The sequence below is a fragment of the uncultured Imperialibacter sp. genome (assembly GCF_963974565.1).
GTDB classification, from domain to species: Bacteria; Bacteroidota; Bacteroidia; order Cytophagales; family Cyclobacteriaceae; genus Imperialibacter; species Imperialibacter roseus.
This window is the reverse complement of sequence record NZ_CAXBCJ010000009.1, coordinates 1-113329: the sequence shown is the minus strand read 5'-3', so window position 1 is coordinate 113329 and position 113329 is coordinate 1. Positions and strand designations below refer to the sequence as shown.

General features: G+C 46.8%; 113 protein-coding genes (1 of these 113 cut by a window edge). 39 read left to right on the top strand and 74 right to left on the bottom strand.

Features of this window, described 5'->3' with window-relative positions; all coding sequences use genetic code 11:
* The 4 genes in view from AAC052_RS14420 to AAC052_RS14405 are tightly spaced (each overlapping or abutting the next) and all read right to left on the bottom strand, a layout consistent with a single transcriptional unit that may run on beyond the window.
* A protein-coding gene (locus tag AAC052_RS14420; RefSeq protein WP_339814076.1) for a DUF4350 domain-containing protein crosses the window boundary here: on the bottom strand, positions 1–1094 show its 5' portion. Its footprint begins 61 nt before the window's first position; only the first 1094 of its 1155 coding nucleotides appear in the window; its start codon is at positions 1092–1094; its stop codon lies beyond the left edge, outside the window.
* Complete coding sequence (locus AAC052_RS14415; RefSeq protein WP_339814074.1) at positions 1091–1783, bottom strand: hypothetical protein; 693 nt, start codon at positions 1781–1783, stop codon at positions 1091–1093. The genes AAC052_RS14420 and AAC052_RS14415 overlap by 4 nt, the downstream gene beginning before the upstream one ends.
* The gene (locus AAC052_RS14410; protein ID WP_339814072.1) at positions 1767–2648 is read right to left on the bottom strand and encodes a hypothetical protein; all 882 of its coding nucleotides are present in this window, start codon (positions 2646–2648) and stop codon (positions 1767–1769) included. The genes AAC052_RS14415 and AAC052_RS14410 overlap by 17 nt, the downstream gene beginning before the upstream one ends.
* Positions 2629–3594, bottom strand: coding sequence for a stage II sporulation protein M (locus AAC052_RS14405; RefSeq protein ID WP_339814071.1), 966 nt, complete (start codon positions 3592–3594; stop codon positions 2629–2631). Before AAC052_RS14405 ends, AAC052_RS14410 begins: the two co-directional genes overlap by 20 nt.
* Before the next feature lie 44 nt (positions 3595–3638).
* Here AAC052_RS14405 and AAC052_RS14400 point away from each other — a divergent pair, with 44 nt between their 5' ends.
* Both AAC052_RS14400 and AAC052_RS14395 read left to right on the top strand, forming a co-directional pair.
* The gene (locus AAC052_RS14400; protein ID WP_152000965.1) at positions 3639–4337 is read left to right on the top strand and encodes an RDD family protein; all 699 of its coding nucleotides are present in this window, start codon (positions 3639–3641) and stop codon (positions 4335–4337) included.
* A gap of 155 nt (positions 4338–4492) precedes the next feature.
* Complete coding sequence (locus AAC052_RS14395) at positions 4493–5056, top strand: hypothetical protein (protein ID WP_317487192.1); 564 nt, start codon at positions 4493–4495, stop codon at positions 5054–5056.
* An 83-nt stretch (positions 5057–5139) separates the two neighbouring features.
* Here the strand turns inward: AAC052_RS14395 and AAC052_RS14390 are convergent, their stop codons facing one another.
* A complete protein-coding gene (locus AAC052_RS14390) occupies positions 5140–5469 on the bottom strand; it encodes a hypothetical protein (protein ID WP_339814070.1) in 330 nt (109 codons plus the stop codon).
* Between the two features lie 31 nt (positions 5470–5500).
* Positions 5501–6466: an MBL fold metallo-hydrolase gene (locus AAC052_RS14385; protein WP_339814068.1), complete on the bottom strand. Its 966-nt coding sequence runs from the start codon at positions 6464–6466 to the stop codon at positions 5501–5503.
* A 128-nt stretch (positions 6467–6594) separates the two neighbouring features.
* Here AAC052_RS14385 and AAC052_RS14380 point away from each other — a divergent pair, with 128 nt between their 5' ends.
* The 3 genes from AAC052_RS14380 (at position 6595) to AAC052_RS14370 (ending at position 9143) form a co-directional block, all read left to right on the top strand.
* On the top strand, positions 6595–8280 hold the full coding sequence (locus AAC052_RS14380; RefSeq protein WP_339814067.1) for a M14 family metallopeptidase: 1686 nt from the start codon (positions 6595–6597) through the stop codon (positions 8278–8280).
* Between the two features lie 156 nt (positions 8281–8436).
* Entirely contained in the window at positions 8437–8757 is a 321-nt protein-coding gene (locus tag AAC052_RS14375) for a nucleotidyltransferase domain-containing protein (protein WP_339814065.1), read from the top strand.
* 35 nt (positions 8758–8792) lie between these two features.
* Positions 8793–9143, top strand: coding sequence for a HEPN domain-containing protein (locus AAC052_RS14370; RefSeq protein ID WP_339814063.1), 351 nt, complete (start codon positions 8793–8795; stop codon positions 9141–9143).
* Positions 9144–9177: 34 nt separating this feature from the next.
* Here AAC052_RS14370 and AAC052_RS14365 read toward each other — a convergent pair whose 3' ends face one another.
* Positions 9178–10446, bottom strand: a complete 1269-nt coding sequence (locus AAC052_RS14365; protein ID WP_339814061.1) for a dihydrolipoamide acetyltransferase family protein — start codon at positions 10444–10446, stop codon at positions 9178–9180.
* A gap of 226 nt (positions 10447–10672) precedes the next feature.
* A complete protein-coding gene (locus tag AAC052_RS14360) occupies positions 10673–11935 on the bottom strand; it encodes a competence/damage-inducible protein A (RefSeq protein WP_317487185.1) in 1263 nt (420 codons plus the stop codon).
* Between the two features lie 158 nt (positions 11936–12093).
* Between AAC052_RS14360 and AAC052_RS14355 the strand changes: the two genes are divergently transcribed.
* Positions 12094–12813: a DUF4197 domain-containing protein gene (locus tag AAC052_RS14355; protein WP_339814059.1), complete on the top strand. Its 720-nt coding sequence runs from the start codon at positions 12094–12096 to the stop codon at positions 12811–12813.
* A 42-nt stretch (positions 12814–12855) separates the two neighbouring features.
* Here the strand turns inward: AAC052_RS14355 and AAC052_RS14350 are convergent, their stop codons facing one another.
* The 3 genes from AAC052_RS14350 to AAC052_RS14340 form a co-directional block, all read right to left on the bottom strand.
* The gene (locus AAC052_RS14350; protein WP_339814057.1) at positions 12856–13251 is read right to left on the bottom strand and encodes a type II toxin-antitoxin system VapC family toxin; all 396 of its coding nucleotides are present in this window, start codon (positions 13249–13251) and stop codon (positions 12856–12858) included.
* Positions 13242–13445, bottom strand: coding sequence for a hypothetical protein (locus AAC052_RS14345; protein ID WP_317487182.1), 204 nt, complete (start codon positions 13443–13445; stop codon positions 13242–13244). Before AAC052_RS14345 ends, AAC052_RS14350 begins: the two co-directional genes overlap by 10 nt.
* Before the next feature lie 68 nt (positions 13446–13513).
* A complete protein-coding gene (locus AAC052_RS14340) occupies positions 13514–14509 on the bottom strand; it encodes a phosphatase PAP2 family protein (protein ID WP_317487181.1) in 996 nt (331 codons plus the stop codon).
* 151 nt (positions 14510–14660) lie between these two features.
* On the opposite strand from AAC052_RS14340, the gene AAC052_RS14335 reads away from it, so the two are divergent.
* Entirely contained in the window at positions 14661–15062 is a 402-nt protein-coding gene (locus AAC052_RS14335; RefSeq protein ID WP_317487180.1) for an Hsp20/alpha crystallin family protein, read from the top strand.
* A gap of 149 nt (positions 15063–15211) precedes the next feature.
* On the top strand, positions 15212–16612 hold the full coding sequence (locus AAC052_RS14330) for a sodium:solute symporter family protein (protein WP_317487179.1): 1401 nt from the start codon (positions 15212–15214) through the stop codon (positions 16610–16612).
* A gap of 34 nt (positions 16613–16646) precedes the next feature.
* On the opposite strand, the gene AAC052_RS14325 is transcribed toward AAC052_RS14330, so the two are convergent.
* Genes AAC052_RS14325 through AAC052_RS14305 form a run of 5 tightly spaced genes read right to left on the bottom strand, consistent with a single transcriptional unit; the run spans position 16647 to position 18103 of the window.
* Complete coding sequence (locus AAC052_RS14325; protein WP_339814055.1) at positions 16647–16868, bottom strand: hypothetical protein; 222 nt, start codon at positions 16866–16868, stop codon at positions 16647–16649.
* A 22-nt stretch (positions 16869–16890) separates the two neighbouring features.
* A complete protein-coding gene (locus AAC052_RS14320) occupies positions 16891–17166 on the bottom strand; it encodes a hypothetical protein (RefSeq protein WP_339814053.1) in 276 nt (91 codons plus the stop codon).
* Between the two features lie 25 nt (positions 17167–17191).
* The gene (locus AAC052_RS14315) at positions 17192–17464 is read right to left on the bottom strand and encodes a hypothetical protein (RefSeq protein WP_339814051.1); all 273 of its coding nucleotides are present in this window, start codon (positions 17462–17464) and stop codon (positions 17192–17194) included.
* A gap of 12 nt (positions 17465–17476) precedes the next feature.
* Positions 17477–17743: a hypothetical protein gene (locus AAC052_RS14310; RefSeq protein WP_339814050.1), complete on the bottom strand. Its 267-nt coding sequence runs from the start codon at positions 17741–17743 to the stop codon at positions 17477–17479.
* A gap of 12 nt (positions 17744–17755) precedes the next feature.
* Complete coding sequence (locus AAC052_RS14305) at positions 17756–18103, bottom strand: hypothetical protein (protein ID WP_339814048.1); 348 nt, start codon at positions 18101–18103, stop codon at positions 17756–17758.
* A 335-nt stretch (positions 18104–18438) separates the two neighbouring features.
* Here AAC052_RS14305 and guaA point away from each other — a divergent pair, with 335 nt between their 5' ends.
* From guaA to hemL, 3 genes are read left to right on the top strand one after another with little or no spacing between them, the layout of a single operon-like run.
* Positions 18439–19968, top strand: a complete 1530-nt coding sequence (guaA, locus tag AAC052_RS14300) for a glutamine-hydrolyzing GMP synthase (protein WP_317487174.1) — start codon at positions 18439–18441, stop codon at positions 19966–19968.
* Positions 19959–21806: a hypothetical protein gene (locus AAC052_RS14295; protein ID WP_339814046.1), complete on the top strand. Its 1848-nt coding sequence runs from the start codon at positions 19959–19961 to the stop codon at positions 21804–21806. Before guaA ends, AAC052_RS14295 begins: the two co-directional genes overlap by 10 nt.
* A gap of 4 nt (positions 21807–21810) precedes the next feature.
* The gene (gene hemL / locus AAC052_RS14290) at positions 21811–23109 is read left to right on the top strand and encodes a glutamate-1-semialdehyde 2,1-aminomutase (RefSeq protein WP_317487172.1); all 1299 of its coding nucleotides are present in this window, start codon (positions 21811–21813) and stop codon (positions 23107–23109) included.
* A 45-nt stretch (positions 23110–23154) separates the two neighbouring features.
* On the opposite strand, the gene AAC052_RS14285 is transcribed toward hemL, so the two are convergent.
* From AAC052_RS14285 to AAC052_RS14270, 4 genes are all read right to left on the bottom strand, one after another.
* A complete protein-coding gene (locus AAC052_RS14285; protein ID WP_339814044.1) occupies positions 23155–24732 on the bottom strand; it encodes a serine hydrolase domain-containing protein in 1578 nt (525 codons plus the stop codon).
* Positions 24733–24777: 45 nt separating this feature from the next.
* A complete protein-coding gene (locus AAC052_RS14280) occupies positions 24778–25899 on the bottom strand; it encodes a DUF3667 domain-containing protein (RefSeq protein ID WP_339814042.1) in 1122 nt (373 codons plus the stop codon).
* 84 nt (positions 25900–25983) lie between these two features.
* The gene (gene kdsB / locus AAC052_RS14275) at positions 25984–26727 is read right to left on the bottom strand and encodes a 3-deoxy-manno-octulosonate cytidylyltransferase (RefSeq protein WP_317487169.1); all 744 of its coding nucleotides are present in this window, start codon (positions 26725–26727) and stop codon (positions 25984–25986) included.
* Positions 26728–26756: 29 nt separating this feature from the next.
* Positions 26757–28109, bottom strand: coding sequence for an NfeD family protein (locus AAC052_RS14270; protein ID WP_339814041.1), 1353 nt, complete (start codon positions 28107–28109; stop codon positions 26757–26759).
* Positions 28110–28146: 37 nt separating this feature from the next.
* Between AAC052_RS14270 and AAC052_RS14265 the strand changes: the two genes are divergently transcribed.
* From AAC052_RS14265 to AAC052_RS14245, 5 genes are all read left to right on the top strand, one after another.
* A complete protein-coding gene (locus tag AAC052_RS14265; protein ID WP_152000984.1) occupies positions 28147–28953 on the top strand; it encodes a DUF4905 domain-containing protein in 807 nt (268 codons plus the stop codon).
* Positions 28931–29998 carry a LysM peptidoglycan-binding domain-containing protein gene (locus tag AAC052_RS14260; protein ID WP_339814040.1) on the top strand — a complete coding sequence of 356 codons (1068 nt, stop codon included), beginning with the start codon at positions 28931–28933 and terminating at the stop codon, positions 29996–29998. Before AAC052_RS14265 ends, AAC052_RS14260 begins: the two co-directional genes overlap by 23 nt.
* Positions 29999–30080: 82 nt before the next feature.
* Positions 30081–30296, top strand: coding sequence for a hypothetical protein (locus AAC052_RS14255; protein WP_317487166.1), 216 nt, complete (start codon positions 30081–30083; stop codon positions 30294–30296).
* Positions 30280–30732, top strand: a complete 453-nt coding sequence (locus tag AAC052_RS14250; RefSeq protein ID WP_339814038.1) for a PIN domain-containing protein — start codon at positions 30280–30282, stop codon at positions 30730–30732. Before AAC052_RS14255 ends, AAC052_RS14250 begins: the two co-directional genes overlap by 17 nt.
* A complete protein-coding gene (locus AAC052_RS14245; RefSeq protein ID WP_317487164.1) occupies positions 30729–31505 on the top strand; it encodes a TIGR02757 family protein in 777 nt (258 codons plus the stop codon). Before AAC052_RS14250 ends, AAC052_RS14245 begins: the two co-directional genes overlap by 4 nt.
* A 34-nt stretch (positions 31506–31539) precedes the next feature.
* On the opposite strand, the gene AAC052_RS14240 is transcribed toward AAC052_RS14245, so the two are convergent.
* The 4 genes from AAC052_RS14240 to AAC052_RS14225 all read right to left on the bottom strand — a co-directional run bounded on the left by AAC052_RS14240 (position 31540) and on the right by AAC052_RS14225 (position 34093).
* Complete coding sequence (locus AAC052_RS14240; protein WP_339814036.1) at positions 31540–31854, bottom strand: hypothetical protein; 315 nt, start codon at positions 31852–31854, stop codon at positions 31540–31542.
* Between the two features lie 76 nt (positions 31855–31930).
* Positions 31931–33184 carry an MFS transporter gene (locus AAC052_RS14235; RefSeq protein ID WP_339814035.1) on the bottom strand — a complete coding sequence of 418 codons (1254 nt, stop codon included), beginning with the start codon at positions 33182–33184 and terminating at the stop codon, positions 31931–31933.
* A gap of 18 nt (positions 33185–33202) precedes the next feature.
* Positions 33203–33436: a hypothetical protein gene (locus AAC052_RS14230; protein WP_339814033.1), complete on the bottom strand. Its 234-nt coding sequence runs from the start codon at positions 33434–33436 to the stop codon at positions 33203–33205.
* Between the two features lie 66 nt (positions 33437–33502).
* Entirely contained in the window at positions 33503–34093 is a 591-nt protein-coding gene (locus AAC052_RS14225) for a helix-turn-helix domain-containing protein (protein WP_317487160.1), read from the bottom strand.
* A gap of 115 nt (positions 34094–34208) precedes the next feature.
* On the opposite strand from AAC052_RS14225, the gene AAC052_RS14220 reads away from it, so the two are divergent.
* The gene (locus AAC052_RS14220) at positions 34209–34541 is read left to right on the top strand and encodes a hypothetical protein (protein ID WP_339814031.1); all 333 of its coding nucleotides are present in this window, start codon (positions 34209–34211) and stop codon (positions 34539–34541) included.
* Positions 34542–34633: 92 nt separating this feature from the next.
* Complete coding sequence (locus AAC052_RS14215; protein WP_339814029.1) at positions 34634–35599, top strand: calcium/sodium antiporter; 966 nt, start codon at positions 34634–34636, stop codon at positions 35597–35599.
* Positions 35600–35818: 219 nt separating this feature from the next.
* On the opposite strand, the gene AAC052_RS14210 is transcribed toward AAC052_RS14215, so the two are convergent.
* From AAC052_RS14210 to pyrE, 5 genes are all read right to left on the bottom strand, one after another.
* Complete coding sequence (locus AAC052_RS14210; protein WP_317487157.1) at positions 35819–36796, bottom strand: calcium/sodium antiporter; 978 nt, start codon at positions 36794–36796, stop codon at positions 35819–35821.
* A gap of 123 nt (positions 36797–36919) precedes the next feature.
* Positions 36920–37321: a response regulator gene (locus AAC052_RS14205; RefSeq protein WP_317487156.1), complete on the bottom strand. Its 402-nt coding sequence runs from the start codon at positions 37319–37321 to the stop codon at positions 36920–36922.
* A 231-nt stretch (positions 37322–37552) separates the two neighbouring features.
* Complete coding sequence (locus AAC052_RS14200; RefSeq protein ID WP_339814026.1) at positions 37553–38017, bottom strand: YHS domain-containing (seleno)protein; 465 nt, start codon at positions 38015–38017, stop codon at positions 37553–37555.
* Between the two features lie 90 nt (positions 38018–38107).
* Positions 38108–38980, bottom strand: coding sequence for an aldose 1-epimerase family protein (locus AAC052_RS14195; protein WP_317487154.1), 873 nt, complete (start codon positions 38978–38980; stop codon positions 38108–38110).
* A gap of 4 nt (positions 38981–38984) precedes the next feature.
* Positions 38985–39635, bottom strand: coding sequence for an orotate phosphoribosyltransferase (pyrE, locus tag AAC052_RS14190; protein ID WP_317487153.1), 651 nt, complete (start codon positions 39633–39635; stop codon positions 38985–38987).
* 199 nt (positions 39636–39834) lie between these two features.
* Here pyrE and AAC052_RS14185 point away from each other — a divergent pair, with 199 nt between their 5' ends.
* Entirely contained in the window at positions 39835–40521 is a 687-nt protein-coding gene (locus AAC052_RS14185) for an NUDIX hydrolase (RefSeq protein WP_317487152.1), read from the top strand.
* On the opposite strand, the gene coaD is transcribed toward AAC052_RS14185, so the two are convergent.
* The 4 genes from coaD to AAC052_RS14165 form a co-directional block, all read right to left on the bottom strand.
* Positions 40509–40964, bottom strand: coding sequence for a pantetheine-phosphate adenylyltransferase (gene coaD / locus AAC052_RS14180; RefSeq protein WP_317487151.1), 456 nt, complete (start codon positions 40962–40964; stop codon positions 40509–40511). The two genes, AAC052_RS14185 and coaD, sit on opposite strands and share 13 nt — an antisense overlap.
* Positions 40965–40996: 32 nt before the next feature.
* Positions 40997–41884, bottom strand: a complete 888-nt coding sequence (locus AAC052_RS14175) for a DUF3822 family protein (protein WP_317487150.1) — start codon at positions 41882–41884, stop codon at positions 40997–40999.
* 6 nt (positions 41885–41890) lie between these two features.
* Entirely contained in the window at positions 41891–42481 is a 591-nt protein-coding gene (locus AAC052_RS14170; protein WP_152001003.1) for a hypothetical protein, read from the bottom strand.
* Between the two features lie 71 nt (positions 42482–42552).
* Positions 42553–43071: an NUDIX hydrolase gene (locus AAC052_RS14165; RefSeq protein WP_317487149.1), complete on the bottom strand. Its 519-nt coding sequence runs from the start codon at positions 43069–43071 to the stop codon at positions 42553–42555.
* 168 nt (positions 43072–43239) lie between these two features.
* On the opposite strand from AAC052_RS14165, the gene AAC052_RS14160 reads away from it, so the two are divergent.
* The 4 genes from AAC052_RS14160 to AAC052_RS14145 all read left to right on the top strand — a co-directional run bounded on the left by AAC052_RS14160 (position 43240) and on the right by AAC052_RS14145 (position 48067).
* A complete protein-coding gene (locus AAC052_RS14160; RefSeq protein ID WP_339814023.1) occupies positions 43240–44577 on the top strand; it encodes an AAA family ATPase in 1338 nt (445 codons plus the stop codon).
* 86 nt (positions 44578–44663) lie between these two features.
* Positions 44664–46337, top strand: coding sequence for an ATP-binding protein (locus AAC052_RS14155; protein WP_317487147.1), 1674 nt, complete (start codon positions 44664–44666; stop codon positions 46335–46337).
* A gap of 78 nt (positions 46338–46415) precedes the next feature.
* On the top strand, positions 46416–47513 hold the full coding sequence (locus tag AAC052_RS14150; protein ID WP_339814021.1) for a mannonate dehydratase: 1098 nt from the start codon (positions 46416–46418) through the stop codon (positions 47511–47513).
* Positions 47514–47653: 140 nt separating this feature from the next.
* Positions 47654–48067 (top strand): DUF1573 domain-containing protein, encoded by a 414-nt coding sequence (locus tag AAC052_RS14145; RefSeq protein WP_317487145.1) that lies wholly within the window; start codon positions 47654–47656, stop codon positions 48065–48067.
* A gap of 65 nt (positions 48068–48132) precedes the next feature.
* Here the strand turns inward: AAC052_RS14145 and AAC052_RS14140 are convergent, their stop codons facing one another.
* Complete coding sequence (locus AAC052_RS14140) at positions 48133–50553, bottom strand: ABC transporter permease (protein WP_339814019.1); 2421 nt, start codon at positions 50551–50553, stop codon at positions 48133–48135.
* 303 nt (positions 50554–50856) lie between these two features.
* Here AAC052_RS14140 and AAC052_RS14135 point away from each other — a divergent pair, with 303 nt between their 5' ends.
* From AAC052_RS14135 to AAC052_RS14100, 8 genes are all read left to right on the top strand, one after another.
* Positions 50857–53718, top strand: a complete 2862-nt coding sequence (locus AAC052_RS14135) for a PAS domain S-box protein (protein ID WP_317487143.1) — start codon at positions 50857–50859, stop codon at positions 53716–53718.
* Positions 53715–54398: a LytTR family DNA-binding domain-containing protein gene (locus AAC052_RS14130; RefSeq protein ID WP_339814017.1), complete on the top strand. Its 684-nt coding sequence runs from the start codon at positions 53715–53717 to the stop codon at positions 54396–54398. The genes AAC052_RS14135 and AAC052_RS14130 overlap by 4 nt, the downstream gene beginning before the upstream one ends.
* A gap of 107 nt (positions 54399–54505) precedes the next feature.
* Complete coding sequence (locus AAC052_RS14125; protein WP_339814015.1) at positions 54506–55684, top strand: glycosyltransferase family 2 protein; 1179 nt, start codon at positions 54506–54508, stop codon at positions 55682–55684.
* 2 nt (positions 55685–55686) lie between these two features.
* Positions 55687–56598, top strand: a complete 912-nt coding sequence (locus tag AAC052_RS14120; protein ID WP_339814013.1) for a glycosyltransferase family 2 protein — start codon at positions 55687–55689, stop codon at positions 56596–56598.
* Positions 56595–57515, top strand: coding sequence for a glycosyltransferase family A protein (locus AAC052_RS14115; RefSeq protein WP_317487139.1), 921 nt, complete (start codon positions 56595–56597; stop codon positions 57513–57515). Before AAC052_RS14120 ends, AAC052_RS14115 begins: the two co-directional genes overlap by 4 nt.
* Position 57516: 1 nt before the next feature.
* Positions 57517–58455 carry a hypothetical protein gene (locus AAC052_RS14110; RefSeq protein WP_339814011.1) on the top strand — a complete coding sequence of 313 codons (939 nt, stop codon included), beginning with the start codon at positions 57517–57519 and terminating at the stop codon, positions 58453–58455.
* Positions 58455–59708 (top strand): glycosyltransferase, encoded by a 1254-nt coding sequence (locus AAC052_RS14105; RefSeq protein WP_339814009.1) that lies wholly within the window; start codon positions 58455–58457, stop codon positions 59706–59708. Before AAC052_RS14110 ends, AAC052_RS14105 begins: the two co-directional genes overlap by 1 nt.
* Entirely contained in the window at positions 59668–60306 is a 639-nt protein-coding gene (locus tag AAC052_RS14100; RefSeq protein WP_317487136.1) for an acyltransferase, read from the top strand. The genes AAC052_RS14105 and AAC052_RS14100 overlap by 41 nt, the downstream gene beginning before the upstream one ends.
* A 12-nt stretch (positions 60307–60318) precedes the next feature.
* On the opposite strand, the gene AAC052_RS14095 is transcribed toward AAC052_RS14100, so the two are convergent.
* The 10 genes from AAC052_RS14095 to AAC052_RS14050 form a co-directional block, all read right to left on the bottom strand.
* Positions 60319–60660 carry a hypothetical protein gene (locus AAC052_RS14095; RefSeq protein ID WP_339814007.1) on the bottom strand — a complete coding sequence of 114 codons (342 nt, stop codon included), beginning with the start codon at positions 60658–60660 and terminating at the stop codon, positions 60319–60321.
* A 162-nt stretch (positions 60661–60822) separates the two neighbouring features.
* Positions 60823–61809: an aldo/keto reductase gene (locus AAC052_RS14090; protein ID WP_339814260.1), complete on the bottom strand. Its 987-nt coding sequence runs from the start codon at positions 61807–61809 to the stop codon at positions 60823–60825.
* Positions 61810–61920: 111 nt separating this feature from the next.
* Positions 61921–64170: a molybdopterin cofactor-binding domain-containing protein gene (locus tag AAC052_RS14085; RefSeq protein ID WP_339814005.1), complete on the bottom strand. Its 2250-nt coding sequence runs from the start codon at positions 64168–64170 to the stop codon at positions 61921–61923.
* A 143-nt stretch (positions 64171–64313) separates the two neighbouring features.
* Positions 64314–64892 carry a YdeI/OmpD-associated family protein gene (locus tag AAC052_RS14080; RefSeq protein WP_317487133.1) on the bottom strand — a complete coding sequence of 193 codons (579 nt, stop codon included), beginning with the start codon at positions 64890–64892 and terminating at the stop codon, positions 64314–64316.
* A 352-nt stretch (positions 64893–65244) separates the two neighbouring features.
* Positions 65245–65400 (bottom strand): hypothetical protein, encoded by a 156-nt coding sequence (locus AAC052_RS14075; protein ID WP_317487132.1) that lies wholly within the window; start codon positions 65398–65400, stop codon positions 65245–65247.
* Positions 65390–65851, bottom strand: coding sequence for a hypothetical protein (locus tag AAC052_RS14070; RefSeq protein WP_317487131.1), 462 nt, complete (start codon positions 65849–65851; stop codon positions 65390–65392). The genes AAC052_RS14075 and AAC052_RS14070 overlap by 11 nt, the downstream gene beginning before the upstream one ends.
* A 214-nt stretch (positions 65852–66065) precedes the next feature.
* Positions 66066–68330 (bottom strand): molybdopterin cofactor-binding domain-containing protein, encoded by a 2265-nt coding sequence (locus AAC052_RS14065; RefSeq protein ID WP_339814004.1) that lies wholly within the window; start codon positions 68328–68330, stop codon positions 66066–66068.
* Between the two features lie 21 nt (positions 68331–68351).
* Complete coding sequence (locus AAC052_RS14060; RefSeq protein WP_151997541.1) at positions 68352–68810, bottom strand: (2Fe-2S)-binding protein; 459 nt, start codon at positions 68808–68810, stop codon at positions 68352–68354.
* Positions 68811–68981: 171 nt separating this feature from the next.
* Positions 68982–69428: a nuclear transport factor 2 family protein gene (locus AAC052_RS14055; RefSeq protein WP_339814002.1), complete on the bottom strand. Its 447-nt coding sequence runs from the start codon at positions 69426–69428 to the stop codon at positions 68982–68984.
* Positions 69429–69476: 48 nt separating this feature from the next.
* Entirely contained in the window at positions 69477–69929 is a 453-nt protein-coding gene (locus AAC052_RS14050; RefSeq protein ID WP_317487127.1) for a nuclear transport factor 2 family protein, read from the bottom strand.
* 230 nt (positions 69930–70159) lie between these two features.
* Between AAC052_RS14050 and AAC052_RS14045 the strand changes: the two genes are divergently transcribed.
* Positions 70160–71059, top strand: a complete 900-nt coding sequence (locus AAC052_RS14045) for a helix-turn-helix transcriptional regulator (RefSeq protein WP_339814000.1) — start codon at positions 70160–70162, stop codon at positions 71057–71059.
* Between the two features lie 20 nt (positions 71060–71079).
* Here the strand turns inward: AAC052_RS14045 and AAC052_RS14040 are convergent, their stop codons facing one another.
* The 5 genes from AAC052_RS14040 to yiaK all read right to left on the bottom strand — a co-directional run bounded on the left by AAC052_RS14040 (position 71080) and on the right by yiaK (position 76229).
* Positions 71080–71979: a helix-turn-helix transcriptional regulator gene (locus tag AAC052_RS14040; RefSeq protein WP_339813998.1), complete on the bottom strand. Its 900-nt coding sequence runs from the start codon at positions 71977–71979 to the stop codon at positions 71080–71082.
* Between the two features lie 56 nt (positions 71980–72035).
* Positions 72036–72854, bottom strand: coding sequence for a hypothetical protein (locus AAC052_RS14035; protein WP_317487120.1), 819 nt, complete (start codon positions 72852–72854; stop codon positions 72036–72038).
* Between the two features lie 134 nt (positions 72855–72988).
* Positions 72989–73504, bottom strand: coding sequence for a GNAT family N-acetyltransferase (locus AAC052_RS14030; RefSeq protein ID WP_339813997.1), 516 nt, complete (start codon positions 73502–73504; stop codon positions 72989–72991).
* A 120-nt stretch (positions 73505–73624) separates the two neighbouring features.
* Positions 73625–75109 carry a hypothetical protein gene (locus AAC052_RS14025; RefSeq protein WP_339813995.1) on the bottom strand — a complete coding sequence of 495 codons (1485 nt, stop codon included), beginning with the start codon at positions 75107–75109 and terminating at the stop codon, positions 73625–73627.
* A 115-nt stretch (positions 75110–75224) separates the two neighbouring features.
* On the bottom strand, positions 75225–76229 hold the full coding sequence (gene yiaK, locus AAC052_RS14020) for a 3-dehydro-L-gulonate 2-dehydrogenase (RefSeq protein ID WP_339813994.1): 1005 nt from the start codon (positions 76227–76229) through the stop codon (positions 75225–75227).
* 187 nt (positions 76230–76416) lie between these two features.
* Here yiaK and AAC052_RS14015 point away from each other — a divergent pair, with 187 nt between their 5' ends.
* Together AAC052_RS14015 and AAC052_RS14010 are read left to right on the top strand one after the other, a co-directional pair.
* Positions 76417–78966, top strand: coding sequence for a zinc-dependent metalloprotease (locus AAC052_RS14015; protein ID WP_339813992.1), 2550 nt, complete (start codon positions 76417–76419; stop codon positions 78964–78966).
* Between the two features lie 136 nt (positions 78967–79102).
* A complete protein-coding gene (locus AAC052_RS14010; RefSeq protein WP_339813990.1) occupies positions 79103–79633 on the top strand; it encodes a transposase in 531 nt (176 codons plus the stop codon).
* A gap of 205 nt (positions 79634–79838) precedes the next feature.
* On the opposite strand, the gene AAC052_RS14005 is transcribed toward AAC052_RS14010, so the two are convergent.
* The 3 genes from AAC052_RS14005 to AAC052_RS13995 are packed head-to-tail and all read right to left on the bottom strand — an operon-like array spanning position 79839 to position 82849.
* On the bottom strand, positions 79839–81023 hold the full coding sequence (locus tag AAC052_RS14005) for a carboxypeptidase-like regulatory domain-containing protein (protein ID WP_339813988.1): 1185 nt from the start codon (positions 81021–81023) through the stop codon (positions 79839–79841).
* Entirely contained in the window at positions 81020–81454 is a 435-nt protein-coding gene (locus AAC052_RS14000) for a hypothetical protein (RefSeq protein ID WP_339813986.1), read from the bottom strand. The genes AAC052_RS14005 and AAC052_RS14000 overlap by 4 nt, the downstream gene beginning before the upstream one ends.
* A 42-nt stretch (positions 81455–81496) precedes the next feature.
* The gene (locus tag AAC052_RS13995) at positions 81497–82849 is read right to left on the bottom strand and encodes a hypothetical protein (RefSeq protein WP_339813984.1); all 1353 of its coding nucleotides are present in this window, start codon (positions 82847–82849) and stop codon (positions 81497–81499) included.
* A gap of 613 nt (positions 82850–83462) precedes the next feature.
* On the opposite strand from AAC052_RS13995, the gene AAC052_RS13990 reads away from it, so the two are divergent.
* Positions 83463–84878, top strand: a complete 1416-nt coding sequence (locus AAC052_RS13990) for an aldehyde dehydrogenase family protein (RefSeq protein ID WP_339813983.1) — start codon at positions 83463–83465, stop codon at positions 84876–84878.
* Positions 84879–84929: 51 nt separating this feature from the next.
* Complete coding sequence (locus AAC052_RS13985; protein ID WP_339813981.1) at positions 84930–85712, top strand: AraC family transcriptional regulator; 783 nt, start codon at positions 84930–84932, stop codon at positions 85710–85712.
* A 62-nt stretch (positions 85713–85774) separates the two neighbouring features.
* Here AAC052_RS13985 and AAC052_RS13980 read toward each other — a convergent pair whose 3' ends face one another.
* The 4 genes from AAC052_RS13980 to AAC052_RS13965 all read right to left on the bottom strand — a co-directional run bounded on the left by AAC052_RS13980 (position 85775) and on the right by AAC052_RS13965 (position 88463).
* On the bottom strand, positions 85775–86137 hold the full coding sequence (locus tag AAC052_RS13980; RefSeq protein WP_339813979.1) for a hypothetical protein: 363 nt from the start codon (positions 86135–86137) through the stop codon (positions 85775–85777).
* Positions 86138–86275: 138 nt separating this feature from the next.
* Positions 86276–86599 carry a hypothetical protein gene (locus AAC052_RS13975; protein WP_339813977.1) on the bottom strand — a complete coding sequence of 108 codons (324 nt, stop codon included), beginning with the start codon at positions 86597–86599 and terminating at the stop codon, positions 86276–86278.
* 100 nt (positions 86600–86699) lie between these two features.
* A complete protein-coding gene (locus tag AAC052_RS13970; protein WP_339813975.1) occupies positions 86700–87458 on the bottom strand; it encodes a hypothetical protein in 759 nt (252 codons plus the stop codon).
* A 108-nt stretch (positions 87459–87566) separates the two neighbouring features.
* Positions 87567–88463, bottom strand: a complete 897-nt coding sequence (locus tag AAC052_RS13965; RefSeq protein WP_339813973.1) for a hypothetical protein — start codon at positions 88461–88463, stop codon at positions 87567–87569.
* Between the two features lie 178 nt (positions 88464–88641).
* Here AAC052_RS13965 and AAC052_RS13960 point away from each other — a divergent pair, with 178 nt between their 5' ends.
* Positions 88642–88974 (top strand): PadR family transcriptional regulator, encoded by a 333-nt coding sequence (locus tag AAC052_RS13960; protein ID WP_339793480.1) that lies wholly within the window; start codon positions 88642–88644, stop codon positions 88972–88974.
* A gap of 574 nt (positions 88975–89548) precedes the next feature.
* A complete protein-coding gene (locus AAC052_RS13955) occupies positions 89549–92170 on the top strand; it encodes an FtsX-like permease family protein (protein ID WP_339813971.1) in 2622 nt (873 codons plus the stop codon).
* A 109-nt stretch (positions 92171–92279) separates the two neighbouring features.
* On the opposite strand, the gene AAC052_RS13950 is transcribed toward AAC052_RS13955, so the two are convergent.
* The 13 genes from AAC052_RS13950 to AAC052_RS13890 form a co-directional block, all read right to left on the bottom strand.
* On the bottom strand, positions 92280–92501 hold the full coding sequence (locus AAC052_RS13950) for a DUF4287 domain-containing protein (protein ID WP_339813970.1): 222 nt from the start codon (positions 92499–92501) through the stop codon (positions 92280–92282).
* Positions 92502–92505: 4 nt separating this feature from the next.
* Positions 92506–92979, bottom strand: coding sequence for a nucleotidyltransferase (locus tag AAC052_RS13945; protein ID WP_317487106.1), 474 nt, complete (start codon positions 92977–92979; stop codon positions 92506–92508).
* The gene (locus tag AAC052_RS13940; RefSeq protein WP_339813968.1) at positions 92976–93188 is read right to left on the bottom strand and encodes a hypothetical protein; all 213 of its coding nucleotides are present in this window, start codon (positions 93186–93188) and stop codon (positions 92976–92978) included. The genes AAC052_RS13945 and AAC052_RS13940 overlap by 4 nt, the downstream gene beginning before the upstream one ends.
* A 575-nt stretch (positions 93189–93763) precedes the next feature.
* Complete coding sequence (locus AAC052_RS13935; protein ID WP_339813966.1) at positions 93764–94408, bottom strand: hypothetical protein; 645 nt, start codon at positions 94406–94408, stop codon at positions 93764–93766.
* A gap of 109 nt (positions 94409–94517) precedes the next feature.
* Entirely contained in the window at positions 94518–95408 is an 891-nt protein-coding gene (locus tag AAC052_RS13930) for a glycosyltransferase family A protein (RefSeq protein WP_339813964.1), read from the bottom strand.
* A gap of 61 nt (positions 95409–95469) precedes the next feature.
* Positions 95470–96804, bottom strand: coding sequence for a polysaccharide biosynthesis C-terminal domain-containing protein (locus AAC052_RS13925; RefSeq protein WP_339813962.1), 1335 nt, complete (start codon positions 96802–96804; stop codon positions 95470–95472).
* Between the two features lie 23 nt (positions 96805–96827).
* Positions 96828–98306 carry an O-antigen ligase family protein gene (locus AAC052_RS13920; protein WP_339813960.1) on the bottom strand — a complete coding sequence of 493 codons (1479 nt, stop codon included), beginning with the start codon at positions 98304–98306 and terminating at the stop codon, positions 96828–96830.
* A gap of 37 nt (positions 98307–98343) precedes the next feature.
* On the bottom strand, positions 98344–99549 hold the full coding sequence (locus AAC052_RS13915; protein ID WP_339813959.1) for a glycosyltransferase family 2 protein: 1206 nt from the start codon (positions 99547–99549) through the stop codon (positions 98344–98346).
* Positions 99550–99575: 26 nt separating this feature from the next.
* Entirely contained in the window at positions 99576–101714 is a 2139-nt protein-coding gene (locus AAC052_RS13910) for a hypothetical protein (protein WP_339813957.1), read from the bottom strand.
* A gap of 4 nt (positions 101715–101718) precedes the next feature.
* Positions 101719–102441, bottom strand: coding sequence for a TolC family protein (locus AAC052_RS13905; RefSeq protein WP_339813956.1), 723 nt, complete (start codon positions 102439–102441; stop codon positions 101719–101721).
* 250 nt (positions 102442–102691) lie between these two features.
* On the bottom strand, positions 102692–104740 hold the full coding sequence (locus tag AAC052_RS13900; RefSeq protein WP_339813955.1) for an LruC domain-containing protein: 2049 nt from the start codon (positions 104738–104740) through the stop codon (positions 102692–102694).
* Between the two features lie 23 nt (positions 104741–104763).
* On the bottom strand, positions 104764–105888 hold the full coding sequence (locus AAC052_RS13895) for a sugar transferase (protein WP_339813953.1): 1125 nt from the start codon (positions 105886–105888) through the stop codon (positions 104764–104766).
* Between the two features lie 3 nt (positions 105889–105891).
* Entirely contained in the window at positions 105892–106284 is a 393-nt protein-coding gene (locus AAC052_RS13890) for a response regulator (protein WP_317487095.1), read from the bottom strand.
* A gap of 517 nt (positions 106285–106801) precedes the next feature.
* Here AAC052_RS13890 and AAC052_RS13885 point away from each other — a divergent pair.
* A complete protein-coding gene (locus AAC052_RS13885; protein WP_339813951.1) occupies positions 106802–108814 on the top strand; it encodes an OmpA family protein in 2013 nt (670 codons plus the stop codon).
* A 314-nt stretch (positions 108815–109128) separates the two neighbouring features.
* Here the strand turns inward: AAC052_RS13885 and AAC052_RS13880 are convergent, their stop codons facing one another.
* The 5 genes from AAC052_RS13880 to AAC052_RS13860 form a co-directional block, all read right to left on the bottom strand.
* A complete protein-coding gene (locus AAC052_RS13880; protein ID WP_339813950.1) occupies positions 109129–109671 on the bottom strand; it encodes a PepSY-associated TM helix domain-containing protein in 543 nt (180 codons plus the stop codon).
* 116 nt (positions 109672–109787) lie between these two features.
* Complete coding sequence (locus AAC052_RS13875) at positions 109788–110198, bottom strand: DoxX family protein (protein WP_317487092.1); 411 nt, start codon at positions 110196–110198, stop codon at positions 109788–109790.
* Between the two features lie 30 nt (positions 110199–110228).
* Positions 110229–112454, bottom strand: a complete 2226-nt coding sequence (locus AAC052_RS13870) for a DUF5916 domain-containing protein (protein ID WP_339813948.1) — start codon at positions 112452–112454, stop codon at positions 110229–110231.
* Between the two features lie 185 nt (positions 112455–112639).
* The gene (locus AAC052_RS13865) at positions 112640–112999 is read right to left on the bottom strand and encodes a type II toxin-antitoxin system VapC family toxin (RefSeq protein WP_339814258.1); all 360 of its coding nucleotides are present in this window, start codon (positions 112997–112999) and stop codon (positions 112640–112642) included.
* Positions 113000–113034: 35 nt separating this feature from the next.
* Complete coding sequence (locus tag AAC052_RS13860) at positions 113035–113271, bottom strand: AbrB/MazE/SpoVT family DNA-binding domain-containing protein (protein ID WP_317487090.1); 237 nt, start codon at positions 113269–113271, stop codon at positions 113035–113037.
* Positions 113272–113329: the final 58 nt, after the last annotated feature.

Genomic DNA, 113329 nt, shown 5'->3' with positions numbered 1-113329 from the left:
TCCTTTTGCCTGACAGCGATCACCGCTGCCAGCGTAGCGTTGATCTCCTCAATAGGCACCTCACTTCGCACCGAAAGCATGTGATTAAAATACTCAGTTGGCTCAAAGGTTAAGTAATATTTTTCCTTTACCCGGTGAATGAAGTGCCGGATCATCTTTTCTGCCAGGTTTTTGTGATTGCCTTCCTGAAAGTACAGATTGCCCAGTGTTTTCACATAAGTCAAAGTGGCATTCTCAGGCGGTGTCATCACTGGAATGGCTCGTTGCCTCCTTCGTGTTTCGATAATCAGAAAGACCAGTAACGCTGCCAAAGCCAGGTAAAGCGCCCATTTCAGCGCTTCCTGCGAAAGGATATAGCGCAATGGGGTTTGCACTTCGGGTCGGCCAAGCTGGTAGAAGTAGCTGAGCTGGGTGCGCTGCTCAGGGAGGAGGTTCAATATACCAGCCGCAAACCGGTAGTTGTCCTGATAGAGCAGCCCAAAATTGGTGAAGATCAGCGGCGAACTGCATAAAATCAATTCGCCATCACCAACTGCTTTTTTGATTACCAGTGGCTGGTCGGTTTCATCGGTGACAATGATTTCCCATTTGTCGGCTTCTACTTCCTCAAAAACTGCCTGTATCATTTGCCGGGGGTACCTCGATGAAGAAGAGTTTATGCGGCTGATTAATTGAATTTGATCTTCTCCGAATATCTCCTCGTTAACGAAGCTGTAGTTGAACGCCACCTTCAGGCCCAATGAATCGAGCCATGCCTGGGGAAATTGATGGGCTGCCAAAAAAACGGAACTACCTGCGTGGAGCATCTCACTGATGCTTTCCTCGTCAGTTGGGCTTAGTTCCATTTCATGTGCCAAAACGAGAACATTTTCTTTGTCTGTGAAAAGCTGCGTGAAGTTATAGTAGCTGGTCTCAAGCTCAGGAAAAATGTCCGGCAGCCTTTCAATGAGCACAAAACCCCCGAATGGATTCTTGTCATCTTCATGAAAGGTGATAGTCCAATCGAGCGGTTTGGGTGCCGTGTATTGCACGATCACGTAACCGACGAAAAGGCCGATAAAAACCCAAAGAAAGATTTTGTCCTTTTTGTTCATGCCTTTTTCTTTTCCAGGTCAGCCACTGTTGCCTTGCACAGTTGAACGTCGGTTTCGTCCGGCTCAAACTCTCCATACCAGGTATACTCAAACACCTGCTTGAGCTGGATAAACTTTGATTTTTGGTCTCCGCTCAACTCACTGGCATAGTCGGCGCCAGTTTTCCAGGAGCGAATCTTCAGCAGGTTTTGATCGCTCAGATTCGTGAGGCCTTTCATATACAAATAGCGAATGGCCATTTTAAGGTCGCCCGCTTCCAATGCTTCATTGATGCGCTTGTTGTAGTCAACCTGCTGGCTGCCGCCATACACGGTAAAAGCCGAACTGCCAGCCTCATTCGATTTAGAAAAAACGGAGCCATACTGCATTTTAATAATCAAATAGGCTGCTCCCACGACCACAGCCGCAAGAAAAAGTAACCAGAGGATTTGGCCTATATTCTGTCCGTTGGGCCCACCAAACAGCCTGGCGATCAGGCTAAATATCCAAAGCCACAATTGATCCCACAGCGAAATGCCCTCCGGCCGAAGGCTGACGTAGTCAAAAGCTGGGTCGGCTTTGTAAGCTTCCATGGCTGCCCGGTCAAAGGCTCTCCCTCCCGCTAGCCACCTGGCTTCTGCGTACAAGGCACTACTGCATACAATGCAGCTGGATGTGACTGCAAACGCAGCCTTACTGAATATTTTCAAAGTCCTGAATTTTATTGATCAAGCCAGGGGCGCTGTTCCTTTCTGCCAAATTGAAATACTGAAAGCCAAGTGCGATCAGTGGAATGGAGTAGGAGAGGTAGCCCCCCACACCAAGGATCACCATGCTAATGGCCATGTACCAACTTGAGAAGATATTGGTGAAGGCAGCTGGGTCGGTGTTGATTTTGTCTACCACACCTACCAACTCAAACATGTATACAGCATAAAATGGCACGGAGAAAATCATCGATACCACATATGAAATCATCACAGAAATGAAAAGCAGCCCGAAGGTGCTCCACCACTTGTCTTTGATAAGGGTAAATGCTCTTCTGTAGGCTTCCACCGGGCTTACTTTCTCGAAATAGAGAATAGGAATAGCCAGCGACAGGACAACCCCGAAATAGAGCGCTGGAAGAAAGAAGAAGAAGACTGAAATGAAAAGAGTAATGCCCACAAGGATGGTCAGCAGAAAGGTGGAGCCAAACCTGCTCAAGGCATTGCGAAGCACGTCCATGGCGCTAAACTCCAACGCTTCTTTTTGGCTGTAGAGCTCCATGAAGGCATAGGTTGTAAGTGACAACATAATGCTGGCAAAAATGGACACCAGGAACATGACGAAGTAGTTCGTGAAAAGTGTGGGTAGGTCATCCAGTATAGCCGGATTCCCCGGGTTGGCAGACATGCCCATGAAAAAACCCATAAACTGTTTCATCACTATGCCCATGATGAGGGCAGTGGGGCCAGCAACGAAAAGCAACGTTGTAAAAAGCTTTTTGAAGTTTGCTCTTATGAATTCGATGGTGGCGTTCAGCTTCTGGCCGAAGTCACGCATTTTGTACAACTCAATTTTTGGCGTGGTCATGAGGGTTGGTTTTTAGAGGCAAATAGAAAAAGTAGAATAGAATGAGCAGCAGCGACAAGCTGATGATCAAAAGCTTCAGGTAAAGTGGCCATTCGGTATGCCGTGTTACAAACGACTCGATAAACCCGGCAACTACGAAGAAAGGAAACAGGCCAAGCACTACTTTAATGGCTTGCTTTGCCCCTCGCTGGAACGAGTACAGCCGGGGGTAGGTGCCGGGAAACAAGAAGCCATTGCCGAGGACAATACCCGCTGCCCCAGCTACGATGATAGACCAGATTTCAATAGTGCCGTGAAGCCAGATGGTGAGGATGGTATCGTCGAAGAAGCCTTCTTTGAAGAATAGGTAATGAAAGGCACCGAGCATTACACCATTTTGGAACAGCACCCACCCGGCCCCAACACTAAAGAAAAGGCCCAGCGCAAAAGCCACAAATGATACCCGGATATTGTTGGAGGTAATAGCCATGAACATATGGTTGCCCTCCATAGAACCATACACGCCCATGGGGTCGCCTTCTTTGATATTATTTAGCGTCATGTCCACATAGGCATCGCCCATGATCAGGCGCACGAAGGTTTCGTCGTTGGCAGAAGACAGGGCTCCAATGGCGACTCCAGCAGCAGTAATGAGGAAGGCAATTAGGATGTATTTGTACGACCTTCGGATTTCCAATGGCACCTCATAGGCCCAGAATTTACGGAACCGCCCTTTCTCTTCTTTCTTGTTTTTGTACACCGTTGTATGGACCTTCAACGCCAGGGCATTCAGATAGGTGAAAAGTTTGGTGTTTGGATAGTTGGCCTTGGCAAAGGCCAGGTCTTCGGTAAGGTGGATATAGATGAGCGAAAGTTCGTCGGAAGAAAGTGTGCCAGTATTTGTCAGTTTCGACTCAAATTCATTCCATTTAGCCTGATTATTTTTTACAAATATTGACTGCTTCATTATCTTCCGCCCAAATATGCGTCAACATAATCACTAGAAGGGAAATGCCCAAATTTGTCACCAGTCAGAATATAGAAATCGACCTTGAGCTAGCCAGCCTTGGCGAAAGGATCCTTGCATTCCTGATTGACATGTTTGTGATTTTTGTATTCATCGTGCTGTGCTTTTGGATCATTTCCACAGGTTTTGACCGACCGGAGTTCTACTTCATTCCATGGGTATTGGTCATGTTTTATTCCCTGCTTTTCGAGTCTCTTTTTCAGGGGCAGAGTATTGGCAAAAAAGCCATGAATATCAAAGTGGTGAAGGCTGACGGCAGTCCCGCTGGAATTGTGAATTATATCCTCAGGTGGGTGCTTCGGCTTGTCGACATCTACTTTATGAGTGGAGGCGTTGCCGTGATTACCATTATTGCAACTCAAAACGGACAACGGCTGGGCGATCTGGCTGCGGGCACAGTGGTGATCAGACTACAAAAGCAGGTTTCTAATGCTGACCTGGTCGCAAAAGTCGATGAAAACCATCAGGTGACGTTTCCAACCGCCAGGGTGCTGAATGATAGCCAGATTGAAGTCATCAGAAATGCTTTGAACCTGCGGAAGGAGGGACTCAACGATCAGGCAGTGATGCTGGTGTCACAAAAAATCAAAGACCTGCTGTCCATAGAAACCCCGATGCCAGATGTGAAGTTTTTGTACACAGTGATTGCCGACTATGAATACATGGCGGCCAAGGAGATGTAGGAGGTGTGGCTAGAAGAGTAAAGAGGTTACTATCTGCGGGAGCGCAGATAGTAACCTCTTTACTTTAGGCGCACAATTTTGGGAGCATCGTATTCCCTCAGAGTCTCCCGACGATAGGAGGGGACTCTGAGTATTAAGAAAATATTTTCTACCCTATGTCAACACACACTAAGCATACAGAGATCGGCACAATCTACTTTATTACATTTACCTGCTTTGAATGGCTACCCCTTTTCGACAAGACTTCGCTTTATGAATATTTCAATAAGTGGTTTGGTTACTTGCTTAAAAATGATGCTTCTCTGGTGGGGTATGTCATAATGCCAAACCATTTTCATGGACTTGTTTATTTGGGCGACAAATGCGGAATTTCTTTGAATAACCTCGTAGGGAATGGCAAGCGCTTTTTGGCGTACGAGATTGTTAAGAGGCTAAAGAAGTCTGGTCAGTCAGACCTTTTGACGCAATTATCGTCGCATGTAAGAGAAAGTGAAAAGAACAAGAACAAGCAACACGAAGTTTTTAGATTGTCGTTTGATGCTAAGAAATGCTTTAATCGAAAGATAGTTGAGCAAAAGCTGGATTATATCCATCATAATCCAGTGAGCGGAAAATGGAGCCTTGTAGAAGACTGGAGAACATATCCGCATTCAAGTGCAGGATTTTATGAGTTAGGTAAGGATAATAAATATTTGCTCCATTATAGAAACGTGATCTAGTTCAAACTCCTCAGCGTCCCTTTCAGGAGACACTGAGTGAATTCGTTTCTCAGAGATATCAGAGTTTCGGTTTGACCTGTTGCCTATATGTTTGAGTTGAAGTACCGCCTGGAATTTCTTGACTTAGCAAACTCGCCCTTCCGAATGTGCTTGAACCAGTAATATATTTCGCCAAGCAAGCCTCCAACTACAATGAGCAGTATCCACTGGAACTTGCCCTCCCGGTTGAGTTCCTGGTTTTTTGTTACATGAGTTATGTAAAGGATGGAAGCAATCAAGGCCATGATTAAGCCCGAAAATAGCGCATCAACACCCCAGTAAGAATCAAACCGAACCCCAAAAAAGCTTGAAATAATGAGTGCCAAATGGAACCCTGGGAAAATGAGATAAACAAAAGAGGGGATTTTGTTCATGGTTGTCGAAAATAGGTTTTGTTCATACAATTTAATTGACTAATTCGAATATGTCACCTTCTCTGGAAATATTAAACCCATTATTTTTTACATTTTCTTGTTCCTCGTTGCTCCAAATCAACGGATTGGTATGATTGAAATGAATGAAATGTACCTTCCGTCTGTCACTTTCGGGCAAGTCTTTCAATAGCGCCATCGACTCTTTCACAAAAGGGTGGGGCACCTCGCTCATGTCTCGGTCGATTTCTCCGTTTCGAAAAAAGGTGGCATCCAGAAAGGCCACGTCGGCAGATGCTACCAACTCTCTGATGTTTCTGTCCCACTTGCTCCATTTATCAATATCGGGGATGAAGATGACACCCTTACGCCCGCTTTCAATGCGGTAACCCACGGTTTCTGAAAACTCGTCTCTGTGTGGAACAAGAAATGGGGTGATGGAAATGTCAGGTGACAATTGAATCGTAGAGTCTGCCGCCAGCTTTTGCAGACTGATATTTTCCAGGGCAACCAGCTGGCTCCAGGGGCCATTTTGGGTTAAGAAAGACCGCATAACCGGCATGCCGTAAACGGGGACACTGGCAGCCCCCATGATTTCTCTGCCCAGCTCCATCAATCCGGTGTAATGACCTACGTGCGCATGGGTGAGAAAAATGCCATCGGGAGAGGTATTGTTTAGACCAGCCTTCTCATTCAGGTCATGCCATTGGCTTTTGAAGTCAGGCGTGGCTTCGATCATCCACACCTTTCCGGCTTTCTTGTCTACGATGCCAAGGCTCACCACCCTCTCTTCTTTGTGCTCACCCGACCAGTAGTGTTGGCAACAGGCTTTTTCGCAGCCAGCCTGCGGGTAACCGGCGTCTTGCGCCACACCCAGCACCATGATGAATTGGTCAGGCAATGAGGCTTCAGCTTGTCCTGCTGATTTTTCTTTGCAGGACGAGATGGCTGTGCTGATCAGCAGGAGGAATGCTACATTGAAAGTGTCCGATCGTATCATACTTCAATCTAGTGAAACATTCTAAATGTAGGGTTGATCGTTCAGCAATGAAACCTCCCTTCCATCACATTCCCTTTCAAAGGCTCATAGGGCGTCGGTATCTTATTGCATCAATCAAACCGAAAGTCATGCTTAAAAAGTTGCTCTTCATTACCGTTCTTGTCACCGCTGCCCAATTCACCCAGGCGCAGAAGGAAGACCCTAAAAACCCCAATTGGGCGAAGTATCACACCACTGCTGATGCTTACTACTTGCTCCAGGAGTGGGCCAAAGCCTATCCTAACCTAACCAAGCTGTACTCGATAGGGGAGACACTGAAAGGCACTCAGCTGATGGTGCTGGAAATCACCAACAAAAGCACTGGCGCCGCAGAGGACAAGCCAGCCTATTACTACGACGGCAATATCCATGCTGGAGAGTTAACGGGTGCCGAAGTAGCGCTGCACTATACCTGGCTGCTGCTCAGCAGCTACGGCAAGGATCCACGCATTACCAACCTCATCGATACTCGTACTATCTACATCCGCCCCAAGTTCAATCCGGACGGCGCTGACATTGCCCTGACTACTCCCCAGGCGCTGCGCAGCACACCCAGACCCTACGACCAGGACGGCGACGGCCTGCTCGACGAAGACCCGGGCAACGACCTGAACAGCGACAACCTCATCACCGACATGCGGGTGAAGAACCCCACTGGCAAGTGGAAAATCAGTACCGAAGATCCCCGCATCATGGTGGAAAGAGAACCCAACGACCTAAGTGGCGATTTTTACGACATGTACGACGAGGGAATTGATGATGACAAAGACGGACTGTACAACGAAGACGGCATAGGTGGCATTGATATGAACCGCAACTTCCCCCGCAACTGGGGGCTGGAGTCGGAGCAAAAAGGAGCCGGGCCTTATCCGCTTTCGGAGCCTGAAACCAGGGCGACCATTGAGTTTTTGAGCACGCACCGCAACATTACCGGCATTTTCCATGGGCACACGGCCGCTGGGTTTCTCTACCGATTGCCTTCCACTACCAATTGGGACAACTTTAATATGGAAGATCAGCGCCTCATCCTTGAGCTGTCGGACAAGTATGCCACCACTACCAGCCAGAAGGTGGTGCCCAGCTATAGCAACCCACGCCTTCATCGCCACGGCACCCTGATCAGCTGGGGCTATTGGGACTACGGCGTCGTAGGCTTTGTGCCGGAGTTCTGGGGAGCCTTCCAGGCTGATGCCAACAAAGATGGCCGTGTGTCTGATTTGGAGAGGATGAAATGGAATGACGCCGAACTGGGCGGCAAGGGCTTTGTGAACTGGCAGGCTTACGATCACCCGCAGCTGGGCAAGGTGGAAATTGGTGGATGGGATTATAAGTTTACCCGCCAGAATCCACCAACTAAATTTCTGAAGGGCGAAATAGAAAAGTATGTGGAGTGGATGCTGTGGCTGGCAGAAACCAGCCCGAAGATTGCCGTTTCGCAACCGAAAGTAGAAGTGCTGGAAAAAGGTAAGCTGGTGAAAGTGAGCCTCACTGTAGAAAACGACGGCTATTTGCCCACCAATATCACGGAAAGAGCCATAGAGCTGGAGATAGCCAAGCCGGTGAGGGCGATTGTTGAGCTAAGTGGCGCCGAGTTGGTCAGCGGTAAAATGAGGACCGATCTTGGAAACCTCGCCGGGCGCCGAGATGGTGAAAACGCTGACCGTACCAAAACGGTGGAGTATGTATTCAAAGTAACCGGTAGTGCCGCCAAAACGACCATCACCATCGATTCTGAAAAAGGAGGGAAAGTGAAGAGGGAGGTAGGGTTGAGGTAGTCGTTGTAGCTCATTCAATTCAATTATAAGGCTCAGGTATTGCCGTACTTGAGCTATATGACGGGTCTTGCTGAGCCTTAAATCCTGTGCAGCCTTCTATGATACTTTGCAATCGACCCTCGACGATTAATAAAAATTATGTAGTATTTTTACTTGATGAGCGAGAAAGATCAATTCTTAGAAAAGGTTATCCGGGTTATTAATACAAATGCCCCGGATGCTGAGGTCTACCTTTATGGCTCCAGAGCCAGAGGCGATGCCAGGGACTTGTCTGATTGGGATTTATTGATCTTGCTTAACCGTCCAAGTGTTCCCTTTGATTTTGAAACCAGTTTCATGGACGCATTCTACGACATTGAGCTTGAAACAGGTGAAGTCATCACTCCTTTGATATACTCCAAAAAGGATTGGAATGAAAATCACTCCTTTACACCACTTTTTGAAAACATTGAGAAGGAGGGAGTTCAGATAAAATGAAAGGCACAAAGGAAGACTTAATAAAATATAGGCTTTTGCGTGCCAGAGACACTTATGAAGATGCTCAAATACTGGCTGAGAGAAATAAATGGAATTCCACAATCAACAGGCTCTACTATGCGGCTTATTATGCAGTCATGGCTTTGCTGCTAAAGTCTGACCTGAAGCCAACGACTCACAACGGAGCCAAATCCAATTTTTCAGAATATTTCATTCTTCCAAAAAAGGTATCAAAGGAGTACGGTAAGATGTACTCGCAACTCTTTACCTGGAGGCAAAAAGGTGATTACGATGATATGTTTGACTTCAACGAAGAAAAAGTAATGCCGTATTTTGCGCCGGTACTAGAATTGATCAATCTGATTGAAGAGATGGCTCAGGAATAGCAGCCGGTTCCTCGCCCTTTTCGTAGACCTCAGCCTAAATACTCCTGCTCACATCAAACTGCTCCAAATAGTCCGCTACCTTCCTCACAAACATGCCTCCTAGTGCGCCGTCCACCACCCGGTGGTCGTAGCTGTGGCTGAGGAACATCATGTGGCGGATGCCGATAAAGTCGCCCTGCGGGGTTTCTATTACCGCTGGCTTTTTCTTCACTGCACCCACGGCCATAATAGCCACCTGAGGCTGCATGATAATAGGCGTGCCCATGATATTGCCAAAACCACCCACATTGGAGATGGTGTACGTGCCTCCTGAAAGCTCGTCGGCCTTCAGGTTGTTGGTGCGGGCACGTTCGGCCAGGTCGTTCACTGCATGGGTAATGCCCAGCAGGCTCAGCTTGTCTGCATTTTTGATCACGGGCACAATCAGGTTGCCTGAAGGCAATGCCACGGCCATACCAATGTGCACAGCCTGGTGCCTGACAATCTTTGTGCCATCCACCGAGATATTGATCATGGGGAAGTCCTTGATGGCCTTCACAATCGCTTCAATGAAAATGGGGGTATAGGTAAGGGCCGCTCTTTCCTTTTCCTGAAAGGAACGCTTCCATTTGTTTCTCCAGTTCACCACGTTGGTTACGTCAGCTTCCACAAACGAAGTAACGTGGGCGCTGATTTGCCTGCTGGCCAGCATACGCTCAGCAATCATTTTGCGCATGCGATCCATTTCGATGATCTCATCATCGCCGCTATAGGTAATTTTTACAGGTTCGGCTACTTTAGGCGCAGCGCCTTTTCCTCTGGTTTGAATGTAAGCGAGGATATCATTTTTGGTTACACGGCCTTCTTTGCCTGTGCCCGGAATGCCCTCCAGTTCTGATATGCTGATTTTTTCCTCTTTGGCAATACTCATCACGAGGGGAGAGTAGAACCTGTCGGAGCTTGGCTTCACCACAGGGGCGTGGCTCACTGCTGCTACGGCTGTTTCGACCATTTCGGTAGCAAGAGCCACAGCGTCCTTGCCATTTCCTGAGATGTCAGTAGCGTGTCCGTTTTCGCTGCTTCCTTCAATTTCTATAATCGCAATGGCTTTGCCCACCTGCACTACTTCACCTTCTTTGGCCAAAATCTCTTTCAACACCCCAGCATGGGTGGCGGGCACCTCCGTATCCACTTTATCAGTAGCCACTTCCAGCACCGACTCATCCTGTTCAATGGTCTCTCCTGGCTTTTTCAACCATGAAAGGATCGTGCCTTCCATTATACTTTCACCCATTTTGGGCATCACCATTTCAACTACTGCCATGTCACTAAGTATTTCGTATCCTTTTGGGTAATAGGTTATTTGTATTGTTGTTTATTGCTTTTCAAAATATTCTTCTAATTCATCGTCTCTTTGTAGACTAAAACCTAAGAATCGTTTGTTTGCAAAATAGCGCTTACGGCCTCTAAGTTAACATTTTAATGGGAATGATGTATAATTTTTCCTTGCTGTGTCGCAAGCTTTACCAAACCGGGCAGAGAGAGAACACTTATTTAGCAACCTCCTCCATTTCCATCAGCGATGTCCTTAAAAGATTCAGTGTGTGCAACGCACTGGCGTGGATATTGATTTGCCTGTCGGTGGTCAGTTGTAGCTTTCGTGTAAAAGTTTGCCCCTCAAAAGCGCAGGCAATCCACACGGTACCGACAGGTTTTTCAGGCGTACCACCGTCTGGGCCCGCAACACCCGATGTAGCCAGCCCAATATCCGTTTTCAGCCTTTTTCTCACGCCCTCCGCCATTTGTCGCACAGTTTCTTCGCTCACAGCGCCCACCGTGTCGAGGGTTTCCTGCTTTACGCCCAGCTCATCGGTTTTGATACGATTGTCGTAGGAGATAATGCTGCCTACATAATAGGCGGAACTGCCTGGTACGCTCGTGATTTCGTGAGCGAGGTAGCCGCCCGTGCAGCTTTCGGCGGTAGACACTGTCAGCTTGCGCTCCAGCAGCAGCTTGCCGATGGCTGATTCAATGGTTTCCTGATCGTAGCCGTATACAAACTTTTGAATATCGGGCAGCACCCGGTCTATTTCAGCTTGCACTTCTTTCGCCAGCGTCTCCAGGTTGGGGCCGGCACCCGTCAGCCGTAGCTTCACCTCTCCGGGGCTGGGAAGATAGGCCAGCCTGATGTGCGGAGGCAGCGATGTTTCCCACCATTCAATTTTGTCCGACAACCATGACTCACCAATACCGATAGTACGGATCATTTTGTGGTAGATAACCGGCAGGGTATATTTTTCTCTTAGCCTGGGGATGACCTGTTCGCTGATCAACACTTTCATTTCGTAAGGCACACCTGGGAGCGACACAAAGGTTTTGTCGCCTTTTTCGAACCACATGCCCGGAGCGGTGCCCATGCGGTTGGTGAGTTTGGTGCTCCCTTTGGGCAACCACGCCTGCTGGCGGTTGGTGTCAGTCATTTGAAAGCCACGCTTCTCAAAAAGGGCGGTGATCTCTGCGAGGGCTTCTTCATGCAAGGCCAGTTCCATACCAAAGTACCTGGCCAATAAAGGTTTAGTCAAGTCGTCCTTGGTCGGACCCAGGCCGCCTGTGATGATGATGATATCTGCCCTTTTTTCTGCCTCAGCAAAGGCGGCCATCATTTCGTTTTCTACGTCACCTACCGTGGTTTTGCGGATTACCTTTATGCCCCGTTCTGATAGTTGCTGACCTATCCAGGTGGAGTTGGTATCATTGATTTGTCCGTAAAGGATTTCATCTCCAATAGTGAGTATTTCTGCGGTGATATGCATGGATGAGATGTTGTTTGTTATTCTGGCGAAAGTTAATAGATCGCTGTGTTATCAAACTGGGTTCGGCTACTTTAAATTCCTGCCAAATTTGTAACATCGTTTTTTAGCTATAAACATATAAAGTGGTTTTATTTGAAAAAGTTTAAAACAGCAACGTAATGAGATTTTTATCTGCAACAATATTGGCCTTTGGCATACTGGCAATTTCAGCCTGCTCAGTTCAGCAAATACAGAAAACAGTTGACGGCTACCTGAAAGACGCCAAGCCAACCACCGAGGAGGTGGTATCGGGATTGAAGGAGGCGCTGGAAAAAGGGATTACCAACGGAGCCAAAAAAGCCTCTGCTGTCGATGGCTACTACAAAAACCCTCAGATCAAGATTCCTTTTCCTCCTGACGTGCAAAAAGTGGAGACAAAGCTCCGTCAGCTTGGCATGGACAAGCAGGTGGATCAGTTCATAGAAACGCTGAATAGAGGAGCTGAAGAGGCTGCAAAAGAAGCTGTACCGATCTTTGTCAGTGCTATTAAGCAAATGACAATCAATGATGCGTGGAATATCCTGAAAGGAGACAAGGACGCCGCCACTCAATACTTGCAGAAGACAACGACCAGCCAACTTGAGGACAAATTTAAGCCTGTCATTCAAAAGGCGTTGGACAAGGTGAATGCAACTAAATACTACGGCGACCTGGTAAATACTTACAACAAGATTCCATTTGTGGACAAGGTCAACCCTGACCTGAACGACTACGCAACTACATTGGCTATTGACGGTCTGTTCAAACTGGTGGCCCAGGAAGAAGCCAATATCCGCAGCAACCCCGGCGCCCGAACTACCGAACTGTTAAAGAAGGTGTTCAAGGAGCAGGATAATTGATTGCGGGGATAAAGTTGAAAACCAGTTAAATCTGAGAAATTACTACTGAATTTCGTAAGGGTTTGCCAATTTCAAAGCTTGTATATATTTGAAGTCATTGATATTTCTCGTCAAAAGAGTCAAGTCAAATTCGACGGCAGTGGCGGCAATGATCGCATCGGGTAGTTTTACCTTATGAGCTTTGCGGATTTCAGCAGTTTTCATTTTAACAGCGCTTTCAAGCTCAAATACCCATGCATCCTCAATGAAGTTTTTTACTACTTCCAGGTCTTTTTCTGTTGGCGCATTCCAGCACAAGAGTTCAATCTCAGTAATACTTGAAATTGATGGTTGAGAATTGGCTAAAATAGCGTCTATGAATTTTTCTGCAGATGGAGAAAACTGTTGCTGTAGATAGTAGATGACCACATTGGTATCCCAAAGGTATTCTATTCCCATTCGTCACGCAGATCATCAAGCTGCTTGTCAATATCATGCAATGGCTGCTTGGTCATGGCTCCTTTGTACTTAGCCCAATTAGTCGTTTTATCAACTAGTTTTTCTTTTCGAACTCTGATGAGCTTAAGCAGTTCTAAATCTTTTAATAAGCTAATAGCCTTTTCGTTAATAATGTCTATCGTGATGGTTCTCATGGTTCATTTATTAAAAGAAAAAAGACTCCTGCACTTCTTACAAGTCAAAAATAATGAAAAATAGTCAATTACCCTGTCTGGCTTTTATACCATCCCAGTTTCTTAGCAATAGCCGTGCTGCCCCAAATCAACAAAAACATCTCCAAAGCCCTTTTCATCAACAGCACAGTGTTATTGCCTTTCAACCCGACAGCCCTGATCAGTTGATCAAGGAGAATACTGCTCCCCACCAATACCACAATGGCCAACACCACTCTTAAAACCCGGATCGGCCACTTACCTTCATCCGAGGGGAATCCCTGCAAGCCAATGAGGAGGAAAGCAATATTGAGCCCCAGGAATTGAGCAGCTATGCTGTTGCCCAGGAAAATGAAAACGATGGGAAGTATAACACAAGAAGAAATGAAAATGAGAGTAGGCATATTCATTTGCAGTCGCAGCCTGCTGAGGGAGAGATAGGCCGAAAGTTTATTCTTTTTGATCAGAAAAAACCACGCCAGCCAAACGGTGATGCCACCGAGAACGAGCCCACCCAGCACATCGGCCAGGAAGTGCCTGCCGAGGTACATGCGTGAAAATGGCATCAGCGCAATGATAATGATGGCCGCCACCCTCACCCAGGTTCGGTTAAACAGCAACGCAATACCTCCCCAGTAAGCCACCGAGCCACTCACATGACCTGATGGAAACCCATGAGAATCGAGCTTGTTCTCTCTGTAGTATTCAATGGCTTCCGGTGCAGGCAAGCTAAAAAAGGATTGCCCGCCTTTTCTGACGAAGGGAGAAACGGCATTGAACTCATTGACAAGGTGCTTGAGCGATGAATCAACATTTTCCGGGCGGGGCAGGGCAAAAAAGTCTTTCAGAAGAGCTCCGGCAAACCCTGTCCAGATAAGCATGTGTGTAGCAAGGAAGGCCTTCTTCATATGGATGCCAAAAATGAGCACAATGGCCACGGCAATGAAGGCGGAGTTGTACCCGAGCCTGGTGGTAGCGTCCATAAGCCAGTAAATGGCCGGGCTGTCAAAACTCTGGAGGAAATGGTTTGGCTCGGTTTGAAACATCAGCTGTTTTTTGCCGAAACTACGGGATTACTCTGTCAGACAAAAAGACAATTTGACCGATTCTATGAATTTTTATTCAGAAAACATGACATAAATACCTGAAAAATGCGTTGGTACATTGATTGATTGGTGATGTGGGAATTTAGGATATATGAAAATGAAGTTATCTGACTCTTTGGTAAAAAACATGGTTGTGACGGCCGATTTGCTGAATACAATCAATGGCGGTATGAGTCTTCCTTCCACAAAAATGCGGAAGCTGGAAGATTGCTACGAATTGGATGTGGTTGCTCCGGGACTCTCGGTGGAAAACCTCAAAATTGAAATTCACAACAGGCACTTGAGTGTGTTCCATTACCTGAACTATAAGGCACCCAACCACACGAATGAACAGGAGGGAGCACCAAATATTGTACATTTGATGCCGATCCCATTCGACGTGGAGCTGGATAGCATCACTGCCCTGTATGAAGGAAAGCACTTGAAAGTTATCATGCCTTTTAATGAACTGGCTGAGGGATATTTCAGGAGCATAGATATAGATACTGTGTAAAAGAGAATAACTATTAAGCATAGTTTTGATTAGTCCTTTTTGAAGACCCTGCGAGCGTTTGCCCGTGGGGTCTTGTGTTTTAACGGTATTGTATTCCATTTTTCTACTCCTATTTTTGCTGCTCGTCTTTTACATTTCAGCGGAGGCTAATGCTTGGAGTTTTTGTAGTGATTTATCTGGTATTGACTGTGGCTATTGGTATAGCCGCTTCCAGGTACATCAAAACATCCACGGACTTCATGCTGGCAGGCCGCAAGCTGCCCATGTTTCTCTCTGCCTCAGCGCTGTTTGCTCTCTGGTTTGGCTCTGAGACTATTTTTGGAGCATCCTCCGAATTTGTGAAGCATGGCGTGCTGGGTGTGATCGAAGACCCGTTCGGAGGTGTGCTTTGCCTCGTTTTATTTGCGCTCATCTTTGCCAAGCCGTTGTACAGGTTAAACCTGCTGACGCTCGGTGACCTGTACCGCAACCACTATGGAAAAAGCGTGGAGTTGATCGCCAGCTTTTGCATGCTGCTGACCTTTTTTGGTTATATAGCTGCTCAGCTGGTGGCACTAGGCATACTCATCCAGATCATCTCCGGCCTGCCCACCATTTACGGCATCCTGATCAGTGCTAGTGTGGTGACGATTTATACACTGATGGGAGGGATGTGGGCCATTACTATTACTGATTTCTTGCAAAGTATCATCATTGTCGTCGGTTTGGTGATTGTGGCGGTTACTATTGTCAATAAAGCTGGCGGAATGGCACCAGTATTGGACGGTGCGCCGGAGGGGTTCTTTTCGTTTGTACCTACCGACGGAGACCCGATGACCTGGATTCATTACCTGGCGGCCTGGCTCACGCTGGGCCTCGGTTCGCTCGCTTCTCAGGATATTTTTCAACGGGCCAACTCTGCCGAAAGTGAGAAAACGGCCGTTCGGTCTACATTGCTGGGAGCTGGCATGTACGGCCTGATTGCTATTCTCCCGCTGTTCATTGGCCTGGCAGGTAAGGTGCTTTATCCGGAATTGATCGATGGAGACACCCAACAGGTGCTGCCCTCCATGGTAATGGCACACACCAACTTATGGGTACAGGTGATGTTTTTCGGGGCGTTGCTGTCGGCGATCTTCAGCACATGTAGTGGAGCCGTGCTGGCACCTGCCAGTATTTTGTCGGAGAATATCATTCGTCCGTTGGTGGATCAAAACATGTCCGACAAGCGCTTTTTAGTTATTTTAAGGGTTTCTGTGGTTGGTATGGCAGCTTTGGCTGCCTGGTTGGCTGCTTTCCGAACCAATATTTACGAACTGGTGTCGGAGTCGTCTATTTTGGGCTTAGTTACACTGTTTGTGCCAATGGTAACAGCACTTTTTTGGAAAAAGTCGTCCCAGGGCGGGGCGATATTGTCGATGGTGGTTGGGCTAATCAGCTGGTTTCTGAGCGAACATGTATTTCACTTCGAATTTCCGGCTATGTTTATTGGGTTTGGTGCCAGTGCGGCGGCAATGGTCGTGGGAACCGGTCTTTTTCCCAGGAAACCTCCTATCTCAGCCAATCGGTAAGTATCTTACCTTTTTTCAAGCAAACACTTACTACTTACTCCTCACCATTTAACTCCTCACTATTCCCTTCCCTGCACTCCAACAGCTCCACCGTCAATTGTTCATTCACTTCCTTTTCCTGCAGCATCATTTCCTGGTATTTGTTGGCCATTAGCGAGTTAAGCTCAGCTTTGGAAGCCTGCATTTTGGCATAGATGCCCAGGAGAATCAGGGCCGCCGATAAGATGACAATAATGATCAGTGGGAAGTTTTTCATGAGAAAGTACTTTGACGGCAAGTTACTTCTTTTTGCTTTCGCATGCTTCCAGCATCTTTCTTAGTTGCTCTGCCGTTTCTGCTGCAAGTGCATTTTGTCGTAGGGCTTCTTCTGCGTTTTCTTTGGCCATTCTTCTTTGCATTTCAGCTTCTTGTTGTGCCGCTACAGCGATTTGTGCTTGTTGCTCAGCGATAGTAGCTTGTTTGGTTGCCTCTGATGCCAGGATGAAGGCGTAGAGAAGCATAAAAACGATACAAAGGCTTTGAACGCCTATTAGAATTTTTGCCCAGAGTTTCATGGTTTTAGTGGTTTGGTTCGTTGTACTATTTACTGTTTTCGCAGGCTTCAATCGCTCGTCTGCTTTGCTCGACTTGCAACTGTGCCTCAGCTGCACTCTGTTGAGCTGCTGATTGAGCACTCATGGCTATTTCAGTTTGCTTCTCAGCCTCCAACTCAGCCCGTACCAGCAGGGCTTCTTGCTCCCTCAATAGGTTCAGGAACGTGGATGCTTCATTCGCTTTGATGTAAGAGTAAGTAGCAAAAAAGAGAATGATGAGCGTTTGAATGCCGACGGTGATTTTTGCCCAAAATTTCATTGCGTTAATCGTTTAGTTGTGATGTTTCCACTTGCTGTTTTCACAAGCTTCAAGCGCCTGCCTGGCAAGGTCAGCTTGTCTTTGAGCTACTGCAGCGTTCTTCAGGGCCAATTCTGCTTGTAGCTCAGCCTCTTGCTGCGCCTGAACGAGCAAAGTTTCCTGCCCGATCAGCAGGGCTGTAGTGCGTTCTGCTTCTTTTGCTTTAATACTGGAAAAGATGTAGAAAAATACAATAATGACGGTTTGTACACCGATTAAAATTTTCACCCAGAGTTTCATAATGGTTTAGTTCTAGTTTTTCTTTTGACAGGCCTCAAGCTGCTTTTTGTAATCGTTGGCCAAAGCTGCTTGCCTAACAGCCTCAGCATTTGCCTGAACCGCTCTTTCCGCCTGGATGAGCGCTTCTTCCTGAGATTGATCGGTAATTGCTCTCTGCTTTTCGGCTATTAGTGTTTGTTGCTCAGCCTCACGTCTCCTCGCCTCCACAATAGCCAAAGCTTTTTGAATTTCTGCCTTCAATGAGTCGTTTACCACCATGAGCTTCTTTACTTCATCCTTACAGGAATATACTTTTGGCGAAGCATAAGAGGCAAGCACCATGAACAGGCCACCTCCAATAAAAAATAGAATATTTTTCATGCTTAAATATAGAATTTTAATTTGAAAATGGCCCTTTCTAGGCAATTAGACTCCCTTATTGAAAATGGCCAATGCACCTAAGTGAATATTGGCTCGAACGGATAGCACTACCACTTTTCAGCTCGCCACTCTCTTTTGATATTGCAGCAGCCGCTTACTTCGATCCTCGGTCTTCAAACTGCTTTCCCGATTCCTGAACGCTGCCACTTCTCACTTTGATACGCTTTACTCATCACTCTCAAACTTTCGCACCTCTCAATCTGCCACTTCCATTTTCCTCCCGACTTTCCCATCCAAAAACTAGTTTAAACTAACCCCCCGTATTATTTTTGCGGATGGCTGAAATGATTCTGATCCTCGACTTCGGATCTCAATACACGCAACTCATCGCTCGCCGGGTTCGGGAGCTCAATGTTTACTGCGAAATACACCCCTACAACCACCTTCCTGAGTGGAGCGACGACATAAAAGGCGTCATTCTTTCTGGTAGCCCCTGCTCGGTAAGAGATGAGGGATCGCCTGACATAGATATTGACTTTTATTCTTCCAAGGTGCCATTGTTAGGCGTTTGCTATGGTGCGCAGCTCATGGCAAAAAAGAGTGGAGGCAATGTTCTTCCCTCAGAAATCAGAGAATATGGCAGGGCCAGGCTTAGCAAGGTAGATTCGCACCACGACCTGCTGAAAGAAATTACGCTTAACTCGCAAGTGTGGATGTCGCATGCCGACACCATAGCAAGCATACCTGACAAGTATGAGGTTATAGCCAGCACCCCGTCGGTAAATGTGGCGGCATTCAAGTTGAAGAATGAGCCAGTTTACGGTATTCAGTTTCACCCCGAAGTAACGCATACCACCGAGGGCAAAACGTTGCTTCGCAATTTTGTTGTGCACATCTGCGGTTGCAGTCAGGACTGGACACCAGACATCTTCGTGGAAACCACAGTGGCTGAATTGAAAGCCAAACTGGGCAATGATAAGGTGGTCATGGGACTTTCCGGCGGTGTGGACTCTTCAGTGGCTGCCATGCTGATCCACAAAGCTATTGGTAAGAACCTGCATTGTATCTTTGTTGATAACGGGCTCCTTCGTAAGAACGAATTCGCTAGCGTACTTGAGTCTTACAAGCACATGGGCCTGAATGTGAAGGGTGTAGACGCTTCACAACGTTTTTATGCAGCGCTTAAAGGATTGACAGAGCCTGAGCAAAAGCGGAAAGCGATTGGCCGGGCGTTTATTGAGGTATTTGACGAAGAGGCGCACAAAATTCAGGACGTGAAGTGGCTTGGTCAGGGCACCATATATCCAGATGTGATCGAGTCCGTTTCGGTAAAAGGGCCTTCTGCCACCATCAAGTCGCACCACAACGTGGGTGGTTTGCCCGACAAAATGAAAATGAAGGTGGTGGAGCCGCTCAATACCTTGTTCAAAGATGAGGTGAGGAATGTAGGACGCACGCTGGAGATTGATCCTAATATTTTAGGTCGGCATCCTTTTCCCGGCCCTGGTTTAGGAATCAGGATTTTGAGTGAGATCACCGCTGAGAAAGTCAGGGTGCTACAGGAAGTGGATCATATTTTCGTTCAGGGCCTTAAAGACCATGGCCTGTATGATCAGGTGTGGCAGGCAGGCGCTATGCTTACGCCGATTCAGGCAGTAGGTGTGATGGGCGACGAAAGAACGTATGAAAATGTAGTAGCTTTAAGGGCAGTAACTAGTGTCGACGGCATGACTGCCGATTTTTGCCACCTGCCTTATGAATTCCTGGGAGAAATATCGAGTGAAATTATCAATAAAGTAAAGGGGGTCAACAGAGTGGTGTACGACATCAGCTCTAAGCCACCTGCAACCATTGAATGGGAATAATCAACATGCGATATCCAGCTATTTTTAGACAGTTTCTAATAGTCTTTCTTTTGTCTTTCTGTGCGCTTTATACGAATGCACAAGATCTCAAGACCAATTTTACTTTTGGTAAGGAACTCTTTCGGGAGGGACGCTATGAGTTGGCCATGCAATCATTCAGGAAGGTGATGCTGCCTGCGCCTGACAATCCATATGCTGCCTACGCTTCATTTTACAATGCATTGTCGGCTTACAAGCTTGGGCAATCAGAGAACAGCCGCAACTTGTTTCTGGAGCTGACGCAACGATTCCCGGCCTGGGAAAAGTTGGACGAGGCTTACTATTGGCTGGCCACAGGATACTTTGAGCAGAATCAGCCTGCCGCTGCCCTTGATTATTTGAAAAGGGTGAAAAGCCCGGCCATGTCCGGCGAAATTAAGCTTCTCAAAACAAAATACATCTCCAAAATTGATAGCCTCAATCAACTAAAGGTATTGTACAATACCTACAGTCAGGATACTTTGGTAGCTACCTGGTTAGCAAGAAATATTATGAGTGATCCGGGCAATACGCTTGACCAGGCCCTGGTGAGGGAGATAGTAGAGAAGTTTGATCTGCCCGTGGAATCATTTGGTCTGGTTGATCTAAGCAAGTCTGTTAAAAAGAGCGAGTATCATGTGGCAGTAATGCTGCCTTTTATGTTCTCCTCATTGGATGAAAGCAAAGCTAACCCACGGGCCGACTTTGTTACCGAACTCTATACAGGCATTCTCCTGGCAACAGAAAAGCTCAATAGCGAGAAGAAAAAAGTGATTGTTCACGCCTACGATACCAGAAGGAACGGTACCGTTACATCCAAACTACTCCAAAAAGAGGAGCTGAAAAGAATGGATTTGATTATTGGGCCGCTTTACCCCGAACCCAGTAAGCTGGTGTCAGATTTTTCCTTTGCCAATAAGATCAATATGATCAACCCGGTGTCGGCCAATCCGGACGTGATGGCAGGCAATCCGTTTTCGTTTCTACTTCGACCAACCTACCTGACCCAGTCTTTAAAGGCAGCAGAATATGCGATAGAGAAATTTCAGGCTAATAAGAACGCACTTGTTTTTTATGAATACAAGCCCAACGACAACAGAGACTCACTTGCAGCAGTGCTTTATGCCCAGCAGTTGAGAGATAATGAGTTCAATGTGTTGAAAGTAAAGCCTTTGAGGTCGAGTGAAGCCCACTATCTTATCGACACACTGAGTTTCAAGAAGGAAGTTGAGATAAAGACCCAGGAAAAATTGGATACCATGCTGTTGTATCCTGAGAAATACATTGTGAAGTCAAAGCAGAAGACCTATGGCAAGGATTCTCTGGTTTATCATGAGGAGGTGTGGGGTATCAAACGAGACAGTATCGGCCACATTATGATTGCTTCGTCTAATCCTCTTTTCGCCACCAATACGATCAGCGCAGTAGAAATTCGTCCTGATAAAATCCCTGTGATTGGCAGGGAAGACTGGTTGGATATTCCCCAGGTAAATTATGACCAGGTGGAAAGGATCAATGCGGTATTTATATCACCTGTATTCATAGACAAGAGCCGGGCAACCTACCAGTCGTTTAGCGGAAACTATATGAGAAAATACAAAGCACCGCCATCGGTATATGCTTCGTTAGGTTACGAAATGACTATGGTTTTTGGAGGCTTGATGCATGCCAATGGCAACTATTTTCAGGCAGGCCTGCCAGAGGGTAAGATAGTGGAAGGGGTATTTACATCTGGTTTCGAATATGGATTCCACAACGATAATCAAGTGGTGACTTTTCTGAAGTTAGAGAATAACCAATTAGTGAAGGAAGTTAAGTAGCAGTATGAGGTTGAACAGATCTAGCAGTGCAGCGCTCTTTGACAGGGCACAAAAGGTAATTCCAGGTGGCGTAAATTCTCCGGTAAGGGCATTTAAAGCAGTAGGGGGCAACCCACTATTTATCAAGTCAGCCAAGGGAGCCTATCTTTATGATGAAGATGGCAACAAGTACATAGAAATGATCAACTCATGGGGGCCAATGATTTTAGGCCACGCCAATGAGATGATTGAAGAGGCTGTAAGAAATGCCATCGGTAAATCATTTTCATTTGGAGCGCCTACGAAAGCTGAGGTGGAAATTGCGGAGCTGATTTCACATATGGTGCCTTCCATTGAGAAGGTGCGAATGGTTAACTCGGGTACTGAAGCTACCATGTCGGCAGTAAGGGTGGCTCGTGGATTCACAGGGAGAGACAAAATCATCAAGTTTGAAGGTTGCTACCATGGCCATGGCGATTCGTTTTTGATTGCCGCAGGAAGTGGTGCAGTAACCATGGGAACGCCCGATAGCCCGGGCGTAACTGAAGGAACTGCCAAAGACACGTTAACGGCACCTTTCAATGACCTGGCGGCTGTGGAAACGCTGGTTGCGAAGAATAAAGGGACTATTGCGGCCATTATTTTAGAGCCCGTAGTTGGTAATATGGGCTGCGTACTGCCTGCGCAGGGGTTTCTGGAAGGGCTGCGTAAGCTTTGCGATCAGGAAGGCATTCTTTTGATATTCGACGAAGTGATGACCGGTTTCCGCCTGGCAAAGGGCGGGGCACAGGAAATATTCGGCATCACTCCCGATCTCACCACTATGGGTAAAATCATCGGTGGTGGCATGCCTGTTGGTGCCTATGGGGGTCGTGCTGAAATCATGAACTATGTGAGCCCGGCCGGACCGGTTTACCAGGCGGGCACTTTGTCGGGCAATCCTATTGCCATGGCAGCCGGCAAGGCGATGCTTACCTACCTGAACGAGCACCCCGAGACCTACACTTACCTGAACAAGATTACGCAGCGAATTGTAGACGGCTTTAGACACAACCTGGAGTCACTCGGCTTGCTGCATACCATCAATCACGTTGGTAGCATGTTCAGTCTGTTTTTTACCAATTCTGACGTGGTAAACTTCGACTCCGCCAAGACCAGTAATACCACTATGTTTGGCAAGTATTTTCAAAAAATGCTTGAAAAGGGTATCTACCTCGCACCTTCACAGTATGAAACACTGTTTATCTCTACTGCCATCACTGAAGAACTAGCTGACAAGATTATTGCCGCCAACAAAGAGGCCTTGAAAGAAATCCATTCGTGAGAGATTTGGTGCCCACAGCGCAGCTGGTGGCACCAAATCCCTATTTCATTCCTTCAGTCGAACATCCAGCTGCTGTACTTTTGGTGTCTTTTCAGGAGACATAGTGAAGAAAACTTCTGCACTCCCGTTTTCGCCTGTGAGGGTAAAAACACCCCTGAGCTGGTTGATGGCTTTCATTTCCCCCACTTTAGTGACATTACCTATAGGAGCCAGGGCCTGATTGTATTCTTTGATACGTCTGTCTCTGGAAAAATCCAGGAAGAAATTTTCCGCAAAAAGCGCTTCTTCAACACCTGCTTCGTTGGTCTGTAGCCAACTGGCCACTTTTGTCTGAGCGGCCAGGAGAATATCAGAAGCTGGCAATATCCTGGGCTGGAGGCCGGCTTTTTTGAATATCAGGTTGGCGACCTCATTGTTGATGGCGCCAGCGCCTGCATAAGTGCGGTTGGCGAAGGAAATGATGCCCAGGTCATATTCAGGATAAAAACGATAGTCACTGCCAAAACCAGGCAGCCCACCGCTGTGCCGGATGTACACCACGGCGTTACAATCTTTTCGGGCACTCAATCCATAGCCATAACCGCTGATCATCGGACAGGTATTTCCATCAGCATCCCTGGCGTTAGCCATCAGGCTTGGTTCTTTGGGTTTGTGCATGCTTCTGAGAGAGCTGCGCTTTACGGGGCCATACTCGTCATCGTTTTTTGGTGGATAGGCGGAAAGGTGATAGGCCACGTATTTGCTGAAGTCGTCCAGAGAGGTGATGAGCCCGCCCATGCAGCCAAAGGCACCGTCGTGCAACAGAGGCTCCGGCTTCCATTGTTCATCTTCCCAGCGGTAGCCCAACGCCAGCAGGTCTTCAGGAAGCCCCTCAAACTCCCAGTAGGTATTGTTCATACCGAGTGGCTTAAAAATGTTCTCATTAATGAATTCTTGGTAAGGTTGGCCTGATACATTGCTGATGATCTGCCCCAGAATTGCAAAGCCGGTGTTGCTGTACTCATAGCCAAAGGAGGGGATATTGGAGAAACTCAGGCCTTCTGCCACTAGGGCTTGCAATTCTTCTGGGGTGTCTTCCAGCTGTCTGTCTCCCCAGGGGTTGTCCTCGGGAAAGCCCGCTGTCATTGTGAGCAGGTTTTCGATGGTGATGGGTGTGGCGTCTTTGGTGAGGTATACCAGATTTTTCATTTCTGGCATATAGTCAGCGGCTTCATCATCAAGTTCGAGTTTGCCCATTTCCACCAGCTTCATAATAGCCATGGCAGTAAAACTTTTGCTCATAGAGGCTATTTTGAAAAGAGACTTGGTTGAGACTGGTACTTTGTTGCCGGTATTGACGATACCATAGGAACTCGACCAAACTAATTTCCCTTCCATGACAATGCCATACACCATGCCTGGGTAGTGATTGTCTTTGGCGGTCTGCTGAAGCAAAGCTTCGATTTCCGGCCCCAGTGCAACTACTCTTTGCACCCTATTGGTTTCTGTAAATACCGCAGGCTTAAAGGAACGGTCGAACCTGCTGATTTCAGCGGAGTGTTGAGCTTCCGTTTCTGCTGGTGGCGAAGTGGGTTGACAACTAGCCAGCAGAATGATGAATGCCAGAGGAAAGAAGGATTTCATAAAGGTTTGGTTTAGGTAAGACACAATTTAACAGCGAGCTTCGACTTAGAATAGCAAAAAGGAAACAGTCATCTCTACCATTACTCCCATAAACAAAGACCAAAAATAGATCCAGCCAAGGAGCCAGAACTTGGTAAGTGTTTTGAACCAACCCTGCTCATATACCCTGAGGAAGGACAGGTAAGAATAGACGGTTACTGTCAGAAAACTAACAGTAGTGATCCAGTCCTCCAAAACGTCGGTATTGTCGTACATAGCGACGGCAAACATACCGATGCCATAAATGATGTAGGCAAAGCTATGAAGGTGGATGGCATGCATAAGATGATTAACATAGAGGATGTTGCGACGGATATAAAGCACTTTGAGTATTAAAGCAAAAATGGGCAGCATGATAAACATGAGGATCGGTAGATTTTTTGCAACAAACTCTAACAGGGTTTGTTTATCCGCTCTATTTATCCTGATTATTTGCCTGACAACGAAGCGTTCAGAAGTGCTATTGTTCTCCAATTTCAGGCTATCGAAGAGCATGTCATCAGTCAACTTCCTGTCGTCTTTTAACCGGTTGTACACTTCCCAATTCTCGGAGCTTATTCCGAAAAAATTGTCTTCCTCATCCGAAAGATTGATTTTAATGGGGTCAAGGGATTTTTTTCGCAGTGCCAGCTCAGTGCTGTCTTTAGTTAGTTCCTTAGCTCTTTCTAATTCGCCCATTTCAGCTCTTATGCTGTCCATTATATGCAGGCTGTCGCTGCCATTGAGAAGGTTAGGGCCAAACGAAAACTTCGTATCAGGTCTTGCTACTTCCTGCTCGACAAGGCTTTTTTCTATATCTCTCGTGATTTTTTTGCCCACCAAATTGAGAACGAAGAAGAAGAAAAGGCTGATGACCAGATAGAGCCGGACAGGATTAGCATAGGAGGCTCTTTTTCCTTCGTTGAACTTCTGGGTAAGCCACCCGGGTTTGAAGAAAAAAGGCACTAGTGAGTTGGTGAACCGGCTATCGAAGGAGAAGGCATTGTTAAAAAAATCGTAGAGAAGCTGACCAAAAGAGATATTGATATTGGTGTTTTCTTGTCCGCAGGACGGGCAGTAATTGTAAATCTCACTATTGAGCGGATAGCCGCAGTTCAAACAGGCGTTTTGCTTACGTCTCCGTCGCATGCTGGGTCGGTTGGTCGGTAACTAAATTAGGTACTGGGTGTTGAAACTGCAACCACGAGGGTTCCCATCCTTGACTTGATTTGGTTAAACATTATAATGTTTCAAAGCTTTCTCCACATCCTCTGGGGCGTCTATTCCCAGCGTTTCAAGTTCGGTTTCCACCACCTTTATTTTGTAGCCGTTTTCCAGCCAGCGCAACTGCTCCAGCGACTCCGCTTTTTCGAGAGGGGAGGGCTGCAGGTGAGTGATGGCCGCAAGGGCATCGACACGGTAGGCATAAATACCAATGTGTTTGTAAAAAGTGAATTGCGACAACCGGTCTTGGTTACTAACCCCCCGCAAGTGCGGAATGCACGATCTGCTGAAAAGCAGTGCCTCCATTTTTCTGTTAAACACCACCTTAACAATATTTGGAGAATCGAGCACGGCTGGATCGGTTATTCTTTTGATGAGCGTTCCTAGCTGCACTTTTCCATTCAGAATACCTGCCAATGTATCAATCTGTTGCGGATTGATAAAGGGCTCGTCCCCTTGTATATTGATCACATACTCAAAGTCACCTTCAGTTAGTTGCAACGCTTCCAGGCACCTTTCAGTGCCGTTGGTATGATTAGTCGAGGTCATAACCACCTCAAGGCCCAGGTTTTGCAGGTGGAGCAAAATTCTTTCATCGTCCGTTGCCACTACCACCCGACTCAGGAGCTTCGCTTTGCAGGCTTGCTCATACACCCTTTGGATCATTGACTTGCCAGCCAGGTCAATCAAAGGTTTGCCTGGAAACCGGGTGGAAGCATAACGGGCTGGGATTACACCAAGGATGTTAGGCATAGAGCAGGTTTTTGGAGTTATCGGCAAAACTATTCAACCTCTTTAACTTTCAGTGAAGTTCCCTCGTCAGATATTACCACAATTCTGGCGCCCTTGTCGATGTAGTTGCCCCGGGTAAAAGCGTCGAATACATCGCCGTCGATCAGTACCTTGCCGCTGGGTCTTAATATGGTGTGGGCCTCTCCGGTCTTGCCTACCATCGGCTCTTTCATAAAGCTGGAGGTGTAGCCTGCACTTCTGTCCATGCTGGTTCCCAGGGCCACTCTGTTGAATACTTTCGACTGACTGAGCCGGGCTCCACCAAAGAACATGAGGACAATACTCCCCATGATGCCAATAATGGCTGTGACGGAAGCAATAAGGAGGCTGTCTAATTCAACGAAAGAGAAATCAAGGTTGTCGTTGTTGACCATTACCAAAATAAGGGCACCCAGGGTGAAGATAATACCAGCCACACCTGCTACCCCGAAGCCGGGGATGACGAAGATTTCGGCGGCTATCAGCAGCACGCCTATGAAAAACATAATAATTTCCCAGTTTTCCGCCAGGCCATTGAGGTAATAGGGCACAAAATAGAGCGTAGCCGCAATAATGGCTGCTACAATAGGAAAGCCTACACCTGGTGTTTGTAGCTCGAAATAGATTCCACCGATAATGATCAGTATGAGGATGCCTGAAATAAAGGGGTTGAGAAACAGGGCAATGATCTTATCAGTAGCATCCAGCTTGAAATCGATGAGCTCGTAATCGGTTACTCTCGAGCGTTCCATTATTTCATCAATGCTGCTGACCTGGGCTTCGCAGTAGCCATTTTTAATGGCCTCGCTGGTTGAAAATGTAAGCACCTTGCCTGCCTGCGTGATGCTATCAAACTCCAGCGTTTCATCTACCATGGCCTCAGCTATCCGTGGGTCACGGCCGTTGGCTTCAGCGGTAGACCGCATGATAGAGCGCATATAGCTTTGGTACTTATCAGGGGCGGCGGCACCATCCGAAGTCACAACCGTTGCCGCACCAATGCTTGCAGCTTTGGCCATATAGATACTGTCGCAGGCAATAGAAATCAATGCACCGGCAGAAGCCGCATCTTTGTTGATGTAAACGTAAACGGGCCTCTCGAAATCAAGCACCCTTGTCCTGATCTCATCAGCATCGGTAAGTGCACCTCCGTAGGTGTCCATTTCAATCACCACATAGTCAACTGAGTCTTCAGTGGCCTGGTTGAGCGCAAGCTCCATCAGCCGGTTGGTGCGTGGATCAATTTCTGCCGCCAATAGCACTCTTAATACCTTGGTTTGCTTTTGCTGGGCAAGCCCCAAAAAAGGCAAAGCCATCAGGAGGATAAGTACGCTTTTTTTGTTCATCAATTTCAATAGGTTCATATTACCTATAGTTTTACGTAAAGTTAATCAAATAGAAGTGTCGGAACGCTTATCACCCATTTTTATCCATGATTTTGAACAGCCCATTTGGCAAATGGCGCTTGAACCGGAAAAAGGATTGCTGGCCCTGGAGCTACGTGACCTGAAGGAGGCGTCTGTGAGCTTTTCTTTGCTGGACCTTCATACACAAATTCTGGTGTTTGATCGTTATGCATTCGAGGAAGAATGGTGGATGAGTATTGTAACGATAAAAGACAACCTGTTGTTGATAAAACAGTACCATGATAGCCAGCAACCGGAGAAGCAGGGGCTCTTGGCGATCAACATAGAATCTATGGAGGTACAATGGTGGCTGCAAAATTTTCAACTGCTACAATTGAATAGCCTGTCAGTTTCTGGTAAACAGCACGGTGAAAGTGAAAGTATTGTGAAGCACTACGAAATTAATTCCGGGCAGGAGCTTGCGACCGATTTGGTAGACAAATCTAATGGGCAGGAGCAATCGATAAAAGCCAAATACCCAACGCACTACGATAGTGAGTCACCACATTTGGAAACTATTAAGTCATTCATTGCCAATTACTTCAACGTAAAAGCCGTTGGTGCTTGTGACTACCTGGAAGTAGAAGACCTGATCGTTATCTCCTGGTTTTATTCAGAGGGAAGCTCTTATGCAAATGTGCTATCCGTGATTGATTCTGAAGGGAATATTGTGATCGAAGAAAAAATTGGCACTGGATTGGATGCATTTGCGGCTGATACTTTCTTTGTACTGAAGAATAGATTGATATTTGTGTCAAACAAAACGCAACTTATTGTTTATGAATTATTTGAGGGTGCTTAAGGCTGTCTTTTTATTGACCATGATCACCAACCTCTCATTTGGAGCGGAGATGGACTCTGTGCGCCTGGAAAAAAGAGAGGGTAAGCAGTTTGTTATTCATAGGGTTGGACAGGGAGAAACGCTATACGCCATTTCGAGGCGATACCAATCAAGCGTGGAAGAAATTTCCAAAACCAACAACCTTAGCGGCAATAGTGTAGCTATAGGCCAGGAAATCGCTATCCCCTGGAGGGGGGATGTCCCAAAGAGTATGAATCAAAACTCGACTTCGGGGCAGCTTTATCACACCGTTGAAGCAGGTCAGACGCTGTATGCTATTTCGAGGCAATATGATGTGAGTGTGGATGAAATCAAACGGCTGAATAACCTGACAAGCAACGAGCTAAGTACCGGACAGCAGCTGGTGGTAAAGAAAGGCCAAAAGCCACTGGAGCAGACAGCCCCTGTTAAAGCTGAGCCTGCCACCCCGAAAAATCCTCAGCTGACTTATCATACCGTAGCACCTTCCGAAACGCTTTTTAGTATTTCGCAGAAATACGATGTGTCTGTAGACGATATCAAAAAATGGAACGACCTCAAGGGCAACAGCCTGTCGGTGGGGCAGGAGCTGGCCATTGGGAAGCCGGCAACTATTAAGGCACCCGTAGTGGTTGTGGAAGAAACACCGACGAGAGAGAAGAAAAAGGAACTTGTGGTAAGCGAGGCCAGCAATGGTTCGCTGAAGCAGATCAACAAGCAAGGCTATACCAGAGATACGGCCTCGGTGGCGGGCTACGAAAAAGTGGTAGAAGAGGGCTTTGCTATGGTGATTGAAAACTCGCCTGAAACAAGGAAGTTTCTGGCGCTGCACCGTACTGCGCCCATCGGTGCCATTCTGGAAGTGAAGAACAGAATGAACGGCAGATCGATTTATGTAAGGGTAGTGGGTAAACTGCCTGACACTGGAGCGAACAACAAGGTGCTGATCAGGCTTTCGGAAAAAGCTTTTCAAAGGCTTGAATCAGTTGACCCGAAAGTGCCTGTTGAAGTGTCTTATGTTCCGTAACTGAAAGATTGATAGTGAGAATAAGGCTGAAGTCTGGTAATTCTCGTCTTTAATTCTCTTATCTTAATAAATATTTGGAGATATGGTCATTGAAAAAACAAAAGACGAATTAATTATCAGGCTACCTTCAACCGTCAATGTGGAAGAGATAGAAGATTTTTTACGCTATTTGCGCTATCAGGAAATTACTTCAAAGTTCAAAGTTAAGCAGGTTGAGGTTGATAAATTGGCAAAGTCGATTAACAAAAGCTGGTTTGAGAGTAATAAGTCAAAATTTCTAAATGAAGATAATAGTTGATACTAATATTGTTTTTATTGGTATCTTAAACTCATCAGGAAATATTGGCCGTCTTCTCATTCACTCAAAAGCAATCCTTGAATTCTACTCTTCTGAATACTTGTTTGTCGAAATTGAGAGCCACTTCCCGAAGCTATTAACATTGACGAATCTAGGTAGCGATGAATTATCCGAACTGATTGCTACCGTGACTAGTGACATCACTTTTTTGTCAGATAGCTTTTTGTCAAACTCTTCTTTGAAGTCCGCCTATGATATCGTTAAAGACATAGATGCCGATGATTTGTTATTTGTAGCAATGGCCAGTAACGTTCCTGACGCTAAACTCTGGACAGGAGACAAGAAGTTATATGGAGGACTACTGAAGAAGGGTGTTTCCAATGTAATAACCACAGCTGATCTGTTGACTTATCTAAATAAGCGGAGCGCCGAATGATCGACATTAAAGAACTTAAAACGCTACTCGATCAAAAGGTGGATGAGTACAATCGCTCCTTTTTCATAGAAAAGGATCCGGTTTGCATTCCCCATAGCTTCACCACCAAGCAGGACATTGAGATCACGGGATTCTTTGCTGCCACTCTGGCCTGGGGGCAGCGGGTCACTATCATCAACAAGTGCAGGGAGTTATTTAGCCTGATGGATAATGCACCCCATCAATTTATCCTGCATCACAGCGACGACGATTTGAAGGCCTTGCTAAAGTTCAAGCACCGCACGTTCAACACAACGGATCTACTTTACTTTATTCAGTTCTTTCGTGAGCACTATGCCAGCCACAACAGCCTTGAGAGTGCTTTCTCAAATTCGATGAAGCCTGGCGATGAGACGATTGAAAATGGGCTGATCGGTTTTCATGATTTGTTCTTCAACCTTCCCGACTTTCCACAGCGCACCAGGAAACACATTGCGACGCCAAAAAGGAAAAGCGCCTGCAAGCGTATCAACATGTTTCTGCGCTGGATGGTAAGAAAGGACGACCGGGGTGTTGATTTTGGCTTGTGGAAAACCATCAGGCCCTCGCAGCTTGTTTGTCCGTGCGACTTGCACGTGGACAGGGTGGCCAGAAGTTTCGGATTGATCACCCGAAAGCAAACCGATTGGCAAACAGCTTTGGAGCTCACTCACAACCTGCGGCAAATGGATCCTGTGGATCCTGTTAAATACGATTTTGCTTTGTTTGGAATGGGAGTGATTGAGCATGCGTAAGCTCTTTTGACACAACTCGCTCCAAATTGTTTGACTACAGGGGGCTGAACTCAGAAAATATGCCGTTGAACTCTTCTATGTTCACAGGTATTTCATAGTCACAAGCTTCCTGAAATTTTTTCCACATCTCCTGCACAACCGGATTAGAATGGGCAGTTTGTATGGCTTCGGCCGACTTCCAGCCAAAAACCTCAATAACAGTTCCGTCTTTCGATTTCATCATCACTGGGAGCCTGTCACTCACCAGGCCTTCTCGCTTCAAAGCGGGCACATGGTTTTTCACCAGCTTTTCAAGGATTTTGTCCTTGCCAGGCTTAGGTCGATAGCAAACTACCACTATTCTTTCCATAACAACATCATTGGTTTATACCAAATTATAGAATTCGTGGCGGTAAACCTTGTGGAGGATCAAGTTGATTCGGGTGCTAGGCTGCTTGAATTTGCCGCTTCACCTTCTCCTTCACGATCTTGTTGATCACGCCCATCATCAGAATTGTAACAATCATGGTGCCGGTAACCACATAGCCAAGCAAGTCGTATCGCTCAAGTGGCCCGGCTGGTGTTTGTATAACAATAATGCCAGCCAGCGCTGAGGCAAAACCACCCGAAATTTGTTGAATGGAGGAGTTTACCCCCATAAAAGCGCCACGCTCCTTTGGTTCGGGAATGGCTGTCATCAAAGCAGATGCAGAAATCATTCTGGCAGTGATGCCTATGAAGATGGCGATATTGATCATGATCACAACCCAAAGAGGGGTAATGCCAAGGTTGCAATAGATCAGGATCGTAGCAATCCCTATGAAAGTACCAATGGTGAATATTTTGTACTTGCCATAAAGGTCGCTCAGCTTCCCGGCCAGTGGCCCTACCATGATGGTGCTGATGCCGGTAAGCATGTATACCAATGGAAGCTGGTCAAGTGTGATGCCCAGGTTGTTAACGCCAAACGTGCTACCAAAGGGCATAAGCATGAAACCGCCAGTGGCTAGAAGGGCGGTGGCACCAAAGGCCTTCAGGTAAATGGGCTGGGAAACCGTTTTATAGAGGTGCTTGAACGGATTGCCTGGCGTTTGAAGCTTCAGGTGCTCATCTACAGGCTTCATGAAAAAGATGATGACAGTGGCGGTGGCGATCGCCAGCCCCACGATCAGAATAAAGGGAGAGTGCCACCCCCAAATGTTAGCGACATAAAGGCCTACCGGCAATCCAAGTACCTGGCTGCTGGCAAATGCCATTTGCACAAAACCCATCACACGACCTCTCACTTCTAGCTTGAAAAGGTCGGTGATGATGGCAAAAACCACCGAGCCCAGCACACCGCCGAAGATGCCTGTGACGATTCTGGCGGCAAGAAGAAAGTGATAGTTAGGTGCCACACCGCAGAGCAACGTACCAATAGTGAAGCCGGAGTAAAAGAAAAGCAGCAACTTCTTTCTGTCGAACTTGTCGGCAAAGCCAGCGGCTAGCAAACCTGAGATCCCGGCACTGAAAGCATAGGCCGACACCACGAGCCCAAACTGAGAGGTGGTGATATCAAGCTCCACTAGCAGCATGGCACCCAGTGGTGACAACACCATAAAGTCAAGGATGACGGTAAATTGAATAATTGCCAGTATGGCAATGATAAAGGTTTCGTACCTGGTAAATATCTTTTTTCTGGGAGATGAGTCTTTTGTCATTCAATATTGGAGTTTGAATCAGTCGGGCAGCTCCTCGCAAAAATACCCGGCTGTTTGGATCATGGTTATTACTTCTTTTGGATGAAGTTCATCCGAAGCAATCCTTAGCACATTGTCTATATCCATTTGATCCACATTCCACTCCATGACTCTACTATCCGATTCCAGTAAAGGTGAAACCTTGTTCACATCTTTTTTGTAGCGGATGTTGGTTTTAAAAACAAGAATCTCGTTGGTAACGGTAGAATTCATAGCAAAAAATTAGTCCTCTGAATGATAGACGATTGTACTTAAGAATTACTTTAAATTGTTTTCATTTTATGGTTTAAGCGCTTTTAACACCAAAGCCAGCGCCATCTCCAGTTTTGATTCATCGAGAAGAAATGGGCCTCTGTTGCCCAATCCTTTTCCGGCCAGATGAAATTTAATGAGCTGGTAGAGGGGAGCAAATGCAACCGACCAATACACTTCAGCTGGCAACGGAATCACTTCTTTTCGGGCGACAGCATTGGCCATGAAATGCCCCATTAACCTCGGAAACACCTTATCCTGACCAAAAAAAGCTTCATAAGGCGGAGAATGCTTCACTTGCTCGAGAAACTGCCCACTCATTGGGTTTTCGAGCCAGTAGCGGTACCTGTTCTTCCACTGAATGCTCAGGCCTTCTTCGAAATGCATCTCAGGGTCAAAACCATCGAAGGTGGCTTCTATCATTTTTGTGCCTTCCTCTTTACAAAGTTGCAGGATGAGGTCGTCCCTGTCTTTGAAATAGATGTAGATCGTGGCAGGTGATACGCCGGCCGCTTTGGCCAGTTTTTGCATACTTAAGCCCTCAAATCCTTGTTTAGCGATCATTTCAAGGGCCTTTTCCCGTATCAACTTTTCTTTGGCTTCGTCCCTGATTCTCATACATCACAAATATAAATGAATGTTCATTCATTTAATACATCCTGGAAATAAATATTCTTGTGACAACAAAATTATCGGGCATTTCCAAGTACATTTGGTTCACTATTTTGATTCTATGAAGACCATTCTTCGGGTTACTTCAGTAGTTGTCTTTCTTTTTTTCTTCCTGCGGGTTATAATATTCCCTGTATTTCTCAGTCATTCTTATTATGCAAGCCGAAGTGCAGGGGAGCACTATAAGGTAGCGGTGGATTATAATTTTGTGGCTTACTCTACAGGCCAGCATGCCGTTCAAAAATCCTCATTTCCCCTGGGAGCGTGGTCAAAGGAAGATGAAGCGGCGAAGGTTTCTCTCGACGGGTACTTTACTGCATTGTTTCAAGTAGAGGCCTCACGTGTCTATGTCGATAAGGGTGTCTTTATTTCCTCACTGACCAAGGCACCATAACTCAGTAGACGGAGTTGCGTGCCCGCCACTCCACTCACCCGCCTGTCAGTTTTCTTACCTGCGCTGCATTTGCAGTGCTAAACAATCATATCATGGTTTTAAATTTCACGTTGCTGGTCATCGGCTTCATTGTGCTGATCAAGGGTGCCGACTATCTTGTTAATGGCGCTTCGTCTCTTGCAAGGGGCTTTAAAATTTCAAATCTGGTCATCGGTCTTACAGTTGTAGCTTTCGGCACTTCAACCCCCGAGTTGACCGTCAATCTTTTCTCCTCTGTCAGGGGCATGAATGATGCCATCTACGGTAATATTATCGGGAGTAATGTGTTTAATCTGTTGTTCATTTTGGGGATAGCCGGACTCATTTACCCGCTTTCTGTTCAACGGACAACGGTCAGATACGAAATCCCATTTTCGCTCTTCTGTGCACTCATCCTTTATTTTCTGGTAAATGACGTGATGTTTTTTGGCTCGCTGGAGAATAGTTTGAGCCGTACGGAGGCATTAGTTCTGTTGCTGTTGTTCGGTCTTTTTATGTTTTATATTCTGAAAACAGCCAAACTTGAGCAAGAGGTGGCAAGCAACGGCGAGGAGGTGAAAACTTTATCAAAATGGCTGTCGGTGGTTTTTGTGGTGTTAGGTATTGCGGCGCTTGTGTTAGGAGGGAAATTGGTCACAGACAGTGCCGTCTATATTGCCCGGGCATTTTCAATGAGCGAAAAATTGATCGGCCTTACAGTGCTCGCAGCAGGCACCTCTTTGCCGGAATTGGCGACGTCAGCCATGGCCGCTTACCGGCGAAATACCGACATCGCTATTGGCAATGTGGTTGGCTCAAACATCTTCAACATCATTTTTATTTTGGGAATCAACGGAACTGTCAGGCCGGTACCTTACAATGCCACAATGAATGCCGACATGTTTGTTTTGATGCTTGGAACGGTGGCTCTCCTTTTGGCCATGTTCACTTTCAAAAGGAACAAACTGGATAGGGTTGAAGCGGCGATCTTTCTGGCAGCCTATGTCCTTTACTCAGTTTACCTTTTCTGGAGAAACTAATTCGTTATTAAGATTGGCAGATGCGACCCTCCATTAGCGCTGGTGCAGGAATATTGGCCGGAAGGTCGTTCTGCTATCTTATTTTTGAACTGATTGATCCTCTTGTTTTACTCTTGTAGGGAAATGTTGTCCTTTTCTGACGCAGTTTACTTCGATACGAGCCAGTTCCATGGGCAAGATTACCAGAATTAAATGCTTATGCGATCGAGCAAGTAGCTCCTAAGCACCAATCAGGTGATCTCTATACACCAGATACATGTTGTAAAAGACGAAAAACATCAGCAGTATAAGGGCTTCCCAGCGATCCAGGATTTTCTTCTCGCCGGTGAACATGGCAATAAACAGAATGACAGTGCCAGCCATAAACGTGATCATGTCCACATTGAAAATGGTCGGGTAGGGAATTGGGTTGATCATAGAACTGATAGACAGCACAAAAAACATATTGAAGATGTTAGACCCGACAATGTTACCGACAGCCAGGTCACTTTTCTTTTGAGTAGCTGCCACCACTGAGGTGGCCAGCTCCGGCAGCGATGTTCCGGCAGCCATAATGGTGAGGCCAATCAGCTGCTCGCTCACCTGAAGGTACCTGGCGATGTCTATGGCATTGCTTACAACCAGCTTTCCGCCAATGGTCAGGCCAATAAGCCCCAAAATCATAAAAAGTATAGTCTTTGGCATGGCAATGACCTTGATCGGTTCATCACCTGATGAATCCTGACCTTTCTTCATCGAGAAAAAGACATAGACCAGAAACAGCAGGAAAAAGACAAACAAAATGACTCCTTCCACCACACTGATGATATTCTGGTCTCCCATATTCAGGAGCACGTCGTTGGCAAAAAACAAGATGAGTAAACCCCCAAATAGAGAGTAGGGTATTTCTTTGAAAACGGTGCTCTTTTGCACCGAGAGAGGATAGACCACACCGGCTATCCCCAGAATGAAAAAAGTGTTGAAGATGTTTGAGCCAACTACGTTGCCCAACACCACATCGGTATGGCCCTCGTAAGAAGCGACTCCGTTAACCACCATTTCTGGCGCAGAGGTACCAAATGCGACAATGGTGAGTCCGATAGCCAACTCAGGAACATTGTATCTCTTGGCTAGAGATGAGGCACCCGTTACCAGTAAATCAGCTCCTTTTATTAAAACAAAAAATCCGACAATGAGAAGGAAAAAACTCAGTATCATAGTTAGGTTCGATCAGCAAGCTTAGAAATATGTATTTTTCAAAAGCAATGAAAAATAAACATTCTTTCTCTTTTCTCTCTTTTATGTAAAGAGAAAATCGGCGATACCCGAAAATATAATTTGCTAAGCGGGAATCAAAATATCGTCCAGGCGTTCGTCGTCAATAGGTTTTACAATATAATCCGTTACGCCATACATGCTTCTTGCCCGGTCAATGTCCGAATCCTGGATTGAACTTGATACGATGTAAAGAAGAATTTTCTTATTCACATGAGGCCGAAGTCGGGCATATTCGTTTAAAAAATCCCAGCCATCCATAATGGGCATGTTCAGGTCAAGGAAGATAACGTCTGGCAAACGGCCGCCGACCTTCACCACCTCACCCAAATGCAGAATGGCGTCCTTCCCGTTCTTGAAAGTACTTACCTCGGCAGAAAGTTTACGCTTCAGGATTTTCTTTTTGACGGCGTATTGATAAATGTCGTCATCGTCAACAACGTAGATAATCTCTATTCTGCGGTTCATGATGTAAAGCTAGAGGCCATAGGACAACTTTTGGTAAGACATTCTCTGTTCCCATCCATAGCTTTTTCAATAATACGACCGGGATACTGGAGCCATCTCCATCGGTCATGTACAATCTTAAGGAATTAGGGTTTTGTGTGCGGCTTATTTCGACGACTACCGCTATTTTGTAGAGGAAAAAATGAGAGTTGCACCTTTACACCTCTTTGGTCTAAGTAATGTGCTAGAAAATCAATGATTAATTATAGAAGGCCAATTTTTCTCTGCTGTTGTAAAGAATGTGCCCTCGTCTTTGTTCCAAAGAGTGAGCGTATTGGTGAAAAGCCTGTTGTAGAAAAGTAGCAGCTTGCCCTGGTAGATTTTGTAGGTGAGCGGATCTACCTCTACCTTTTCGCCGGAAGTGCCGAGGGCATAGGCGCACCACCCGCCATACGACGGTTCATAAGCCGCAGGTGAATTAACGAACTCAGAGCGGTTGCTAGCTGAGCTAAACCAATAAGTAATTCCTTTGTAGGTATACGACCATGTCGCTTCGCCTTTTTTTGGTTCCGGGCTTTTGAAGTAGCTCACCGGGTCATAGCCAGATAGGGCAACACCATTTTTAGTCAGGTTGAAATTGTTTTTCCTTTGAGTTGCATCTTGAGCTACACCGATTTGAAAAACAAACAGAAGGAGAGTGAATATTAAGAGCTTCATATTTTTTATATACAAGCTCGAACGTGGCTGGTCTTCCCGGGTTTGTGTTCGGTTCGCCAATCAGATTGGTTGGTCATTGGGAAGACAGTTTTACCCGGCGATTTCGACAGTGAAGCCGAATGTTTCGGTTGCGCCAGCGGCCAGGCTGCGAATGCCCTCCTTTTTTTCTAAAGCCTGATTGTGACTGACACTGTCAGCAATGCCGTTCCATGGCTCAAGACACACGAATTGAGATGTGGCTGACTTAGACCAGATGCCAAAGTAAGGAGCATCGAAATAGAAATTTAAGAACGGTGCCTCTCCGGCTTTTGCCAGTGATAATTTTTTTGAGGCAAGCCCCTTAAACACAAGCGCATCTTTGTCGAACAGAGAGTCACTGATAGCCAGCCTGTTTTGCTCAAGGGAAAGGGGTCCGGTTTTGCCAGAAAGCAGTCCGCCGTCAATTAGGTGCACAGCCACTGCCTCTTCTTTTTCAAAAAGGATTTCGTAGTCCGACCTTTTGGCTTTGGGATGAATAGGAATACGAAATGCAGGATGGGCACCAACGGAATAGAGGAGGGGACCAGTGCCTGGGTTTTTTACAGCGTAGGAAATTCGGAGTGAGTTTCCTGAGAGCTCATACGTTACTGACAATGAAAAGTCGAAGGGATATACAAGCTTCAGCTTGTCATTTGACGTAAGTTCGAACACCAACTTTGACGTGGTCGATTCTATCAGACTAAACGGCTGGTCTCTTGCAAAGCCATGCTGTGGTAAATGGTATGTTTTCCCTATGTACTCATAGCTGTCGCCTTTGAGCTTGCCCACTATGGGAAACAAAATAGGGGCGTGCCTGCCCCAGTCGGCTGGGTTAGCCTGCCAGACGTACTCTACACCACTGCTGGCACCTTTGATGCTACAGAGTTCTGCACCAAGTGTTTTAACACCAACAATGAGGTCTGACGAAGTTAGGCTATAGTCCATTGGTTCAAGCTTTCCAGTTGGCGGGGTCAGTTCTCCATGCTCCGAGCGACGCCACATGGGAGGCATTGATATAGCCATTATCGCTGGCTACTTTAATCAGCGACTCATAGTCGCACAGGCAAGCCAGGTTTACCTCGGCCCTGACGAAGTTTTGCTCGGCCTGAGGGAAACCATAGGTAAAAATGGCTGCCATGCCCAGCACTTGCGCTTTGGCTCCTCTAAGGGCGTCTACAGCTTTCAGTGAGCTGCCTCCAGTTGAGACTAGGTCCTCGACAACAACTACTTTCTGGCCAGTCTCTATCCTTCCCTCGATGAGATTTTCCATGCCATGGTCTTTCGGCTTGGAGCGCACATAGCAAAAGGGCAAATCAAGGCTGTCAGCTAAAAGTGCTCCCTGGGGAATGCCTGCGGTGGCCACTCCTGCAATACCCCCGACGCTGGGAAATTCCTTCTTGATAAGATTGACTAACTGTTCCTTCATGAAACTTCTTGTTTCAGGGTAGGACAATGTCATTCTGTTGTCGCAGTAAATAGGCGATTTCCAACCAGAAGCCCAGGTAAACGGCTTGTCGGGGCTGAGCTTTACTGCCCCAATGCTGAGCAAGTGCTTGGCGGTGGCGGCGGCAACGGCAGGGTCTGCAATTTTAATGTTCATGTGTCAAAAGTAACCATACTCGATAAAATTGCCATTTCTGTTCTTAGTTAAATATTGACCCGAATAAGAAATAGCCGAAAGGTGCCTTACGATGTTCATTCAGTGTGTCCGGGCTAGTAGATTTTTTTTAATGAATTCCTGGCAAAAACTTTTTCATATTGAGGAGAATTTACATTATTGAATTCCCTTAGATCGCAACATGAAAATTTTCATCAACGATATTCCTGTCTCCATAAAAAAGCTCGACGAAGTGCAAAACTTCGAGCAATACAACCATATCGTTGACGGAAAGCGAGGCGGCATCGATACCAAAAAGTTGCAAGACGATGTGCTTGTGATCAACGCTTCGAAAGAAGACATAGACAAGCTTCTTCAGTTGATGACAAAAAAGAAGTTGAAAGACCTTGATGCAGTCACATTTGCCGTGAGTAAGCGCAAGGCGACCATCAATCACCTGAAGGAAAAGTTCAATATTGTTGAGGCTGCGGGTGGTGTGGTGGAGAAGGGAGATCAGATTTTGCTGATTCACCGCCTTGGTAAATGGGACTTCCCAAAGGGAAAACTAGAGAAGAAGGAAACGCCGGAAATGGCAGCCGTGAGGGAGGTGGAGGAAGAGTGCAGGGTGAAGGTGCTTTTGGGCGAGAAGATTTGCGCTACCTACCACACCTATATCATGAACGAGAAGTACATCTTGAAAAAGACCCACTGGTACCGTATGGACCTCATAGATGATAGTCAAATGACTCCGCAAAAAGAGGAAAACATTGATGAGCTTAGGTGGATGGAAATAAGAGATGTAAGGGCCTCTCTTTACAACTCCTACCGATCAATCCGGCACGTGGCCCGGGAATTCTATAAAGTGAAAAGAGAAGCTTATAACTCGTAAGGCAGAAAGGCCTTTACATCGCCACCGTATTTATGTACTTCCCTGATAATGGTGGAACTAATGGGGGCGTACTTGGGGGAAGTAATCAAAAACATGGTTTCTATTTCGTCGTTCAGGTACCTGTTTACCTGCGAAATACTGTTCTCATATTCAAAGTCCGTTGTATTTCGGAGTCCTCTCAGTAGTACTTTAGCGCCCAGCCTTTTGGCGAGGTCTGCGGTCAGCTCGTCATAGGTCACTATTTTTACCTGCGGATACTTCACAAAGGCACTTTCTATCTTGCTGAGCATAGTCTCAAGCGGGAAATACCTTTTTTTCTGACTGTTGTGGCCAATGGCGATGATTACTTCGTCAAACAGCTTCAGGCTCCTTATCACAATGTCGAAATGCCCCAGGGTGAAGGGGTCGAATGAACCAGGAAAGACAGCGGTTTTATTTGGCATACAAAAAGTCTCTGGCTAAAAGTTAGCCAAGATTAGTCGCAAAGAAAAATATTGAATACATCGAAGCCTTTGTGATCAGGAATCTCGTCAAACACAAAGCTGAAAGAGAGATAGGAAGGACGACTTCCAAACGAAATGTCACGGATATACTTTTTGAGCTCCTGAATATGCGGAGACTGTGGGGTTAAACCACCCCAGAATAGCACTTTACTTTTCTTTTGCGACAGCTTCATTTCCTTAAACACAAGCATGATGTATTTAAGGTAGTCAGCACTTTTTCGTACGGCAAACTGGTTGTAATAGTGTAGCTTTTTATCAGAAGTGATTACCACGTGAAGGATGCCTTTGTCGACCAAACAAAACATCGACTTTTCGCCTGAGTGGTCGTTGTATTTCAGAATGCCCTCAATGAATGCGCTTCCCTGGTGGACAACAATTACTTCTTTTTGATTGTACAGCTCCCTGACCCAGTCTATCAGCTTCTTGTCGGCAGAGAACACGTTAACAGCATCGGTGCTGATGTGCTTATAGAAGTATACTTCTTCGTATCTGGGATTAAACGGGGTATTAAACGACAGATAGTCGACAAGCCCTTCCTTTGAGAATACCGGCTGAGGTACCAACGCAAACTTGTGGCTTTTGATCGAAAGCTTGATGGTGCTCCAAAAGCCTGCCATGAGCAGGTGATGATTCTCAAAAAGATCTTGAACGACTTGAAGACGGGCATTGACCGTCTTCACGTTTTCAAAGGCAAAGTCTTCATAAAGAAGACATCGATTGTCTCTGTTGTCGATTACACAAAACTGGAAATCACGGATGCCAATCTGAAGATACAACCCATAGTGATGAAGGTCATCGACTTCAAACTTGGCGTCTTTGACCTTTTTTAAAAGCTTGTAGTTGGCTACGAGAGTCTCCAAAGGCAATTATTCCCAGTTTCCCGATGTGGTGATGTTTGTTCTCGAACCGAAACGAAGTGGTTTACGGTTAGTGATCTCGTTGGATTCTTTTCTGGCCGGATCAACCGGAGCAATGTCTCTTACTTCCACTACATCAACCATCACACCTGCTTTGTCAATCTTATCAGCCCACATATCGAACCTTTTACCGTCTGTTCCGGGGATAAGAGGGAGCGTGGCAAGGTCGAAATTAGGAAACTTGCTTGGGCTAAAAATTGAGTCTTTCACCAAAACTGTTCCTATTGTGTCAATTTCAACATAAATACTGTCAGCACCATAGTCAAGTGGAATAATGATCTCCGTTTTGTTTGTGATGTAGAAGCTACCCGTATCCACGAATGCAAGTAATTCATCCCAATTGCCAGAGTATTTTCCGTTTACTTTCTGGAAAGCTACCTGAGCCTCACGGATCATCTTAAGCTTGTTAATAACTCTCGCCTCAGTTTTGGCAATTCTTTCAGTGGTATCAATGTCAGTTTTGATGCTGCTGAAAAGATAATATCCTAAAGCTAGAGCAATAACTAGAATTACAATGGATAGAATTTTGGTGGTATTCATCTTTTGACTATTTGAGTGCTTAAGTTATTAGTTTACGAAACTATATGATTTTAATAGAAAACGCTATTTTATTAATTCTTTTCAAATTTAAAAAATCCTGTTTTACGAAGTAGGTCTTCCTTGCTGTGAACACCCTTTAACATGTGATGGAGACTTTCCAGCGCAAAATCGTTCAGCTCCTTCAAAGATACAAAACGAACCTCATCTATTATTTGCTGGGAATCAGACATTTCAGGATCAACGCCTCTGCACAGGTCTCCGCCTGTGGGCTGAACTTCGAAGAATAGTTCTATTGTTTGCAGGGGCGGGCCCACATATTCATAGACAAAAAGAAATCTAACCACTTTTATGTTAAGGCCGGTTTCTTCTTTGAATTCCCGAATGAGGTTGGTTTCCAGATTGGTGCCGTATTGCACGCCACCACCAGGCGGCGCCCACAGAAACCCGGCTGCGGTAAGGCCCAGGTGCTTGATCAACAGCAGCTTGTCTTCCCTGAAGCAAATGCCGCACACCCTCGTTCTTACTTCGTGCCCATACAGGCGCTCTACCTCCTGGCTAACATCCATCTTCAAATTTAGGGAAAATTCCATCACCCACCTGCCGGATTTTGTATACGCAATTCATTTCAATGTTTGATTTGAGCAGGCTATTGAGGAAATTCGACGTTTACAGATAACCACCTTCTCATTTTGCCCTTACCCTCCGAAGTACTCGAACGCCGTTTTCCGTTTGCCCCCACAAAAGGGCAGAGAGCCTTTATGGGCCTCCTGGATGAGCTGCTCAATGATGAAAAGCCGGGCCCGCAGATTCTGCTGCTGAGAGGCTATGCCGGAACAGGCAAGACGACCCTGGTTAGCCAGTTGGTAAATGTGCTACCACTTTTCAATCGAAAATATTCTCTGCTTGCACCTACCGGCCGGGCCGCAAAAGTGATGAGCGGCTATGCCAAGCGCTCGGCATTCACGATCCACAAAGTGATTTACAAGCAAACCTCAGAGCCGGGCAGCCAAAACCTGAAATTTAGCCGACAGAAAAACTATCAGAAAGATACCATCTTCATTGTGGATGAAGCGTCAATGCTCTCCAACGAAAGCGACTTTGGGCAAAATGGGCTGCTGGCAGATCTTATGGAGTATGTTTTTGAAAAAGAGACCAACAGGCTTATTTTGGTAGGGGACGTGGCGCAGCTCCCACCCGTTGGTCAAATTGAGTCGCCGGCCATGAGTAGCGCTTACCTGCGCAGTCAATTTCACGTGGATGTGAAGGAAGTGGAGCTCACTGAAGTGCTACGCCAGGAAAAGGCGTCGGGTATTTTGGAAAACGCTACCGCTCTTCGGGAGCTGATAAAGGCTGAAAATTACACTCCCAGGTTCGTAACCAGGCCGTTCAAAGACATCTTCCGGATGACCTCCGAGAAACTGGAGGAGGGGTTGAGGTATGCATATGACAAGTTCGGCCAGGAAAATACCATCATTATTTGTCGATCAAATAAGTCAGCAGTGATGTACAATCAATACATCAGGCGACAAATCCACTTTATGGAAGACGAGATCAATGCCGGCGACATACTTCTTGCTACCAGAAACAATTATTTCTATTTCCCCGAGGATGCTCCGGGAGGGTTTTTGGCCAATGGCGACTTTGTTGAAATCATGAAAATCATCAGTTTTCAGGAGGCGTATGGCTTTAGGTTTGCAGACCTCGAGCTGCGAATGATCGACTATGATGCAGGCAAGTTTGAGGCAAAGGTTTTGCTGGAGTCGTTGCATGCGCCAACGCCCTCCATTGGCCCGGAGGATCATAAGAAATTATACGAGGAGGTGCTGAAGGACTATGAAGACCTGGTCAATAAAAAGGAGAGGGCGGAGGCTTTAAAAAAGGATCCGTTCCTGAATGCGCTTCAGGTTAAGTTTGCCTACGCTCTCACTTGTCACAAGTCGCAGGGCGGCCAATGGCAAGCAGTGTTTGTTGATCAGGGATACGTAAAAGACGATATGATAAACCAGGATTTTGTCAGGTGGTTGTATACGGCTGTCACACGGGCCACCGATGAAGTTTTTCTTGTTAACTTTGACGCTAAATTTTTTGCTGGCTAAGGAGCCTAAACCTAGTTGAGGTTCCTTATGTATGTTATTATTGTATCTTTTCGGTATATTAGTTAGCAACCAACCTGGGCCATTGTGTGAAAATTGACAATCAAGTCAGCCAAACTCAGCTGAGAAATATCTTGCCCTGGTGGACGTGGGTGGCTCCCCTTATTATCTTTTTTGCTGCAAGCTATCTGTCGTCGTTATACAGAATTTCCTCTTCGGCCGCTCTGATTTACCTCCCCACTGCAATAGGAATAATACTTGTCAACTGGTGGGGGCCGGTTAGGGTGCTTCCCATGGTGTACGTCAATGCGGTCATTTTCGGGTACCTGTGGGGCGTGGATCCCTGGTATTTCCGCCCTTTGTTTGCCCTGCCCGAGACATCATTTGTCTTCCTTTCATGGTATCTTTTTTCTGTGAAGAACCATGGGAAGTATTGGATACCGGATACGCACAACCTAAACATGTTTTTGCTGTGGGGAATAATTATTCCCCTGTTCATTTCCTTCCTTTTTCTTAAGGCGCTATTCTTTTTGTTGTTCCACGTACCGATTGTTATGTTCTCCAGCACTGCTGTACTTGGCTGGCTGAGGGAGTTTATGTGTAATTTTGGACTAACCCTTCCAATCCTATATTTTCTAACACCGGTGATGGGCCGACGGGGCCTGCTTGCTATTCATTTTGATTTCAACGACTACACCCCTAAAATCCCCGGTAAGGATAAACTCCTGGTAGTTGCTATCTATTTTTTAATTTTCATGATGTCATTTTTTGTCGGTTTGGATCGATACTGGTTTGTGTATGGTGTTTTTTCACTCTGGTTTGCTTTGCGTTTTGGGTTTGGCATGGCCGTGCTCACCAACTCTTTCATCTTTATACTTGCCTATATTATTCCGGTCGTCAGGGAGATAGAGACGATGGGGGAGTACACGATTGATCCCTTTTTGATCAATATTTACCTCGGCACCAGCCTGCTCTACGTGTTTTCGGCAATAACTGGCAGGGTGATCGATGACATCAATTTCGCCCGGGAGCAAATCACCGATCAGGTGATTCGGCTGGAAAGGGCCAACAATGAACTAAAAACAACCAATAAGGAGCTGGATCACTTTGTCTACAGTGTTTCTCATGACCTTACAGCACCTCTTAAATCGATAAAAGGGCTGGTTAATCTCAGTACACTCACTCAGGACCAGGAGGAACATAGAACTTATTTCAATAAGATTGAAGACAGTGTCAGGAAACTAGAACAATTTATTGTGGAGGTGCTCGATTTCTCGCACGTTAAGCGAGTGGAGGCAGACTACCAGCGCATAGATATGCAGGAACTCATTGCCGATATCATTGAAGACGTTCGCTATATGGATGGATTCGATGCTGTTGAGATTGATTTCTCGTCACTTACTGTGGGTGAGATCATCAATGATAAAACCAGCGTTCGGGTGATTTTGGCCAACCTGATTGGCAATGCTATTGCGTACAGGAAAAAAAATGACAACCATCCCGCCAAAATTTCAATCACCTCCCGGAAGAAAGGTAGCGAGGTGTCGATCATGGTGAGTGACAACGGTGAGGGAATAAAACCAGAGATGCAAAAAAGAATTTTCGAAATGTTTTATCGAGGCACTACCAGCTCTAAAGGATCGGGACTTGGGCTTTATATCGCCAGCGAAGCTGCACAAAAGATCAAAGGGAAGATTACTGTCGAATCTGAGTTTGGTAAGGGTTCTGTTTTCACACTTCACCTGCGAACCGTTCATAAGTAGTTAACCTTTTGAAGTTTCCTCTTTTTGTTAACTTCCCTGGCAGGTTAGACCGACTCGCAACACCTAATATTTAAGAACATGGAAAAGTCGAGGAGACAGTTTATAAAGGGCACTGCCTCACTGGCAGCCCTCTCTGGCCTGGGAAACAGTTATGCGTTTGGTGAGGGCATCAGAAGAGATCCACAACTGAAAGATGAGTTACAAATTTGCATGTCATACTTCTATGGCATGCAACCGCAAAAACTGGCTTTGCAACGCCAAATGGGTGTAAATGGGGCGGTTTGCTCCGTAAGCCCTGGTATGGCTGGGGTGCCAGGCAAAAAGCCGTGGGACTATGAGACTATCCAGGGGCTAAAAGATGTCTTTGCCAAAGAGGGATTGGTACTCCGGGTATTGGAAGGGCCGCCAACACTTGAAAAAACCAAGTTGGGCCTGCCTGGGAGAGACGAAGAGCTTGATAATTTTATTACGTTCTTAAAAAGCAGCTCCAGGGCAGGTATCGACACTGTTTGCTACAACTGGATGCCTGTCATTAGCTGGCACCGCAGCCAGGTCGACAAGAGGGGCCGGGGAGACGCATTCGTTACTGCCTTTAACTACGAAGACGTAAAAGACCAGCCTCTTACCGAGTACGGCGAAATTTCTGCCGAAAAAATGTGGAGTAACCTCGACTACTTCCTGAAGGCAATTATGCCGGAAGCCGAAAAAGCAGGTATTAAAATGGCCATGCACCCTGATGACCCGCCAATACCCAACATCCGGGGTATTGCGAGGATCATGACCTCAGTGGAGGCCTTCAAACGTATGCTTGATATGCATTCCAGCCCAAGCAACGGGCTCACTTTCTGCCAGGGCACCTTTGCCACTATGGGGGAGGATATCCCGTCGGCCATCAGGTACTTTGGCAAAAAAGATCGCATCTACTTTGTGCACTTCCGTGACATCATTGGCGACAAATGGAAGTTTGAAGAAAGCTTTCACGACAATGGCAAAACAGATATGTATGAAGCCATGAAGGCCTACTATGATGTCGGCTTCAAAGGGCCTATCAGGCCGGATCATGTACCGACGATGGAAGGAGAGGAAAATAATCATCCCGGGTATGGCATTCTTGGCAACCTTTATGCTATAGGGTATATGCGGGGTTTAATGGAAGCTGTATCGAAGAGCAGCTAAGTTTCTTTGCTCTGAGAAATTTATTTACTTTTGTTAATGAAGGAGAATAAAAACGCTTCTCTGGTGTTAGTAATGGAACTAACGGTTACCTACATCGTTGTTTGTGTATTAAAATTGAGTTTTACAAAATATAATTGAATATGAGAAAGTTTGCTTGGTTAGTAGTTTTCATGCTGGTATCGGCAGTGGTTGTACAAGCTCAGGATGCGGCTGCAGAAAAGAAGGGTCCTGAAATTAAGTTTGAAGAGTCTACTCACGATTTTGGCGACATTACACAAGGAGATAAGGTTGAATATGTATTTGCCTTTTCAAATAAAGGCACTGAGCCTCTGATTTTGTCGAGAGTGCTGACAACATGCGGATGCACAGCCCCCAGCTGGCCAAAAGAGCCTATTGCTCCCGGAGAAAAAGGTGAAGTAAAGGTATCATTCAACAGCGCTGGAAAAATGGGTATGCAAAACAAGGTGATCACCATTATTTCTAACGCTACCAATAGCAGCGAAAGGATCAGCATTACCACAAACGTTTTGCCTAAGAAAGAAGCAGGGGAGTAAGAAAGACATTCCTTTTGAAAGGCAGAGGCCAGCGCAAGTAAATTGGGCTGGCCTCTTTTTTTATGTTATTCGCTTCTGAGGGAGTTTACCGGATTGGCACGGGCAGCTCGCCAAGTTTGAAAGCTCATGGTGAGCCAGGCCACTACCAACGATAGCAAGCCCGCAATGAAAATAGTCACCAGGTTGAGGTCGGTTCGGTAGGCAAAGTTGTCGAGCCATTTGCCAACAGCAAAGTAGGCCGTGGGCGCCGCTATGACAAAGGAAATGCCGATCAGCTTCACAAACTCCCAGGAGAGCAAGCCCATAATGCTGGAAACACTGGCGCCAAGCACCTTGCGTACGCCAATTTCTTTGTTGCGCTGCTCGGCTGTGAAAGCTGCAAGCCCAAACAGCCCAAGGCAGGCAATAAACACAGCCAGCGAGGCAAACACCATAAAGATGGAGCCTATACGCATTTCCGACTTGTGCACATCCTCAAACTGCTGGTCGATGAAGTTGTAGCTGAAAGGCTGCCCCGGGCCAAACTGCTCCCAGGTGCTCTTCAGGGTAGCGATGGTTTGATCAATATTGTCGCCAGCCACTTTGAAAGTGATATTTCCCCGGCTGCTGGCCAGCTTCATCATTAGCGGGTAAATGCTCTCCCTAAGCGATGCATAGTGGAAGTCGCCCATAACGCCAATGATTTTGTAAGAAACGATGCCGTCGTCGTCGCCATGGGTAGAAATCAATTCTCCGATCGGGTTTTCAAGGCCAAACTGTTTAACAAATGCCTCATTGACTACAATAGCAGAAGAGTCACTCGGAAACTCCCTTGAAAAGTTTCGTCCGTCCTTTATTTCAATCCCGAATGTGGGCACGTAGTCCTGATCCACACGCCAATCACTGACTATGTGGGATTCGTTTTGAGGATTTTTTCCTTTGAAGTAAAGGTTGTTATTGTTGTTTCCATTAACAGGCAGAAAGCTGCTGAGTGTGCCGCTAATGATAGATGAATTTCGCAGTGCTTCAGTTTTGAAGGCGTTGAGGTTGTCTTTCAAAAGCCAGGGGTCGTTGATAATGATCAGGTGATCTTTCTGGTAGCCCAGCTTTTTGTTTCGTATGAAATTCAATTGATCATAAATAACCATGGTGCCCACTATCATGATAATGGAGAGTGTGAACTGGAAGACAACAAGAATGCTACGAATGGCCCCACTCTTCATGCCGAGGTTGAGCTTGCCTTTAAGTACCTCTACAGGCTTGAAGCCAGAGAGGTAGAAGGCCGGGTAGCTGCCGGCCAATAAGCCTACGGCAAAGATCAACCCTAAGATGGTGATAATAAACCCGGGTGTAAGCAAGGCACTGATGGCTAATTGCTTTTCGGCTAATGTATTGAACGAGGGAAGGAGCAGAAAGCATAACCCGTAAGCCAGCATAAATGAAAAGAAGCTTAGGATAAGTGCTTCTGCCAGAAACTGGCGAACGATAACCGGGCGCTGTGCACCCAGTACTTTACGGACACCCACTTCCTTAGCCCGGTTTGCGGAACGAGCCGTGGACAGGTTCATGAAGTTGATACAGGCAATCAGCAGAATGAAGAAAGCGATGACAGAAAACAGATAGACATAGGTAACGTCACTATTTGCTTCAAACTCGCCGAGCTTGCTGGAGTTGAGGTGAATGTCCATTACGGGGTATAAGGCATAGCCTAATTGTCCCCCCGCTTCGTGAAATTCTTCCATGCTTTGCCCCATGAACTTCTGAATTTCGGGCCCGATGTATTTGGCGATCATGTCGGGGAATTTTGCTTCAAGGGAAGAAGCAGTGTTCTCAGGCTTAATTTTGAGGTAAGTGACAAAATTGAAGCCCATCCACTGCGTATTGAAAGCTTCGCTTGTACTGGTAATTGAGAATAGCACGTCGGCATGAAAGTGCTGATTGCTGGGCATTTCTTTGTATACAGCCGTAACCTCAAAGTTGTCCCAGCCTTGCACTTCTATTGTTTTGCCAACCGCAGGCTCATCACCGAAATATTTTTTTGCTATCGACTCGCTTATAGCTGCCTTTTTTGGGGCGGCCAGCGCAGTTGCTGGATCACCTTCAAGCAGGGGCAGCTGAAAAAACTCAAAGAAGTTTGAGTCAGCCAGCAGTATTTTCTCCTCATTGAAGATCTGCATCTGGCCCTCCGGCCTGATCATTTCATTGCCTCTTTCCCGCATCCTTACTGCCGATTCCACCTCCGGGTAGTCGTTTATCAGAGCTTGCGCCGCAGGCACGCTCGAAAGGGAAGTGATGAAAGTGTTGCCGCCAATAGTACCCGTGAAATCGAGCCTGTATAGCCTTTCAATGGCTGGGAGGTGCTTGTCATAGCTCAGCTCGTCTTTCACATAAAGCGTGATCATCAGAAAGCAAGTGATGCCAATAGAGAGCCCTAGAATATTGATAAAAGAGTAGAATTTGTGCTTCAGAATGCTCCTGAAGGTGACATTGAAAAAGTTTTTAAGCATAGTAAGTTAGTTTTGACCTCGTTGTTTAGATGCGCCAAGCTGCCTTCAGGTTGCGTTGAAGTGATAATTTTTTAATAGAAATGAGGTTGAGTTTGTGTAGCCGGGCCACGGTAGGAATGCCGCATAGAGTAAGACACAGGTCGCAGTTCGACTTGTTTTTGCGTTTAGCGAATGAATAAAAAGCGAGGTTGCTTTCAAAAAGCATATTGGAGTGAATGATATTTACTTCTGCTATCAAAAATGCTGAAGAAGTTGTAATTTTTTGGATCAATCGTGGATTGCCTCAAACCTCAGATGGCTGGAATGGACGAATTGGAAGATTTAAAAAAGCAATTACAGAGAGAGGTAGCTTTGCGGAAGCAAGCTGAGACTGTGCTTATTTCGAGAACCAAGGAACTTGAGAGTGCCAACCAGGAGCTGATACTCCTGAAAGAGAGCCTGGAGTTGAAAGTAGACGAGAGAACCAGGCTAGCAGAGGAAAGTGAGCTTAGGTACCGGCAGATTATCGAATCGGCCACTGATTTTATATACGAAACAACAGGAAGCGGAGTCATTACCCTGGTAAACCCAGTGGCTGTTAAGAGTTTAGGTTTCAAGAATAAGTCAGAAATTATCGGGCGAAAGTTTGTCGATTTTGTGCCTGATAAATACAAAAAACAGATACTTTTTTTCTACCAGCAGCAAAGAATTGAGAAGGAGAAACGCAGTTTTAGTGTGGTGCCTGTCATTGGCGTTAACGGTCAATGGATTTGGATAGAACAAAATGTGCAGTATTTCTACAATCCTTCAGGCAAGCTTCTCAAGGTAAGCGCCGTTGGAAGAGATGTTTCGAAGCGAATAGACTCGGAGCAGGAGTTGATGAAGGCAAGTTTAAGGCTCACCTCGCTAATTGGTAGTCTCAATGCGGGCATTCTTGTAGAGGATGAGCACCGCAAAATTGTGCTGGTGAATGAGAAACTTTGTTCCATTTTCAATATTTCTGCTCAGCCCGATGATCTGATTGGTGCCGACTGCAGTAATTCTGCAGAAGAGACTAAACATTTGTTTGCCAATCCCGCAGCTTTTGCCAAACGCATAGAACAACTGCTGAACAAGCAACAATTGGTGAGCCGGGAGGAGCTGTTAATGAATGACGGCACGGTACTGCTCCGTGACTACATCCCGATTTTTGAAGATGAAACCTACCTGGGCCACCTGTGGCACTATTTGGATATTACAGAAGATAAAAACCAGGAGAAGCGATTAAAGCTCAGCGAAGAAAAGTACAGAGGTCTCATCGAAAACATGGAGCTGGGCCTGCTTGAGGTAGACCGTGATGGGCGAATAATAAAAGCGTACCAGAGGTTCTGTGAAATGACTGGCTATACCACGGCGGAACTCGTTGGCAAAAAAGCCAATGAACTGCTTGTGCCGCCGGAGTCGTTGGCAATTATAGAAAAGCAAGACGCAGAAAGGCTTGAGGGCAAAGCCAATATTTACGAGATAGAAATACTGAATAAAAGTGGCGAAAGAAGATGGGTGCTGATTAGCGGAGCTCCGTTTTACGACGAAAAGGGCGTTATTCAGGGATCGCTAGGCATTCACTACGACATCACTGACAGGAAGAGACTGGAGGAAGAATTGCGGATTGCCCGCAACAAAGCGGAAAAGGCCATGCTGGCAGAAAAGCAGTTTTTGGCCAACATGAGTCATGAAATCCGCAATCCAATCAATGCGATCGTTGGAATGTCGAACCTGCTGGGCGACACGGCATTGGATCAGCGGCAAAGCGACTACCTTAAAACAATCAAATTTTCGACAGAAATACTGCTTGGATTGATATCCGGTATCCTTGACCTGTCTAAAATAGAAGCGGGGCTGTATGAGCTGGCCGAGGAGCCCGTTAACATCCGGAACGTGGCAGAATCGGTCATGAAGACCTTTGAGGTGAAGGCGGGCAAGGGCAATATCAATTTCTTCACCGACATATCACCTGATGTGCCCGAGACCCTTCTGGCAGACCCTACGGCACTGAACCAGATTTTCATCAACCTGGTGGGTAATGCTGCCAAGTTCACTGAAAAAGGCTTCATCGTTATCGCTGCTAAAGTGCTGGAGAAAATAGGGGACTCGGTTAAAATGGAATTTTCTGTGTGGGACACAGGCATTGGGATATCGGCCGACAAGCAAAAAATGGTGTTCGAGACCTTTAAGCAAGCCGATAAAGAAACCAAGCTCAAGTATGGTGGCACCGGACTTGGGCTTTCGATAGTGAAGCACCTTGTGGAAATGATGGGTGGCACCATACAACTCGAAAGTGAAGAAGGTCAGGGCACCACTTTTCGGGTGATTCTTGAGTTAAGGGTGGGCGAAGCCGAGCTAGCCGAGGAACCAAGCCATGATAGTAGTTCTCCTCCCGACCTTAGCAGGGTGCTGATAGTGGAGGATAATGAAATGAATCAGCAATACCTTTCGGGGTTGTTTTTTAAATGGGAAATTACCTGTGATATAGCTAATAATGGGGTTGAAGCACTCGAATTCGTTGAAAATTATGTTTATAATTATATTTTAATGGATATACGGATGCCTAAAATGGATGGTTACGAAACAACCATACGGATTAGGAGCATGGAAAATAATCCAAATTGCACAGTTCCGATTATAGCGTTGACTGCTTCAGCTTTGGTAGATGAGCGCAACCGAGCCCTCGAAGTAGGCATGAACTACCATTTGACTAAACCGTTTACTCCTGAGCAATTGCTCAAAGCCCTAAAGGATCAGAAAATGCAGGAGAAAGAGAAAAAAATGCCCGATTTTGAGTTTTCAGCCTCTTTGGACAGAGAGCACCTTTACATGATGTATGAGGACGATGTAGAAAGGGCTTCCATCATCTTTCAGATTTTTGTTGATGGCATTGCCAGCGAAATTGAGCTTTTGAAACAGCTGGAAAAAGAGGGAAACGAGGCGGAATTCATTCGGAAGGTGCACAAAATATCTCCCAACTTTGCTATGGTGGGACTGACCAAAGTGTCAGAGCTCCTTGTTGAAATAGAAACCGAAGGCAAGGCATCGGGCATGACGAATACCCTTCAACAGAAGTTTTCTCAATTTATTGGGGATATTGATCCAAAGTTGCAAATTGTACAAAATGAGTTGGCTAGAATTAAAAGCTATTTATTGCAATGAGGTGTCTGATAGTTGATGATGATGAGATGGCGAGAAAATCGCTGGAGCTCATGTGTGATAAGATTGAAGACCTCACTGTGGTGGGGATGTGTGAGAATGGGCTAGAGGCGCTTAATTTTTTAAACAAAGAAGAGGTAGACCTTATTTTGCTCGACATTGAAATGCCAGAGCTTAATGGCATGGAGTTGGTTCGCATGAAACCCGACATTCCTCAGGTTATTTTCACCACCACGCTTAAGGAGTACGCCCTCGAAGCATTTGAATATAAGGTGACTGACTATTTGCATAAACCCATTGTTTTGAGCAGGCTTTTAAAGGCCATTGATAAAGCAAGAGAGGTGCACGGTAAAAAGACATCCAAAGAGATTAACGAACTCTATGTAAAAGTAGATGGGAGGCATGTAAGGCTTAGCCTGGATGATATTTTATACGTAGAATCTATCGGAGATTATGTCGTCTTTCACACCGAGAAAAAAGAAAAATTCATTGTTCACTCTACTTTAAAAAACATTGATGCTAAAATAGACAACAGCAAGTTTTTGAAAGTGCACAGGTCGTACATAGTGAACCTTTCCAAGATTGTTGATATTGAGGAAACTAACCTGGTGATTAAAGACAAAGTAATACCTATCAGTAGGGCACATAAGCCCGTTTTGATGAACCATATCAAAACTCTCTGATTCCCTCTTCCACCGATTCAATCCAAAAATCGACAGTTCGTCCCCAACTATCGAATACTTAGGCCCCAACCACTGATCACCCACTAATTTGGTGGAAAAGATCAGAAATGGAAATCCTTATCATTCTCAGTATTGTCGCTTTTAGTATTCTCTTCTACAGCTACCTCGGCTATGGGTTGGTGCTTTTTGTGCTTGTAAAATTCAAGCGACTTTTCTCTCCAAGAAAGGAATTCTCTACCATCGAGTGGCCAGAAGTAACCATGTTAGTTGCTGCGTACAACGAGCAGGACTGTGTGGAAGACAAAATCAGGAATTCCCTGAGCCTTAGCTACCCGTCTGATAAGATCAAGTTTCTTTTTGTCACTGACGGCAGTACAGATAAGACCAACGAGATTATTACGAAATACCCAGCCATTACCCTGGAGCACAGACCCGAACGCAAAGGAAAGCTGGCTGCTGTTGAAAGGGTAATGAAAAGCATTGCGTCGCCTATCACCATTTTCACCGACGCCAATACACTGCTCAACAAAGAGGCAGTTTCCAACATGGTTCGCCATTTCGCTGACCCATCGGTGGGGGCAGTGGCCGGAGAAAAAAGGATTGAACAAACCAACGCCGACGATGCTTCAGCCGCTGGTGAAGGCATCTACTGGAAATATGAATCAAAGCTCAAACAATGGGATTCAGAGCTGCACTCAGTGGTTGGGGCTGCAGGTGAGCTTTTTGCTGTGAGAACTTCCCTTTATGAGCCCGTGCCGGCCGACACCCTTATCGAAGATTTTGTACTCACAATGGGAATAGCCGCTAAAGGGCATCGGGTAGTATATGAGGCACAGTCATATGCTCTTGAAACGGCTTCCCTTTCTATTACCGAAGAAATAAAGCGGAAGGTGAGAATCGCCGCCGGAGGACTTCAGGCAGTAGTGCGCATGAGCGGACTACTTAATCCTTTCCCCAACCCTGTATTGACCTTTCAGTATGTATCGCACCGGGCACTTCGCTGGACACTCGCTCCGCTGATGTTGCCGCTTCTTCTCGTCACCAGCTTCATGCTGGCTCTTCAGGGCTACTTGCCAGGCACGATCCTCTTCGTTGCCCAGATAGCATTTTATGTAATGGCGGCTGTGGGTTACCTACTTGAAAAGCGAAAAACAAGGCTGAAGATTCTGTACATACCCTTGTACTTCACCATCATGAATGTTTCTGTTTTCCGGGGCCTATGGCGACTAATAAATGGTAAGCAGTCGGCCGTGTGGGAAAAAGCGCAAAGAAAATTAGCAGTATAAGTATGGTATCGATCATCACAGTTAATTATAACAATACTAAAGTCACCCTGGAACTACTTCGGAGCATTGAAAAGCTGGGGATGAAAGACATTCAGATGGTGGTGGTAGACAATGGGTCCCGGGAGAACCCGGGCCCGTTGTTGAAGGCTCAGCACCCATGGATCACGTTTGTAAGAAGCGACATCAACCTCGGCTTTGCCGGTGGTAACAACCTTGGCATCAGAAAAGCAAAAGGAGACTATTTCTTTTTTATCAATAACGATACTGAATTCAAGGCCGATATCTTACCCAGACTCGTTTCGATGATGAAGAGCAACCCGGCTATTGGCGTGTTGTGCCCCTTGCTTTATTATTTCGACACCCCCGATGTAATGCAGTATGCTGGTTTCACTCCATTCAACAAAGTAACCTGTCGCAACGAATGCCTGACAGCAACGGCAGCAGCAGATGACGAAGGATTGAGTTACACAAGCTTTCCTCACGGGGCGGCTATGATGATTCCTAAGCGAGTTGTGGAAGCAGTTGGCATGATGCCGGAGACATACTTTCTCTACTATGAAGAGCACGACTGGGCCGAGATGATCAAGAAACATGGATTTAAGATCGCTGTTGACACCCAATCGATGCTGTTTCACAAGGAGTCGCAAACCGTGGGTCCAATCAGTGAGCTGAAAAGTTATTTTATGAGCAGAAACAGGATTTTGTTCATGCGCCGTAACTCAAGGTCTTTCTACCTGACCTTGTTCTGGATATATTTTCTTTTGGTGGCCACACCAAAAAGCCTGGTTTCCTATGCTTTGAAGAAGCAGTGGGGCAATATCAAGGCTCATTTAGCAGGCATTGGTTGGAATTTTCAGTCGCCTATCTACTCCCAAAAAATTGGTTACAAATTTAATAATCTAAGATACTCATGAGCTCACGATTCAATGTGCCCGGCTGGGTGAGAAAACATAATTTCAAAGATGGCGACTGGAAGCAGGCTTCGGCCTCTGAGCTTGACAGAATCAAAGCTGGTTTGTCGAAGTTCCATGCAAACCAACCTGTTGTTTCAGTCGTAATTCCAGTTTGGAATGAGGAGAAAAACCTGCTAAGAACGCTTTCTTCCTTTTCGGCCATGGAGCTGAAATACCCAACTGAATTGATCATCGTTAACAATAACTCGACTGATAGCACTCAGGCATTACTAGACAGGCTGGGAGTGAGGTCATTACTTGAAACGAAACAAGGCATCGCTCATGCCAGGCTGGCGGGACTGAGAGCGTCTACAGGCAAGTACCAGCTTTGCGGGGATGGCGATTCGTTGTACCCTCCGCACTGGGTCGAGACCCTGGTAAAGCCACTCATGGACAATGAGAAAATTACCTGTGTGTATGCCAACTACAGCTTCCTACCCTTTGGTAAGGCTGGCCGTGTCCAGCTCGGCTTTTATGAACTTTTGGCAGAAATTCTTTTCGAATACAGACGCATTAGAAGGGAGTTTTTGAATGTGCGTGGTGCCAACTTTGGGTTCCGCATAGAGCAGGGGCTGGCTGTGAAAGGCTTCGAAATGCCTGTGACCCGGGTGTTTGACAACGATGAGTCGAGTGCCAACTTCGTTGTTTTTGGAGAAGATGGCAGGATGGGCCGGAAGCTTGGAGAGATTGGAAAGCTGAAGCTGGTGCGCAATAGCAAAGCCAGGATGTGGACGAGTTCGAGGAGACTTCTTAAGGACGGCACGCTGTTCAATGCGTTTATAAAAAGAATTCAGAATGAGTCAGGAAAGCTAATTGAATACGCTTTCGGACCTAAAAAATTAAAGCATACTACCGATGATTTCGTCACCAAATCGTAAGATGATGAGAAAGGCAATAATCACTTTTGGGGTTGGCTATGGCTTTGAACATATTAAACACTTTGTTCTGAGCTGCAAAAAGTTCATACCTGACACTGATATTTACATGTTTGCGGGCAAAAACATCCCTCAACTTGAGGCAGACTGTAGTCATATTCAAGGCGTTCATTTCATTCCTTTCAAGGAGAATTTTACAGGCAAGGTAATAGCCAAGGTACTTAGCAAGATGCCCTCGCTGCAGCAAAAATATGCGCAGTACCTGTCAGCAAAATGGGAACGGGACCCACTAAGAAGGACGAGAATTGAGGCATTAACCTCACCGCTAACACAGTTTATGGTCAAAAGATTTTTCCTGATCAAGCAGCTCTTGTCGCAGCTTCCTCATGAGCAAGTGATGATTGCCGATGTGCGGGATATCATTTTTCAATACGATCCATTTGCAACCCTTCAAAGCGATGCGATAGTGACAGGTATTGAGCCAGTGGCCAACAGTGAAAGTGAGATGAACGAGAAGTGGATCAGGAGAACGTACTCTGATGCTATTTTCGAGCAAATGGCCGATAAAAATGTGGCTTGTGCTGGGGTAACCTATGGCTCTCGCCGGGCCATCAATCAGTATATTGAAGAAATGCTGGAAGAGACCTATGAAAACCTTCCGAAGATTATCGATATGCTTGGTGCCGATCAGGCCATTCATATTCGCTTGTTTTACTATCGCCTGCGTGGGCTTACCAGACACTTGGAAGCCAACGGATCAGGATCGATCGCTACTCTTCACTTTTCGGATTTAACAGAATTTTCGGTATCTAATGGAAGAATTGAGAACCTTACCGGACAACCGCTGGCCGTAGTACATCAGTACGATCGTCACCCGGATTTAGCGGTGGAGCTTCGGAAAGGCCTGGAGACGAGACAGCCGGTTAACCAAATGGCATCCTGATGACCAGACTTGCAAATACTAACATACTGGTGCTTTCCCTTCCCCGGCACGATGAACGATATACGTCGACGACCTGGCAAATTTCGAGAGAGTTGGCATTGGACAATAATCTGATTCTGGTCGATCATCCTTTTACATTTACTGAGCTGCTTAAGGGGTTCCACAAACCGGAGATTCGCAAAAGGATTTTGGCTTACTTCAAAAAACCTGTGATCGAAAAAGAGGGAGTGAAGGTGCTCCTTCCTCCCTTTGTTTGGCCTATTAACTTTCTCCCCAGGGGGATTATCTACAATTTATTCTCTGGTCTGAATCACGGCTTGGTGGCCAGGAGGATCAACCGGTTTTTAAAGCAAAGCCATATTGAATCGTTGGTTTACATCAACTCCTTCGACTTCTATTTCCCTGGACTTAAAAACAAGCTGGCCATAAAACCTGCGCTGAGTGTCTATCACTGCATTGACCCAATGGTGAAGTCATTTACGCTGCGCCATGGCCCTTATCTCGAGCAAATAGCCGTGGAACAATCGGACATGGTGATTTCAACTGCGCCAGCTCTTCAAAAGAAATTTGCAGATCAGGGAATTGAGAATAGTTTCCTGGTGCCTAATGCAGCTAACTATAAGCTTTTCAACAAAGCATTGGCCATCAAAGGAACGTATCACAAGAGTCTTGCTGGTATAGAGGGCAAGGTGATGGGCTACCTGGGGAACATAGAGCGGAGAACGGACTTTGATTTGTTGCATGATGCGCTGGAGGTATTGAGCGACTGGAACCTTGTGCTGGCAGGCCCCGTAGAGCCGGGATATGTACCAGAAAAAGTTTTTGATCACCCCAGGATACACTTTACAGGTTCATGCGATCACGAGGAGGCCCCTTCGGTGATGGCTCGGTTTGATGTGGCCATTATACCATTCAAATGTGACGAGGTGAGCCAGGGAATTTACCCGCTGAAGCTTTTTGAGTACCTCGCAGCAGGCAAGCCGGTGGTAAGCACCAACTTTAATCCCGAAGTGCTGGACAGCCTCGGTGAAGTGGTTGAGATGGGTTTGACACCGGAAGACTTTGCGGACAAAGTGTTGAAAGCCTACGCTTCCGATGATGAAGAAAAACAAAAGCACCGGGCACTCGTGGCTTCAAAAAATACATGGACACACCGGGCAAGGCAGTTTGGGACGCTTATCAGGTTTGCTCTCGAAAAACAACCAAAAGGAAATGTCTCTCAAAGAAAAGATCAGAAGCAGCCCGAAGCTTAAGCAGCTTGTGCTTCAGCTCATTTTCCAGCGCAAGCCCTACAGTGCCAGGGTGCGATGGTATATCTGGCTATGGCTGATCTTTCCCCGCTATTTTAAAAGAGGCATCAGCTGGGGCTCCCGTCTCGACCTGGTTCCTTTCAACAAGTTCAGCATGGGCAAGTACTCCCGTATTGAAAAGGGAGTGCTGATCAACAACGGTATGGGAGACATAGTGATGGGGGATGAGGTACATACCGGACTTGGCTGCGTGATCATAGGGCCAGTAACGATGCACAAACATGTGGGGCTCTCGCAATATGTGCGCATCCTTGGCATGCATCATGGCATTGATCCTGACCTGCCGCATCATTTTCAGCCCTCACAAAAGGCTCCTGTTATACTGGAAGAGGATGCTTTCGTAGGCACAGGCACCGTAATTATGGGTAAAAAGAACGGAGAACCGTTGGTGCTTGGCAAATATTGCCGTATTGGTGCCAACTCAGTGGTCATGACAGATATTCCGCCTTATTCAGTGGCTGTAGGCAACCCGGCCAAGGTGGTCAGGGTATGGGATTTTGAAAAGAAGGAGTGGGTGAAGCCATTAGCTGCGACGAAATAGTTTGACAAGCCTTCAAATCGACAACAACCGAATCAAGGTCAGAATTGCAATGAAAAACACTATGGAAGTGTAGATCAGTTTGGTGTGCCTGGCCAGCCAATTTGGCAAGAAAATATCAAAATTGTCGGCTGTGGAGGAGGAGTACTTTCTGGCGGCAATGGTCAGTGGGCAAACCCACTTAAAGACTAATAACGTGATGCCCTCCAACGCCACCAGTGCAAAACCGATCCATAGCCATTTGTCAATTCTATTGGTGATGACTGCGTAGAGCATGTAGAAAATCACAACATTGAAAAATCCCCAAATGAAGGTGTGAATTGCTCTGATAATGGTAAGGGGCGTCTTGTTGCTCATGCGCAGACAATTTTATCAAAAATCGCAAAAGCGATGCTGAGAAAACAGGACATCCATCATGTTTGAAGGGGTAATACGTCAGATGTCGGTTGGTGATTGCGGCTGACTAAATTTTTTGTGCAACTTTTGCCTTTATTGCTGCTTTTCGCAAAGTCTCGTGTTTTACAACCCCGTCGCCTTTTCCATTGCCTCGGTGTACCGGTTACCCACGATTTCAATCTGTGCCGAAGCTGCTTCCATTTCCTTCAACTCGTCAGCTGTTAGCTTAATAGTGGCGGCGCCAATGTTTTCCGTCAAGCGGTGGATTTTGGTGGTGCCGGGAATGGGCACGATCCATGGTTTTTGTGCCAGTACCCAGGCCAGAGCAATTTGGGCATTGGTAGCATTTTTTCGCTCAGCAAACATTGCAATCATGTCCAACAGTGCTTTGTTAGCCGTTCGTGCTTCTTCGGCGTATCTTGGCAGCATACTGCGAATATCACCTTCGCCAAACTTCGTGTTTTCATCAATTTTGCCCGTCAGGAAGCCTTTGCCCAATGGACTGAACGCCACAAGCCCTATCCCTAATTCTTCAATGGTGGGAATGATTTCCTTTTCATGCTGCCTTGTCCAGAGTGAGTACTCGCTTTGAAGGGCAGCAACTGGTTGAACGGCATGTGCTTTCCTGATCGTGGCGGCTCCGGCTTCTGAGAGGCCGAAGTGTTTCGCCTTTCCCTCCCGGATAAGGTCCTTTACGGTTCCGGCTACATCTTCAATGGGTACATTGGGGTCTACCCTGTGCTGGTAAAGCAAATCTATTGAGTCTATCCGCAGTCGCTTGAGTGATGCTTCAACCGCCTTCTTTATATTTTCAGGGCGGCTATTGACACCAGCCATCTTTCCGTCGACGATATTGAAGCCAAACTTGGTAGCAATAATTACCTTGTTCCTAAAAGGTTGAAGAGCTTCCCCCACAAGACTTTCATTTGTGTAGGGCCCGTATACCTCCGCAGTATCAAAGAAAGTGACACCCTGCTCTACAGCAGACCGAATTACTTTGATCATTTCGCTTTTCTCGCCGGCTGGACCAAGACCAAAACTCATACCCATGCAACCAAGGCCAAGGGCAGATACTTCCAGACCGTTTTTTCCGAGGGTGCGTGTTGGCAAAGGACTACTCATGATTGTTTGCGTTTATTACGTTTAACAAATCAAAGGTAGGGTCATGGAGGCTGTTTGAGTAATGAAAAACAAATAAACAGCTACGAAAATCAAACAATATTAAATCCTCGACCTCGACAACTCCTCCAGCGCAGGCGCAAATGGCTGATCGTACATGCGTTTGCCAGTGGCCTGGTAAAGCGCATTGGCCAATGCAGCGAAAACAGGGGGGTAGGCCGGTTCTCCCATGCCAGTTGGGTCAATGTCATTCTTGACGAAATGCACGTCGATGACTTTGGGTGCTTCTTTCGTGCGGATCATCCGGTACTTGTCGAAGTTGGTCTTTTCCGGAACGCCGTCTTTAAAGGTAAAGGCACCGAACATCGCCGTGCCGACGCCGTCCACTGTGGCTCCCTCGGCCAGATTAGCGGCTGCATCAGGATTTACGACTATGCCACAATCGATGGCACAGGTGACTTTCTCTACCCGGGCATTGCCATTCTCAAACACCAGGTCTAACACATTGGCAGCGTAACTGTTGTGGCAGAAGTAAGCAGAAACACCCCGGTGCACGCCTGCCTTTTTCTCACCCCAGTTCGATTTTTCTTTCGCCAGTTGGAGCACACCAGCATACCGCTCAGCATCATAGTCATTGTTGTCGCCGACCGGGGTGTTCTTTGCTCGTTCCAACAGCTCCAGTCGGAAATCGATGGGGTCTTTCCCTGCTGCTTCGGCTACTTCGTCGAGGAACGACTGCTCTGCGGCAGCAATAAAGTTGGAGCGGGGTGCCCGGAAGGATCCGGTGGTAATATTGGAATCGAGCACCCAGTCTTCTGCCAGGTAATTGTCGACAGCACCAGCCGGAAAGCGGTTGGCATAGATGCAGCTTTCGGGAATGCCACCACCGTTCACATGGAAGCCGATCAGGTTGTTCTCAGCATCCAGGGCGGCCCGATAGGTCGCCTGGTAGGTGGGACGGTAGATGCCTGAGGTCATGTCGTCTTCCCGGCTGTAGACGAGCTTTACCGGTGCTTTTACTTTATCGGAGATGACGGCAGCTTCCACCAGCCAGTGGGCGTACGACCGGCGTCCGAACCCGCCACCCAGTCGGGTCATTTGGATATCAATCTTTTCGAGAGGAATGCCCAGTCGTGCCGACACCGTCTTTTCAGTAAATTCAGGCTTCTGAAGAGGCCCGACCAAAGTTGCTCCGTCCGCAGTTACGTCAGCAAAGAAGTTCATGGGTTCCATGCAGTTGTGTGCCAGAAAGGGGGCTGTGTAGGTGCGCTCGATTACTTTGGCAGCGTTTTTAAAGGCTTTTTCCGGATCGCCGTCTTTGCGGAGCACTTTCACCGTTTTGCCGGCTTTTTTTGCCATTTGCTCCCTGTGGCCAGCACTGTTTTCGAGTCCGGCCGGGAAAAGCCTCGTTCCATTGTCTCTGGTTTCGGAATAATCGGAGAAGGGCTCCCATTCCACTTTAAGGGCCTTTCTGGCATTCATCACTTCCCAGGTAGACTTGCCTACTACGGCCACCAGTTCTGTAAAGGCGCAGGTGTCAAAAAACTGACGCTGGTAGTTGTCCTGCATGTTTTTGATGGGAAACACGTCGACGATGCCGGGCATAGCCCTGGCAGCACTATCATCCACTGATTTTAATTTCAAACCAAATGCAGGCGGATGCACCACCATGGCGATGAGCATGCCCTCTTTTTTGTGGTCGATGCCAAACAATGGCTGGCCGGTCACGATCTTTTTCGCATCCACATTTTTGCGGGAGGTGCCAATGATCTTAAAGTCTTTTTGCGCCTTGAGCGCCACTTCTTCAGGCACGGGAATCGACACTGCCGCAGCGGCCATCTCGCCGTAGCCAGCCTGTTTGCCGCTGGCTTTGTGGTAGATCAATCCAGCCTCAGTGATAATTTCACCAGAGGGAACTCCCCAGGCTTTGGCGGCAGCTTCTTTCAGTACGTACCTCGCTGTTGCTCCGGCCATGCGAAGGCTTTTCCAGCCCTGGCGGATGGCCTGGCTGCCACCTATAAACTGCCGTGTGTATTTCTCTGTGTCCAGCGGCGCCTGCTCTACGACTACATTCTTCCAGTCGACATCCAGTTCGTCGGCGACAATCATCGGGAAGGCTGTTTTGATATTTTGACCTCCTTCGGGGTTGGGCGACATGATGGTGACCAGTCCGTTGTTGGCGATTTTGATAAAGCCATTGAGGTCAAGCCATTCGTCGGGGAGACTTAGCGCCCGTTCCGGCGAAGGCTTGCATCCTGCCAGCCAACTAAAGCTAAGCATGAGGCCGCCACCTGCTAGTGCAGAAGTTTTTAAGAAGGAACGCCTGTTGAGAGAGGTCTTTATAGTAGCCATTTGATGGGTAGTTAGAATAGCCTTTAAGATACCCAATAATGGCCGGATTGGCAATCTTTTGTTGGTGGACGGATGATGCGCTCAAAGCGTATTCCCAGGCATTCTGGTTGCAAACGAAGATCATTGGGGGAGGATAATGAGGGTTAACGGAATTTCTCGCCCTTAGCCAGCATGTCAATGATCTCTTTCATGCGCTTTTCTCTTGTCTCCGGCTTTTTGGCAGTCTGAAGCCGAAATCCAATAAAGAAGAGACTGGTCTTGTTGAGGTTCTTAAAATTTGCTTCGGCTTTCCTGTTTTTGCTTAGTTCTTTTAGAAAGTCTTCGGGGATGGTCATCTGACTGGACGGATCGTATGCCTTTTCCCACCGGCCGTCTGCTTTGGCTTTTTCTACTGCTTCGAATCCTGCGGGTTTCATTCTGCCTTCATTGGTCAGTCTTTCAATATGCCCGATATTTATCTTGGACCAAATGCTTTTTGCTGTCCGGGGGCAAAACTTCTGCAGCCAGGCTTCTTCATCAAATGAATTCTTTTGACCATCAATCCATCCATAACAAAGCGCCACATCAAGCGCTTCTGCATAACTGACGGTCTGTTGTACTGAACCTTTCTTGAATATTTTAAGCCAAAGCCCCCTGGAAGTTTCATGATTCTCTGCGACCCAGTTCTCAAACGCTTCGGAGGTTTTAAATGCTATGGTGGGAAGCGTATCTGGTTTGGTCATACGGCGGTTGTTTTTTCGTGCTGAATGCTGGCTATCAGCGCAAGGTTCGTAAAGGGAAGATTTGGTGAAATTAATAAATCGGCGTTAGCATGTGATCTGAGGGGTTAATTGCGTTTGTGTTATTAGGGGTTCAGCCCGTTTGCCGCAACAAAAAAAAGCCCCGAAGTATACACCCCGAAGCCTGTTTTTACCGAGTAAACCCGCCAATGTGTTTGTGGTTCGGCAGGTGGGCAAGCTGAAAGCATGAAGGGTTTGTATCCATAAGCTACGCTAAACTTGCGGGAGAGGGGTATACCACAAGTCACACTAGTTGTTAGGCGGAAGGGTTAGGGAGTGAATGAGTGTCATTTTTTCACTTAGTCTTCCTAAATTCCTCAGATTTTTTCCGAAAGTATGCCAGTTCCTGTTCTGGAGTCATTCCCTTTATTGCCTCAGAAACTCTGTCACGCTGCTCCCTCATGAACTTAACAGCGTCAAATTTCTTTTCTTTTTTTGCTTTAGTTTTCATATTCCATTAATTCTTTAGGCGACCGTATTTCGAGCGTATGCAAGCCTTCTCTCAAATTGATAGAGTTGTAACCTCTTATTCTCTTTAAGTTGACAATGTGTTTAAAATTCCAACTGACCAGCACATCAGCTTTGTTTATTGTGGCAAGGGCAATATGCCGACAATCCGCCCGACTTGTCTCCCCAACAACCTTCTCTGCTATATAAAGTTCTGCGAGTTTAATTGCATCCTTTGTCAGTTGGATGTACTCTAACTGTTTGGCAGGAAGTGTTTTGAAGAAAGTTTTAATGTTGGTGGGAGCATTAATCAATTCTTCCTCAAGAAGGTCTGATATTATTAACACAATCTCACCACGGAAAGCCTTGTCAAAGAACATTTTTGTAAAAATGTCAAACTCACTATCATAAATCCCTCCAACAACTGACGTGTCAATGTAAACCCGCTGAGTCATTCGCTAATTTACAATTTTTTCAAGATTGTCCGACTACAAGCTACATTGTCCACAAACTGCAGAGCGAAACGATCCATAAGTATTTTTTTGATTTTAAGCTGCATACCTCTTCTACTATCAGATATTTCGCTGGCAATACCTTCCGTTTTAAAAGGATAAGAAAAAAGGCTCCGAGATTAACACCCCGAAGCCTGTTTTACCGAGCTAATCAATACTAGATCCTCGATCTCGACACATCCATCTCCTTCATGAAGGGCTGGTTGTAGAATCGCTTGCCGGTGGCTTTGTGCATGGCGTTGGCTACGGCAGCGAAGGTAGGAGGGAACAAGGGCTCTCCCAGGCCGGTCGGATCGATATCGTTTTTCACGAAATGCACTTCCACATGCCTTGGTGCTTCCTTCTGCCGGATCATGCGGTACTGATGGAAGTTGTTCTTCTGCGGCACACCATCAACAAAATCCATTTCACCGAACAGCGCATTGCCAATACCATCCACAATGGCACCTTCGCCCATATTGGCAGCAGCATCGGGGTTCACCACAATGCCGCAATCCACTGCAGCGTATACGTTTTTGAAGACAGGTGCATTGTTTTCTATCACCACATCAATCACCTCGGCCACATAAGAGTTATGGCAGAAGTAGGCGGAAACACCCCGGTTCACACCAGACTTGGGTTCGTCCCACTTGGATTTCTCCCTTACCAGCTTCAGCACACCCGCATAGCGGTCGGCTTCGTAGTCGTTTCTTTCGCCTACAGGATTGGTCTTGGCACGCTCCAGCAGCTCCAGTCGGAAGTCGATGGGATCTTTGCCTGCCAGCTCCGCCAGCTCGTCGATAAACGACTGCTCGGCTCCCGCAATAAAGTTGGAACGAGGCGCACGGAAAGCCCCGATGGTAATATTGGACTCTACTGACCAGCCTTCGGCGAGATAGTTGTCTACCGCTCCGGCAGGGAACCGGTTGGCATGTACCGGACTCTCAGGCACTCCACCGCCGTTCACGTGGAAAGCAATGAGATTATTGTTTTCGTCGAGGCCTGCACGATAGGTGGCGCTGTACGTAGGGCGATAGATGCCGTAGGTCATGTCGTCCTCACGGTTGTACTGCAATTTTACAGGTGCTCCTACCTTCTGAGAGATAACAGCGGCTTCCACCATGTGGTGTCCGTAGGCCCTTTGTCCAAAGCCACCACCCATTCGGGCGAGGTTGATCTGCACCTTTTCTTTGTCGAGTCCCAATCGGGCGGAAATCGTATTTCTGATCAATTCGGGTGCCTGGATAGGCCCGTACAAAGTAGCACCGTCGGCTCTCACGTCTGCAAAGCAGTTCATCGGCTCCATGCAGTTGTGTGCCAGATAGGGGGCCGTGTAAGTACGCTCAAGCACCTTGGCAGCTTTTTTAAATGCCCCTTCAGGGTCGCCGTCTTTTCTGAGGAGGTTCACTTTCCCTTTGGCCATGGCTTCCATGGCGGCTTTGTGTCCTTCTGTGCTTTCGACACCGCCGGGTACTTTCACCGTCATTTTGTTGCCTCCAAACCCTGCCATTGAAAATGAACTGTCAGCGGTTATTTCCCATTCGACCTTGATGGCCTTTTTGGCTTGCATCACTTCCCAGGTAGAATTTCCCACGATAGCAACGAGGTTAGAAAAAGAGTTCACGTCAAAGAAATTCCTGTCGTAGTCTTCTTTCACCGGTTCGAACACAAAGACGTCTTTGATGCCAGGCATGCCCTTCACCGATGACTCATCCAGTGATTTCACTTTCATACCGAAAGCAGGCGGGTGAACCACCATGGCCACCAGCGCATTGGCGGGATAATGGTCCATGGCAAACAAAGGCTTGCCAGTGACAATTTTTTTGCCGTCCACATTTTTCTGCGAAACACCGATCAGGTTAAAGTCCTTGATATCTTTCAGTTTCACCTCTTCAGGCACCTCCAAAGTAGCTGCGAGAGAAGCCATTTCGCCATAACCGGCTTTCTTGCCACTCGCCTTGTGTTCAAGGGTGCCCGCTCCGGCGGTGATCTCTTCTGCCGGCACGCTCCAGGTTTGTGCGGCTGCTTTGATCAACATTTCACGGGCAGTGGCGCCCGCCGTTCTCAGTGGTTTCCAGCCCTGGCGAATGCCCTGGCTACCACCTGTAAACTGGCGGTCGAAGCGTTCGGGGTAGAAGTTGGCCTGCTCTACGATGACGTTTTTCCAATCTACCCCGAGTTCGTCGGCGAGGATCATCGGCATCGAGGTTTTTACATTGGAGCCAAATTCAGGGTTTGGCGACATGAGTGTAACCACTCCGTTGTCACCAATTTTGATGTAGCTGTTGAGCTCAAACCATTCTTTGGGTAGCTCCATCACTTCAGCTTCGGTGGTTGGTTTGCAACCCGCCAGCCAGCTGAAGCTCAGCATCATGCCTCCGCCAGCGAGGGCAGAAACCTTCATGAATGAGCGTCTGTCTATTTTTTTTGCAATGAGTGTCATAGTCGGATGAGTTGAATGGGATTAAGCGTTTGCGGCGGCTGTTTTTACTGCTGCTTTGATTCTCAGGTAAGTACCACAACGGCAGATATTGCCATTCATCGCTGCTTCGATTTCATCGTCACTTGGGTTGGGATTGCTGGCGAGCAGTGCTGAGGCCGTCATGATTTGGCCTGCCTGGCAGTAGCCGCACTGCGGCACATCGTGTTCCAGCCAGGCTTTTTGCACCGGGTGGTCGCCCTCTTCTGATAAACCTTCTATAGTGGTGATGGCCTTGTCGGCGACCGCAGATACGGGCATTTGACAGGAACGTATCGCCGTGCCATCGAGATGAATGGTGCAGGCACCGCACTGGGCAATGCCGCAGCCAAATTTAGTACCTACCAGGTTCAGGTGATCCCTCAGCACCCAAAGCATAGGGGTGGCGGGGTCAACATCTACCTGCTGCTTCTTTCCATTTACGCTTAAATTGAATACTGCCATGATTTTAAAGTTTTATTACAATATCGGGTTTTCTAGTTCTTTAAAGTTACGAAATCCAAACAATTCAATACAACCTTCAAACAATATAACACTTTGATAATCAGTAGCTATTTACCTGGTGCTGCTTGCGCCAAATTATCCTGATTGGGTCTGCTGTGTTGCCAGAGGGGATCAACGGTCCCCAGGTGTCAGCAATTTGGTAAACGATAGCGAGCCCAATTTCCAGGAGCCGTTTTGCTTCACATACACCTCAGTCACCATGAAGGGGTTGGTCACTTCATTGCCTCCTACCACGGCTATCAGGGTGATCCTGTTAAGCAGGATAGCGGTATTGTCGATGATCTTCACGGATACCTCATGAATATCGGCTTGCTTGTACCAAATGCCGCCACTTTTGATGATGTTAAGCTCCTGCTCCGTTCCCCAGCTTCCACCCATATGAACGAAAACTGCCTTTTCATCAAACAGGGCTGCCAGCTTGTCCGCATTTTTGTCGGCCATCCATTGCCATTTGTCTTTCGATAGGTCAATGACTTCCTGTTCGGCAGGAGTGTTTTGAGCCAAGGAGCATTGCGCACCTATTAGAAGCATTATCAGTCCAAGAAATGTCTTTTTCATATTATTGATAAGTAAGATTTTACGTTCCAGCCAATATACCTATGCCTCTTACTTTTCTATTTCATGGGTATCCCGCACGCTGCTGAAGGTCAGGTCGAGGAGTTTCCAGTCGCTACTTTGTTTCTGAAAGATTTCGGTCACGGTAAATTCAGTCGATACCTCGTTGGTGCGAACTACGGCATCAAGTGTAATTCTGCTCCACACGATAGCCGTGTTACCAAAAACCTCCACTGCAACATCGTGCACCGTGGCCTTCTTGTACCAGATGCTTCCGGTTTCAATGATCTCAAGCTCTCTCGCCTTCTTCCAGGAGCCGCTCATGTGAACAAACTTGGCCCTGTCGTCAAAAAGCACCGCCAGCTTATCCACGTTCTTGTCGGCCATCCACTGCCATTTCAATTGTGAAAGCTCCTTAAGTTGCTTTTCAGTGGTGGGATCCTGTGCAAAAGAGAACTGTACGCCAAGGAGGGTGATGAGTAATCCGAAAATTAATTTTTGCATTGTAGAAATTGTTTTGTTGTGCTGTCTGAGATTGTCCAGGGCGCCGTTGGTGCTGAGTATTAAAGGCAGGTTTGACCTCTGGCCATGAACTTACTTTGCAAAGATGATTCGGTATTTTTGAGTTGGGCTTATACAGATTACTGGTTTACCTACCAAATCCACTGATTCGAATTTCCGGGGAAGGAATCAATGGTGGAACGCAGTACATTTAACCGGAAATAAGAAATGCCATGGAGGAGATCGCAAAATTTGAGACCATCAGCCAGTACAATGCTTTCAATAATCATGAGACGCTACATCCACTGGTCAGTGTGATAGACTTCTCAAAGGCATCGCCCAGGCGGTTGAGAAGAACCTATTTTGGGTTCTACCTGGTGTTGCTGAAGGATGTGGAATGTGGAGACATGCGGTACGGCAAAAATACGTACGATTATCAGGAAGGAACACTGGTGTTTATTGGCCCTGGTCAGGTGTTTGGTGCCGATGGTGGTGAGGAACTTTATCAGCCCAAAGGCTATGGAGTAGTCTTCCATCCTGATCTGGTCAAAGGAACCTCACTAGGACGACACATCGATGATTACACTTTCTTCAGCTATCAGGTAAGTGAGGCGCTCCACATTTCAGAGCGGGAGCGGCAGTTGGTGCTGGATAGTTTTGCAAAAGTTAAGGATGAACTGGAACATGCCGTGGACAAGCACAGCAAAAAGCTTATAAGCACGAATATCGAGTTACTGCTCAACTATTGTGTTCGGTTCTACGACCGGCAGTTTATCACCAGAGATCACGTGCACAGAGGCATACTGGAGAAGTTTGAAAAACTGCTGAATGATTTCTTTTCTAACAAAAAGGCTGCGGAAGTGGGTTTGCCATCGGTGGCTCACTGCGCCATGGAGCTTAACCTTTCTCCCAACTACTTCGGCGACCTCATCAAAAAGGAGACTGGTAAATCCGCTCACGAATTCATTCAACTGAAATTAATCGATGTGGCCAAGGAGAAAATCTTCGACCCTAACAAGTCGGTCAGTGAAATCGCTTACGAGCTGGGATTTAAGTACCCCCAGCACTTCACCAGGGTATTCAAGCAGCAAGTAGGGGTGACCCCGCAGGAGTACAGAGCCTCAGCGAATTGAATTTCGATAAATTATGAAATTCAAACCTTCCTGAATTTCAGCGGACTGGTCTCCGTATGCTTCTTGAAGAAGTTGTTGAAGTGCGTTACTTCTTTGAAGCCTAACGAAAAGGCGATCTCGGAAACACTCCAGGCGCTATGCCTCAGTAGCACCATTGCTTCCTGTAGGAGCCGGTCGGCAATGACTTGTGAAGTGGTTTTCTGCGTGGTTTCTTTCACTGCCCGATTGAGGTGGTTCACATGCACGTTGAGCTGATCGGCAAATTCGGAGGCAGTACGCAGGCTAATCGACAAGTGAGAATCGTCGATAGGGAACTGGCGCTCCAGCAGCTCAGTGAACAACATCGAGATTCTGTTGGAAGCATTGAGCGGTTGTACGTCTATTTGCGATGTGGGTTGAAGCTTCAAGGCAAAGTGCAGCAGCTCGAAGATCAGGTTTCTTATCGCATCGTATTTGTACTTATAGTCGGAGTTGAACTCACTGCGGATTCGTTCAAACACACCGCTGACCTGCTCAGCTTGCTCATCTGTTAGCTCAAAAATGTGGTCGCTGTTGGGTTGAAATACCTCATAATGCGCAAATTGACCGAACTGAGTAAAAAAGGTGGGATTGAAAATGCAGTACACTCCACCACCTAGCTTGTCGAGATGCTCCCATTTATAGGGTATTTTTGGGTTGGAGAACGACAGCGCCTGCTTTTTTACCTCCACCACTTTGTCGGCATAATGCACCCTGCTGCTTCCCTTCACCAACATGATCTTATAGAAATCCCGCCTGCGGTAGGGGATAGCCGTTGCTTTGCCTGCCACGAAAGGCTCGAGGTCGAACATATTGAAATGCCCGATATCCTTCCGGATGTTCTCAGGCAGCCATTCAAACTTGCGGCGATAAAACTCTTCTAAACTCTCTGAATTTTCCATGGTTCGCAGATTACAAAATTCGAACAGACTGAGCTTTTTTCATCATATCAACATGTCTAATGTTTCTCAGCATATTCTTTGGCAAAAGTGTAAATCAAGCTAATATTCCAAATAAAGTCTTTGCCAGCCAGCTCGGTGTCGATCGATCTGCTCATGATCGATTGAAGTGACAAGGGGAAATTGTTCAGCGCCAGACTGAAGGTGGAGCTGGCATAGTAGCCCCGTTTGTCGTCCATTTGCAGGTAATAGAGCTGCGGACTGGCGCCGAACAAAAGTTTAGGCCCAAGCCTTACTTCTGAGAAACTGGCCTGAGTAGCAAAGAAATAGGTATTCTGAGTTCCCTCAGACTGAAAGCCGTGTGCCTGCAAATAGTATAGCCCGACAGTAACTTTCTTGTTGATGGTGTATCGTGGCACAATTTCGCCTGCAGCAAATTGTCGGCTGATCATAAGGGTAGTAGGCACCCCGTTTACCGGATAATCGTCAAACTGGAAGGTGAATGCCGGATGTGCTCCCACATGCAGCTTGAATTTGTCGCCGGTAATTATTTTGTATCTCCACCAAAAGATGAACGACCATGGCCTGCCTGTCATGGCAAACCTGAGCTGTGGTTCAAAGCTTAATCGCTTTTTTCCCACATTCATGTCAAAAATGAAGGCCGGCTTACCCAGGGAGAATGCCGGAAGGAGGGAAATGCCGTTGTTGGTGGCGGTTACGGCGCCGCTCAAATGGCCAACGCTATTTGTGCTGTCGGCCTCCTGTGCATAGGCCATCCGACTTGAAACAACGAGGAGTATGATAACAAAGGCGACGGTGAAAGTCCGCAGATCAAAATACTCGATCCCTGAGGTTTTCTTGAGGTAGATAGAATGCATTGGCAGGATAGGTGTGTTGGTAATTGTCTGATGCAAAGATAGTTCAAACCTGGGGCACCGGATAATGCAAATCAAAGCAATAGTTACGAAAATCAAACAACAAGGAGATAAATGATTCCTGGCTGTGACACCGGTCAGGATATTGTTGGCCAGAGCTCCCTCGGTAGCCGATACACCTTGCAGTGGCTGGTGTCGAAGGTTCTTTCCGCTACAAACCGAAAGCCGAGTCGCTCATAAAATCGAATGGCAGCGACATTGGTGGCCAGCGGGTCAATCAGAATGGCCGTTACCTCCGGGTCATTGAAGCAGCGGTTGATAGCCTGCTTCATCATGTCGGTGCCATAACCTTTTCCCAAATCGGTTGGCTCCCCAATCCAGATGTCAATGGCCCGAAGGTTGGGTTGCACATCGCCCCAATAATGAGATTCTTCCTTCTCAGGATCGATGATTTGAATAAAGCCTATGGGCCTGCCGTCAAGCTCTGCAATGAGCTGCTCCCGCCAGGGAGGCGTTTTCTTCAGCTCGCTTGCCCATCCCCATTCATCGTCGGGGTCGGAGGCGATTACATGTGGTTGTTCATCCCAGTGCAGCAGGAGCGGGAGGTCTTGTATGGTGGCTGTTCTTAGCTTTATATGGCCTCTTTCAGTCATTTTACAGTGATTTCTTTACTCTTGTTGACACCTATACTTTTGGTTCGGGAACCGGTTGATCTGGCGAGGCTTCATGGGGTGTTCACTCAATGTGCCCCCGGGCAGGTAACTATGAGCAAATTATCTGTAAGCAACTTTATTGATGTAAAACACCTGCCGGTAGTAGGCTGCTTCTTCGCTATGCAGGTTTTCAATGTCCCGAATCCCATAAGTGTAAAAGGTCGTGCCAAACCACCTGCTCAAGTTTCCTACTTGATTTCTTCCACCCCACGACTCATCATCTTCAAAGGTCAGGGAGATGTCGTTGAAGGTTTTGCCCTCAATGATTTTGTCTTCCTTTAGCACTTTTGAGCGGATGGTATTGTCGTAAAGGTATAAAAGGACTGTTTCGTCGCCCTTGGTGCCTACGTGCACCAGGTCTCTGGCTCCAAAGGTGGTGACATCGTTGATCTCGAACGAGCTGTCCCAGAGGAAATTGCCCAGGCGATCAAATGTCATCACCACAGCATGGGTGTAGTGGTATCCGAAGGAGTAGCTGGGGTAGTAGGCTTCACCAAAGACGGTGTAGTAGTTGCCATTTGGGATAATATCATGCAAGAGTAGCCGATAGTGGAATCGTGGTTGCTGGCCCAGGACTTTTTTCTGGTTGGCCCTCTCTCTGATGCGCCTTTCTCTTCCAGTCGACAAATAGGAAAAAAAGTGATCAAGTTCACTGTAGTCGAAGTAGTCGATGCGCTGCTGGCTGCTGTTGCTCAACCTGGCGATATAAAGGCCGCTCGAATAGGTTAGTCGTTGATGTGCATAGGTGCCGGCCACAAACTGGCGTTCCAGCTCTGGGTTGGTGGGTGCTCCGTTTAGCAAGCTCTTCGATTCATCTGGTTCCAGGTGAATATTGCGCATCATGTCGCCGCCCTCGGAAAAAGACCTGACAGAGACCGTCGTTCGAAAATCTGGCATGCGCTCGCTCATGGTCACCGTGAAAATCCTTAGCCTGTCGTCGGTAGTAATTCTAAGAATCTCGCCGTAGTCGTTATAAAGGCCCGGAATGATCTGTGGTAATTTATCGATAAGGTTATACCTGAAAATAAATGGCTTGTAGTCAGTGTACACACCCATTAACAGTGTGTTGCCCACCACATGAAATTGCGTGGGAACCATTGGTATCACCGTATTGATGTAGAACCGGGACGTGTCGCCATTTTCCAGGTTGATTCTCAACAACACCAACTCCTCCTGCTTGTATTCTTTTTCTCTGATCAGGTAATTGATAAATCCCGGCTGGTAGTCGTAGTCGGTAATGCGGCTGCCGAATGGCAAATGCATGTCTTTTTGCCAAACAGTACCTAGTGTGGTGTCGAGCCGTATGAACTCCCAATTGTAACCGTCCTTATCTTTATGCTCTGTTTTGTGACAAATGAAAAGGCCTTCTTTTTCGCATCCTGTCACGATGTAGTTCTGATAGTTGGCGTTGGTAATTTCGAATTCAATTCTTCCGGGTTGTTCAATTCGGGTGCTAACCTGTTTTTGTTTTAGGGGGAAAAGCTGCGCCATAGCCACAGCGAATGGGCAGAGACAAAAAATAGCGAACAAGAGCAGTTTGTTCATCCAAAAGTAGGTTTTTCAGCCCGTTAGCATGAGTGAATGAGATAATAAGTTCACTTAATAGCGGGTAAAAGTCAAGCTTTTCCATATTCTTTTAAAGGGAAAGACTGGCCTACGTCTATCCCAGCAGCTCCAGCACAGTTTGCCAAACTTCGTCGCTGACGGGTATCCCATCTTTGAGATTGCTGGCCCTGGTTTGCAACGCCCGTTCCCCAGGGTAGAAGGTGCTGTTGCCCGGCTGCATAGGTTCCACATTGTGCGTGTAGTCGATGATTTCGTTGAGGAGTTTTTCCTGCAGACTTTTGTCGTTGAATACTTCAGGGTAGATGCACAGAAACACCTGTGAAATACCAGTTTCATACTCCCTCAGGCTTACCCTGTAGGTGGAGTCTCCTGCTGATAACAGCGTAGCCAGCATGTCAAGGATCATAGACATCGCAGATCCCTTCCAGTAGCCTATGGGCAATCCACGTTCCTTTGCCAGAATTTTTTCCGGATCGTTCGATAGCTCGTCGTTGTCGTCCCAGCCTCCGGGAAACGGTAGCTTCTCGCCTCTGAGTTTGTAGTCGTTGATTTTGCCAAAAGCAAACTGCGACAGGGCCATGTCCAGCACCACGTGCCCCTGCCGTCGTGGTATGGACACGACAAAGGGATTGTTACCTGTTCGGCTGTCTCTACCGCCCCAGGGAGGCATGTTGGGCTGCGTATTGGTAAAGAGAATAGAAATGCAACCGGCTTCCGCAGCCTGCCAGCCGTAGGTGCCCCCTCGCATCCAGTGATTGGTGTTGCGCAACGCTACCAGCCCCATGCCATGTAGCTTGGCCAGCTCAATGGCCCGATTCGTGCACTTTGTCGCATTAATGACGCCAGAGCCAAAGTGACCATCCCACCTTTCAATGCTGCCAAAAGTTTCTGCTTTTTCGGCTTCGGCATCTACTTTCACCAGCCCTTTTTCTATATAGTTGATGAAAAGGGGCACCCGGTTGATGCCATGCGAGTTGACACCGGATAGCGTGCTGTCCGTATGCGCCTTCGCCAGGATCAGGGCTTTTTCTTCTGAAAATTGGTATTTGATAAACAGCTGGTAGAGTACTTCCTGCATTTGCCCTGAAGGTATGCGCATAGCTTTTTCTGACTTTTGTTAGCGTTGAACCCAGGGCTTTGAAACATCCGAAAACCCTGAGAAAACCCTGAGATTGCAGCACCCAAGATACAATTCCTGGCCCCTTTTAGTAAAATATAGTAACGACAAAAAGACTTTTGTCGCTATCTTCCGCCCTTCAAAATAAGACTAATCTAATTAACCCAAGATGAAACGATTACTTCCGCTCATGCTGGCAGCTGCGCTAGCTATTGGTTTTGGCACCGCTAACGCTCAGAAATCCAAGAAAAAGAACAAAGGCAAAGACACGGAAAAGGTGGCGCCCGCCAAAAAGGACGATGACAAAGACAAGGGCCCGAAGCCTTATGCAAAGTTCATCGACAGCACTTTTACCACAAGTAAAGGTTTGATGACTGTTCACCAGAAGAAAGACAAGTATTACTTCGAAATTCCAGAGGCGCTTTTCGGCAAGGAGCTGATGGCGATTACCCGCTACACAAAAACTGCCGCTGGCGGCGATGTGTTTGGTGGTGAAGAGGTAAACGAGCAAGTAGTAAGGTGGGAAAAAGGACCCGACGACAACATCCTGCTGCGCTCCATTACCTATGTGATGATGAGCCCCGACAGCCTGAGTCCCATGTTTCGTGCCGTGGACAACTCCAATGCAGCGCCTATCATTGGCGCATTCAAAATAGAAGCACTGAAGAAAGATTCTGTCTATGTAATTGATGTGACATCGACTTTTGATGGCGACAATCAAGCCTTTTCGGTTGACCCGAGAACGAAGCAGGAGTACAATATCTCCAGCATCAAAAAGGAAGCCTCGTTCATTGAAAGAATTTCGACCTACCCGACCAATACAGAAATTCGCACCATTAAAACCTTCGGTGTTAATCCACCCAAGCGGGAGTCGGGGCCGTCGACAGGGCCACGCACCACCTATTTCCCGGCCTCGGTGGGGGTGGGAGTGGTCACGCTTGAATTGAACACCTCGTTTGTACTGCTGCCTTCCGACCCTATGCGGAAGCGACCATTCGATTACAGGGTTGGTTATTTCTACAACCAGTACTCGCTGTTTGAAGAGGAGTCGCAAAAGGCCGATGAGGATATTTTCGCAGTTCGCTGGAGACTGGAACCAAAAAATGCCGACGATGCAGCCAGGCAGAAGAATGGCGAGCTAATTGAACCAAAAAAGCCCATTGTCTATTACATCGACCCTGCCACGCCAGAGAAATGGCGGCCATTCCTTAAACAGGGCGTCGACGACTGGAATATTGCTTTTGAGGCTGCCGGGTGGAAAAATGCCATCAGGGGAGAGTACTGGCCCGAAGACGACACGACAATGAGCCTGGAGGACGCCCGCTACTCTGTGATCAGGTATTTTGCCGCCGATATTCAGAATGCTTATGGCCCCAATGTGCACGACCCACGGACGGGCGAAATTATCGAAAGCCATATCGGGTGGTACCACAACGTGATGCGCCTGCTGCGCAACTGGTACATGATACAAGCGGCGGCGGTCGATCCAAATGCACGGTCGAAAGAGTTTTCCGATGAGCTGATGGGGCAGCTGGTTCGTTTCGTGTCGTCGCATGAGGTGGGGCACACACTGGGCCTCCGCCACAACATGGGAGCCAGCTCAGCCACGCCGGTTGAGAAACTGAGAGACAAAGATTGGGTAGCGCAAAACGGCCATACCTCTTCCATCATGGATTACGCCCGGTTCAACTACGTGGCACAGCCTGGTGATGGGGTCACGGATTTGTTCCCCAGAATAGGTGACTACGATATTTGGGCGATCAAGTGGGGCTACAGCTACTTCGGCGACGACATAACAGAGGAGCAGGCAAAGGCGACGCTTAACACATGGACTAAAGAAGCCTATAAAAACCGCAGGCTGTGGTTTGGCACGGAAATAAGTCCTTATGACCCACGCTATCAAACCGAAGACCTGGGCGACAATGCCATGAAAGCGTCGGACTACGGCATTGAGAACCTGAAAAGACTGATGCCATCGCTCATTGAATGGAGCGCTGAGGATGGAGAGGCTTATAAGGAACTGGAAGAAATTTACAGGAACGTGCTGAGCCAGTACCGCCGCTACATGGGCCATGTGATCAAGAACGTTGGTGGCATTTACGATTCGCCGAAAACCTACGACATGGAAGGTCCTGTGTACGAAGTGGTGCCAAAGGCGCTGCAAAAAGACGCCATCAACTTCCTGAGCAAACAACTGTTTACTACGCCCACCTGGCTGATGGATCAGTCGGTGCTGAACAAAATCAAGCCGGAGTCTGGCGTGGAGTCGCTGTCGGCGCTGCAGGAGTACGGCGTTACAAGACTGCTGGAAGGCGACAGGCTGGTGCGGTTGATTGAAACCAGCGCTCAGAGCCCCAACAACTACTCCGTGGATGATCTGTTCACCGATCTGTCTGCCAGCATTTTTTCGGAGGTTCGGTCACGCAGCAACATCACGGTCAATCGTCGTAATCTGCAGAAGATTTATGTTGACGAGCTGATCAAGCTGCTGGAGCCGGGTGATGTGACTGTTCGCTCTATCCCCAATGGCGCTGGCTATGCTTTCGATACCCGCAAGGTTGATCTGGGTCAGACTGATGTGCCTTCGCTGGCGAGGGGGCATTTGGAGAGGATTAAAGGGTGGCTAAGCTCAGCTGCCACTGGTTCAGCAGATCAGGTAAGCAAATACCACATGGCTGACTTGAGGAAACGCATTGAGCAGGCGCTGGATCCGAGGTAATTCTTACAGAATGAACTAAAGGAAACAGCATCAGGAAGCGGCAGGGACAGGCTTTATTTGTATTGTAGCTCTTCGGAATTTATAATTCCGCAGGTGTATCGTAGGATTTTCAATCCGCATACGGTAAATTATTTCTATGGGTTTTGCCTATACAATCAAAGAGCAGGGTGCTGTTCATTTTGTGACTTTCACAGTCCATCAGTGGGTCGATGTTTTTACCCGGAAGGAGTATGTTGATCTGCTTCTCGAAAGTTTGAAGTATTGTCAGGTGAACAAAGGTTTAGAAGTTATTGGTTGGGTGATAATGAGCAACCATTGTCACTTAATAATTCGAGCCCGAAATGAGAACTTGAGCGATGTTATCCGTGATCTTAAGAAATTTACTGCTAAGGCTATTTATAAAGCAATTGAATCGAATCCCAAGGAAAGTAGAAGAGGCTGGCTTCTTAGGGTCTTAAGCCATAACGGAAAGATATGGTTCTGGGAAGAGGGCTATCATGGCGAAGAGATAACATCACAAAATTTCTTTGATACGAAGCTTCGTTATTTACATCAAAACCCGGTTAAGGCAGGTATTGTAGAAAAGGAAGAGGAGTATCTGCATAGTAGTTGTCGAGATTATTATGGAATAAGGGAAGAGGGCATTCCGCTCGTACATTTTGGGTAAAATACTTCCTTATTTAAGTTTCATAATCGGGTCACAGACCCTGCGATAGGGCTTCGGAATTGCAAATTCCGAAGAGCGTGAGTATTGAGCAGGCGCTGGATCCGAGGTAGGCTAGCTGGTAACTGTGTACGGTAACTCAGAGGGCTTTCCATGGAAGGCCCTTTGAAGCCGCCACAGCAAGAGGCAGGCAAGCGTGCTGATATGGTCAGTAGTCAATAATTGCTGTGGGGCTGTCGGGGTAATAGTCCAGCGGCAGGGCATTGGCCATTAGTTCCCATGTCCAGTAGCCCTGGCAATAGATGTCCTTTGATGAAAAGAACTGGCCGTCGGATTGCACACTGACGGAAGGCTTAAGTAGCGTCAAAAAAGACGTAAGCGGCCTGTCGTAGCCAATTTGCGAAGAGGCCCGTCTTGCCCGCTGGTACTTGTACGACTCTTTTTTGCCAACGTACCTCACTTCCAATATTTTGTCGAACGACAGCAAAGGTAGTTCTGGCGTAGAGTTGACAGTGTCCATGATCGACGAGTAGCGCTGGGTGTAGAATTCCGCATGTTTTTTATTGAAGACCTGCGGGTAGGTAACGGTGGTGTCACCCACGGCAGCCACCTGCCTGACTTCCTGTTTGAGGTTCACTTCTTCCTCAATCGACCTCAGCACAAACCCTTCTTCCACAAGCCTTTTGCTATAAAAAGCCCTCATAAAGTGCATCATCGACCCCTTATAGGCTTCCTCCCTTGCCTGTAGCCAGGCTGTTTTTTGGTCTTCGTTTTCCGGTGCCATCTCTTTGAAAGCCGGGTAGCCATCATAATTGATCCGGTAGTGAGCCATGTCAAAGTCGAAATACTCCAGGTAGTAATGGATCACGTACCCCAGCGCCTTGTTTTCGATGACGACAGGCTCAGTGGCATGGGCGCTCAGCTTGTTACCTGATTTGTCAAAGTGCAGCACCTCAGGATTGGTAATGGTGCATGCTGCAGCAAACTCGCCTTCTCCTACAAAGTATTTAGTGAACAGGGCCAGGTGGTGCAGCCATTGTTGCTTTTTCGGGCGACGTTCCCGCACAGTTACTTCTTCAAGAAAATTGGGGTCGGGCTTGAGGACAAGTCGGTAGGCACTGACCCCCTCAATCGGTATTTCTACTGTAAGGTTTTCATACCCAACATAACTCACCATGAGCGTAAAGCGGCCGGCTGGCACTCCCTTCAGCGTAAACTTACCCTCCACATCTGTCGATGTCCCTATAGTGGTCTTCACCAGCAGCACATTGGCTCCCGGCAGTGGAGCCTGCTCCTCGCCGCTTAATACTATACCACTGATTTGCTGTCCTAAAGACACATTGGAGAACGCAAGGCTCCAAATAGAACAGCAAATCCAAATGAGGCTTTTCATCTTTTCTTTGCGTGCATTCTTCCCGTCTTTTTAAGAAGGTGGGCATCGGCTTTTTCGAATTTCAATAACCTGATGGCCCGGTTAATGACGTCGCTGAACCGCAGGTGGAGGGTGGGTTTGGTGATGTTGTGTGCCGTCACTTTTGCAGGATCATCTTCGCCGGTACTGCGCACAGTCAGGTCAATAAAACCCAACTCGCCGAGTTCAATATGGTTGTGGTTTTGCAGCAGGTACACGATGGTTTCCTGCAGGGCTATGCTCAATCGCTTATAGTCGGAGCGGTGGATGCCATAGGTGCTTTGCAGGTGCTCCATCACATCGGCTTCGGTGGCTTTTCTGCGAGGCAGCAGAGCGGGGTGGTAGGAGGGGGTACCGCCGCCGAGTTTGCCGGGCTCGCCTTTTTCGGTGACATAGAAGGGGATGGTTGACATAGGTTTTTAGTTTGTAATTTAAAGTGGGGTTCCGTTTAGAAGTTAACAGCCGCAACCCAGGAATACGGTATCCTGTCCTTGAAGGCCGTAGTTAGAGCCTTGCCAACTAATAAATGAAAGTGGATCCCGGCTAAAATCTGCGTTATACAAAATATCAAGGTCACCATCTTTATCCAGATCGAGAATCATGACAGGTAAGTCGGGTAATGAGCGGACAAACAATCGATTTTTGCCCATCACATTCCAAAGAGATATGTTCTGATAATAATCATCTCCGCACTCCACGCCATGATAATACGAGACCAGAAATTTCTCAGAGTCTGTCGTAAATAAAACAAGGTCATTGCCATCGATACTATCCAATTCACTATAGTACTTAGCCACAAGCGCCTCATCGGTTATTTTTTTTCTTTGAAACACTATCGGGTCGGTGTCCGAAACATAAGCCCATTGGCCTATAGTAGGGCTTTCTTCTGGCCTTTCGTCAAAGAAAAGAGTCGAATGAAATTCGCTAAACCTTTCGCCGCCAGACCAGTAGAATGTGCTTTCAAACTTTGTTGCCTCTCGGTGAATCCCTGGTAACGTATCTAAAAGCTCTTCTCTGATTGACCTGAACTCTTTTGTTTTGCTATAGGAATACTTATCAGAGTCGATACTTCCGAAGATCACTTGTTGGCCAAGAAGATTTACCAGGGAGGTATCCAAACTGCTTGGCTTCACGGCGTGTTGATGGATATTGAGGCACAGGTCATAGCCGCTTCGATTTTCAGGACAGTATTTGGTCGTTTTAATCAAATCATACGATTCTAGTTCTTGTTCAATGGTAATGTGATTGCCTTCTCTGACGAAAAAGTTGGCGTGAGCAAGCGCATTGTAAGAGTCGTTACTGGTGGCTAGTACCCTTGAGGCAAGCATTTCCTCACTCACGATTAAAAGCTTTCCATCCACACTATCGATTTTAACCATTTTAGGTCCATAGTCGCTAAAGTTTCCACTTTGCCAAAGCTGCTCGAAACTGATTCTGTAGGGAACGTGGTGATAATTAATGAGCAAATGGCGTACTTCAACATTCATTTCCTTCTGAAACATCCGCTCCCTGTCTTTCAGCCAGCCTTTGACGTCGTACTTGTATTCGTTGGCACCCGCTCTTTTTACTCCTGAAAACGAGGCAGCATAGAAGGATTTGTATTTTTCGAAATCTCCCTGATTTTGCGACTTTACCCAATCCTGGATCACGTTGAATAGCTCCTCTTCGATATTAGTTACTGCGGCTGAGGCAACCTCTGCGACGGCCGTTTCGGGATTTCTTGCCTCTGTTGATCGGGGGCTAGTTCCACAGGAGAATATGATCAGGGTAATAAACCCAGCAGCAACAAAATTGGTGAATCTTCTCATTTCAGTATATAGGATAGTAATGGTGGCAATGTTTGGTAATAAATATATGAAAGGATTTACATTATCTGCCCAGCCTTTTCGCAATCTATTTGCCCAGTTGGGCCAGAAGGAGGGCGTTAATCTGCGATTGAGCAATGCAGGGTATATGTTAAAGGCTTAAACGGGTTGGGGTAAAGGGCTTGTGTGGGTAGGTGACAAGCGCTTATCACATATACAGCAAAGGCGTTAAAAGAGTCGGGACAAAGGCTTATCAGAGGTGAGTAAACGGCTTAACAGGAGGCTGCAGTGCGCACCATAGGTAGTCGGTGGTAGGCAGCACAGGTAGTTAGTGGTGGGCAGCATAGGGGGTTTTGATGCGCTGCAGGGAATGGGCAGGAAAGTCGGCCAAAAGCCAACCTCTTGTCGTAATATACGAAAAATGGGTGAGAAAGGTGGGGCAAGCAAAGGAAATCGCAGAACTTATTTAAGGATTAACGTTCAAAGCAAAGCGCAATTCTGACCTTTTTAACAAACGTTTTTGAACTTTTCAACAAAGTCACCCTGTCAAATAATGGCAAAATTTGCAGCATGGAATTAATTATTCCCGATGCAATGTTTACTTAAAAGTTTTAAAATGAAAACGATCGACAAAATGTATGTCAATGGGCAGTTCGTCACTCCAACGGGAAGCGACACACTCGACCTGATCAATCCGTCCAACATGCAGCTCATTGGGCGAGTAACTTTGGCGGAAGAAGCGGATGCCTTGTCAGCTATCAGGGCTGCCTCCGCCGCATTCAAAAGTTTCTCTGCATCTACTGTGCAGGAGAGAATGGATTACCTGCAAAGGCTTCACGATGCAGTAATCGAAAGAGTAGACGACCTGAGGGATGCTACTATCGAAGAATATGGTGCGCCGGTGCAACGGGCAGTTTGGTCTAATCGCTACGCCGCCGATGCTTTCCTTCACTTTAAAGAGTTGCTGCAAAACTTTGAATTTGAACGGACCGTTGGCCATTCGCAGGTAGTGCTCACGCCGGTGGGCGTCACAGCCATTTTAACGGCCTGGAACTCCAATGCGGGCTCGGTTTGTGTGAAACTTGCCGCCGCTATAGCGGCCGGCTGCACCACGGTGATCAAGCCGAGTGAGCAAAGTGCGCTACAGACACAAATTTTGATGGAAGCCTTCGACAAAGCAGGACTTCCTGCGGGTGTCATCAATGTGATCAACGGGCGTGGCGATGTGCTGGGGCAGTTGCTATCGACCCACGCCGACATTGCCAGGATCACCTTCACAGGCTCGACAGTGGTAGGCAAAATCATTGCCCGCAATGCGGTCGATTCCATGAAACGCATCACCCTGGAGCTGAGCGGCAAATCGCCCAATATCATTCTGGACGACGCCGACCTTGCCACCGCCGTGCCGATGGCAGTCAACGCCTGCTTTCAAAACAACGGACAGGCATGTATCGCTGGTTCACGGTTGATTGTGCCCACCACGATGCTGGCCGAGGTGGAGCGACTAGCATTAGAAACGGTTAGCCACATGGTGGTAGGCGACCCCGGCGATGAAAAGACAACCATTGGCCCGCTGGCGAGTCAGAAGCAGTACGACCGGGTGCAGGGTTTTATCAAGTCGGGTATATTTGATGGAGCAAAGCTGGTGACGGGAGGTGAAGGGAAGCCCGAAGGCCTGGAACAGGGTTACTATGTGAAACCTACCGTTTTCAGTCAGGTGACGCCAGACATGGAAATTGCAAGGGAAGAGGTATTTGGCCCTGTGCTGTCCATCATGACCTACGACACCGATGATGAGGCAGTGGCCCTGGCCAACGATACGGCGTACGGATTACTGGCATATGTGAGCTCTTCCAATGTGACCAGGGCAAGGGAAATGGCGTCCCGCATTGATGCCGGCAGGGTGCTCATCAACTCACTGGCCCACGACCCGCTGGCTCCGTTTGGAGGCTTCAAGCAGTCGGGTATAGGCAGGGAAGGCGGTATTTATGGCCTGGAAGCACAGCTGGAGCCGAAGGCCATCATCTTGTAGGGGAGGTAACGACAGCGACGAAAAAACGCAACGATTGAAAAGAAGACCAACATGGATGCAAAGATAGTTCATGCCTGCTATGTCGATGGCGATGTGGAGGGGGAAACCTTTATCCGGGAGCATGTTTTCAGCTATATTATCTCGGGCACTCAGTCCATGTGGGTGGGCAACAACACTTATCATTTCAAGTCCGGAGACTTTAGGTTCTTCAGAAAGAATCAGCTGGTGAAGTACATCAAAAAGCCGGAGTCGGAGGGTTTTCGGTCCCTGTCGGTTTACCTCAGCGAGGAAACACTGAGAGCCATTCAAAGCGAGTATCACCTCCAAAGCGATGGCTTATCTACAGAAGAGAAATTCAGGTTGCTGCCGCCAGGTGAGCTGCTGAAAAAGTATGTCGACTCGCTTTCTCCCTACACGAACGACAAGCACGGGCTCCTCGATCTGGTGGTGCCGGTTAAAGTAAAGGAGCTGGTGCTGCTGCTAACCAGGTTGTTTCCCGACCTGGCACGCATCCTGTTCGACTACAAGGAACCGGGCAAGATCGACCTCGAAGGTTTCATGAACGAGCACTATCGCTACAATGTGGACCTCAATAAGTTTGCCTACCTGACTGGCCGGAGCCTGTCGACTTTCAAGAGGGACTTCCAAACGATCTTCGGCATTACGCCGGGCCGGTGGCTGATACAAAAACGATTGACAGAGGCCAATTACCTGATCCGTGAGAAGCACAAAAAGCCAAACCAAATCTACGTTGACCTGGGCTTTGAAAACCTGTCGCACTTTTCGTTTGCTTTCAAAAAGGCGTTTGGATCAGCGCCGAGCTTGCTGGAGTAGGCAGTTTATGGGTTTTCGCTGTTGTCCCGAAAGACGGCCTTTTCCCCCAAGGGTCATAAACATCACTCCGTTACTTCAATATTCAGTTTGGTGATAATCACGTCCCTGTTTTTGCTGGCACCGTCAGATCCTCTGGCTGAACGAAGCTCCACATAATCAGCGCCCAGGTAATCCGATTCCGCCACATACAGGTAAATCATTTCGCCAGAGTCACCACGCCTGTCAAGGTCACTGAATTGAGCGTGCTGGGGTTGTTTTTCAATGGTAGCACCCTCTTCGTCACCGAAGCCACCTAGGCTGTATTTCAGTGTGTCGCCATGGGCAACCGTCACGCTTTCCATGTCTTTGTCTATTTTGGTGCAGCTGGTGCTGAGGGCGATCATGGCTCCGATGGAGCAATGGCAGACAAGCGTATTAATTTTCATTCTTCAAAATCATTTAGCATACCAGTAAGATTCAAAAGCTGCCTTTTTGGTTGGATCGGTTATGGTTTATGTCTCACACGTCAGGAATCTTTCTTTCGGTGGCCATCTTTCGCTCAGCTTTGATCATCCGGCGCCTCCTCATTTCCGTTCAATGCTCACCACTTCAATGGGGGTAGTGGTGCAGCCCCAAGAGGTTCTTTCTTCTCCAGTGATTCTATAGGTGGCTTTCACCGCTATACCTTCAGTATCAGCTTCGGTGAACGTGATGAGCTGATTTTGCTCTGAGCCTATGAAGTATTGTACTGACCCCACCTTTAGCACCAGTCCGCAGCCATCAACTGCAGGGCTGCCAAACCAAAGCAACGTTCCTTCGGATGTAATGGCGTCGCCAGGAAATTGCTCTTCTTTTTGGCAACTGGTGATCAGCAGGGCGAGGAAGACTAATTGGAAAAGATGGTTCATTTGTCTCTTTTTTGTGCTCTTGCAGGTAGGAGACAGAAATGCCCGGAAAGGTTGGCGGGGTGTGAGGATTTTTCATGTGACAAGATCCACGTCGGAACTTTCAGTGTACATCTATCCCATTAAAATAGATTTCGGTAATAGCAACATCGTCATATTTGGTTCCTTTATAAACGTCCATTATCTCGAACCTGATTTTTGAGCCAGCTCTCTTCTTAAGCATCTCCAGGCTCGCTCTGTCAGGATAACCGATCAGATCGACGACAAACGACTGTTCTGCGGCAACGTCTTCCAAATTCAATAGGGCATAGGGTGCGCCATTTACATACATTTTCAGTTGTTTTACCCTTGAATTGGTGGTGTAAGCGGATGCACTTTTCACATAGCCGTTCACTATGATTATGGTGTTTATCCTTGGGTTCTCGGGGGGAAACTCATAATCTATGTATTCACCAATACCGTAGCCGGGCACTCCCTCGACCCAGGCTGTCTGGTAGCTGAAGTCATTGATGTTTTCAGAGCCATAGGTGTTGGTTCCTTGTGCACTCAGTGAAGTGGAAGCCCTCACTTTTCCGGCTGCCGATCCGCAATAGAAACTGCAGGCAGAGCCAATGATGTCCCACATGTTTTCGTAAGTCTCTTCACAATTATTGATGGCAGTCTCCTCTTCAGTGGTTAAATCATCCCACGACTTTTCTCCTGCGCTCAGCGCCTTTAAAGCCTTGTCCCGAATGGCCCACTGCTTTTGAACAGCAGGCCCAAAATCGAGCTTTTTCCCCACTTTTGGTTGGAGAACCTTTAAGTCTTGTGCCAACAGAGACGCCGGGAGGCAGAAGAGGAAGAATAGCCCACTAATCTTCATAAAAAGATGATTTTTGGTAATGTGGCCATGTTGATCGGGTCGGCGATAGATTAAAGATAATGTTTTTCGGAGCCTTTTTGTAAGGAAAATTTTTCTTTTACTAAGACCTCAGCACCTTGGCCCCCAATACTCACTGGTTATCAAAAATTCCTTAAAAGACATCCTTTTAGGAGAACCTCCTTGTTCTTTAATATAAAATCTCGATGCTTTTCTGTCCCATCCAAGAAGGAGCCCACCGTATGCTAACGACATGTAAACATCATATACTTGTTTTGATTTGTTCAGATGGCTCCTGATCTCCTGTTTAGATTGAAAGCGACTATCATCAGTGCCAATTGCCTTATTGATCACCTCATTGTCTGCGTTTGATATTTTCTGAAAATCGCCAGATAGCAGTAAATCCAAGGTATTGGCATCTTGACTACCTTTCGCAATATCTCTCAATCCACTAATTGAAATTGCATTACTGTATTGTTCTTTTTCTGTGTACTCATAGCAGAGCATTTCAATACCTTCTGGAGTTAAACCGAGGGGTACGAGTTCAATACTCACTTTCACATCAGTACCTACTCTGGGGATGTCAATTCCAAGAAAGAACGCAGCATGGCCAATTTCCTCTACCGGTTGCCTTGGTGCAAAACTGTTGATGCCGAACCCCGGCGGTAAAACGTCCTTCAAGTCGACATTGGAAGAAATCCTCTTTTCCCAGTTGCAATTTGATTCATCTGATTGTAAGAGCACATACTGCCCCTGCTCATTTTTGAATGCGCCAACAGTCGAGCTACAGTTGCAGCCGCAGGTTGGCCAGCCTCCCCAAATCTTTAAATAACCATTCTTAGCATCGTCAATTTTGTCGAAGTCAGGCTTGCCATCGTCATTCATGTCTTCGAACCTCGAGTAGCATTGTTTCACACTGCTCCAAAGCAATTCACTTAAGGGACTCCTTGTTTGTGCGAATCCAAAGGAGGGGATCAGAAGGGCAAATAGCACGAGAAATAATTTCATAGTGAGTCCGGGTCTTCTTTGTATTAAGTATTAGATTCTTCAAAATAGCCGTTCTAGATGACAAATACATGAACATGTTATCTGAAATTGTTCTTTTTGTTGCAATTCGAACAAGCAGGCTTTAAATTACATCGGCAAAACCGAAACTAATACTTATCTTTACTCGTAAACCAAGGTCATGAAAGGAACTTCCATAGGAGAATTTGAAGAGCTCTGCCTGCTGGCGGTGGGGGTGCTGTACCCCGAGGCCTATGGCCTGTCGATCAAAGATGAAATAGAAAACCGTACCGGTCGCTCGGCCACCATCAGCACGGTGCACTCCACGCTGATCCGGCTGCAGGAGAAAGGTTTCCTGCAATCCGAAATGGGCGGGGCCACTGAGGAAAGAGGAGGGCGAACCAAAAGACTTTTCGAATTAACAGCTTATGGCAAGAATGTAATCAACGAGGCCAGGGAGTTGAGGAATGGGATGTGGAGCGATATTCCGAAGGTGATTTGGGAGGGGAAGTAGTAAACAGTAAGTAGTAATCGGTAAATAGTAAGAGAGTGAAGAGACGGAAGGTTGAAATGAAGGGTGGGAGAGTGACCCGCCTACGCTAAAGCTTCGGCGGGCAAGGAAGACGGGAGATAGCTGCGGAGGCGTCGGTACGGCGGGGATGGTAAGTGGGCAGGGAGCCGTCAGTCGCCGGGTTGATAGAAGTAGAAGTTGAGAGTGGGGGGAATGGTAACTGAGTGAGGAGACGGGAGACGGAAGTTTGAAGACCGAAGACCGAAGACGGGAGACGGAAGTGAAGGGTGGGAGAGTGATTCTGGGTTTCAAGCCCTGCAGGGGCGTAATAAAAAAAGGATAACGGTAAAGCCCCATCCTTGAGAAGCGTGAAAGCCCGGTGTGAAGACACAGCCGGGAACAAAATCGGTTACAAGAGAAAGTCGGACTGTCGGACAGTCAGAGAGTCGGACAGTCAGAGAGTCTCTAACGCAGTAAAGTAAACAAGACTGAGAGACTGAAGACTTTGCGCCTTAGTGCTTCCCCCTCACGGGGATTTGCGAGACAAAAAAATGAGCCTGCGTGAAACATAAAAAGCATGAAACAACAACAACCACCTAAGTGGGTCGACAAGCTTTTGGACTGGTACTGCAGTGAGCAGTACGCCAATGAAATCCGTGGCGATTTGCTTGAGCTGTTCGACCGATGGGTGGAGGAAAAAGGAGCGAGGAAGGCTAGTTGGCTATACGTAGTCAACGGGCTCATGTTCCTGAGGATGTACAACGCACGAATAAGGAAAACTCAAATAAAGACTAATCAAATGACTATGATCACCCATTACCTCAAAATCGCTGGCCGCAACATGGCCCGCCAAAAGCTGTATACACTGGCTAACATCGTTGGCTTATCTGTCGGTATCGCCGTCAGTCTCATGATCTTCCTGCATGTAGACAAAGAGCTGAGCTACGAAAAGGCTTATCCAAAACATGACAATATCTACCGGCTGGCTGCCACCACCTGGGCCAAGTCGTCACCTACGCAGGGAGAGGCTTTTAAAGCCTATATGCCGGAGGTGAAGGAGTTTTGCCGCTTTGCAGACTTTGGTGGGGAGCTTACTGTGCTCAATGTGGGCGAAGACTTCTTCGACGTGGAGCATGTGTACCTGGCCGATCAGTCAGCCATCGATATGTTTGACTACCAGTTTGTAAACGGCACTGAGGAAGGAGCCCTCACCCGGCCTGGCACCACTCTCCTTACCGAGTCGTTGGCGAAAAAAGTGTTTGGAACAGACAATCCGGTTGGCCAAACCATCGAGTTGAATGAGAGCGATAAGTTTGAAGTGACCGGCGTGATCAAAGACCTGCCGACCAACTCTCATATCAAAGCCGAGCTACTGGTTTCCATGCCCACTTTTGTGAAATGGGTAGCTGCCGACTGGTACAGTAACAAAGGCTGGATGGTTATGTACACCTATGTGCTGTTTGACAACCAGCAGCAAGCCGAAAGCGCCATGACCAAAATGCTCGACTTTCAAATCGACTACAGGCAAATTACAGAAGAGGGAATGGCAGAGGTAAAGGCGGAAAATTTCTTCTACGAGCTTATGCCGCTGACCGACATCCACCTGCAGTCAAACAAGATTCAGGAGATGGGCCCTAACTCCAGCGCCACCTACATCTATATTTTCATCACGCTAGCAGTGTTCATTACCATCATCGCCTGTGTCAACTTCGTCAACATCTTCGTCACCATCTCCATGCGCCGCATCAAGGAGATAGGCATGCGCAAGGTGATGGGCGCTAAGAGGGGACAGCTATTGCAGCAGTTTCTTGGCGAGAGCATGCTTACGTCGGCACTGTCGGCACTCGTAGCTTTGGTGCTATGTGCGATTGCCCTGCCGTTTTACAACTCGCTGGCGGGCTCAGGCCTTGAAGTCGTGCAGCTGCTGGAGCTGAAATACCTGGCCTTTGTGGCGGGCATTGTGCTGCTGATTGGCCTGCTGGCCGGGGCGTATCCTGCGCTGGTTGTATCGGGTTTTACGGCAACCAAAGCCCTTTCCGCCAAGCGGGATGCCCGCACCAGTGGTGTATCGGGTTTCCGCAAAGGGCTGGTGGTGTTCCAGTTTGTGCTGTCGCTGTTCATTATCATCAGCACGGTAGCGGTAACGGAGCAAATGAACTTTGTGCGAGACAAAGACCTGGGCTTTTCCGCCAGTCATGTGGTGGCAGTGAAAACCTACGGCAAAATGAAAGAGCAGCTGGTGGAAAACAGGGAGAGCCTGTTTGCCCGGCTGAAGCAAAACCCCGCCATTGAGGATGTGAGCCTGTCGTCGAACCTGATGGGTGACCAGCTGAGCGTGGAGGGCTTCCGTCTGGCCTCCATGGATCCGGATGCCGACTACCCTTCGGTCAATGTGCTGCGGGTAGATGAGGGCTTTCTCAGCACCCTGGACATCGAATTGCTGTCAGGCAGGACATTTCAGCCGAAAGCCGACACCGGAGGTGTCTACATTATCAATAAAAAACTGGCCGAGCTGTGGGGGATAGAAAACCCCGTGGGAGAAATGGCCGAGCAAATGACAAGGAATGAGCGAGGGCCTATTATCGGCATGATCGACGATATTCACTACTACTCCCTGCACAGGGAGGTGGAGCCGCTGGTGATTGAGTACAAACCGTGGTGGACAGGCTATATGCTGGTGGAAATCGACGCAGAGAATGTGCCACAGACGGTGGCTTACCTCGAAAATTTTGTGCAGGAGGTAGCGCCAGCCAGCATCTTCCATTACCGCTTTCTCGACGACCGCATCGATGCACTCTACAAAGAGGAGTACAGCATGTTCAAAATCTTTCGGGTATTTTCAGTGCTGGCGATCCTGATCTCATGCATTGGCTTGCTGGGGCTGGCCGCTATTGAAGTGCAGCGCCGTACCAAAGAGATTGGGATCCGCAAGGTGCTGGGAGCCAGCAACCAGGGCATTTTGGGGCTGCTGAGCCGCCAGTTTGTGGTGATGGTGGGTATTGCCATAGTAGTGACTGTTCCTTTGAGCATCTATGCCATCGGCGAATGGTTGGCCAACTTTGAGTACCACATCATACCCGGGGCTTTGACGTATGTGCTGCCATCCGTGTTTTTCATCATGCTGGCGTTTGCCATGGTGGGTTTGCAGGCGTTCAGGGCGGCAACGGCGAACCCATCGGATAGTTTGAGGTATGAGTAAGGGGGAGAGCGGGAGAGCTAGGAGTGCGAAAGTGAATTGAGTTGCACAATCGGACAATCAGACAGTCCGACAATCAGATACTACCTGTAGTTGGGCGTGTCCAAAAGTCTTATTTTTTTGGGGAAGCCACCCAGCCCTTCGATTTAAACACTGCCCAAATGGCCATGGAGTGCCCGTGGCCAAGCTCATAGGTCTGTTTTAACCAGCTGACCAAATCACTGGCTTTCATATCAGGCAACAGTAAGCCGTCGCCCTCCAGCTCTTTCTTAAAATCTTCGGGGCTCTTGCCCGTTTTGGTTTTGATATTGTCGATATAAGCTTGAAATGACATATTATTAGTTTTTCTTATTCTTTTGAATCTTTTGAAGCATTTCTATATCTGCCTGATCCTGTGGACGTCCGGTATTCAATTTCGACAAGATGAGGTGGTTGAGGTGCAGAAAGGGAATCGTTATGTCGTCCAGATTGGCCAGTACTTTTTCTCTATTCGCTGTCTCGTAGTCAATAAGGTTGATTTTGGTAAGAAAATCAATCCGCTCTGGTACGTCACCAATCTTAAAGAAAACTGTCTTAGCGAAATCTAATTGGTTCAGTTCCCCCAGGGAGTCTTCTTCTATGCCATACCATCTGAGTGCCTGTAGCAGTTTGGCTTTATTGACATTATCGGGCTTTAGCCAAATGTCGATATCGCCGGTTGTTCTAGCATACCCGTGAAAAATGACGGAGTAGCCACCAATAATGATAAAATCTACTTCAGCCTTTCTTAGCAGTTGGAGTAACTTTTGATGCGACTCTACAAAAAGATTCATTCGTTCCTGGTGATCTCAACCCTCGTAGGATGCCCCCTTTTCGAAAGCTGGGCCCTTGTGATCCCATAAGCTCTCAGTGTTAAGTCAACCGTGTTTTTGATTCGCTCATATGGAGAGGTAGCAGCCATTTCCTGGATGTCGGATTCGTTCATTTGCTCGAATGAGTCCAGAATGGTGATTCGCTTTTTCTTTTGAGTAGAGGTTGGCATTTGTTCCTTTAGAGATATTTGTCTTTCTGATTGCGGCTATTGATCATGATCTCAAATAACCCTGCTCATCTCTTTCTAATGCAATTTAAGGTTTTGAATGGAAGTTTGGTTAAAACCATAGGTTAATTATGGATTCGCTGAGGTATGAGTAGTCTGTTGTGAGGGTAAATCCAGGGACAATCCCGACTACGCTAAAGCTTCGGCGGACGACCCACCTTCGCTAAAGCTTCGGCCGACCAGAAAGATTGTGTGCATCCTTGGTGTCTTCGTGCCTTTGTGGCCATGAAGCCCTGCTCTTGAGGAGTTGACAATGGTGAAGGTAAAACTGATATCGGTAAAAAGCGGATCAAGCGGAAAATCCGGGAAATTACACTTTAAGCCCAAAATCCCGAGTAGTCATAAAAAAGCAAAAGGTCCAAGCCTATCCCGGCCGGGCGAGACGCATTGAACCAGTTTTGCTTTTTTATTTAGCCACAAACAAAACATTCAATCCCCAGAAATACAGATTGATCCTAAAAAGCCAGTGTCTGACGGCTCTTTCAGAGAGGCTAATTGGCCGTGCTAACACCTGCGTTTCAATCCCTGATCCAAACCAAATTTACTGGTGTGCGGCTTTCTTTAGTAGCCAGGTCTTTGAATCCGCTCATCATTTTCATAGGCCCGTCGATGGTGAAGGTATCTTCCAGCAATGAAGGAAAATGGCTGGGATTGGTGCGGTAGGTGTAGGTTACGTGAGTTGAAAACTCTCCATTTTTGGAGAAGCTCCATTCCCGTTCAGGTACGTTCACTCTGGTCATAGAAGTGGGTGCTTTTTCTTCAGGAGACGACCGGAGGTTCACTGTCACGGTTTTGAAGTCGGGCGTGTGTTCGAAAGTAGCCAGGGTTACCATGTCACGGTTGGGAATCGGCCATGGCAAATCGATCACCTGATAGAAGACAAGTAACTTTTCGTGGTGATATTTTATAAGCTCGCTGCTCTTCATACCATCCATGAAGTCGGTATGGAATTCGTTATTGTACAGGATGTTGACGCATGTTTTGACGCTGGCCGGTACTGTGAAAACGGCCATGAAATTCCTCAGTGTGTCGCATTTTTGGTCTGACTCGTAGAGCGTAATGCCGTTAAGTTCCTCCAGCACCGTCCACTGAGGCTGGGAATGGCAGGTAAAACCGATAAGAAAAAGTGTTGTAAGCAGACTATAAAAAAAATATCTAAGCATTATATGTCAGTATTGTATCTCAGCATTGCAGCATCAAGATACAAAATTCAAAATAAAAAAGGCACGCTCAAAATGAGGTGCCTTTTCCCTAAACCTACTCTAAAACCACTCAAAACATTTTCTTATGTACTTTGTTGGCATTCCAAAACTTTGGATAAAACCTGATCAGGTCCCACCACCAAATGAAAGTCAGGGCCAGTCCCTGAAACATCAGCTTCGGTCTTTTCAGGTACTTAAACCTTGTTTTGAAGTAATACCATTGTGTCTTTACCATTACCTCCCAGTAGATGATTTGCCAGGGTGAGGTGCCTCTGTTCTTTCTATAGCTTTCTGGATCCTTGTAAAAAAGGCGGAACTCACTCTCCATGATCTTCATCCTTTTGGAAACCTTCGTAAAGGTGTCCATGCGGGGTGGGTGATATACAAGCATATCAGCGCAGAATCCAATCTCTCCGGTTTTTTGTATTCTCCAGGCCAGGTCGGCGTCTTCGTTGTGCGGAAAAGGAAATTCCGTATCGAATCCGTCAATGGCGTCTAGAGCACTCTTCAGGTAGGCAGCGTTACAGGTAGGAACGCTTTTGTTGCCCTGCGTATTATCTATCTGGTGTGTGAGAGGCGTAATTTTGTCTTTATCAGTAAAAGTGCTTCCCTGCAAACCCACTATGTTGCTATTCTTAAATTGAGCATCAATCGTACATAGCCAGTTTTGTGAAGGAATGCAGTCGTCGTCAGTGAAGGCGACTATTCTTCCTTTTGCATACTCAATCCCTAGATTCCGTGCCGCAGCCGGCCCCTGGTTTTGTTGGTTGAAGAATCTTAGGCCTATGGTGCCAAAAACCGAATATTCTTCAAGCAATTCAACCGTTCCGTCGGTGGAGCCATCGTTGATCACAATCACCTCGTAAGACAGATGGCAGAAGTTCTGGCGGCTAAGTGCATCCAGGGTTTCTTTTAGAGAATCCTTTCTGTTATAGGTCGCAATTATTACCGAAATATCCATAGCTAAATTCTTTTATGTCTTAGAGTGAAGACGGCATATCCGGCAGTCGTTATTAGCTTCTTCATTTGATCACCTCCGTCGTTTTTATGGGTGCCTCTGACTTTTTCAGCAGCCCGAGCACTTTTCCGGTGCTTTTCAGGTAGATACCCGGAATTTTTGCAAATGTGGAAACGATGCTGATGTCAGCCTCTTTTTTGAGTATTGTTCCAATCCAGATAAATCCTCCCAGCTCAGTAATGGCCATAGAAAGCGGGGCGCCCATCAGGCCAATGACGCTCATGAGCAGGTAGCCAATGCCGATATTCAATATGCTGTTAACCAGCACAATGCGGAATGCCATCTGAGGTTTTCCCATGGCAGTCACCATGCTGCCAAAGGCTGCGCCAAAAGGCGTTATGATGGTAGCCAGCAGAAGGTAAATGGCTAGTATGGACCAGGATTGTCTATATTCTGGACCACTCACCAATTCCAGAATAAAAGGCGACAAGAAAACGCCAGTTATTGCAAATGGAATGGTGAAGGCCAGAAGCTGGGCAATAGAATCTTCGAATGTGTGTTTGGCTGCTTTCAGGTCGCCTTTGTTCACATGCATTACCAGGCTGGGAAAAAGGATAGACTGGAAGGCGTTGTTGGGCAAAAGAGCGATTTGGGAAAAGCGTTGTGATACCCCAAGGAAAGCCGTTTGCTGCAGGCTAAGGAGCGCACTGGAGTAAAACAGGCTAATTCTTGATGATACCGCTGAGGTAGCTTCCCGCAGCATGGCAAAAAAACCAAAATGACGAATAAGCTTCAGATTTTCCTTTGCCGTGGTCGCCTTGATGATTTGCCTGTAAGGAAGGAAGAATGAGGCAAAAATGCCGCCTGCAATGCTCCCGGCTCCCATAGTAGGCACGAGGTAAATGACTTCCGCTTTGTTCAGGTAGAGTAGAACGAACAAAACGATGATGGTGCAAAGGTTAAGTAGATTAGTAATAAATATCTCTTTGATCTGCAATTGGCTTCTCAGGTAAAATACCTGCCAGCGAAACCATGCATTCGGAATAGCATACAAGGGGTAGAAGAGGAGGAACTTGCCAAGGATTGTGCCCAGAAATAAACTTACCACAACGATGACGAGGCTTGTAACCAATTCAAAAGAGATCATCACCGTAAGGTTGGTCTTTAGCGAGCTGTGGGCTGAGCTACCAGTTATGCCAGCGGTGCTTTTCACCATGGCCGACTGAATGAGGGCATCTCTGAGGCTGCCTGCCATAGCAAATATGGCGATGAACAGGAACCAGGCTCCTGTGTCTTCGGTACTATACATCCGGGTGATGGCTGCGACCAGGCCTATGCCCAGAGCAAACTCAATCCCGTTGTTTAGTAGTGACCATATTTTGTTTCTGAATGAAATCATTAGCAAGTAAGCCTTTCATTGAATTATGATTCAAATTTAGCTTGCTCGGCTTGCTCTTTCTGATCAAAATCGATGGATCGAAACATAATGGCGGCAAATAGCCAGAAAAGCACGCTCATTGGGAAAACGCCTACGACCTCCTGCCCCCATTCCACGACGAGTAGCGGGGCAATGGCGCATATCATGCCGGAAACAATGGCTTTGTAGCGTTTATTCTTCATTTTCCAGAAAAGGAAGGTGCCTTTTACGAGAATATTGTAGTACACATTGAGAAAGAAAAGCAAGCCTATCCAGCCCAGCTCTACGGCTACACGGATCAAACCTGAGTCAGGCGGGAAGTTGGCCAGAAAGGTGCCGGGAGAGAAGCGCTGCCCCCAAACGCCTGTGGAGCCAAGGCCACCGCCAATGGGATGCTTGAGGATCCAGGGGAAAATGATGGCCTTGTTGCGGGCACGGGTTTGGTAGGAGGCGTCCTCAGATGCCTTGAAAGTGCTTTGTATGCGCTGGATGTGGTAGTTGTTAGTAGGCATTACGGCGACGGTCACCATCAGTGCACCGGCAAAGATTACTGAATAGTAGAGCTTCTTGTTTCTTGAAAGTACCACCCAGCCAAAATAGAAGATGGGGATGATGACATAGGCTGATCGTGTACCGGAGTACACCATGCCCATGAGTGTTGCAAGGAACGTGACTAGCAGGAAGAGCTTTGTAAATGTGCCCTTGAAAGCCGTTAGCAGGGCCACACATAGCATGGAAATGAAAGCCATCAATATGCCAAACTGCGCCGGTGAGCCGATGCTGCCGATGGCTCTCCACCGACCGTAGTTGAAAACGAGGTGCATGACGTCGTGCCTGACCACGTAATTATACTCCCAGCTGAAATAGCCAAAATTAGCCTGCCAAATACCCCAGCTGGCCGAAAACAGCGAAAGCCCAAGGATGACAAACAGCAGCCTGTACATTTTCTTGGGCGTGGTGAGCATGTCGTACGTGAGAAAGAAGAGCATCAGGTAGCCAACTGCCGGCCTTATCACAAAGAACCAGGCCTGCCGGGATGCGGCCATGGGATTGAATAGCTCGAAGACATTCATACCGGCCCACAACAATATGGAAATACTGACTGGACTTGAAAAGGTGCTCCAGTCCTTGTTGTAGGTGCAGCGGTAAAGCATGCCCACCAGCATGGTAACGATGACCACATCGAGCAAAATGCCCATGGGAATACCTTCGAAGAGCCTGTTGGGGATACTGACAAAGAAGGCCAGGCCCAGCATGATATAGATGCCAATTTCCGTTTTCCATAGGGCAGATACACCAATGGGCAGTGCTACCACCATCACAATGATGCCGAGCGCCACGATGATGCCTTTCGCCACCATCAACTTGGCAATGACGGGCACCAAACAAAGCCAGAATACCCACTGCATCCATGGGGGAATACCTCCCTCGCCCCGGATAAACCGGCCGAGGATGGTTCCTGAAGATGGAGAGAGGTTTTTCATTTATCTTGTAAGAAGACGCCTCTGAAAAGGCATCTTCCTAAAGCTTGTGGGTAGTATGAATAAATTTGCCCTGGTTTTCCTTCTTAATACTCTTGGCGGCATTGAAAATATTGTTAAACGCCAATTTAGGTAGCTGAAGTCCATGCTTCAATGCCGTGCCTAATGCTTGCTGGCTAATAAGGAACAAAGCCACGGCTAGTCCAAGAATGATTACCGAGGCGGTAAACAATGGCAAATACAATGGCCAGCTACCAAAGTAAGCATACCAGCCAATTTCCAAAGCTGCTGCCATAGGAGCGATGACCACCTGGACAGACCTTGGCGGCCTCCAAAGTGTGATAATATAGTCAAATGCTGCCATTCTTCTGTAATTAATGGCCGCTTTTAGCAGTGTTTTACCATGGTACAGCGCATTGTAGTATTGCTCGCCAAACCATCTCAAGCGCTGTGGGTTGTGTGCTTCAAGTGCAGAAGTCTTTTCCTCGTAAAGCTCGCTGCTGGGCCAGTAGATGGTACGCACATCTCGCTTGTGACTCAGTAGCTGTACCATAAAGTTTTTATCGAAGCCAGGAGCCCTGGGGTCCAGGCTGTTGATAGCCTCTGAAAACAGCTCTGCTTCAATTAACGCCCCACTCCCGCTGATTTCAATCATCAGCCCCATATTTTGTTTCGCCTTGCGGAACATGGTGTCGTTAAGCGCTTCCGTGGTATTATCGAAGAAAGCCACTGAGTTGTTTACCGACAGAGACGATCGCTTGCCCTGTATGATGTCGTAGCTATCGTAAATTGATTCAGGAATATTGTTGAAATAATCTTTGTCGAGCAGGTTGTCTTTGTCCACCAGCATAAGAAATTCAGGGCACCAGGTACCTTTGTTGCATTCACGCTGAATAGTGTGGGTAATGTGTCGCAGCGCATGTTGATAGGAATTGCCTCCCAGGTGCCCAAAGCTCTTCTCCTCGACAAAAAAACCTTTTGATTTTACAAAATCGGCGTAGCCGCTGTCAGCTTCCTGGAGCAATACATAAACGTGGATGTTCTTTCTTGCCCTGATAGCTGTTTCAATGGAGTTAAGTACTTCCCTGAAAATGGGGCCAGGTTTGTAGGCCGGTAGCACAAGTAGCAGGTGTGGATTGCTCTGGTTTTTATTTTCCTCCGATGCCTTTGGATTGGCATAGCCCAATACGATGAGGGCCAGCCAGTAAAGACTGTAAAAGAGGAGGAAAAGGGCGATTGGGTACATTATAAGCTGTATAGCTGTCATTATTTCTAAAAGTCTCTTGTAATTAATTTCTTCGTGATCCTTCTTATGAAGGTTCTTTTCTTGGGTATTTCACCCAGGTAGTCTTCCATGTTTTCGATGTCTACCCTGTTGAGCAGTGTGCCCAGGAACTGCAACCTCGATTCAAGAAGCATTTTTTCTACTCTCTGGTCGACCTTTGTCATAATGCGGTTAGCGCCGAACACGTAGAGGACATGCTTGGATAGCTCCATCCAGAATCCCGCCTCGGCACTGATGTTGATAGGGGAGGTAATCAGCACAACAAGGTCGTTTTCGGTTTTCATCTTATCTAGCGACTCTACAATTTTGGTTCTGTTTTTTATCAAACCATTGTTCTCTACTAAGGGCTTGAAATCAATGAGAGACTCATAGGTGTTTTCGTTCATCCAGTCGGCGTCAACAAAAGCCACCTTTTTCCCAGATCCTTCCAGTAGCGATTGAAGTTCCATTGCGATGTAGTGCTTGCCTTCACCTGCCTGGCTGGAGGTTAGCATCAGTATGCCCTCATCGTCGAAACATTTGCTCATGATCATTTGCAGCAACTGTAGTACCTGCTGCTGATGAATAAGCTGAAGTGCTTTGGCAAGCTTTTGATCTTTTTCTTTATCAGTAATTCTAGGTAGGGCGCCAATGACTGGTAACGTCGAATTCCTCTCGAATTTCTCCACACTGATGATGGACGCATCAAGTAATTGAACGATAATGAAGACTGCAGCCATTAATACGAAAACTGCGATACCACCAGCTGCCACTATAACAGGCCTTTTCGAAGGCTCAGGCTTAGTGGGGAGGTATGGAGGGTCAATCACTTCAATCATGTTCTCCCCAGAGCCTGACTCGATGGTTTGGGTAAGGTTAAGCTTGTTAAGTAGCACAAGGTAAACGTTTTGCGCTGTGCTGATTTCCTGTTCCAATGCCACTATCGTGGATTCAAGTGGAGCGAATTTCTTTGCGTAGCCAACCACTCTTTGAATTTCATTTTCAATGACGTTCAGAATATCGGCATTCATTTCCGCATCCAGGTCGTAGTTAAGGTATTTGCTGGCCAGTTCGAGCTGAATTCTGCTGGGGTCGTAAGGACTTTTGCCTGTCAACTCTATCAGTTTGTCATTGATAACTTTTCTGGTGTTTTCAACATTCTGTTTTACCTGGGCCAGGGCAGCGGCATTATCCTCTTCCATGCTAGTGGTGAGCACCTGGCGGTTGAGCCTCTTCAGCTCTTCCTTTAACTGAACAATTTCAGCGTTGGTGGTGAGGTCCAATGACAAGGAGTTGCCCGCAGCCACTGTGGTAAGCACTTCTGACTTACCTTTCGCTGAAGAGCTAACCTTGGCCATCAGGTTGGCCCGGGTGCCTTCCAGTTGTACCAGATACACCACAATGGCTTTGGTATGCTCGCCAAGATTGATGATGGTATTTTCTACTTTAAAGTTTTCCAGCTTCTTTATTTTTGCATCCAGGTCCGCTTTTGCTTGCTTCACCAGCCCTTCAATCAAGTCTTTATGACTCTTTATTTTGTTTTTGGCAATCTCACGGTTTTCGTCGATAAGGGCCTCAATAAACAGATCGGCTATTATCTGGGTTTTTTCAGGAACATGCTCTGAAAGCTCAAACTTCATGAAGTTACTGTCCATGATACGGTACGACATGACGATATCCTTCAACCTCTCAATCTGTAGCTGGTGGAAGTTCAGATAGCTGGCAATAAGGGTGTCGGGAAACTGTTTTGGACGAAGCTGCTCATTGTTGTGCTCCATTTCGTCAAGACGTTTCAGCACTTCCCCCTGGTTAGCAACCAGGCTTTCATTTCCAATGGAAAAGATGTTTCCACCTTCGAGGCCTTTTCTTACCGCTTTGATTCTTACCCTTTCTATAGGTTTTTTCGATTTCAGCAGTTCCACAATGTTTTGGAATACCGTGTGGATCTGGTATTGCTTCATGTCCTCATCCGTCAGACTAGTGCTTTTGCTTTCCTGTAGGTTGAGATAGAGTTTCGCTTCTGTTTTGTAGGTTTTTTGGCCATTGGCCGTCATGTAGATGATCAACGCCATAGTTAGCCCAGGCACGAGCACAAGCTTAAGCCAGTGCTTCATTAATGTTCTGAGTATTGCTATTAGTTGGTCCATGGTTTTATTGCTCTGAAGTGGCAGACGCAGCTTCAGTGTCTGAGATCATGATCGAAATTTGTCTTCTGATTTTCCTGACTGAGAGTTCGGCTTTCAGCACAGCCTCCTGGGTCAGGTTCATTCCGTTCTGAGTTAGCAGCACTTCTTCCATGCCTGCTTCGCCTTTTCTGAAACGTTCGGTGACCAGTGTTACCTGTTCGCTTTGTGTTTGATTGGCGGATATCCTTAGCTGTGCAATCCCAAGCGCCTCAAGATAGGTGTAGAATATGTCCACTACCTGCGTTCGGACTGCCTTGCGTTGGTTTTTTAAAGAATTTTCGGCTCGTACAATATTGTACTCTGCTTCTCTGATATAGCTCCGGCGGTTGATGAATTTTTCAGGGTCGATGCCCAGGGTAATACCCAGGTTGGGGAGCAAGCCAGCTGTTGTCACCGATTGGTTTTGACCGTCCAGAGAAGTGTTGAGTGAAAAGAAGTTAATGCCCATTCTGAAGGTAGAGAGCCACTTGTTTTTCTCCTGCTTCACATTTTCGTACTGCTGGGCAAGCTCGGCGTCGAAGCTTTTCAAGTAGTAGGAGTTGACAAGTGCCAGTTCGACCAAACTATCGATGGCTGCTTCGTTGGAAAGAAGCACCTCAACCAGTTCGATTTCCTTCGCCACGTCTATCTCCTGCCGGGCGAAGACCGCCAGAGGTGAGAGTAAACATATAAAGATGAATAAGCGCATAACTAGTTTATTTGATAATACAAATCTATAACAGAGCGCTCCCTGATCGGGATTTATTAGATGTTTGGAGGAGGTGAGCCGGTTAATGACAGAATCCGGCGATAATTGGATTTACAGGACTGCAGCGTTGCAGGCCCAAAAAATGGGAGGATGTTCTTCAGGCAGGGCTTTCCTGGTGCGCTTAAAAGAGAAAGGGAAACCAGCAGTTTCCCTTTCACACCATAAACCATGAATATTTAAAAATGAATCTTTACTTCTTTTTGTAAAGCTTGTTGGTGTTTCTATAGCCAGGTTTGTCCATATACCAGTCCATATAGCTGAAGCCTGAGCTTTTAGCCCACTGATTGAGGTTTAGGTAGCCCTCTCTTACATCTCCGCCCTCTACAGGGTAGTCGAAGGACATGGGAAGGTTCATCGCCCATGGAAGCTCTTCTTTTGACCTGTAGTAGATACCTCTGGAAGGATCTGAATTATCGTTTTCGGTTCCAAAATAGCTATGATCAGCCAGGTCAGTTGGTTCATAGCCTGGCATATGCACTTCCCGTCCTCTCTCCTGATTGATGAATAAGAATGGATTGTAGGGAGCCGAACCTAGCTCTGCAAAGGTCACAGGTCTTGTAAAGGAGACCAGATTTCGAATGGTGTCGGGGGCAACAAAGCTATTGGCTTGTATGGTATTGATTATGCCCCTGGTTGGAAAGCCACTGTGAACGTTGTCTGAAACAATAATTGTAGCTTTCGATTGACTCTGCTCGGTGCCGTTAGCATTAAGAGTAACAACCGAGCCGTGTAATTCGCTGCCTGTTACCGTAGCAACGAGGCTAGGTGCAAGTTTGGTTGAAAACCCAAATCCATTCTGATAGCTTGCGCCAATTGCTTTGATCACGAATTCTGATTTCAGGTTAGTGATTTTGTTATTGGCATCTGCGAATTGGGTGAAGCGATAATCTACCACAAAATCGTTGAAGTCGTAGTCGCCATAGCCAGGCCACCTGTCTTCGAAGCTAAAGGTACCGTATGCTTCGGATGACGGGTAGTCGTACTTATAAGCAAACGCCGGGTCGTCAGGAAACTCATCATACACGTTGCTTACGCCGTCGCCGTCGTTGTCTCCAGGCTTGTCAATCGGATTGATATTGGCTTTGCTGATGGCGGTAATTGGGTTAGACGTGATATAAAATACTGCATCGTTAAAGTCGTTGTCGCTCCCGTTATCTCGGTTCAAATCTTCAAATCCAATAAGAAACAGCTTGTTTTCTTCGTCATACAGTGTCACTGTGTGCTGCCGGTGTTCTGCAACTGACTCAGGATTAAGGTGATTGTGCGAATAGTAACGGGTGGCGTAATCTTTTATTTGCGAGGTGGCTGAATTGAAACCGTCGGCAATTAGCACAAAACCGATAGAGGTGCCTGGCTGAAATTTGCCAAGGCGGATTTTGTCTCCAGGGTTGAGTTGCCCGCCGGATCCGGAAAGGGAAGCGTTAGGGAAGCCGATGTGGAGAACCTTGATGTCAGTGGCCGAAGCGGGTGCGCTGCCAGTAGGATAGGTGTAGAACCCGAGGGTATTTCTATAGCCAGCGCCTTCGGTAACGAAAGTCATCCATACATCAGCTTCCTGTTCAATATTAAGGTTGGTTTCAGTGCCTTCGGCCAGGTAGGCAGGGTGATAATCCGGCACTGGCTCCCTTTCAGGTAATGATGCATTGATGAATTCAAGTAACTGGGCTGTTATTACGTCTTTGGTAAGAAGATAACTTGGTTTACCCTGACTATTGAAGGTGCCAAGCGCCTCCAGAATTGTGTTGGCTGCCATTCGTCCACCGGAATTGTCTACCATCACACCGTCTTCAACACTCTGCGCAGGTACTAGCTCGTCGGCCAGGTAGTCGAAGTCATGGTTGAATCCGGCTATTTCTATGCGGCTGTTAAAGTCTTCAACAGGAATCACAAGGAAGTCAGGGAGACCGAGGTAAGAAAGCTCCATGACCACTTCGGTGAAAGTGTTGGGCATGCTGTACTCAGTTTCGAAATTGCCCGTCTGGTCGGTAAAGCCCTTGAGTATGATCACTCCATTGTCGAGAGGTGATTTATCCCAGAGTGTAATTTTAACTCCTTTGTGCGGAGTGCCTGCCTCATCTGTCAGTTTGATGCGAATAGCTTTTGTTGTTACATTCGAAAAGTCCAGGTCGTAGGAATTCGCCTGTTGGTTACCTGGGCCACTGTCAAACTCTTTGATACAACCCGTCAACAAGATTGCACCAAACAGAAAGGTGATCACGTCGATACTTCTAATTTTCATAGCTTTAATTTTCAAAAGGGTATTTATACGTTCTCGTGCTGGAAGGCTGCAAGAGGCGTTTTTACTAAAATTTTGATGTCCATCCACAGAGAATAGTTTTCGGCATACTCTATGTCGAGGCGTTTGCGGCTGTCTTCCGATGTGGCTTTTTTACCTCTTTCGGTTACTTGCCAAAGGCCTGTGATGCCGGCTGGAGCCATGAAGCGCTTTGACCAGTCGTCGGAGGTAAGTTTTTCGGCTTCATACAAGGGGAGGGGACGGTTGCCAACGATCGACATATGACCCAGCAGTACATTGAAAAGCTGTGGCAATTCGTCTATGCTTGAGTTCCGGATGATTTTGCCAACCCGGGTAATTCTGGGGTCGTTATTGATTTTAACAAAAGAGTTTTTCTCTTCTTTCTGCTTAAAAGCAGCGAACTTGGTCTCTTCTACCCAGTAGTCATCGCCAATCAAAACGTTCTCGTCGTCTAAAGCGATACTTTGATCAACATCGTCAATTTTCGTGGTAGGATCTTCTACGACTTCATCTTCCTGAGCGTAGTGATTCAAGTGCTTCATCTTTTCCAATAGCTTGTCAGCATCGGGCCTCATGGAGCGAAATTTGTAAAAAGGGAATATTTTGTAGCCTGTGCCTACCCTGGGCGATTGATAGACAATCGGTCCTTTGGATTCCAGCTTGATGAGAATGGCCACCAGAATAAGAATGGGGCTGATCATAAGAATGATCATCGAAGACACAATGATGTCAAATAGCCGCTTAGACAGAGGCATTTTGAAAGTGGCAACATTTTTCTTTTCAGCTTTTTTTTCTGAAGTGAAATGTATCAGGGTCTTGACGATCCCGACAAAGGTTTCTTTATTTTTCGAGTACTGAACTACATCCACGATAAACGGAGGAAGCTGCATGGCTGCCGGGATAGCGATGTTGTCGAAGTCAACAAGTACCACTTTCTTGTAGCAGTTTTTTTCGGCTTGCTCCTTTACGAGGTCTTTCAACTGCTGTTGAATATCCGGCTCCGCCTCAATGAAGACAAGGTTATGAGCCTGCGTGCCCTCAATGGATGGGTGCCACGACACAGAGACTCCATTGGCGGCAAGCTCCTCGGCAACGGGTAAAAGTCTATTTCCTATAGCTGCAATTTTCATCGGTTAGGCTGTTTGTTGAACCTGATGGGAGGCAAGAATACCTTCGATTTTCACCTGTAGTTCCACGGGATTGAAAGGTTTGGTGATAAAGTCAGAAGCACCAGCTTTCAGACAGTTGATTCTGTTATTGCTATTGCCTTTGCCCGAAAGGATGACCACCGGAAGATGTTTGTACACAGCCGAAGACTTGAGGTAGACTAAAAGCTCGTAGCCATTCATGCCGTCTAAATCGAAGTCGGCAAGTATGAGTTGAGGCGTTCTTGCTTTGTCGTGTAACACTTCCAGGGCTTCCTCGCCGCTACTTACTACTTCTGCTTCAAATGAGCTTCCAAGGATATGCTTAAGGAAGCTCCGCATCATTTCGTTGTCGTCGATAATCAAAAGTTTACTTTTCATGGTTTTGTCGTTTTATGGATGATCAAATGTAAGGCCTGATGGCTCCGGGCCGGGGAAGCTTTAGACGATTGGTAGGCTTTTATCGATATTTGGGAGGAAATGAAATGATGTTTAGAAGTGAATGTTGACCACCCAAAGTAGAATTTACCGCCTCAATTGGCCGATAAGTTGCTATGTATGTGTTAGTAATGTTATATTTCGGTGTTTTTCATTATTGAAAGATATTTTATAGCTTCACCAACTAGGGATGTAGGCAACTGAGAAGGCCGGATTACTCCAAACAGTAGTTTTTTTAGCTCAAAACCAGCTAGTTTGGCGAGGTTTCACTTGGCATGCAAGTGATTGCCTGGCAGCCGGCGGCTTTATCTTATTGTATTATTTGTGTAATTGACTTGTAACAATCACAAAACCAGTGATTGTTTAACAAGACCCTTAGTTCGACACCATGCCTCGATTGTTTCTTTCTTTTGTACTAATCGCCATATATTTTACCGCATCCGCTCAAAACGTGGATAAAATGCTTCGTGATGCGGAAAAGATTTTTTATCAGGAAAACTTCGTTTTGGCTCGGGGAAAATACAAAGAGATACTAGAAATAGACCCTAAACAAACCAAAGCAAAGTACCACTATCTTATTAGTCACTTCCTTACCGATGGCAGAGGCAAGCCGATAGATGAATTATTAGAATTGGACGATATTCAGGGGAAAAAAGACAAATTCTTCTCTTACTGGCTTGGTAGAATTTACTTTGGCAATTATGACGCCCAGCATGCTATCAAACACTTCCAAATTTTCTTAGATCTGAGAGCAAAGAAGAGTGAGGAGATAGTCGACGAAACCAAGCGGTTTTTTACTGATGCGGAATGGCTGCTGAAATACCTGAGGAATCCTGATGATTTCGAGATTAGGCTTGTTCCCGGTGTCAACTCCGAGCAAAACGACCTTTCTCCGGTATTTTTTAGTGGCAACGATGAATTGCTGTTTTTTTCCTCACGCTCCAGCGAAGGTAGAGATGATGTATACAGGGTGTATCATACTAAGTTTGGAGAGTCTAGCTGGGAAAAGCCAACGCAGGTTCCGATACTGGGAGACTTTGAGTATGAAAATGCCAACCTGGAAGTGGTGAATGAAGACGGAAAGCTGTTTGTTTTTGACCGAAAAAAGGGGGGGCGCCTCTTTTATAGTGAGCAAAAGGACGGTCAGTGGACAGTCCCAGCCGAGTTTGATGCCACGTTGTCTAACGCCCATGTCCATTCTCATTTTTTCATCAACCCCAAAGAGGATCGGGTAATATTTGCTTCCAACGATGGAAAGAAAGGCAAGGATTTTGACCTTTTTGAGTCAAGAAAAGATCCGGAAACAGCGAAATGGAGTGAGCCGACGCTATTGCCTGGTAGTGTAAACTCCACTTTTGATGAGCTTAGCCCTTATTTGAGTGTCGACGGAAATACCTTGTATTTCAGCTCAGATCGGATTGGGTTTGTTGGAGGGTACGATGTATTTAGTTCAACATTTGACGAAACCACGAAAACGTGGGGCGCACCAGTGAATATGGGATTTCCCATTAACTCCCCCGATAATGAGCTGAACTTTAAAATGAAGGTGGACGGCGAGGAGGGGTATTTTTCGTCGGATCGCATACACGGTATGGGGGCTTTCGATATCTATTACTTCTGGGCCATTGAGAAGGTTAATATAAAGGGTGTTATCACTGACGGGGCCACAGGTAAACCGTGCGTAGGCTGCCAGATCAAATTTCACCCTTCGAGCTATTACGATGAGTCATTCACCAGTTTTACGGGGGAATCTGGCGCCTACGGGAACGAGATTATTGCTGACGAGATTTTCGTAGTTGAGATTTTTAATGCCGACGAAAATATGATTTATAACAATAGCCTCCAGATAAAGGCGACGGGTGGTTTGGCGACCACACTTACCAGGAATTTTGTTATCGGGGGAGAGCAAACAGAGGAGATGTTCACCCTGAGCAACATCGACGTGAAAATGCCTGAGCAGGCCGATACGGACTACCTTATTGCCAGTAAGGAAAAGGCAGTTGTGGCGCTGATTAATGAGGGTGGAGCTGGAAACTCAGGTAGTGGCAGCACAGGAACAAGCGCTACCACCGCCGCTGGTAGCGACACTCAGGCTCATAGCCACAAATACAAGGAAGCTATCCGCAAGCTGGTAAGACCAAATGTATATTTTGAAAATACCAAAGTCTATTTTTCTTCTGACTACCAGCCGCTGTTGGATGAGGTGTTGTCTTTAATGCGAAAAGATGAAAGTCTCGTAATTGAAGTGGCTGGTCACACTGATAATTTTGGCGGAGAGAAGATCAATATGGTTATTTCGCAAAACAGGGCGGAGTCAATCAAGAAGCATCTTGTAGGAAGGGGCATTGCTGCCAACCGGATCGTAGCCAAGGGATATGGTGAAACTAAACCTATGGCTAGTAATGATCAGGAGTTGGAGGGACGGGAGCTCAATCGAAGAGTAGAGTTTCTGGTGATAGCAGAGGGTAACTAGTCTGGGCACTCTGAAAAGCTAAAGAGGCTGTCTCAAAAGTCCCAACTGGATGTCAGGTTGAGCTCGTTCCACGTCGGTGTCGAAACCTTGTTATTAGTCCTAAAGAGCATTTCGACGGGCTACCGATGACGTGTTAATGAGTTTTTTAAAGAATGTGGATTTCGACGGAGCTCAATTTGACACATTCTTTTGAATTTTTCGAATCACGTCATCTCAATTGGTGCGGTTTGCCAAAAATGTTAGGTCTCAATGTGACAATTACGTCAGCAATAGGCCTTTTGAGGCAGCCTCTTTTCATGACATGGATCCTCTTTTTAGCCCAGTAAGAAGAGAAAAATCAAAGGAAACAAGAGCCCAATGGCGGCCAGTTTCCAGCCTCTTTTTCTAAAACTTTTGTCGCCTTTCACAATGAACATCCCTGTAAAAGCGATCACAAGCATGGCCACCCCAAATATGTCGGAGTAGTAGATCCAGAAGTCACTCGTGTCAACATGGAGCTTGGTCATTTGACCGAGAAGCGGTGTGGTCATGTATTTTTCCAGCTTCCCCTTGCCCGTGCTCACGTCCATTGTCACATCCTGAGTGCCATAAGATATTCTGAGCGTATTTCCATCCATGCTGTACCTGCGAAGCTGGTCATCGATGGACTGGCCTTCGGTGAACGATTTGATGAACTCGTCGTTCACAGCGTCGGCACTTGTCGGTGTCATACTTATTTCTTGCGACGTATACTTTACCCGGCTTGGGTGCCAAACTCTCCGGTGGTTAAGGAAAATGCCTGAAAAAGAGAAGGCAATGATGAGCCCAATGTAGAAATAGGCGATGTCCCTGTGGGTGTTTCGTGCGGTTAACTTCATATCAGTTCACTTTTGGGGGTGAAATTATACATTTCACTTAAGAAAGTTTTATAAAATCGACGTTCACTTACTTTTTATGGAAGCCTCACTTTAATTGAGCTATTGTTGCGAAAGTGCTACTTGCCAATCAACTTGTCCACGGAGTATTTGCCGCCTCCCATGATCAGCAGAGAGACAAAAATGACCAAAAACAGCAGCGGCTTTTCTTTGGTGCCAAAGGGGTCGGCAGCGTGAGCCACAAATCCGGCGGTTGTCATCGTTACTATGAGAGGGATTGCGGCCAGGCGTGTAGCAGCACCCAGCATGATGAGGATGGCGCAGAGAAACTCGGCAAACACGGCGAGCGACAAAGAGATGGTTGGCCCAAGGCCCATGAAATCCATGAAACGGATTTCCCCGCCCGAAAACAGGCGTTGAAACTTACCGAAGCCATGCGTTAACATAAATGCACCCGAAAACAGCCTGAGAACGAGGAGGCCAAGTGATACATAGTTTTCGTTGATTGAGCTGGAGAGAAGTTTTTTCATTGCAGAAAATTTAAACGTTTTGACAATTGATTATAGAGTAAACCAGTAGTTGAGCTTAAATACGATGGCTTTGCTTTTGGTCATAAGGAACGGATCCGCAAAATAGTTATCCGTGTAAACCAAATAGAAATCCGACATTGGCTTGTATCTCCACTGAAGCCTGCTGTTGATGTTGAAGTTGTTTCTCTGGGTGTTGTACTGGAAGAAAGTTATCCAGAAAAGGCTATTGGAGAAATTGAGTTCTGACCGCTGGCTAAATAGGCTGATGCTTGCGTTGCCGTAACCTTCAGCAAAGTCCAACTCATTTTGCTCAAAGCCTAGTGAAAAATTTCCCCAGGGTTGAACTCTGTAAATGATTTCAGCTTGATAGCTTTGGATTTCGCCATTGTAGAACCCACCGACAGCCGTCTCAGCAGAAAATGCCAGTTTCTTTCTTTCGTCGGACTTGTAAGCGATCCCCATTTGGCTAAACTTATAGGTCGCTGGGGGCAGAGGGGTGGCGTCGATGAAGGCAGTGGAAAATAGCAGCCTAACGTCGTTGTTATTGACTCCGATCTCAACCCCGGAGGTGTTTTGAAATCTTAATTCATACCCTAATTCGGTTACCCGTTCGTTAAGCGACCAGTCCGGGTTCCAGTCGACTACGTTGCTGGCTGAAATCTCGTGAGAGTTGATTTTCCCTCCATTGGTTGGCCGAATGGTGTAGCTGCCTTGACTATATATATGTTCAAACCCCAGCCTGATAACAGTGTCCCGTAGCGCATCATAATTCTCCAGCCTTGGAATGAAGCCCATGTCGGCATAAAAATCCGTTGGAACAGAAATATAGTCTGCAAATAGCGACCAATGCCTGTCGTTGTACCCGGCAGTATAGTGCTGTGAGTAAGAAACACCAGCGCCCGGTTTTTCTGATACGCTCACAAGCCCCGTACCGGTTAACGAGCCTGATATGTTGGAATAATCGAACCCAAGGCCACCATTCCGGCCATAGTTGGTTTTATCAGTGCCACCATCATCAGTAAAACTCTGCCGGTTATGAAAGTAGCCTTTCACAAGCGACCGGCCGAAGACTCGCTGATTGACAGCAATGGCGGTGTAATTTTGCGCTTCAGTATCGTCTGTTGCTCTGGTTTGAATATTCATGACACCCACCCGCATGCGCTGCGTGAGGTTGCCGCTAAGCCTGGCACCAGCAAGAATGGGGATGGGTTGAGCGTTTTCGTCGAGTCCTATCCGGCGGGAAAAGAAAGGACGGTTGGGGCCACCTCCGAAACCTGTAAACAAGTCGGCATTTTCCAGAAAAAAGGTTCGCCTTTCGGGATAGTTGAGGCTAAACCTGGTCAGGTTTGTTTGTTGTACGTCTACCTCAATCTGAGAAAAATCCGGCAACACGGTGAGATCCAGGTTGAGGGAGGAGGTAACACCAATTTTGGCGTCAAGTCCGCCTGCCAGATCAGTTGAGGTGACGGGCGTTTCTTCCTCCCGGTTATTGTTGATCCCTCCGGTGATGAAAGGGATCACCGATATATTGGTTTTTACAGGATCGGGTGCTTTGTCCCATACCATCAATCCCGTATAGCCCAAATCATAACCATCGAAGTTGACTGGGATATTGGTCCAGGCATGGTATTGGTTGGCCTTCAGGTCGTTGCGGATGAAGTTGATGCCCCACTCACCGCTGTTGGCTTCAAACCGAAGTGTTTTGAACGGGATGGCCATTTCTACTATCCAGCGGTCCTCGTGTCGGGTTACTTCTGAGAACCATTTGTTGTCCCAGCTAAAGTTGAGGTTATTGGAGCTGGCAGCCAGCAGGTCTTCAGCCTGCACATTCATGGGGCTTACACCAAAAAAGAAGCCATTGGTTTTTTTATTGACAGGGTCTATCACTACGGCAATACCATCTCCATCGAAGTACCTGATGTCTCTTTTGAGTGTTTGCACAACGTAGTAACTGGTGTCGTAACACACGGCGCTAACGTAGAGAAATTTATCGTCATAAGTGGCCCGCATTTCTGTTTGCCGTGGCGCCTGCTGGTCGTCTCTGGGGAACTTCATCCAGAAGTCTGTCGCCACATCGGCAGTTTGCCAGCTGCTTTCGTTAAGCTCGCCGTCGAGAACGATGGGGTCTTTGGCTCGTTCAATACGGAGCTGATACTTAGATTGAAATGCTGTGTTTTTCTTTTCGTTGTCTTCCTGGCAGGTGGCGTCCAGAAAAAATAGATGTCCAAAGATGAACGTAAGTACGGTTTTGCGCATAAATCCGGCAGGTCGCTTGTAGGGTGTTGGTCGTCTAATTCGCAAAGAAAGACGTTCGTAGGTAACAGTCAACCAAAGACTTGTTGGACGGAGTGTAAAAGAATGTCACCGGGCAAAAAAGAGCCAGCTTTTTTAGTAGTGGTCTTTTTTGCTTTCATAGGCAATTCTGTTGTGCTTTATATCACTCAAGCCCAGTTTTCTATTTTGAGGGAAATGACTCTCGCAAACTCTTTCTCATTATTTGTTACAAGTGTCTGATTCAGGCTGAGTGCGTGAGCTGCGATGAGGGTATCTAGAGGGCCGATGGGAGTCCCTTTGTTTTCAAGGTCTGCTCTTATTCTGCCATAAGCTATGGCGGCATCTTCATTAAATGGAAGGATTTCTAGTGGGACAAGAAATTGAGCAAGGGCAAGCTTATTTTTCTCGGGTAATGCACTTTTCATTACTCCATAGTTCAGTTCAGATAGGGTTATGGAAGAAATCCCAATTTCGCCTAGGGAAATAGATCGAAATCGTTCAAAAACATGAAGGGGCTTTTGTTTGATTATTTAGATGCAAATATTCGTATCGAGAATATACATCAATCAAATGTTTCCCTTTTTTGTTCAATTGGTTGATCTCTCTCGATCATGAAGTCATCGGAAAACTCATTCACACTATCAATCAAGCTCTTCCAAGGATCGTGGAAAGGGATAATATACAACACATTGCCAACCTTTTTGAGGTAGGCCTTATTGTCATTAATCTTAAGGCTCTCGGGTATTCCAATCAGCTGAGTGCCTGTAGAATCTTTTATATCAATTGTTTCGAAACCCATGGCGTAATTTTCAACTAATGTACAAAATTAAAGAAAAAGGAAAACAAGGCAGGTTTCA

What these genes read in the sequence shown, in the direction of transcription:
- guaA (WP_317487174.1), top strand. Translation starts at nt 18,439, where the DNA reads ATGGCTGAAATGATTCTGATCCTCGACTTCGGATCTCAATACACGCAA.
- AAC052_RS13900 (WP_339813955.1), bottom strand. Translation starts at nt 104,740, where the DNA reads ATGAAAATTAGAAGTATCGACGTGATCACCTTTCTGTTTGGTGCAATC.
- AAC052_RS14345 (WP_317487182.1), bottom strand. Translation starts at nt 13,445, where the DNA reads ATGAGAACCATCACGATAGACATTATTAACGAAAAGGCTATTAGCTTA.
- AAC052_RS13960 (WP_339793480.1), top strand. Translation starts at nt 88,642, where the DNA reads ATGAAAGGAACTTCCATAGGAGAATTTGAAGAGCTCTGCCTGCTGGCG.
- AAC052_RS13985 (WP_339813981.1), top strand. Translation starts at nt 84,930, where the DNA reads ATGGATGCAAAGATAGTTCATGCCTGCTATGTCGATGGCGATGTGGAG.
- AAC052_RS13980 (WP_339813979.1), bottom strand. Translation starts at nt 86,137, where the DNA reads ATGAAAATTAATACGCTTGTCTGCCATTGCTCCATCGGAGCCATGATC.
- AAC052_RS14205 (WP_317487156.1), bottom strand. Translation starts at nt 37,321, where the DNA reads ATGAACCGCAGAATAGAGATTATCTACGTTGTTGACGATGACGACATT.
- AAC052_RS14060 (WP_151997541.1), bottom strand. Translation starts at nt 68,810, where the DNA reads ATGGCAGTATTCAATTTAAGCGTAAATGGAAAGAAGCAGCAGGTAGAT.
- AAC052_RS14255 (WP_317487166.1), top strand. Translation starts at nt 30,081, where the DNA reads ATGGTCATTGAAAAAACAAAAGACGAATTAATTATCAGGCTACCTTCA.
- AAC052_RS14030 (WP_339813997.1), bottom strand. Translation starts at nt 73,504, where the DNA reads ATGACTGAAAGAGGCCATATAAAGCTAAGAACAGCCACCATACAAGAC.
- AAC052_RS14260 (WP_339814040.1), top strand. Translation starts at nt 28,931, where the DNA reads ATGAATTATTTGAGGGTGCTTAAGGCTGTCTTTTTATTGACCATGATC.
- AAC052_RS14045 (WP_339814000.1), top strand. Translation starts at nt 70,160, where the DNA reads ATGGAGGAGATCGCAAAATTTGAGACCATCAGCCAGTACAATGCTTTC.
- AAC052_RS13880 (WP_339813950.1), bottom strand. Translation starts at nt 109,671, where the DNA reads ATGAAGTTAACCGCACGAAACACCCACAGGGACATCGCCTATTTCTAC.
- AAC052_RS14400 (WP_152000965.1), top strand. Translation starts at nt 3,639, where the DNA reads ATGCCCAAATTTGTCACCAGTCAGAATATAGAAATCGACCTTGAGCTA.
- AAC052_RS14105 (WP_339814009.1), top strand. Translation starts at nt 58,455, where the DNA reads ATGACCAGACTTGCAAATACTAACATACTGGTGCTTTCCCTTCCCCGG.
- AAC052_RS14145 (WP_317487145.1), top strand. Translation starts at nt 47,654, where the DNA reads ATGAGAAAGTTTGCTTGGTTAGTAGTTTTCATGCTGGTATCGGCAGTG.
- AAC052_RS13895 (WP_339813953.1), bottom strand. Translation starts at nt 105,888, where the DNA reads ATGAAAATTGCAGCTATAGGAAATAGACTTTTACCCGTTGCCGAGGAG.
- AAC052_RS14325 (WP_339814055.1), bottom strand. Translation starts at nt 16,868, where the DNA reads ATGAAAAACTTCCCACTGATCATTATTGTCATCTTATCGGCGGCCCTG.
- AAC052_RS14135 (WP_317487143.1), top strand. Translation starts at nt 50,857, where the DNA reads ATGGACGAATTGGAAGATTTAAAAAAGCAATTACAGAGAGAGGTAGCT.
- AAC052_RS13875 (WP_317487092.1), bottom strand. Translation starts at nt 110,198, where the DNA reads ATGAAAAAACTTCTCTCCAGCTCAATCAACGAAAACTATGTATCACTT.
- AAC052_RS14285 (WP_339814044.1), bottom strand. Translation starts at nt 24,732, where the DNA reads ATGAAATCCTTCTTTCCTCTGGCATTCATCATTCTGCTGGCTAGTTGT.
- AAC052_RS14305 (WP_339814048.1), bottom strand. Translation starts at nt 18,103, where the DNA reads ATGAAAAATATTCTATTTTTTATTGGAGGTGGCCTGTTCATGGTGCTT.
- AAC052_RS13935 (WP_339813966.1), bottom strand. Translation starts at nt 94,408, where the DNA reads ATGCTTAGATATTTTTTTTATAGTCTGCTTACAACACTTTTTCTTATC.
- AAC052_RS14125 (WP_339814015.1), top strand. Translation starts at nt 54,506, where the DNA reads ATGGAAATCCTTATCATTCTCAGTATTGTCGCTTTTAGTATTCTCTTC.
- AAC052_RS14200 (WP_339814026.1), bottom strand. Translation starts at nt 38,017, where the DNA reads ATGAAGCTCTTAATATTCACTCTCCTTCTGTTTGTTTTTCAAATCGGT.
- AAC052_RS14365 (WP_339814061.1), bottom strand. Translation starts at nt 10,446, where the DNA reads ATGGCAGTAGTTGAAATGGTGATGCCCAAAATGGGTGAAAGTATAATG.
- AAC052_RS14230 (WP_339814033.1), bottom strand. Translation starts at nt 33,436, where the DNA reads ATGAATTCTACCGTTACCAACGAGATTCTTGTTTTTAAAACCAACATC.
- AAC052_RS13905 (WP_339813956.1), bottom strand. Translation starts at nt 102,441, where the DNA reads ATGCGCTTATTCATCTTTATATGTTTACTCTCACCTCTGGCGGTCTTC.
- AAC052_RS14130 (WP_339814017.1), top strand. Translation starts at nt 53,715, where the DNA reads ATGAGGTGTCTGATAGTTGATGATGATGAGATGGCGAGAAAATCGCTG.
- AAC052_RS14195 (WP_317487154.1), bottom strand. Translation starts at nt 38,980, where the DNA reads ATGGACTATAGCCTAACTTCGTCAGACCTCATTGTTGGTGTTAAAACA.
- AAC052_RS13915 (WP_339813959.1), bottom strand. Translation starts at nt 99,549, where the DNA reads ATGTACCCAATCGCCCTTTTCCTCCTCTTTTACAGTCTTTACTGGCTG.
- AAC052_RS14355 (WP_339814059.1), top strand. Translation starts at nt 12,094, where the DNA reads ATGAGATTTTTATCTGCAACAATATTGGCCTTTGGCATACTGGCAATT.
- AAC052_RS14250 (WP_339814038.1), top strand. Translation starts at nt 30,280, where the DNA reads ATGAAGATAATAGTTGATACTAATATTGTTTTTATTGGTATCTTAAAC.
- AAC052_RS13995 (WP_339813984.1), bottom strand. Translation starts at nt 82,849, where the DNA reads ATGAGAAGATTCACCAATTTTGTTGCTGCTGGGTTTATTACCCTGATC.
- AAC052_RS14380 (WP_339814067.1), top strand. Translation starts at nt 6,595, where the DNA reads ATGCTTAAAAAGTTGCTCTTCATTACCGTTCTTGTCACCGCTGCCCAA.
- AAC052_RS14185 (WP_317487152.1), top strand. Translation starts at nt 39,835, where the DNA reads ATGAAAATTTTCATCAACGATATTCCTGTCTCCATAAAAAAGCTCGAC.
- AAC052_RS14390 (WP_339814070.1), bottom strand. Translation starts at nt 5,469, where the DNA reads ATGAACAAAATCCCCTCTTTTGTTTATCTCATTTTCCCAGGGTTCCAT.
- AAC052_RS14140 (WP_339814019.1), bottom strand. Translation starts at nt 50,553, where the DNA reads ATGCTTAAAAACTTTTTCAATGTCACCTTCAGGAGCATTCTGAAGCAC.
- AAC052_RS14220 (WP_339814031.1), top strand. Translation starts at nt 34,209, where the DNA reads ATGAAGACCATTCTTCGGGTTACTTCAGTAGTTGTCTTTCTTTTTTTC.
- AAC052_RS14235 (WP_339814035.1), bottom strand. Translation starts at nt 33,184, where the DNA reads ATGACAAAAGACTCATCTCCCAGAAAAAAGATATTTACCAGGTACGAA.
- AAC052_RS14015 (WP_339813992.1), top strand. Translation starts at nt 76,417, where the DNA reads ATGAAACGATTACTTCCGCTCATGCTGGCAGCTGCGCTAGCTATTGGT.
- AAC052_RS14170 (WP_152001003.1), bottom strand. Translation starts at nt 42,481, where the DNA reads ATGAATACCACCAAAATTCTATCCATTGTAATTCTAGTTATTGCTCTA.
- AAC052_RS14245 (WP_317487164.1), top strand. Translation starts at nt 30,729, where the DNA reads ATGATCGACATTAAAGAACTTAAAACGCTACTCGATCAAAAGGTGGAT.
- AAC052_RS13945 (WP_317487106.1), bottom strand. Translation starts at nt 92,979, where the DNA reads ATGAATCTTTTTGTAGAGTCGCATCAAAAGTTACTCCAACTGCTAAGA.
- AAC052_RS14340 (WP_317487181.1), bottom strand. Translation starts at nt 14,509, where the DNA reads ATGTTTCAAACCGAGCCAAACCATTTCCTCCAGAGTTTTGACAGCCCG.
- AAC052_RS14085 (WP_339814005.1), bottom strand. Translation starts at nt 64,170, where the DNA reads ATGGCTACTATAAAGACCTCTCTCAACAGGCGTTCCTTCTTAAAAACT.
- AAC052_RS14295 (WP_339814046.1), top strand. Translation starts at nt 19,959, where the DNA reads ATGGGAATAATCAACATGCGATATCCAGCTATTTTTAGACAGTTTCTA.
- AAC052_RS14055 (WP_339814002.1), bottom strand. Translation starts at nt 69,428, where the DNA reads ATGAAAAAGACATTTCTTGGACTGATAATGCTTCTAATAGGTGCGCAA.
- AAC052_RS14410 (WP_339814072.1), bottom strand. Translation starts at nt 2,648, where the DNA reads ATGACCACGCCAAAAATTGAGTTGTACAAAATGCGTGACTTCGGCCAG.
- AAC052_RS13950 (WP_339813970.1), bottom strand. Translation starts at nt 92,501, where the DNA reads ATGTCATTTCAAGCTTATATCGACAATATCAAAACCAAAACGGGCAAG.
- AAC052_RS14120 (WP_339814013.1), top strand. Translation starts at nt 55,687, where the DNA reads ATGGTATCGATCATCACAGTTAATTATAACAATACTAAAGTCACCCTG.
- hemL (WP_317487172.1), top strand. Translation starts at nt 21,811, where the DNA reads ATGAGGTTGAACAGATCTAGCAGTGCAGCGCTCTTTGACAGGGCACAA.
- AAC052_RS14320 (WP_339814053.1), bottom strand. Translation starts at nt 17,166, where the DNA reads ATGAAACTCTGGGCAAAAATTCTAATAGGCGTTCAAAGCCTTTGTATC.
- AAC052_RS13885 (WP_339813951.1), top strand. Translation starts at nt 106,802, where the DNA reads ATGCTTCGTGATGCGGAAAAGATTTTTTATCAGGAAAACTTCGTTTTG.
- AAC052_RS14095 (WP_339814007.1), bottom strand. Translation starts at nt 60,660, where the DNA reads ATGAGCAACAAGACGCCCCTTACCATTATCAGAGCAATTCACACCTTC.
- AAC052_RS14335 (WP_317487180.1), top strand. Translation starts at nt 14,661, where the DNA reads ATGAAAATGAAGTTATCTGACTCTTTGGTAAAAAACATGGTTGTGACG.
- AAC052_RS14110 (WP_339814011.1), top strand. Translation starts at nt 57,517, where the DNA reads ATGATGAGAAAGGCAATAATCACTTTTGGGGTTGGCTATGGCTTTGAA.
- AAC052_RS14100 (WP_317487136.1), top strand. Translation starts at nt 59,668, where the DNA reads ATGTCTCTCAAAGAAAAGATCAGAAGCAGCCCGAAGCTTAAGCAGCTT.
- AAC052_RS14315 (WP_339814051.1), bottom strand. Translation starts at nt 17,464, where the DNA reads ATGAAATTTTGGGCAAAAATCACCGTCGGCATTCAAACGCTCATCATT.
- AAC052_RS14150 (WP_339814021.1), top strand. Translation starts at nt 46,416, where the DNA reads ATGGAAAAGTCGAGGAGACAGTTTATAAAGGGCACTGCCTCACTGGCA.
- AAC052_RS13870 (WP_339813948.1), bottom strand. Translation starts at nt 112,454, where the DNA reads ATGCGCAAAACCGTACTTACGTTCATCTTTGGACATCTATTTTTTCTG.
- AAC052_RS14075 (WP_317487132.1), bottom strand. Translation starts at nt 65,400, where the DNA reads ATGAAAACTAAAGCAAAAAAAGAAAAGAAATTTGACGCTGTTAAGTTC.
- AAC052_RS14010 (WP_339813990.1), top strand. Translation starts at nt 79,103, where the DNA reads ATGGGTTTTGCCTATACAATCAAAGAGCAGGGTGCTGTTCATTTTGTG.
- AAC052_RS14385 (WP_339814068.1), bottom strand. Translation starts at nt 6,466, where the DNA reads ATGATACGATCGGACACTTTCAATGTAGCATTCCTCCTGCTGATCAGC.
- AAC052_RS13920 (WP_339813960.1), bottom strand. Translation starts at nt 98,306, where the DNA reads ATGAAAAACCTCTCTCCATCTTCAGGAACCATCCTCGGCCGGTTTATC.
- AAC052_RS13860 (WP_317487090.1), bottom strand. Translation starts at nt 113,271, where the DNA reads ATGGGTTTCGAAACAATTGATATAAAAGATTCTACAGGCACTCAGCTG.
- yiaK (WP_339813994.1), bottom strand. Translation starts at nt 76,229, where the DNA reads ATGCGCATACCTTCAGGGCAAATGCAGGAAGTACTCTACCAGCTGTTT.
- AAC052_RS14375 (WP_339814065.1), top strand. Translation starts at nt 8,437, where the DNA reads ATGAGCGAGAAAGATCAATTCTTAGAAAAGGTTATCCGGGTTATTAAT.
- coaD (WP_317487151.1), bottom strand. Translation starts at nt 40,964, where the DNA reads ATGCCAAATAAAACCGCTGTCTTTCCTGGTTCATTCGACCCCTTCACC.
- AAC052_RS14330 (WP_317487179.1), top strand. Translation starts at nt 15,212, where the DNA reads ATGCTTGGAGTTTTTGTAGTGATTTATCTGGTATTGACTGTGGCTATT.
- AAC052_RS13990 (WP_339813983.1), top strand. Translation starts at nt 83,463, where the DNA reads ATGAAAACGATCGACAAAATGTATGTCAATGGGCAGTTCGTCACTCCA.
- kdsB (WP_317487169.1), bottom strand. Translation starts at nt 26,727, where the DNA reads ATGCCTAACATCCTTGGTGTAATCCCAGCCCGTTATGCTTCCACCCGG.
- AAC052_RS13910 (WP_339813957.1), bottom strand. Translation starts at nt 101,714, where the DNA reads ATGGACCAACTAATAGCAATACTCAGAACATTAATGAAGCACTGGCTT.
- AAC052_RS13975 (WP_339813977.1), bottom strand. Translation starts at nt 86,599, where the DNA reads ATGAACCATCTTTTCCAATTAGTCTTCCTCGCCCTGCTGATCACCAGT.
- AAC052_RS14035 (WP_317487120.1), bottom strand. Translation starts at nt 72,854, where the DNA reads ATGCATTCTATCTACCTCAAGAAAACCTCAGGGATCGAGTATTTTGAT.
- AAC052_RS14050 (WP_317487127.1), bottom strand. Translation starts at nt 69,929, where the DNA reads ATGCAAAAATTAATTTTCGGATTACTCATCACCCTCCTTGGCGTACAG.
- AAC052_RS14165 (WP_317487149.1), bottom strand. Translation starts at nt 43,071, where the DNA reads ATGGAATTTTCCCTAAATTTGAAGATGGATGTTAGCCAGGAGGTAGAG.
- AAC052_RS14215 (WP_339814029.1), top strand. Translation starts at nt 34,634, where the DNA reads ATGGTTTTAAATTTCACGTTGCTGGTCATCGGCTTCATTGTGCTGATC.
- AAC052_RS14080 (WP_317487133.1), bottom strand. Translation starts at nt 64,892, where the DNA reads ATGACCAAACCAGATACGCTTCCCACCATAGCATTTAAAACCTCCGAA.
- AAC052_RS13970 (WP_339813975.1), bottom strand. Translation starts at nt 87,458, where the DNA reads ATGAAGATTAGTGGGCTATTCTTCCTCTTCTGCCTCCCGGCGTCTCTG.
- AAC052_RS14005 (WP_339813988.1), bottom strand. Translation starts at nt 81,023, where the DNA reads ATGAAAAGCCTCATTTGGATTTGCTGTTCTATTTGGAGCCTTGCGTTC.
- AAC052_RS13890 (WP_317487095.1), bottom strand. Translation starts at nt 106,284, where the DNA reads ATGAAAAGTAAACTTTTGATTATCGACGACAACGAAATGATGCGGAGC.
- AAC052_RS14040 (WP_339813998.1), bottom strand. Translation starts at nt 71,979, where the DNA reads ATGGAAAATTCAGAGAGTTTAGAAGAGTTTTATCGCCGCAAGTTTGAA.
- AAC052_RS14025 (WP_339813995.1), bottom strand. Translation starts at nt 75,109, where the DNA reads ATGAACAAACTGCTCTTGTTCGCTATTTTTTGTCTCTGCCCATTCGCT.
- AAC052_RS14280 (WP_339814042.1), bottom strand. Translation starts at nt 25,899, where the DNA reads ATGCGACGGAGACGTAAGCAAAACGCCTGTTTGAACTGCGGCTATCCG.
- AAC052_RS14115 (WP_317487139.1), top strand. Translation starts at nt 56,595, where the DNA reads ATGAGCTCACGATTCAATGTGCCCGGCTGGGTGAGAAAACATAATTTC.
- AAC052_RS13955 (WP_339813971.1), top strand. Translation starts at nt 89,549, where the DNA reads ATGAAACAACAACAACCACCTAAGTGGGTCGACAAGCTTTTGGACTGG.
- AAC052_RS14270 (WP_339814041.1), bottom strand. Translation starts at nt 28,109, where the DNA reads ATGAACCTATTGAAATTGATGAACAAAAAAAGCGTACTTATCCTCCTG.
- pyrE (WP_317487153.1), bottom strand. Translation starts at nt 39,635, where the DNA reads ATGAACATTAAAATTGCAGACCCTGCCGTTGCCGCCGCCACCGCCAAG.
- AAC052_RS13940 (WP_339813968.1), bottom strand. Translation starts at nt 93,188, where the DNA reads ATGCCAACCTCTACTCAAAAGAAAAAGCGAATCACCATTCTGGACTCA.
- AAC052_RS14310 (WP_339814050.1), bottom strand. Translation starts at nt 17,743, where the DNA reads ATGAAACTCTGGGTGAAAATTTTAATCGGTGTACAAACCGTCATTATT.
- AAC052_RS14350 (WP_339814057.1), bottom strand. Translation starts at nt 13,251, where the DNA reads ATGGGAATAGAATACCTTTGGGATACCAATGTGGTCATCTACTATCTA.
- AAC052_RS13930 (WP_339813964.1), bottom strand. Translation starts at nt 95,408, where the DNA reads ATGGATATTTCGGTAATAATTGCGACCTATAACAGAAAGGATTCTCTA.
- AAC052_RS13925 (WP_339813962.1), bottom strand. Translation starts at nt 96,804, where the DNA reads ATGATTTCATTCAGAAACAAAATATGGTCACTACTAAACAACGGGATT.
- AAC052_RS13965 (WP_339813973.1), bottom strand. Translation starts at nt 88,463, where the DNA reads ATGAAATTATTTCTCGTGCTATTTGCCCTTCTGATCCCCTCCTTTGGA.
- AAC052_RS14395 (WP_317487192.1), top strand. Translation starts at nt 4,493, where the DNA reads ATGTCAACACACACTAAGCATACAGAGATCGGCACAATCTACTTTATT.
- AAC052_RS14160 (WP_339814023.1), top strand. Translation starts at nt 43,240, where the DNA reads ATGGGCCTCCTGGATGAGCTGCTCAATGATGAAAAGCCGGGCCCGCAG.
- AAC052_RS14360 (WP_317487185.1), bottom strand. Translation starts at nt 11,935, where the DNA reads ATGCATATCACCGCAGAAATACTCACTATTGGAGATGAAATCCTTTAC.
- AAC052_RS14070 (WP_317487131.1), bottom strand. Translation starts at nt 65,851, where the DNA reads ATGACTCAGCGGGTTTACATTGACACGTCAGTTGTTGGAGGGATTTAT.
- AAC052_RS14405 (WP_339814071.1), bottom strand. Translation starts at nt 3,594, where the DNA reads ATGAAGCAGTCAATATTTGTAAAAAATAATCAGGCTAAATGGAATGAA.
- AAC052_RS14065 (WP_339814004.1), bottom strand. Translation starts at nt 68,330, where the DNA reads ATGACACTCATTGCAAAAAAAATAGACAGACGCTCATTCATGAAGGTT.
- AAC052_RS14240 (WP_339814036.1), bottom strand. Translation starts at nt 31,854, where the DNA reads ATGGAAAGAATAGTGGTAGTTTGCTATCGACCTAAGCCTGGCAAGGAC.
- AAC052_RS14225 (WP_317487160.1), bottom strand. Translation starts at nt 34,093, where the DNA reads ATGAGAATCAGGGACGAAGCCAAAGAAAAGTTGATACGGGAAAAGGCC.
- AAC052_RS14000 (WP_339813986.1), bottom strand. Translation starts at nt 81,454, where the DNA reads ATGTCAACCATCCCCTTCTATGTCACCGAAAAAGGCGAGCCCGGCAAA.
- AAC052_RS14210 (WP_317487157.1), bottom strand. Translation starts at nt 36,796, where the DNA reads ATGATACTGAGTTTTTTCCTTCTCATTGTCGGATTTTTTGTTTTAATA.